The following is an 85,832-nucleotide window of genomic DNA, read 5'->3' as shown; positions in this document are numbered from 1 at the left end:
TGACAGTCCCAGTGCTTGGCAAAATAACGCTTCTTGCATTTGTGTTTCTCCTTTGGGATTGGATGTCAACACAATTTTCTAGCCCGTGGTGCGCCACCCGAAACGGAAGAGAGCCTATTTAATGGCTATTGCGCTTATGGAATAAGCGTAAGCAGCTATTAAATTGATAGTTTAGGCATGGCGGCGTACCGACAGAAGGATGCCGCCCATCGCCGCAAACAGGCCGCCGCAGATGCGGTTGATCCAGCGCACATGGGCGCTAGAGGCTAAAAACGGGGCGATGCGGGCCGTGCCCAGCGCGCACAGCGTCAGCACCGATATTTCCATCGCCGTGAAGGTGGCGGCCAAGATGCCCATCTGCGGGCCCCAGGCAGCGGCCGGGTTTAAAAACTGCGGGAAAAACGCGGCAAAGAACAGCAGTGCCTTGGGGTTGCTGGCCCCCACCATCAGCCCTTGCACGTAGCAGACGCGCAGCGAGGGCAGGGCTGCGGAGTCTGCGCTGGCCGGGTTGAATGCCAGGGCCGGGCTGCGCCAGGTCTTGATGCCCAGGTAAATCAAATACGCGGCGCCCACCAGCTTGAGCACGGTAAACGCCGTTTCCGATGCCGCCAACACCGCGCCCAGCCCCAGGGCCGACAGCAGCATGATGCCCAGCGCCGCCGTGACGCTGCCCAGGCCCGCCACAATGCCGCGCACCCAGCCGTGCTGCAAGGCCCGGGTAATACACATCAGCATGGTGGGGCCGGGCGACAGCACCAGTACAGATACAGCGGCCAGATACAGCAGGTAGGTAGAAAGTGTCATGGAGTAAGTTGGGGGTTGAACGGAGAGCACGATGGTAGACCACAGGATTTGCAAAATTTTTGCTACGGGGTTTCTAGAACCCCTAAAAACTCGTTGTAGAATACAAGACTTGTCGGGGCGTAGCGCAGCCTGGTAGCGCATCTGGTTTGGGACCAGAGGGTCGAAGGTTCGAATCCTTTCGCCCCGACCATTGAATGAACATAAGCCACCAAGAGGTTTCTCTTGGTGGCTTTTTTCATGCCCGATTGCATGCCCGGTTGAAGGATAAAAATACTATGCAATTAATAGCTACCCGCGCAGGTTCTATATGCGTTAGAGGCCTTTTTGGCTTAATTTTTTCCATGCTTCTGGCCGTGGCTGCCGTGGCTGCCGGGGCGCAAACGGTGGACCGCACGGTAGACGACGCGCTGGACCAGTTGCGTCAGCAGGTCGATGCGACGCAGAAGAATCTGGCCAACCCCGGCCCCGATGCCGACTTGCAAGCTTGGCGCAGCAATGCGTTGGCGGCGCAGGTACAGGCCCAGACGATGGTGGAAGCACTGGAGCCCCAGCGCAGCAGCGTGCAAGAGCGGCTGGCTGAGCTGGGCACGCCGCCTGCCGACAAAAAAGAAAGTCCCGACATTGCCGCCCTGCGCAGCCAGCTCGACAAAAGCCGCAACGCGCTGGATGCCCAGGTGAAGCTGGCCGGTTTGGTCGCGGTAGAGGCCGGTCAACTGGCCGACCAGATCGCGGTGCAGCGCCGCGCCGAATTCCAGACTGAGCTGGGCCGCCGTACCGCCTCCATCCTGGCCCCGGCGTTCTGGAACGAGTTGCGCGGCAGCTTTGCGGCCGATGCCGGTCGTTTGGGTGCCCTGGTGGGCGAGCTGTGGCGGGCGCTGCGCACTGCATCGGTGGGTGTGTGGCTGACTATGGCTGCGGCCTTGGCGCTGTTGATGTGGACCCACCGCCAGGCCAAAACGCTGCTGCTGCACCTGGCCACCACGCGGATTCCGCATGGCCGCCTGCGCCGCTCGCTGTTTGCCGTGGTGCGCACGTGCTTGTCGGTGCTGGTGTGGGGTCTGGGCGCGGTGATCGTGCGCAGCGGGTTGGAATGGCGGGCGGATCTGTCGGCCTTGCCGCATGCCTTGTTGTTGTACAGCCTGGGCTTGTCCTGCTTTGGCGGCTATGTGCTGGGCCTGGGCCGGGCGCTGCTGGCCGCCGACCGGCCCAGCTGGCGGCTGCTGGCCTTGCCAGACGCAGTGGCCTCCGGGCTGGGCTGGTTTCCGTTGGTGTTTGCCACCATCACCACGGCGGGTTGGCTGGTGGAGCGGCTGTACGCATTGGTCAATGCCAGCCTGGCCACCACGGTGGCCTTGAACTGCATTTTGGCGCTGGTGCTGGGCCTCAGCATGGTGGTGGCCGTGGGCCGGGGCGAGCGCCTGCGCCGCCAATTGGAAAGCGCTGACCAGAGCCCCGATGCCGACCGCGTGCCGCCGCGCCCGCTGTGGCTGAGCGTGCTGGCCGCCCTGGTGTGGCTGGTGCTGGTGGGCAGCGTGGTGGCCTTGCTGCTGGGCTATGTGGCGCTGGGCGGCTTCATGGTGCGGCAACTGGCGTGGACGGCGATGGTCACCAGCACCAGTTATTTGCTGTGCGTGCTGATCGAAGATATGTGCATGGGCTGGCTGGCCACCAACAGCCCGGATGCCATGCCCCCCGGTGCTTGGCGCATGCGCGACCAGGCGGCGGTGCTGGTCTCGGGCGTGGGCCGCGCCTTGGTGGCCCTGGTGGCCTTGACCTCGGTGCTGTCGCCGTTTGGCGATGGGCCGCCCGAGCTGCTGAACCGCGCCACCCAGTTCAGCGATGGGCTGGCGATTGGCGAGGTGCAGGTGCGGCCCACGGCGGTATTTCTGGCGCTGGCCGTGCTGGTGGTGGGTCTGTCGTGCGTGCGCCTGCTCAAGCGCTGGCTGGTCGAGCAATTGCTGCCCACCACCAATCTGGACGACGGCATGCAAATGTCCACCAGCGCGCTGTTTGGCTACGCGGGTGGGGTGCTGGTGGTGGCGCTGGCGCTGTCTGCCGTGGGCATTGGGCTGGAGCGGGTGGCCTGGGTGGCCAGCGCCTTGTCGGTGGGTATCGGCTTTGGCTTGCAGGCGGTGGTGCAAAACTTTGTGTCCGGCCTGATCTTGCTGGCCGAGCGGCCGGTGAAAGTGGGCGACTGGGTGGTGCTGGGCGGTGTGGAGGGCGATATCCGCCGCATCAACGTGCGGGCTACCGAGATCCAGATGGGCGACCGCTCCACGGTGATCGTGCCGAATTCCGAGTTCATCACCAAGACCGTGCGCAACGTGACCCACGACAGCCCGCTGGGCCTGGTGCAGATCAAGTTGCCGATGCCACTAGACACCGATGTGCAGCAGGTGTACGACCTGGTGCTGGGCGCCTTTAACGGCCATGCCCAGATGCAGGCCACGCCCGCCGCCAGCGTGGCGCTGGACGGCATCGACAACGGCAAACTGGTGTTCAACGCCACCGGCTACGTGGCCTCGCCCCGGCTGGCCTACAGCGTGCGCAGTGATGTGTTGTTCGAGGTGCTCAAGCGCCTGCGCGAAGCCAAGCTGCCGCTGGCCAACCCGGCCACGATGGTGCTGCGCGAAACACCGCCGCCGGTGGCGGCAGTGGCCCCAGATTAAGCTGCGAGTGCCTGCAATAGTTCGGTTTCGATCTCGATCTGGTTGCGGTTGTATTGCAGCTCTGGGCCCTGGATCAAAAAGCTGTCTTCTACCCGCTCGCCCAGGGTAGACACCTTGGCCAGTTGCACGCTCAGGTTGTGCTTGGCCAGCACCCGGGCCACCAGATACAGCAAACCGGCACGGTCGCTGGCCGAGATGGACAGCAGCCAGCGCTGGGCTTTGTCGTCGGGCCGCAGGTCCACGCGCGGGGCGATAGGGAAGCTTTTGACCCGGCGCGATACCCGGCCGCCCTTGCTGGGTGGGGGCAGCGGACCTTGCTGGTTCAAGGTGAGGTCCAGGTCGTTTTCGACCATGCTGGTGAGCGCGCGGTAGTGCTCGGGCAGCATGGTGGTGACCACCTGGAAGGTGTCCAGCGCATAGCCGTTGCGGGCGGTGTGTACTTTGGCATCGACGATGCTGAAGCCGGCCTGGTCAAAGAAGCCGCAAATCCGGGCAAACAGATCGGGCTGGTCGGGCGTGTAGACCATCACTTGCAGGCCTTCGCCCACCGGCGACAGGCGGGCGCGGACGATGGCTTTGTCGGCCCCATCCAGTGCCGCCGGGGTTTTGGCGATGTGGCGTGAAAGTTGGCGTGTGTGCCAGGCGATGTCGGCCGCGTCGTGGCGCATGAAGTAGCCCACGTCCAGCGTGTCCCACAGCAGCTTGTGCGACTCGAAGGGCTGGGCGTGCAGGGCCAGCAGCACCAGCGCCTCGCGCTTGCGGGCTTCGATTTCGGCATCCGGGTCGGGCGCACGACCACCCAGGGTGCGGATGGTGGTGCGAAACAGGTCCTCTAGCAGCTTGCCCTTCCAGGCGTTCCACACCTTGGGGCTGGTGCCCCGGATGTCGGCCACCGTCAGCAGGTACAGCGCGGTGAGGTTGCGCTCGTTGCCCATGCGCTTGGCGAAGGCGGCGATCACGTCGGGGTCGCTCAGGTCGGCTTTTTGCGCCACCCGGCTCATGGTCAGGTGCTCGTTGACCAAAAATTCGATCAGTTGGCTGTCTTCGGGCTGGATGCCGTGCTGTTTGCAAAAACGCCGTGCCTCAATGGCGCCCAGATCGGAATGGTCACCGCCCCGGCCTTTGGCAATGTCGTGGAACAGCGCCGCCACAAACAGAATCCAGGGCTTGTCCCAGCCCGCGCCCAGTTGCGAACAGGCCGGGTATTCATGGGCATGCTCGGCCATGAAGAAGCGGCGCACATTGCGCAGCACCATCAGGATGTGCTGGTCCACGGTGTAGACGTGGAAAAGGTCGTGCTGCATCTGCCCGACGATGCGCCGAAACACCCACAGGTAGCGCCCCAGCACAGAGGTGTCGTTCATCAGCCGCAGGGCGTGGGTAATGCCCGAGGGGGCCTGCAAAATCGCCAAGAACGTGGCCCGGTTCACCGGGTCGCTGCGGAACTTGGCGGTCATCAGGCCGCGTGCGTTGTATAGCGCACGCAGGGTGCGGGCCGACAGGCCGTGTACGCCCACGGTGGTCTGAAACAGCAAAAAGGTTTCCAGAATGGCGTGCGGCTGGCGGGTGTAGAGGTCGTCGCTGGCCACCTCGATCATCCCGGCTTTTTCGAAAAACCGGTCGTTCAGCGGGCGCAGTGTGTGGGTGGAGGGGTTGAGCCGCTCTTCGATGTTGAGCAGCATGATCTGGGTCAGCTGGCTGACGGCCTTGGCGGTCCAGTAGTAGCGGCGCATCAGTGCTTCGCTGGCCCGTACCGGCAGGCGGGTGCCGTCGTCCGATGCGGAGCTGTAGCCAAAGGATTCGGCCACCGCCGTTTGCAGATCGAACACCAGCCGGTCTTCGCGCCGCCCGGCCACCAGGTGCAGGCGCGCGCGGATCAGGCATAGCAGGGCTTCGTTGCGCTTGAGCTGCTTGGCCTCGTGCGGGGTGGCGATGCCGCTGCGCACCAGTTCGTCCCAGGTTTTGCCCAGCCGGGCGGCCTTGGCTACCCACAGAATCATTTGCAGATCGCGCAGGCCGCCGGGCGATTCCTTGCAGTTGGGTTCCAGCGAAAACGGGGTGTTTTCAAATTTGTTGTGGCGCTGGCGCATTTCCAGCGTTTTGGCGACAAAAAACGCACGCGGGTCGAGCGCATCCGACAGGCGCTGGCAGAACTGCTGGAACATCTTGGGGTCGCCAACGATCAGGCGCGACTCCAGCAGCGAGGTTTGCACCGTCACATCTTTGGCGGCTTCGCTCAGGCACTCGTCTACGCTGCGCACGCTGGAGCCGATCTCCAGTCGGGTGTCCCAGCAGCTGCCGATAAAGCTTTCAATGCGGGTTTTGAGGGCCGGGTCGGCCTCGGGCGAAATACCTTCGGGCAGCAGTATCAGCACGTCGATGTCGGAGCTGGGGAACAACTCGCCCCGGCCAAATCCGCCCACTGCCACCAGCGCACAGGGCGCGGTAAAACCGGCGATGCGCCACAGGCCGCGCAAGATACCGTCGCTGAGCTGGGACAGGTTTTGCAGCGCCGCCCGCACGCCCCGAATGCTGGCGCCGCTATCGCGCACGGCCTCCAGCAGACGGGCTTTTTCCAGCAGATAGTGGGCCCGCAGCGCGGGGATGTCGCCTATCTCAGGCATGGGGCCCGCATCGCGCTTCACGTCTGTGCCGGTACGAAGGCGGGGATTGCAGGGCTGCCAGCGGACAGGGTCAGCACCTCGTAGCCGGTCTCGGTGACCAAAATCGTGTGTTCCCACTGGGCGGAGAGCGAGTGGTCTTTGGTGACGATGGTCCAGCCGTCTTTTTCGGGGCCGTTTTTGATCTCTTTTTTGCCCGCGTTGACCATCGGTTCGATGGTGAAGGCCATGCCGGGTTTCAGCATCTCCAGCGTGCCGGGGCGGCCGTAGTGCAGCACTTGCGGCTCTTCGTGGAACACCCGGCCAATGCCGTGGCCGCAGAACTCGCGCACCACGCTAAAGCCGTTGCTCTCAGTAAAGCGCTGGATCGCATGGCCGATGTCGCCCAGATGGATGCCGGGCTTGACCATTTTGATGCCGTGCCACATGGCGTCATAGGTCAGCGCCGCCAGCCGCTTGGCAATGATGCTGCCTTCGCCGGCAATAAACATGCGGCTGGTGTCGCCGTGCCAGCCGTCTTTGATGACGGTCACGTCGATGTTGACGCTGTCGCCTTTTTTGAGCTGCTTGTCATTGGGGATGCCGTGGCAGACCTGGTGATTCACCGAGGTGCAGATCGACTTGGGGTAGGGGATGTTGCCGCCGCCGGTGTAGTTCAAAGGGGCCGGAATGCCGCCTTGCACCTGGGTGATGTAGTCATGCGCCAGTTTGTCGAGCTGGTTGGTGGTGATGCCGGGCACCACGTGGGGGGTCAGGTAGTCGAGAACTTCGGAAGCCAGGCGGCCCGCGACGCGCATCCCTGCGATGCCGTCTGCGTCTTTGTATGTGATGGTCATAGCCTTTAATTATCCTAGATGCCGCGATGGGTTGCAGCAGCCGCATTCGGAGTCCGCGCAGCCGTTAAAATTCTGCGCTCTAGGGTTTGCCCGTACCAGCAATTTGCGCGCTGGGCCACCGGGCCACCCAGCCCCCATTCTTCCCCAACCAGGCCGCCACCGTGACCTTGCATATCTCTCTGTTTGAAGGCGGCAACGCCCTTAGCGACTTCCGCGTTCAGCAAATTCTGCCCCGGCTGCAAGCCATTCACGACAAGTTCACCGGCGTGTCTGCACGTTTTGTGCACTTGGTGGCCAGCGATACACCATTGGCTACAGAAGTGCAGGATCAACTGGCGGGTTTGCTGGCCTATGGCGACCCGTATGCCGGCCCCACCGAAGGCCCGTTGTTGGTGGTCACGCCGCGTTTTGGCACGGTGTCGCCCTGGGCCTCCAAGGCCACCGACATCGCCCACAACTGCGGTCTGGCGGTGCGCCGGGTCGAGCGGTTTGTTGAATACCGCTTGACCCTGAAGCAACCGTTATTGCAGCCGCTACTGGGCAAAACAGTGTTGTCCGCCGAGCAACTGGCCCAAGTCGCCGACCTACTGCACGACCGCATGACCGAGAGCGCCATGCTGGACCGCAGCCAAGCCCAAGAGCTATTCACCGCGTTAGAGGCCGCCCCATTGGCCCAGGTGGATGTGCTGGGTGGTGGCCGCGCTGCGTTGCTTGCAGCCAACACCGAATTCGGCCTGGCCTTGGCCGAGGACGAAGTCGACTACCTGGTCAACGCCTTCACCACGCTCAAGCGCAACCCCAGCGACGTGGAACTGATGATGTTCGCCCAGGCCAACAGCGAGCACTGCCGCCACAAAATCTTCAACGCCGAATTCACCATCGACGGCGTAGCCCAGCCCAAGAGCCTGTTCGGCATGATCCGCAACACCCACCAGCTGGCACCGCAGCACAGCGTGGTGGCGTACTCGGACAACGCCTCCGTCATGGAAGGCGTGGAGATTGAGCGATTTTTAGCAAAATCAGCCTCTGGCGCATATGGAATAAGCGCAAGTAGCTATGAAAAAAGTAGCGCCCTGCACCACGTGCTGATGAAGGTGGAAACCCATAACCACCCCACCGCCATCTCGCCGTTCCCCGGCGCGTCCACCGGCGCGGGCGGCGAGATCCGCGACGAAGGCGCTACCGGCCGTGGCTCCAAGCCCAAGGCGGGCCTGACCGGCTTTACCGTCTCCAAACTCTGGCCGCAAGAGGGCGACGTGTCCATCGGCAAGCCCGAGCACATCGCAAGTCCCTTAAGCATCATGACCGAAGGCCCGCTGGGCGGCGCGGCCTTCAACAACGAATTCGGCCGGCCCAACCTGCTGGGCTACTTCCGCGAATACGAGCAAACCGTCACCTCCGACGTGGACAGCATCCGCCGTGGCTACCACAAGCCCATCATGCTGGCCGGTGGCCTGGGCACGATTGACGCTACGCAGACGCACAAGATCGAATTCCCCGCCGGTTCGCTGCTCATCCAATTGGGCGGCCCCGGCATGCGCATCGGCATGGGTGGCAGCGCGGCCAGTTCGATGGCCACGGGGGCCAACGCGGCCTCGCTGGACTTCGATTCGGTGCAGCGCGGCAACCCCGAGATCGAACGCCGGGCGCAGGAAGTCATCAACCAGTGCTGGATGCAAGGCGCTGAAAACCCCATCCTGGCCATCCACGACGTGGGCGCAGGCGGTCTGAGCAACGCCTTTCCCGAGCTGACCAACGACGCAGGCCGGGGCGCACGCTTCGACCTGCGCGCCGTGCCGCTGGAAGAGAGCGGCATGAGCCCGAAGGAAATCTGGTGCAACGAAAGCCAGGAGCGCTACGTGATGGCCATCGCGCCGGAGTCGCTGGCGGCCTTTACCGCTTTGTGCGAACGCGAGCGCTGCCCGTTCTCGGTGGTCGGTGTGGCGACCGAAGAACGCCAGCTCATCGTTGCGGACGCAGAGGCTCAGAGCCCGGTCGATATGCCCATGAACGTGCTGCTGGGCAAGCCGCCCAAGATGCACCGCGACGTGCAAACCGTTGCTCGCCAGTTTGCCCCGGTGGACCTGACCGGCGTGAGCCTGCAAAAAGCCACCATCGACGTGCTGGCCCACCCCACCGTGGCCAGCAAGCGCTTCCTGATCACCATCGGCGACCGTACCGTCGGCGGCATGAGCCACCGCGACCAGATGGTCGGCCCCTGGCAAGTGCCGGTGGCAGACTGCGCCGTGACCCTGGCCGACTACCAAGGCTTTGCGGGCGAAGCCATGGCCCTGGGCGAACGCACGCCGCTGGCCGCAGTCAACGCCCCCGCATCCGGCCGCATGGCGGTGGCCGAGGCGATTACCAACCTGCTTGCCGCACCGTTTGAGCTGCCCCGCGTGAAGCTCTCCGCCAACTGGATGGCCGCGTGTGGCGAGCCCGGCGAAGATGCCGCCCTGTATGCCACCGTGAAAGCCGTGGGCATGGAGCTGTGCCCGGCGCTGGGTATTTCCATCCCCGTGGGCAAAGACAGTCTGTCAATGCGCACGCAGTGGACAGATGCGGACGACAAGAAAAAGGTCACCTCGCCGGTGAGCCTGATCGTCACCGCCTTCGCCACCCTGGCCGATGTGCGCGGCACGCTGACCCCGCAGCTCAACGCCACCGAGAACACCACGCTGATCCTGGTCGATCTGGGCAAGGGCCAAAACCGCATGGGCGGCAGCATCCTGGCGCAAACCCTGAACCAAGTGGGCGACACCGTGCCCGATCTGGACGACCCGCAGGATTTGGTGAACCTGGTCAACGCCGTTAACGCGCTGCGCCCCACATTGCTGGCCTACCACGACCGCAGTGACGGCGGTCTGTTTGCAGCCGCCTGCGAAATGGCCTTTGCGGGCCACGTAGGCGTGGCCTTGAACGTGGACCTGCTGGTCACTGAGGGCGACGGCATCAGCGACAGCCGCATGGACGTGGGCGACAGCAAAAACTGGGCGGGCCAGGTCGGCCCGCGCCGCGAAGAGCTGACGCTCAAAGCCCTGTTCACCGAAGAACTTGGCGTGCTGCTGCAAGTGCGTACCTCTGACCGCGATGCCGCCATCCAAACCCTGCGCGCGCACGGCCTGGCCAAGCACAGCCACATCGTCGGCAAAACCCGGCCTGCCGACAGTGCTATCAAGGCGGGCGTGGGCGAAGTGCAGGTGTGGCGCGATGCCAAGGCCGTGTTCAGCGCCAAGCTGGCCGACCTGCACCAGGTGTGGGACAGCGTGAGCTGGAAGATTTGCCAGCAGCGCGACAACCCCGCTGGGGCCGATGCCGAGCACGCTGCCGCCGGTGCGCCCGCCGATCCGGGCCTGCATGTATTTATAGAGCCAAATAGTGCTCTAGCGCAGGTGGTATTTGCGCAAGCAGCTACTAAAATAGTAGCATCCCCAGCGTTGATGCTCACCCGCCCCAAGGTCGCCGTGCTGCGTGAGCAAGGCGTGAACTCGCATACCGAAATGGCCTACGCCTTTACCGAAGCCGGTTTTGATGCCTTCGACGTGCACATGACCGACCTGCAAACCGGCCGTGCCAAGCTGGCCGACTTCCAGGCTGTGGTGGCCTGCGGCGGCTTCAGCTACGGCGACACCTTGGGCGCAGGCATCGGCTGGGCGCGCAGCATCACCTTCAACCCGGTGCTGGCGGCAGAGTTCAAAGCCTTCTTCGCCCGCCAGGACACCTTGGCCCTGGGCGTATGCAACGGTTGCCAGATGTTTGCCGAGCTGGCCGACATCATCCCCGGCGCACAAGCCTGGCCGCGCTTCACCACCAACCGCAGCGAGCGCTTTGAAGCCCGGCTGTCCATGGTGGAAGTGCTGGAATCGCCCAGCGTGTTCCTGCAAGGCATGGCCGGTAGCCGCCTGCCGATTGCGGTGGCACACGGCGAGGGCTACGCCAACTTCGCCACCCGGGGCGATGCAGCCCAGGCCATCGCCGCGATGCGCTTCGTGGACAACTTCGGCGCCGCCACCGAGGCCTATCCCGCCAACCCGAACGGCAGCGCCGGTGGCTTGACCGCCGTGACCACCGCCGACGGCCGCTTCACCGCCATGATGCCCCACCCCGAGCGCGTGTTCCGTAACGTGCAGATGAGCTGGACCAGCGGCGACACCAGCGACTTCAGCCCCTGGATGCAGCTCTGGCACAACGCGCGGCGTTGGTTGGGTTAACCACCGTAAGGGGTTTTCAGGTCCATCCCTGACCCACCGGCGCTGCCTGGGTTGGGGTTTGGGCATTGCTGTAGCCCACGTACCTAGGGAATCCACTTGGCGCAGGAAACTATTTCGTACCAGCTTTTGGGGGCAGGGTATGGGTGGGATTGCTGCCGTAAATGTAAGCTCATGTATCTGAAGTCCGCACCCGCTGTAGCTGGGTGAAACCGGTTCATGCAGGCAATGCCGGGTCTATGACGCACGGCACACGGGTACATTTAAAAATGCTTTCCAAAATTCGGGTGGGTCGCCAGCTGGGCTGGGCTTTTGGGTTGGTAGTCGCCTTGGTTTTATGGCTGGCCTTGACCGCCTGGAGCCGGATTCTCGCCATCCATGGCGATTTTGAGTCGCTGGTCGATACCACGCTGCCTGCACTGACGGCGCTGGGCGATGTGAATGACAAATTGCAGGGCGTGCGTATTTCCGAGCTCCGCCATCTCTCCACTTTGAACATGCCCGCCAAAGACCGTGAGGAGCTGGTGGTGAAGGCGGCGGTGAAAGATTTTGATGCCGTTTTGGCGCATTACAACACCGTCGGTAGCGCTCTGGTAGACCCGGTGCTGCACAAAGAAATGCTCGACTCGGTTGCCAAATACCACGATCTGCGCAGCACGTTTTTCCAGATGTCCAACTCGGCTGCGGGTGCGGAAGAGGAGCGGGCCATAGAAGCCAGCGATTTCTTCAACGGCCCCAGCCAGCAAAGTTACCAAAATGCTTACCAGTCAGTGCAAAAACTCTGGCAAGGCCATTTGCTACAGGGTGAGCAGGCCAAGGCCAAAGGCCGAGAAGCGGTGGTGCAGGCCCGACTAGTGCTGGCCAGTGTGGCTTCGGCATCGGTGTTGTTGTCCATCGTGCTGGCGTGGTTTATCAGCCGCAATCTGTTGCGACAGTTGGGTGGGCAGCCGGCAGAGGTGGTGGCTCTGGCCACCTCTATCAGCCATGCGGATTTGAGCGGCGTGGTGGTATTGCGCCACGGGGATGCGCACAGTGTGGTTTCGGCCATGGCACGGATGCAGGCTTCGTTGACGCAAATCGTGCAGTCCATTCGGCAGGGGGCCGAAGGGGTGGCCACGGCCAGCTCGGAAATCGCCCAGGGCAACCACGACCTCAGCGCACGCACCGAACACCAGGCCAGCGCACTGGCGCAAACCGCCGCGTCGATGGAGGAGCTCGGCGCCACAGTGCAAGAGAACGCTGACAGCGCCCGCACTGCCAACCAGCTGGCCTTGCTGGCATCGACGGTGGCGATTCGCGGCGGCGACGAGGTGGGCCAGGTGGTTCAGACCATGCAGGGCATCAACGACTCGTCGCGCAAGATTGCGGACATCATCAGTGTGATTGACGGGATTGCCTTTCAAACCAACATCCTGGCCTTGAATGCGGCTGTTGAAGCCGCTCGCGCAGGCGAGCAAGGCCGTGGTTTTGCGGTGGTGGCCAGCGAAGTGCGGCTACTGGCCCAGCGTTCGGCAGATGCCGCCAAGGAAATTAAGTTGCTGATTTCGGCCAGCGTGCAGCGGGTGGAACAGGGTGTGGTGTTAGTGGACCAGGCCGGCAACACCATGGCCGAAGTGGTGGGCAGCATCCGCCGGGTGACTGACATCATGGGCGCCATCAGTGTGGCCAGTGCCACGCAATGCACAGGTATGTCGCAAGTGGGGCAAGCCGTGGCCCAGATGGACCTGGTCAACCAGCAAAATGCTGCGCTGGTTGAACAAATGGCGGCCGCCGCGAGTGGGCTTAAAAACCAGGCCGATGATCTGGTGCAGGTGGTGGCGGTGTTTACGCTGGAAGCCGATCAGACCACCCCCCTGCCGATGCACGGTGGCAGCGCGGTGCAGCCTCTCGCGGTTGCATACCGCTGATCTGCCTCTGGATTTAGACCTCCAGTCGGAACCGGCTCACCGCCTCGGTCAGTGCATCCGCCTGATCGCGCAGCGACTCGGATGCGGCGGCAGATTCTTCCACCAGAGCCGAGTTTTGCTGCGTCACCTGGTCCACCTGGGCCACTGACTCGCTGATTTGGGCGATGCTGCTGCTTTGGCCGCTGGCCTGGCTGGACAGGGTGCGGATGATGGTGGTGACCTGCTGCACGCTGCCCACGATGTCGTCCATAGTGGTACCTGCGCGGGCCACCAGCTTGGCGCCTTCGTCGGCCTTGGCGACCGAGCTGCCGATCAGCGCGCTGATCTCCTTGGCCGCCTGGGCCGAGCGCTGGGCCAGTAGCCGCACTTCGCTGGCCACCACCGCAAAGCCACGGCCTTGCTCACCTGCGCGGGCGGCTTCAACAGCCGCATTCAAGGCCAGGATGTTGGTTTGAAAGGCAATCCCGTCAATCACACTGATGATGTCGGCAATCTTTTTCGAGCTAGCGTTGATCTCGTGCATGGTCACCACCACCTGCGACACCACTTCGCCGCCGCGCGTGGCCACTTCGGCCGCCGACTGGGCCATCTGGTTGGCCTGGGCGGCGGCATGGGCGCTCATTTGCACATTGCCGGTGAGTTCAGCCATGGCGGCCACGGTTTCTTCCAGGTTGGCTGCGGTGTGCTCGGTGCGGTGGCTCAGGTCCTGGTTGCCTGCGGCGATTTCGGTGCTGGACGCATGGATGGTGCGGGCCGCCAGTTGCACCTGCGACACCAGTTCGCGCAAAAACACCTGCATGCGTCCCATGGCGTTGACCAGTTGGCCAATTTCGTCGTTTTGCTGCGCCTGTACCGGCACAAACAAATGGCCTTGGGCAATTTCCTCGGCGATGTTGCAGGCCTGGGCCAGCGACCGGGTCAGACTGCGCACGCTAAAAAAGGTGAGCGGTATCAACACCAGCAGGGCCAGCACCAGAATGCCCAACTGGATGCCCGACAACACCCGGGTGCGCTGGTCAATCCCGGCCTGCGCGGCCTGCATCTCTTCGCGCGAGGTGGCGACGGCCTGCTGCAGCAAGCCATCGATGGCCTCCACGTGGGTCTTTTGCCGTTCGGCATACGCCCCGCCCACCGCACCGTCGATCTGCGCCGCTTCGATCTGGGTTAACACCGGGGCTATTCCCTCGGTGTAGGCCTTGATCTCGGCCTGGGCGGTGTCCAGCATCTTCAGATAGGTGGTGTCACTGCCTTGGCTGCTGCGCAAATCGGCTACCGCTTTGCCAAAGCTTTGCAGCGATTTTTGCCAGGACTCGCGCAGCACGGCGACTTCAACCGCGTTGTTGAAGCTGATGATGATGTCTTTTTCATTGCGCCGCACCTGTGCCAGTGTGATGCGCAGCTCGTTCATATCGGTCAGGGTTTGCACCTTTTGCTCCACCAGCACCTTCACCGTACCCCGGGTGGAGTCCAGCGCCCAGTAGCCCACCAGACCAATGACAACCAACAACAGCAATGAAAAGGCTGTACTGAAGTACAAGCGAAAACGGATCGAGAAACGGTTGAGCGGGTTCATAGTGGGTCTTGGTTGTACGCGTTGTCAAAGGGAAAAGCCCCAGGTTTTTCAGCAGGTAAACGTAACAATAACTTTGCCAGTTATGCGGGGAGCTGCACATACCGATGTAAATGCCCCGCGCAAACCACCTTTCGGCAATGCCCTTGGCATTTGGCAAGCTTACCGGACGGGTTATAGCCCCCGCGCACTCGGAGAGGGGGGAGTGGTTACATTTTGATGCACTATTAGAAGAATGCGCTGGGCATCCTTGGCGCTACTAATAGGCTGGGATGCGGACTGGCCGCAGTGTGGGCGCAGCTTTACTAAAGACCAGAGTGACCACTCTTCATCCGTCGGCTGTATGTGCCCTACACAACATGGTCAAGCCAATGCTGGCACCCAGTGCTTTGGCTGGGACAGCTGTCGCGCAACGGTAATGGGAGTGATGTAGGCGTTGCTTATTGAGCAAGCAATAAACAATAAGAAATAAGGCTTTAACGTGAAGGTTGCCGTACCCCCGCAGAGGCAGGGGCAAATATGCAGCAATGCGGTTCTGCGCCCCTGCTGGGTTGGCGTTTGGCGGGGCCTACTTCTTCGTCGCCTCGTGCCCGATCACCCCGCCCACTGCCGCGCCCGCTGCGGTGCCTAAAACCCCGCCACCCAGCACGTTACCGGCCACACCGCCGATGACAGCGCCGGTAGCGGTGCCTTTTTCTTGGTGCGTCATGCCGGCGCAGCCGCCCAGGGTGGTCAATGCGAGCAGCGCGGCAGCGAAGGTGGCGCTGGTGAGGGAGGGGCGTAGGTTTTTCATGGAATGCTCCAGTGGTTGGGTTGATGCTCCAGTATGAAAACCGCAGCGCCTGCCGCCTAGCGGACGCTACCGCCATTGGCTGTAGTTGCCGTCCTACACCGGGCCCACGGTTCCCCACCGCTATGGTTTGCAACATTGGGCATGAAATCAGCCTATAGCGCTTATTTGATGGGCGTGAGGAGCTATTTAAATAATAGCGTTTTTCAGGCTTTTCGCCGCGGTGCGCCCTGTGCCTCGGGTAAACTCTGAGGCCTTCGCGCAGCCTGTGGCTGCATGCCAATCGCCCAACAGCTCCCTCCCCACATACACACCCGGTGCGCCTCCAATCCATCAAGCTAGCGGGCTTCAAGTCCTTTGCCGAACCCACCACCTTCCACCTGCCCGGGCAGCTGGTCGGCGTAGTGGGGCCCAACGGCTGCGGCAAGTCCAACATCATGGACGCGGTGCGTTGGGTGCTGGGTGAGAGCAAGGCTTCTGAGCTGCGCGGCGAATCGATGCAGGACGTGATTTTCAACGGCACCACCACCCGCAAGCCCGCCAGCCGCGCCAGCGTGGAGCTGGTGTTCGAGAACAACGACCACCGCGCGGGCGGCCAGTGGGGCCAGTTTGCCGAAATCGCCGTCAAGCGCGTGCTGACCCGCGACGGCGGCAGCAGCTACTACATCAACAACCAGGCTGTGCGCCGCCGCGACGTGCAAGACGTATTCCTCGGCACCGGCCTGGGGCCACGCGCCTACGCAATCATCGGCCAGGGCACCATCAGCCGCATCATCGAGTCGCGCCCCGAAGAGCTGCGCCTGTTTTTAGAAGAAGCCGCCGGGGTCTCCAAATACAAAGAGCGCCGCCGCGAAACCGAAAACCGCCTCAGCGACACGCGTGAAAACCTGACCCGCGTGGAAGACATCCTGCGCGAGCTCAACGCGAATCTGGAGCGTCTGGAAAAGCAGGCCGAGGTGGCGCATAAGTACAACACCTTGCACGCCAGCGCCACTTTGCGCCAACACCAGCTCTGGTTTTTGAAGAAGGTCGATAGCGAATCCGACCAAAGCAAGGTCCAAGCCGATGCCGCCCAGGCGGTGAACGACCTGGAGTCGCGCATCGCCGACCTGCGCCACGTGGAAGCCGAGCTGGAAACCATCCGCCAAGCGCATTACGACGCGGGCGATGCCGTGAACCGTGCCCAGGGCAAGCTGTACGAGGCCAGCGCCGAAGTGGGGCGGCTGGAGGGCGAAATCCGCTTCGTGGTGGAAGGCCGCCAGCGCGTAGAGCTGCGCATGGCCACCCTGAAAGAGCAAATCCAGCAATGGGCCACGCGGCAAGAAGACGCGCAGTACGAGCTAGAGAATTTAGAGGCCACCGGCATCGAGGCCGAAGAAAAAGCCGAGCTGCTGGCCGCCCAGGTGGAAGAGCAGGCCGGTCAAATCCCCGACCTGGAAGATGCCCTGCAAACCGCCAGCCGCGATGCCAACGTGCAGCGCACGGGCGTGGTGCAGGTGCAGCAGCAGATCCAGGTGCTGGCCGCCGACCAGCGCAGCATCGAAGAGCAAAGCCGCCAGTTCGACCAGCGCTTTGAGCGCCTGCTGGCCGATAAAAAGGCCCTGGCCGCCCCCGATGAAGCGCGCTTAAGCCAGCTGCAAGCCCAGTTGGACGAGGCGACCGAGGCCGCCAGCATCGCCGATGCCCGCCTGCACGACCTGCAAGAATTTTTGCCCCAACTTGACGAAGACCGCCGCACCAAACAGGCCGCCGTCAACACCGAATCTGCCCGCCAGGCCGATGTGTCAGCGCGCATGGAAGCCCTCAAAGCCTTGCAAGAAAAGGTCAAAACCGATGGCAAGCTCAAGCCCTGGCTGACCCGCCACGGCCTGGACGGCCTGCAAGGTATCTGGACCCAGCTGCACATCGAGCAGGGCTGGGAAAACGCGCTGGAAGGCGCGCTGCGCGAGCGCATGGGCGCGCTGGCCGTGTCCCGGCTGGAGATGGTGCGGGCCTTCGCCGGGCTGGATGGCCGTGACGTGCCGCCCGCCAAGCTGGCCTTTTACAGCCCGCCGCCCGCAGGCCCGTCGCAAAATTCTGCCGCCTTGCCTCGTTTGGCCGACCTGCTGCGCCTCAACGATGCCGGGCTGGCCGCCTTGCTGGGCGACTGGCTGCACGGCTGCTTCACAGCCCCCAGCTTTGAAGATGCCCTGCACCAGCGCAGCCAGTTACAAATGGGCGAGGTGATCTACGTGCAAAGCGGCCATGCCGTGGGCCTGCACAGCGTGTCGTTTTATGCGCCGGACTCCGAGCAGGCCGGGCTGCTGGCGCGGGCGCAAGAGATCGAGAATCTAGAGAAACAACTGCGCGCCCAGACCCTCATCAACGAGGAAACCCGCTACGCCCTGGTGCGGGCCGAAGCGGCTTATAACGAATCGTCGCAGCGGCTAGTCAGTGCCCGGCGCGAAGCCACCGAGGCGCAAACCCAGGCCCATGCGTTGCAGGTCGAAACCCTGCGACTGGGCCAGTTGGCAGAGCAGGCGCGGGTGCGCAGCCAGCAGTTGGAAGGCGACCTGGCCGAGGTCGAAGGGCAGCTGGACGAGCTGCAAGAGCGCCGCGTCAATGCGGAAGGCCGGTTTGAAGAACTCGACATGCAGCTCGCCGACAGCCAGGAGCGCCACGCCCAGCTCGACGAGCGCGTCATCGACGTGCAGCGCAAGCTAGCCGAATGCCGCGAGCAGCAGCGCAGCCTGGAGCGCCAAGCCCAAGAAGCCACCTTTGCCCAGCGCAGCCTGGGAGCCCGCCGCGCAGAACTGACCCGTTCGCTGGACATGGCCCAGCAGCAAACCGTGGCCCTGACCGACGAGCAGCAACGCGCCGTGGACGAGCTGGCCCGCCTGAACGACGCAGCCGCCCAGGGTGGCCTGCAAACCGCTTTGGCGCAGAAGCTGGAACGCGAGGCCGAGATGGCCGCCCAGCGCAGCCAGTACGACGATTTAACGGCCCGCCTGCGCGCCAGCGACGAAGCCCGCATGCACAACGAGCGTGCCCTGGACCCGCTGCGCCAGCGCATCACCGAATTCCAGCTGAAAGAGCAGGCGGCGCGCCTGGGCTCCGAGCAGTTCAGCCAGTTGTTGACGGAGGCCAACGCCGATCTGGAAGCCATTGCCACGTCCATCGTGCAAGGCAATGTGCGCATCCCCGGCATGCAAAGCGAAATCGACCGCCTGAACCGCGAAATCACCGCGCTGGGGGCCGTGAATCTGGCCGCGCTGGACGAGCTGACCGTGGCCGCCGAACGCAAGCAGTTTTTAGATGCCCAGACCGCCGATTTGGTCGAAGCCATGACTACGCTGGAGGACGCCATCAAGAAGATCGACGGCGAAACCCGCGAGCTGCTGTCGGGCACCTTCAACACCGTCAACGGCCACTTCGGCAAGATGTTCCCCGAGCTGTTTGGCGGCGGCAATGCGCGCCTGGTCATCACCGGGGACGAAATTCTGGACTCCGGCGTGCAGGTGATTGCCCAGCCGCCGGGCAAGAAGAACCAGACCATCCACCTGCTGTCGGGCGGCGAAAAAGCCCTGACCGCCATCGCCCTGGTGTTTGCGATATTCATGCTGAACCCGGCACCGTTTTGCCTGCTCGACGAAGTGGATGCGCCGCTGGACGACGCCAACACCGAGCGCTACGCCAAACTGGTGGCCAGCATGAGCCGCGAAACCCAGTTTCTTTTCATCAGCCACAACAAGATCGCCATGGAAATGGCCCAGCAACTGATTGGTGTGACCATGCAGGAGCAGGGCGTTTCACGCATCGTGGCAGTCGATATGGAGTCGGCTTTATCTATGGCCGAAGCAACATGACCATGACCATCACCACCTTACAACTCGGCTTGGCCGTCGGCGGCGCCGCCGTACTGGCCTCTGTCGTCGCTTTTAATGCCTGGTCGGCGCGTAAAAATGCGCCCAAGCAGCCCGACCCCGCCCCCCCCACCAGCGTGCAGGCCGACGAGGCGGGCGAACGCCGCGACCCCGCCTTCGACGGTGGCGACTTGCCCCCGCTGCCCACGCCCGAGCGCAAGCCCGGCATGGACGCGCTGATCGACGTGCTGGCCCCCATCGCACTGGAGCACCCGGTGTCTGGCGATGCCGCCCTGGCCGCCATGCCGCCCACCCGCCGCGTCGGCAGCAAACCCTTTGCCATCGAGGGCCTGAACGTGGCCAGCCAGCAGTGGGAAACCCCGCTGGCCGGACAGCGCTACAGCCACTTGCAGGCGGGGGTGCAACTGGCCAACCGCACCGGTGCGCTCAACGAGATCGAATACTCCGAATTCGTCATCAAAACCCAGGCCTACGCCGACACGGTGAGCGGCCTGCCCGAATTCCCCGAGATGCGCGAAGAAGTGGCCCGGGGCCGCGAGCTGGACCAGTTCGCCAACGACCACGATGCCCAACTCGGCTTCACCCTGCGCGCCGTGCACGCCGCCTGGAGCCCCGGCTACGTGCAGCAGCACGCCGCCCGCCTGGGCTTCGTGCCCAGCCTGGTCCCTGGCCGCATGGTGCTGCCCAGCGCCACGCCCGGCATGCCGCCTATCCTGGGGCTGGCGTTCGACGCGCAAGCCGCATTGGCCGAAGACCCCGACCAGTCCGCCCTGCGCGAAATCACCCTGAGCCTGGACGTTCCGCAGGTAGACCGCTCCGAGCAGCCCTTTGTGCGCCTGCGTGATACGGCCGCTGCCTTAGCCGACGCGATGGATGGCAGCCTGACCGACGACCGGGGCCACCCGTTACAGCGCGACGCGCTGGACGGCATCGGTGCCTCGCTGGAGCAGCTGTACGACACGCTGGACTCGCGGGAATTGGCAGCGGGCTCGGTGCTGGCACGCAGGTTGTTCAGCTGACATACAACCCTCACCCCGGCAGGGGCTAACGTATGCACACATTGCGGCTGGAGGCCCACCCCCACCCCAACCCTCCCCCGAAGGGGGAGGGGGTCATACGGGACCCCGTATCGCTCCCTCCCCTTCCGGGGGAGGGTTGGGGTGGGGGTGGTACAGCCGTGCAAGCAAGCCAAATTTACCATGCAAAATTCAGACCTTTTTAGCACTCCAGCGCATATAGAAACTGCACCAGCAGCTACAGAAATAGAAGCACTTCGCGCCCAGCTCAACGCCTGGGGCCACAGCTACTACGTGCTGGACGCACCCACGGTGCCGGATGCCGAATACGACCGCGTGTTCCGCGCCTTGCGGGCTCTGGAAGCCGCGCACCCCGAACTGTTGACGGCCGATTCGCCCACCCAGCGCGTGGGCGGCAAGCCGCTGCCCGAATTCACCTCGGTGCGCCACGCCGTGCCCATGCTCAGCATCCGCACCGAGACCGACACCGAGCCCAGCGGCGCGCAAAACTTCGACATCCGTATCCGCAAGGAGCTGGCGCTGACCGAGGCGGACCCGCCGGTCGAATACGTGGCTGAGCCCAAGTTCGACGGCCTGGCCATGAGCCTGCGCTACGTGGATGGCGTGCTGGTGCAGGCCGCCACCCGGGGCGACGGCGAATACGGCGAAGACGTCACGCAAAACATCCGCACCATGCGGCAGATTCCGCTGCGCCTGATCGGTGTGCCCCCCCCCGTGCTGGAAGTGCGCGGTGAGGTCTACATGCGTTTGGCCGACTTCGATGCGCTGAACGAGCGCCAGCGCGAGAAGGGCGACAAAACCTTCGTCAACCCGCGCAACGCCGCCGCCGGTGCCGTGCGCCAGCTCGACCCGGGCATTGCGGCCCAGCGGCCCTTGAGCTTCTTCGCCTACGGCCTGGGCGAGGTGACTGCGCCCGAGCAGGGCGGCCCAGTGTTCGACACGCACTATGCGATGCTGCAAACCCTCAAAAAATGGGGTTTTCCGGTCGCGGCGCAGGTAGCTATTGCGCATGGTGCTACGGAATTGGTAGCGTACCACCAGCACATCGGCGCGGCCCGCGATAGCCTGCCGTATGACATCGACGGCGTGGTCTACAAGCTCAACGACCTGGCCCTGCAACGCCAGCTCGGCTTTGTGTCGCGCGAGCCGCGCTGGGCCGTGGCGCACAAATACCCGGCGCAAGAGCAGCTCACCACCATCACTGCCATCGACGTGCAGGTGGGCCGTACCGGCAAGCTCACGCCCGTGGCGCGGCTGGCCCCCATCTTTGTGGGCGGTGTCACCGTGACTAACGCCACCTTGCACAACCTGTTCGAGCTGCGCCGCAAGCGCGTGCGCGTGGGCGACACCGCCATCGTGCGGCGGGCTGGCGATGTGATTCCCGAGGTGGTGGGCATCATCGACAAGCCGCGTGCCCAGTACGTCCCCAACTTCCGCATGCCCCGTGCCTGCCCCATTTGCGGCAGCAAGGTCGTGCGCGAAAAAACCGAGATGAACCACCGTTGCAGCGGCGGCCTGTTTTGTCCGGCGCAGCGCAAAGAGGCGATCCTGCACTTCGCCCACCGCCGCGCGGTGGAGGTGGAAGGCCTGGGCGACAAGCTGGTGGAGCAACTGGTGGACACCGGCGTGATCCGCACCTTGCCCGACCTGTACAAGCTGGGCTTTACCGCCTTGTCCGCCCTGGACCGCATGGCCGACAAGTCGGCGCAAAACATTCTGGACGCGCTGGAGAAATCCAAAAATACCAGCTTGCCGCGCTTCCTGTTTGGCTTAGGGATTCGCCACGTGGGCGAGGCCACGGCCAAGGCGCTGGCCCGGCATTTCGGCAAGCTCGATGCCGTGATGGATGCCACGTCTGAGCAACTGCTGGAGGTGGCCGATGTCGGCCCCATCGTTGCCCTGGCCATCCGCACCTTCTTCGACCAACCGCACAACCGCGAAGTGGTCGAGCAACTCCGCGCCTGCGGCATCCGCTGGGAAGAGGGCGAACCCGCCCAACAAGCTCCCAAGCCATTGGCGGGCCAGACCTTCGTACTGACCGGCACTTTCCCCACCCTGGGCCGCGACGAAGCCAAAGACCTGCTCGAAGCCGCAGGTGCCAAGGTGGCCGGTTCTGTGAGCAAGAAGACCAGTTATGTCGTCGCTGGAGTCGAGGCGGGCAGCAAGCTGGACAAGGCGCTGGCGCTGGGCATCACCGTGCTGGACGAGGCGGGGATGTTGGCGTTGTTGCAGCCGGTGGATACGGCAACGGACTAAACTGCCGCCATGGACCGCCAAACCACTCTTGGGCTTTTGACCCAGCACAAAGCCACTCTAGCCCACAAATTCGGCGTGGTTCAACTGGCCTTGTTTGGCTCCATGGCCCGCGATACCGCCACGGCCCGTAGTGACGTGGACGTTCTTGTCGCCTTCGACGGCCCGGCCACCTCGGCCCGCTATTTCGGGGTGCAGTTTTATCTGGAAGACCTGTTGGGCTGCTCCGTGGATCTGGTAACCGACAAAGCCTTGCGCCCTGAGCTGCGGCCTTTTGTAGAACGCGATGCCGTGCATGTCTGACAGGGCTCTTCAACAGTATTTATGACCTTCCACACCATCCTCAAAATGGGCGACCCGCGCCTGCTGCGCACGGCCCAGCCGGTGACTGCATTCGACACCGATGAACTCCACCTGCTCATCTCCGACATGCTGGACACCATGCGTTCGGTCAACGGCGCGGGGCTGGCGGCGCCGCAGATTGGGGTGGATTTGCAACTGGTGGTGTTTGGCACGGCGGATACGAATCCGCGCTACCCGGACCGGCCCACCGTGCCGCCCACGGTGCTGCTCAACCCGACCATCACGCCTATCGGTGATGCGGAAGAAAGCGATTGGGAGGGCTGCTTGTCCGTGCCCGGCCTGCGTGGGCTGGTGCCGCGCTGGGCGAAGATCCGCTACACCGGCTTTGACCAGTATGGCGACGCGATCGACCGCACGGTAGACGGCTTCCATGCCCGCGTGGTGCAGCACGAGTGCGACCACCTGATCGGCAGGCTGTACCCCACGCGGATGCGGGATTTGACGCAGCTGGGCTACACCGAGGTGCTGTTTCCCGGGATAGACCCGTCAGACGACGATTAAAAGCGGGTTTTTCGGGCTTTAACGGTCCGATTCCTCCCAAGCTGCCGCACTAAGATTCGGCCATGAAAGCACTTTTATCCGCCAGCTTGCTGGCCTTGACCCTGGTGGGCTGCGCCCAGATCGATGGAAAAGCCCGTGGCTGGATGGCCAGCAAGGTGGATGCCTATGCGGTGGTAGATGGTGAGCGGCTGGAGGGCACGGCCACGCTGTTTACCGACCGCACCGGCACGCTGCAACTCCGTGCCACCAAAGACTCTGAGAGGGTGTGCGTGGGCGACCTGCGGTATCTGGCGACCGCTGCCGGGGTGCTGGTGCTGCGCTGCCCAGGCGGCCCCGATGTGGCGCTGAACTTCAGCGTGCGCAATGGCACCAGTGGCTTTGGCTATGGCCATACCGCCCAAGGCCGGGCTGCGGTGGCCTGGGGGATGGAGGTTCGCAATGCGGACGCCTATCTGTCAATGCCCATGCCGCCTTCCCCGCTATCCCCGGTCAACCCGGTGCCCGCCACGGCCACTAATCCGTAGCGATGGACCGCACGGTGGCTGCCGAAACCGGGGGTTAATAATTTATAAAAAAACAGCCTTTAGCGCATATTCCACATGCGCTTACAGCTGCTATTTAAATAGCAATTACCGCACTAGCAGGGCGTTCACGGCCTGCAAGTCTTCGGGCTTCAAACTGCCGCTGGCTTGGCGCAGTTTCAGGCCGCCCAGCAGCACGTTGTAGCGGGCCTGGGCCAGGTCGCGCTTGGTTTGGAAGAGCTGGCTTTGTGAGTTCAGTACGTCGATGTTGATGCGTACACCGACCTGGTAGCCGAGCTTGTTGGCATCCAGCGCGATCTGGCTGGAGGTTTCGGCGGCTTCCAGGGCGCTGACCTGGCCAATGCCCGACAGCACGCCGTAGAACGCGGCGCGGGTGGCCTGTACGACGGCGCGGCGGATGGCATCCAGGTCGGCCTGGGCCTTGTCTTCCAGCGACAGGGTTTCGCGGACGCGGTTCTGGATGGCGAAGCCCGCAAACAGCGGGATGTTGAGGCTCAGGCCGATCTGCGTGGTGTTGTTGCGCGCGCCGGGCAGGCTGCCGCTGCTGCTGGTGCCGTTGGGGTAGCGGTTGACGTTGTAGCCCGCCGTCAGGTCTAGCGTGGGCAGGTGGGCGGCTTTGGCTTTTTGGGTTTCGAGCCGGGCAATGTCGAGAGCCACCACGGCTTGCAGCACGTTGGGTTGCAGGCTTTCGGCTTGCTGTACCCAGGTGCTGATCTCGGCGGCTTGCAGCGCGGGCAAGACCACCGGCTGCGCCAAGGGGGTGGGTTGGGCGTTGACCTTGCTGGCCAGGGTGTCCAGTGCCAGGCGTTTGACCACCACGTCGTTGTCGGCGGCGATTTCTTGCGCGCGCACCAGGTCGAACAGGGCCTGGGCTTCGCGGGTGTCGGTGATGGTGGCGGTGCCGACCTCGAAGTTGCGCTTGGCCGAGGCCAGTTGCTCGCCCACGGCGGTTTTTTGGGCCCGCACAAAGGCCAGGGTGTCTTGGGCCGCCAGCACGTCAAAGTAGGCCTGGGCGACGCGCACCACCAGGTCTTGTTCGGCCACCTGGAGCTGGGCCTGGGCCACATCCACCAGTTTCATGCCCTGTGTGTAGGCGATGCGGTTGGCCGGGCGGTACAGGGGCTGCGAGCCGCTGAGGGTGGCGGTTTGGGTGGTGTAGTCTTTTTCGGAACTCGGGTTGCGGGCTTCGAGCAGGCTGCGGTTCAGCCCGGCGGACAGGCCCACGGTGGGCAAGATGCCGGCTTTGGCCTGGTCGGCCTTGGCCAGATTCGCGTCATACAGCGCCTTGGCCGACTGGTAGGTGGAGTCGGTGGCGCGGGCTGCGTCATACAGTTCGACCAAGCTTTGCGCTTGCGCAGCGCCAGTGAAAGCGGCCAAAGCGGCCGTAATGGCAAGTACCACGGCGGGGGCGGCGAGCGGGAAGCGGTGCATGGTCATCCTTACATTTCCAATTTCAAGACATCAATTAGGACTTACGCAGCGCCCCCTGTGTCGCCCTCTGGGCGCACAGGGGGGCTTGCGTAAGTCCTGTCAATAGCGGGGCACGTTGGCATCGCGTTGCAGCGACCATGCGTCGATGCCACCGGCGATGTTGACCACGTTGTCAAAACCGTTTTGCAGCAAAAACTGGGCAACCCGTTGGCTGCGCGCGCCGTGGTGGCACAGGCAGGCTATTGCGCGGTGGGGGTCCAGCTCGGCCAGGCGGGCCGGGATGTCGCCCATCGACAGTTGCACCAAGGTGAAGCCATCGGCCTGCACGCTGGCGGCCTGCCATTCACCGGGTTCGCGCACATCCAGTACCAGGGGGGTGGTTTGGCTTTGCAGCCACTGGGGCAGGTCGGCGGGGGAGATTTGGGCAATCATGGATCAGATAACGGTTAGAACGAGAATTTGGAGGGTTCGGCAAAGTGCACCAGACGCGGGGCCACCGTGTCCCAGGGGTTGGTGGTGGCAAATGCCGTGTCGCTGGTGCGGGTGATGAAGTTGGCGCACATCATGGGCTCTTGGCCTACCACGGCAAACAGGCGGCCGCCGACCTTGAGCTGGGCCAGGATGTCCTCGGGCACAGCAGCCACCGAGCCGCTGAGCACGATCACGTCAAACGGGCCGTCGGCCGCTGCGCCGTGGGCTCCGTCGGCCTGGCGGACTTCGGCGTTGCGCACGCCCGCATTGCGCAGGTTGTTGCGTGCCAGGGTGGCGAGTTCGGGCAGGATTTCCAGCGACAGCACGCTGTGGGCGCTGGCGGCCAGCAGGGCGGCCATGTAGCCCGAGCCGGTGCCAATTTCCAGTACTTTCTCGTGCTTCTGGACCTTCAGGTCATGCAGGGCACGGGCTTCTACCTTGGGGGCCAACATGCACTGGCCACCGGGCAGCGGGACTTCCATGTCCACAAAGGCAAAAGCCTGTTGCGCGGCAGGCAAAAAATTCTCGCGCTTGACGGTGTGCAGCAGCGCCAGCACGGTGGGCTCCAGCACATCCCAGGGGCGGATTTGCTGCTCAATCATGTTGAAGCGGAACTGTTCAAGCTGGGCGGTGGTGGTCATGGTGGTTCTTTGGGTCTAGATGCAAGGATAGCTTTGGATTTTAGGGGGGGAACGTGGCGTGTCTTGGCGGTTTGCCCGCCATTTACGTTGGCCGCATGCACAGCCCGTGCAGCAAGGTGTGGAGCTGGGCGGCGATGTACTGTTGCGGGTCTAGCGTGGCGGGGGCACAGGGCAGGCCGATGGCGTGCTTCCACAGGGCCAGAAACACCAGCGGGCCGGTCACGCCGTAGGTGGCCATGTCGATCGCGGTGGCGTCCAGGGGGGCAAATTCACCGCTGTCTACCCCGCGCTGCAAGATGCGCCGCACCAGGCTGTGGTAGGGCTGCACCACCTCGGTTTGGTAGAAGGCGGCCATTTCGGGGAAGTGGTGGGCTTCGGTCAGCATCAGCTTGGTGATGCCTGCTGCCGGGGTGTTGCCCACCCGCTCCCACCAGCTCTGCATGCCGTGGCGCAACAGGTCGGCGCTGCTGCCGGTGAAGCCCTCGATCTCGGCATCCCACTCGGTGAAGCGGCCCGACAGGCTGTGCCGCACCACGGCCTTGAACAGCGCGTCCTTGCTGGGGAAATACAAAAACAGCGTGCCCTTGGAGACCCCGGCGCGCTGGGCCACTTCTTCTACCCGGGTGGCGGCAAAACCTTTTTCCACAAACAGGTCCAGCGCCGCTGCCAGCAGCTCGCCGGGCCGCTCTTCCTTGCGGCGCGCGCGCTTGGGCGAGGGGTCTGCGGAGGGCGGGGTAGGCGGTGTGGGCATGGGGTTACTGACTAACGGGTTATTAATATAGCCCGTGCGTGGGGCGCACGTCAATGTGTGGCATTACCGCGCCATTACCGCGCCACCAACAGCCCTAACCATTCTCGAATGACTTCGCGGGAGGCTTGCAGGCCCTGGGGGGTTGGCAGCCATTCCAGCAGGCTGCGCTGCTGGGGCAAGGTAAAGCCGGTGGGCGCGGGCAGCACGGTAAAGCCGGCCCGTTCAAACGCCTGCTGCGCACGCGGCATATGCCAGGCGTGGGTCACCAGGGCAATGCGCTGGATGCCGTCACGGGCCAGCAGGGCGTGCAGGTAAGTAGCGTTCTCGGCGGTGTCGCGCGATTGGTCTTCGACCCAGCGCAGCGTGGCACCAAAATCTTGCAGCGCGGCCGCACGGGCTACGGTGCCTTCAGACGGGGCATTGGTGTGGCTGTTGGCCCAACCTACGCCGCCGGTAAATGCCAGCGGCAGCTGCGACTGCCGGGCCAGCCACACGCCGTAGCGCAGGCGGGTGGCGGTATCCACGCTGGGCTGGGCGGTGGCGTATTCGGGTGCGAATGGTTTGATGCCGCCGCCCAGCACCACAATCGCCTGCACCTGTTGCTCCTGCAACACCGCTGCTGCGCGGGCCGGAGGCAGGGCGGGTACTTGCGGCAGGATGGTCTGCGCCAACCCTACCGCCACCGCGTTGCAGCCCAGCAGCCACAGCCCGGCCAAGGCCAGCAGGCACAACCCGCCCCCCAGCCGTTGGCGGCGCCTGCGCAGCAGCAATCCGCCGAACGCCAGCAACAGTGGAGCTACCGGGGGCAGGGCCAGGGCGGTCAGCAGGGGTTTGAATTCACCTAAAGTCATTTGCTCACTTATTTATAGCTGCACGCGCAATGTGAATATGCGCCAGAGGCACTTTTTGCTTGTAGTAAATACTTGCCCACAGTGCAAGTAAATTTACTATCAAACCGAGTGTACAAGTCCAGGCTGTGTAAATAAGAGTACAAAGCAGCCTATGCAAAAAACGTCTTCTCTTACACCTTCTGCTTCCACTCCACGTCAAGTAATTACCCTAGGAGGCGGTTGTTTTTGGTGTACCGAGGCCGTTTTTGTGCAGGTGCAGGGCATTACCGATGTGGAAAGCGGCTATTGCAACGGCACGCTCCAGAACCCCAGTTACGAGCAGGTGTGCAGCGGCACGACCGGCCACAACGAGGTGGTGCGGCTGGAGTTTGACCCGGCGGCCATCAGCCTGCGCGAGATTCTGGAAATCTTCTTTGTCATCCACGACCCGACCACGCTGAACCAGCAGGGCCACGATGTGGGCACCCAGTACCGCAGTGGTATCTACACCAGCGAACCCGGGCAGTTACCGGTGGTGGAGACTGTGCTGGCCGAGCTAGCCGCCAGCGGCACCTACCGCAAGCCGGTGGTCACCGAGGTGCGGCCCCTGGCCAACTACTGGCCCGCCGAGGCCTACCACCAAGACTACTTTGCCAACCACCCCACCCAAGGCTACTGCCTGATGGTGGCCGCGCCCAAGGTAGAGAAGTTTCGCAAGACGTTTGCGAATTTGGTCAAACATTCGTAGACCGGCTCACTCCCGCTGTGGACGCAGCGGCAACCACAGCGCAAAGCAGGTTCCTGCGTGGCCGGATGTCCAGTGAACGCTGCCCGCCATCGCCTGCGCCCGGCGTTGCTGGTGGTTGAGCCCCCGCCCCGTCGGCTGGAGCAGCGTGCTGTCAAGGTCGAATCCTTGGCCGTTGTCTTCAATGGTGACCTCAACACCATCGCCTTGCACGGCGGTGCGCACGCGGATCTCGGTGGCCTGGGTGTGCTTCAGGATGTTGGCAAAGGCTTCTTGAAAGATCCGCAAAATATGCAGCGCGTTGCGGGGATTCAGCCATTCCAGCTTGGGTAAATCCTGCACTTCCCAGTGCAGGCGCACACCCGCCGCCTTGAGCCGTGGCCCGAGCCGAAAGCGCAGCGTGGCCAGCAGCAACAGCAAGTCGGCTTCTATCGGCTCCATCGAGTCAATCGTCAGCTTCAGGTCGTCGATGCAGCCCTTCAAGATTTCGCCCAGCGCGCCATCCGTCATGCGCCCACTCTCCACCACCCGCAGCGCCGTTACCAGCGACGAACCCAGCCCATCGTGCATGTCTTGCGTCAGGCGCAGGCGCTCGTCGGACAGCGTTTGGCGGTGCTCTACTTCGCGCAAACGGGCGTAGCTGCTGGCCAGTTCAGATTCGCGGATGTGCAGGCGCTGCGCCAGGTGGATATTGGCCTGTTCAACCTCGGCCACGGCCCCCACATAGCGGCGAAACATGATGTACACAAACATCACGAACAGCCCAATGATGGCGTAGGGGTTGGTGTAGATGCCCTCGGGGCTGACCCGGTTGTTTTGCAATGCCAGGTCGTACACACAGCACAGCGTGGTGGCAAACAGCCAGCCCGCCATCCACCACACCTCCCGCGACCGGGTGCGAAACCCGTTGCGCAAGGCATCGAAAAAAATCAACACGGCCAGCGGCAACAACAGCATGTACAGCATGGGTGTCCACAGCGTCAGGCTGGGCAAAAGGGCTACGGCCCCGGGCAGGGTGACCAGATTGCACAGCACGGTAATGCCGATCAGCGACGGGGTCAGCCCCCGCATCGGGTGCGCGTGCAGGCGCTCCAAAAAGCAGTGGCACAGCGCCAAAATCCACATCAGCGATGCCACGGTCATCCACTCAAACCACTGGTCGTTCATGGGCAGGTAGCTGCCGCCCACGTGGTAATGCAGCATGCGCACAAACGACATGGCAGAGGCTGCAAAAAACAGCAAATACAGCGAATCGCGCCGCAACCGTATCCACACCGCCAGCGAAAAAATCCCCACCGATAAGAAGGCCGCCCCGCCAATAAAAGGCAGCTGCGTCTGCAACAGCTGGCGCACCTGGTAACGCCACACTAGCGGCGGAGCGCCCCCCACCCATAGCGTGGACAGCGCACTGCCGCTGCTTTGCAAGCGGTCGATGCGCAGCAGCACCGTGGCGGGCGACAGCGTGCCCGCCCCCGGATTGAGCCGCAGCAGCAGCGGGTGGTTGTAGCCGTTGTGCGTCTTGCTGCCTTCGGAGGCATACAGCAACTGCCCATCCGCATACACCGCGATCTGGCCGATGGTTTTCCAGCGCGGGATGTACAGGTAGCGGGGTGCGGGCGAGCGGGGCAAGCCATGCAGGTCTAGCCGATACCAGTCGGTGACGGTGCGCGTCTCCCCCTGCGTATGGGGTACTAATTCGCGCTCTGCAATATGGGGCAGGGTGGCGGCCTGCCAGCCACTGCGCGGCAGCGATGCGGCATCCGCATGGCCCGGTGGCGGCGTATAGCCCGTGCCCACCACCGACAGCAGCTGCGCGTCTTGCAAATGCACCGCCACATCGCCGTCAGGCACCTGTGCGCAGCCCGCAAGGAGCAGCAGCCAAAGCCCCAGAAAAATCTGCCAGCAGCGGTGCCAGCAACGGTGCCAGCCATTGCGCCGCGTCACAGCAAACCCTGGTTTCTGGCCTCAAATATCGCTTCGGCCTTGGAGTTCACTTTGAGCTTGCTGTAAATGCGGCGCACATAGGTTTGCACCGTGTGCTGCGACACCTGCATCAATTTGGCAATTTCATCCGCCGTGAAGCCCTTGGTAATCAGCTCCAACACCTCTTTTTCGCGCACCGACAAGGCCGCTGCGGCGTTGTCTTGGCGCGCGGCTACCGCGTCGGGGGCCGCCGTGGGGCTGGCCCGAAAGCGGGTCAAAATTTGCCGGGCAATCAGGGGGCTGATGGGGCTGCCGCCGCCGTGCAGGCTGCGGATTTCATGCAGCATGTCGCCCGCTGCGCCGTCTTTGAGCAAGTAGCCCGACGCACCCGCCTCAATCGACTGCAACACATGCGCCTCATCTGCAAACGTGGTGCACACCATCACCGCGCAGCTGGGCCACAAGGCGCTGGCCGCCCGAATCACATCAATCCCCGAACCATCGGGCAGCCCCAGGTCCACCAGCAGCACATCGGCGGGCGGCTGTTGCAGCGCCAGCAACCCCGCCGCACGGGTGCTGGCAACGCAGGCGATGTGCATATCGGGTGACGCCTGCACGGCGGCCAGGATGGCGGTTTGCACTTCCACGTCGTCCTCGACAAGCGCCACTTGGATCATGGCTGGGTGGGCTTTTTCGGGCATGGCATGCGGTGGTGGTGTGGGGAAGGGCTGCGGGGACGCCACCGCCAGCTCACAGCGGCCGGGAGGATGAGTTGTAACAAAAAGCTGAATTATGTGTCCTGTCCGTGGCGGTGCTTGTCCCCAAAACTGGGGACAGACACATACGGTATGTATCTTTATGCTCTTCCCGTATCAATCCGTATCACGTGTCTATGCGGGTAACCCTAAGCATTGAAAGACCTTTTGCCATGTCCCCATCCACCTCTTTGCCCGTGCCGTATCCATCGTGGCGGCCCCGCTTCACCCTCTGCGCCCTGGCCCTCACGCTGGCCCTCACGGCCTGCGGTGGTGGCTCTGATACGGCTGCCACTACCGCCGGAACCGACACCACCACCGCCAAGGCCGCCACCTTGGTGCTGGCTGGTGCAGAAGCCGTGGGCCTGCACTGCGCCAGCGGCGGTGCTTACATCAACGCCGGGCTGGACAACAACGCCAACGGCGTGCTCGACGCGGCTGAAATCACCAGCACCCAGTACGTCTGCAACGGCAGCCTGGGCGCTACGGGCACGACCGGAGCCACCGGCAGCAGCGGCCTCACCAGCCTGGTGCGCACCGGCGCCGAAGCTGCTGGCAGCCACTGCACTTACGGCGGCTCGCAGATCAGCGTGGGGCTGGACAGCAACAGCAATGGCGTGCTCGACAGCAGCGAAATCACTTCTACTGACTACGTCTGCCAAGGTTCTGCGGGCGCGACGGGCGCGACGGGGGCGACCGGAGCCACAGGCACTACAGGCAGCACCGGCCTCTCTAGCCTGATCGCCGTGGCCAGCGAGGCTGCGGGTGCGCACTGCACCTACGGCGGTCAAAAGATCACCACCGGGCTGGACAGCAACAGCAGCGGCGTGCTCGATGCCAGCGAAATCACCAGCACCACCTACACCTGCGACGGCGCACCCGGCCCCGGTGTGACCTGGGTGCAGGTGACCAGCACCAGCCAGCAGGCCCTGCCCAACACCGGCTACATCGCCAACAACGCGGCGCAGGTGGCGATCACGCTGCCCACGGCCCCGGCAGTGGGGGATTTGGTGGAGGTCAGCGGAGCCGGAGCGGGCGGATGGCTTCTGGCGCAAAACGCCGGGCAAACGGTGGTGACCAAGGCGCTGCCAAGCAGCTATACCAATGCGTATGCCAACTGGACGGCGCGGGCGACCAGAAGCAACTGGCGCTCAGTGGCCTCATCGGCTGACGGCCGCAAATTGGTGGCGTTGCTATACGGTGGTCAGATCTACACCTCGACCGACTCAGGGGTTAGCTGGACGGCGCGGGCGAACAATCAAAACTGGCAATCTGTGGCCTCGTCGACCGACGGCAGCAAGCTAGTGGCGGTGTTGTACGGCGGTCATATCTACACCTCGACCGACTCTGGGGTGAACTGGACGCTACAGGGTGGCAGCCTCAGCCTCAACTGGTTTTCGGTCGCCTCGTCGTCCGATGGCAGCAAGCTGGTGGCAGTGGTGAACGGCGGTCATATCTACACCTCGACGGACTCTGGGGTGAGCTGGACACCAAAGGGCAGCAACTTTAACTGGGTCTCGGTGGCCTCGTCGTCCGATGGCAGTAAGCTGGTGGCGGTGGAGAACGTCGGTTATATCTACACCTCGACGGACTCTGGGGTGAGCTGGACGGCGCGGGAGAGCTTCCGCAGCTGGCAATCGGTCGCCTTATCGTCCGATGGCAGCAAGCTGGTGGCGGTGGAGAACGGCGGCCAGATCTACACCACTATCGATGCTGGGGTGAACTGGGTGGCGCGGGAGAGCAGCCGCAGCTGGCAATCGGTGGCCTCGTCGGCCGACGGCAGCAAGCTGGTGGCGGTGGTGGACGGCGGCCTGATCTACACCTCGACCGACTCTGGGGTGAACTGGACGGCGCGCGAGAACAGCCGCCAATGGCAATCGGTGGCCGCATCCGCCGACGGCAGCAAGCTGGTGGCGGTAGCGGACGGCAGCCAGATCTACACCACATTCACCAACAGCACCACCCTCGGCGTCACCGGCTCCCTCAGCGGCTCGCAATACGACACCCTGAAGCTGCAATACCTGGGCAGCGGGGTGTTCATACCGCTGGACTACACCAGCTATGCGGGCAGTTTTGTGGTGCAGTAAACGCCCAATCCGTAGCGCAGAGTCGAGGATGTTTTAGCCCTCTAGCGCACATCCTTCCTGCGTACGTAGCTATTAAAAAAGATTTATTGCCATGCCCCTATCCTTGTCCGTTCATCGTCCATCGCTGCGGCCCAGCTTCACCCTGTGCGCCCTGGCCCTCACGTTGGCCCTGACTGCCTGCGGTGGTGGCTCTGACACGGCGGCCACTACCTCCGTGACCGACACCACCACCGCCAAGGCCGCCACCTTGGTGCTGGCCGGTACAGAAGCCGTGGGCCTGCATTGCGCCAGCGGCGGCGCTTACATCAACGCCGGGCTGGACAACAACGCCAACGGCGTGCTCGACACGGCAGAGATCACCAGTACCCAGTACGTCTGCAACGGCAGCCTGGGTGCTGCGGGTGCAACCGGGTCTACGGGTAGCAGCGGCCTCACCAGTCTGGTGCGCACCAGCACTGAGGCTGCTGGCAGCCACTGCACCTACGGCGGTTCGCAGATCAGCGTGGGGCTGGACAGCAACAGCAATGGCGTGCTCGACACCAGCGAAATCACCTCTACCGACTACGTCTGCCAAGGCGCTGCGGGCGCGAACGGAGCCACAGGGGCAACCGGGACAACCGGGGCGACAGGCAGCACCGGCCTCTCCAGCCTGATCGCCGTGGCCAGCGAGGCTGCTGGGGCTAACTGCACCTACGGTGGCCACAAGGTCACCGCCGGGCTGGACAGCAACAGCAGCGGCGTGCTCGATGCGGCAGAAATCACCAGCACCACCTACACCTGCGACGGCGCGCCTGGCCCCGGTGTGACCTGGGTCAATGTGACGGGCACCAGCCAGCAGGCGCTGCCCAACACCGGCTACATCGCCAACAACGCGGCGCAGGTAGCGATCACGCTGCCCACGGGTCCGGCGGTGGGTGATCTGGTGGAGGTCAGCGGTGCGGGTGCGGGCGGTTGGAGCTTGCTGCAAAACGCTGGGCAAACGGTGGTGACCAAGGCGTTGCCGAACAGCTACATCAATGCGTATGCCAACTGGACGGCGCGGGAGAGCGTCCGCAGCTGGCGCTCAGTGGCCTCGTCGGCCGACGGCAGTAAGTTGGTGGCGGTGGTGCGGAATGGCCGGATCTACACCTCAACCGACTCTGGGGTGAGTTGGACGGCGCGCGAGAACAGCCGTACCTGGTACTCGGTGGCCTCGTCGACTGATGGCAGTAAGTTGGTGGCGGTCACGCAAAATGACCAGATATACACCTCAACCGATGCAGGGGTGACCTGGGTAGTGCGCGCGAGCAGCCGGAATTGGATCTCAGTGGCCTCATCCGCAGATGGCAGCAAGCTGGTGGCGGTGGAATATGGTGGTCAGATCCACACCTCGACCGATTCTGGGGTGAACTGGACGGTGCGCGACGACAACCGCTTCTGGTTTTCGGTGGCCTCGTCGGCCGACGGCAGCAAGTTGGTGGCGGGGGTGGAGGGAGGCCTGATCTACACCTCAACCGATACTGGTGTGACTTGGACGGGGCGTGAGAGCAGCCGGGATTGGGCCTCAGTCGCCTCATCGGCCGACGGCAACAATCTGGTTGCGGGGGCATTTGGCGGTCAGATTTTTACCTCGGCCGATGCTGGGGTGAGCTGGACGCCACGCGATGGCAACCGCCAATGGTGGTCAGTGGCCTCGTCGTCTGACGGCATCAAACTCGTGGCGGTTGTAATTCAAGGTCAGATCTTCACCTCGACCGATTCGGGGGTGAGCTGGACGCCACGCGATAGCCGCCGCTACTGGTGGTCAGTGGCCTCGTCGTCTGACGGCAACCAACTGGTGGCGGCGGCGACCGCCGACCAGATCTACACCACATCCACCAACGGCACCACTCCCGGCACCACCGGCTCCCTCAGCGGCTCGCAATACGACTCCATGAAGCTGCAATACCTGGGCAGTGGAGTGTTCATGCCGCTGGACTACACCAGCTATTCGGGCAGTTTTGTGGTGCAGTAAACGCCCAGCCCGTAGCGCAGAGTTGAGGGTGTTTTAGCCCTCTAGCGCACGTCCTTACTGCGTATGTAGCTATTAAAAAGAGATTTCCATGACCCTATCCCTCTCATCGCCCGTGCCATGCCCAGCACGGCGACCCAGCTTCACCCTGTGCGCCCTGGCCCTCGCGTTGGCCCTTTCTGCCTGCGGTGGTGGCTCTGACACGGCAGCGGCTGTAACGGATACCACCAGCACCAAGGCCGCCACCTTGGTGCTGGCGGGTACAGAAGCCGTGGGCTTGCACTGTGCCAGCGGCGGTGCTTACATCAACGCGGGGCTGGATAACAACGCCAACGGCGTGCTCGATACGAGCGAGATCACCAGCACCCAATACGTCTGCAACGGCAGCCTGGGCGCTACGGGCGCGACTGGGTCTACGGGTAGCAGCGGCCTCAAGGGGGGAGACGTTTAGATTGATCCACCCGAATGCAGGTCGGAATTCCAAAAAATCCCAATGGAATCAAAAGGTTGGGCTAAATCGGGCGATGGGGTAGGAAACGTTTATTTTGATCCAGTGGGTGACCAAAATTGGGCGCGAAGTGTGGGTTTAATGCCCAGAAAATGCCCGTTAGGTGTTTGAAGTTTGCGGGTTTAATGCCCAAAGACTAAAATTTGATCAGGTCAGTGGACTGGAAATGCACCAGCCCCAGCCCGCCCACCAGCGGTTTGATTATGGAACGTAGCGAACTCCCTGGCCCCCTTCTTCACAGCTTGCCTACCAACAGTTTGTAGGCCTTGCTATCGCCCAGGTCGGTGATCCGGCCACTCCCCAACGACACCACCGACACCGCTTTACCCGCCTTGGTCTTTTGATTGAGGCGGACGGTGATCTTGGGCACGGTGCTGTTGAAGCTGCCTTGCGGCACAACCACCATGCTTTCGGCCTTGATGTCCCACAGCACCGCCCGGTAATTGCGAAAGTGCTCAGGCAGTGCGTCGATCCAGTCCTCGGGCCATTGCTGTGCCGATGCGGCTTTGTGGTTACCTTCCAGGTGGGCGGTTTTGTTATCCATCACCACCACGGCGGTGGACTCCAGCGTAACGGCAGGCAGTTCCTGCGCCAGCGCATCCAGGGCGGCACTGTCCAGGAATCCCACGATCTGCGCTTCACCGCTAGGATGGCCTACCGCTTTAAGGGTCGCTCGAAAGGCTTTAAAACGGTCATTCAACACCGTTTGAAATGCGGGTGAAATGGCTTTATCGACCATGGCACCGCGCAATTCGAGTGGCAGGCGGGCCAGCTTTTCGCCCAGGGCCAGCTCTGGCGTGATCCAGCTCTTGCCCACGTTGTGGTCCCAGCCGGGGTCGATGCCCAGGGGCACGCGGTCTTTCCATTCGCCGTCCAGGGTCACTACGTCGCGGGTTTTCATCTTGGCGGGGTCAAATGGGGGCTGCACTTGCAGGTTCTTTGCCGTGATGTCGCGCTGCGCGTAGGCGCGCACGGTGCAGCGGCAGCCCCAGCCATTCGGTGGGTAGTGGGTGTCCCAGAAAGGCGAATTCACCGGGTAGATCAAGCCAGACCACAGGCGGTGCTGGGGGCGCACATGGGAGTCGCCCGCCGTGCGGTACTGTAAATAGGGGTAGCGGTCTTTGTTGGCCTGGATTTGTTGCCAGCGCCCGGCCATGTGGGCCGTGCGCATGTTGGTGTCGAAAATGACACGGGTGCGCCAGCCGCGTTTGCCTTTGTAGGTCCAGCCATGCTGCTGCACGGTCTTGTCGAAGTCTTTGCGAAACTGGGTGATGGTGGTGCCGTTTTCCAGGCCACGCGCCAGCGCGCCGTGGATGTCGCCCAGCACGTCGGCCTGGGTGGCCCCGGCCACGGCGAAGATGGGGCCATGCACTGGCCCGGCCAGGTCGTCCCACTTCAGGGTGGTCTCGGGCAGCTTGGCCTTCAGGTAGTCGATGGCTTCGCTGAACTTCACGCCAAAGGGTTTGACTTCATTCGCCATAGCCCACGCCCTCCAGCAAAGCCGCCACGGTGATGACCTTCAGGAACAGATCGTGTGCCAGGCGGTGCTCTACGCGTGCACCTCTGGACGCTGCCCAGCCAGGCAGAAAAGCCACGCACTCACAGGTCACCAACTGATTGATAGCCATGGCCATATAGCCTTCCCATGACTTACAGGGCGGCTCTGGGTTGTCCGCCGGGTTTTCAACGTGGTAACCCAGTGCCCGCAGGCTGGCGGCTGCGGCATGGAATGCGGGGTAGTTGAACTCAGGCAGCCCCGACATCGGCCCGGCAATGTAGACGCGCATCATGCGGCGTTGGTGGCAGCGCCACGCAGGATGGAATACGTCAGCGACCGGTCCAGCACTTCGCGCAGGGCATCGTCGTCCATCGGCCCCACCAGGTCGGCCAGCGCGTCTTTGAACTCAGCCAGCGTTTTTCCGTCCTTTTCAAACTGCACCAGCATGGCGTAGACCGGGGCAATCATGTAGTCTTCAATGGCCTGGTCGGCGGCCTCGCTGGCCAGGGCCATGGCTTCATCTTCCGTCATGCCCGCGGCACGGGCGAAGGTGAAGCCTTGCAGTGCGGCAAAGTCGGCTTTGATGGGCGGTGGCTTGACGCTGGGGACGACTGCGGTGACGGGCAGCAGCGCGTCGGCATCGTCTTCCGCTGCGGGCATGTCCAACTCCTCCAGCATGGCTTTGCGCGATGGACGGGCACCCATATCGGCTGCAATCTTGAAGGTTTCGGCCCGAGTTTTGCCAGCGGTTTCGCGCTTGTAGAACTCCAGGGTAGGCGGGGCCACGCCATCGCCAAAGTTGAACTTGGTGATCCAGGCAAAAATCTGGTTCATGCCGCTGGCGGCAATGTCGCGGTCTGAATCGTGGACTTCATCCTGGCGTGCTTTGGCGGTGTCGCTGGCGGCCCGTGCGCCCACGTCCAGCTGCTCGCCCACCATGGCCTGGCTGGTGAGGGCCTTGGACATTTCTTTGTTGCACAGGTCGATCAGGCTTTGCTGGGGCAGCTTGCCGCCGCTGCTGTTGGGCACCAGCAACTCAATGCCCGTGCCTTCTTGTGTGACCAGGTAGCCGGACTCGACCATGCTGGCCAGCGCATCGGCCAGCTCGAGCTGCTCCTTTTCTGGCGTACCTTGCGGGTAGCGCCCCACGGGCCAGGGCAGGCCGTGGCGCTCGCAGTATTTGACGAAATAGCGCCAGCCACCAGTTTTGAAGGTCCAAGGCCAAAAGCAACTCGACAGCAAAGCGACCCCATAAGGGTTGTCGGTGGTGGGCATATTGCGGCTGACCACAAACTGGTACGGCTCTACGGGCGTGCCCTGGAAGTTGCCCCGGCTCACCAGCAACACCTTGCCTTCCACGTCGAACTTGAAGCGGCGGTTTGGGCGGTCCAGCACCTGGGTCGGCAGGTAGTAGCCATTCACCAAGTCCCACACCAACTCATGCACCTTGTAGCCGCTGAAGATGGCGCTGGTCATTTGCCACATCACCTCCAGCCAGTCGGCAACGGCATTGGGCTGCTGCTGGGCCAGCCACTGCTGGCACAGGTCCAGCGCGGCGGCGGATGCGGTGTTGTTGGCATCGCCCGCCGTGAGCCGGAATTCTTGGGACCGGAAGGAACCGCGCACGCTGCGCAGCTCGCCCATCACATGCGCATCGGCCATGATGGATTGGTACACCTTGTCCGCCTCGCCCATTTGGCGCAGGATGGGGTCCGGGTTGGGCAGCGCGTACAGCGTGCCAAAGAAACGCTGGGGGTCGCTATCAGCCGTGGCAATCGGCTTATTGAGCCAGCCGCCAAGGGTTTTGAGTAAGCCGCGTGCTGGAGTCATTTTCTGGGTCCGGTGATGATTTTGGGGATACCGCCCGCCCGGCTGGTGCACAGCATCCACAGCATGTGCAGCGCGTCGGGGCCGTCGTCGTGGTCGGCCTCGGGCCAGTGGCGAAGTTGCTCATTCAGTACGGTGTGCGCCTGGCTAAACAGGATCAGGCCGTTGCCAACGTGCGGGCTCAGCGACTCAATGCGCAGGGCCTTGTCGGTATTGGGCGTGAGGGCCACGGCAGGCACGGGCACACCTTGCTGGGCGGATCGTTTCACCAGTTCCTGCCGAAAAAACTCCTGGAACTGGATGGATTCCACGCCCCACACCAGGCAGCGGTACGCGCGCTGGAATTCGATGATCTTGCTGATTTGGCGGTCCGGCACCATGCGGGCCACAGCCGCCTCTACCACGCTGAGCTTGCCGCTCAAGCGGTCAAAGCCGCCCACCAGGCAGGCGCAGGGGTCGCGGCTCTTGTTGTTCTTGCCCAGGCTGGGATCGTGTGCGCCGTAGAACACCCAGTCGCGTTGCGGTTGCACCCAATATTGCATTTGGGTGAAGAACGCCGCATCGTCGTTGCTGGGGTCGTTCTGGTACTCGCAGTCAAAGGCGTGGTGGTCCCCAGCGCGCAGCTTCATCAGCTTGACCACAGGGCGCATGGTGGGCCAGCTGGCAATGGCCCCGGCATCCATCGTGGTGCGGTGCTGCGCATAGAAGGCATCGGCGGCTTCTTCGCCGTCGTTGATAAACAGCTCCTCCCACGTTTGCCACAGGTCCATACGGTCTGGCCAGCGGGTGATAGCGCGAAATTTGATGCGCTTCCACAGCGGGTTTTTGTGGAAACGGTTCGCCACCGAGTCGTAATGCAGGATGGTGTTGAGATAGACGATGTCCATCGTGCCCTCGGGCGGCCCCAGCGGAATCACGGTCTTTTTGACCCAGGCTTCTACCTTGTCGCGCTGGTCTTTGCTTTGGACGTTTTGGTCATTTTCAATATCGTCCAGCAGCACCAAGTCGGGCCGGTGCGGGCCATGGCGCAGGCCGCGCATTTTTTTGCCAGAGCCAAAGGCTTGCAACTTGGCCCCGTTGGCAGTGAGGATCACGCCTGCATTCCACACGCGGCCTGCGCCGCAAGCGTCGGGGAAGTCCATGGCCAGGCGCGGATTGCTTTCCAGCTCCACTTTGACGGCCTCCAGCATGGTGGCGGCCTGGTCAAAGCTATCCATCACGATGGGCACAAAGTGCTTGCGGCCCGTGACCACGCACCACAGCGTTAGCAGCTGGGTGCCCAGGGTGGATTTGGCTTCGCCCCGGGGTGCCGAGATATTGACCCAGTTGCCGCGGGGTTCGTCGATCAGCTTGGGCACATTGTCAAAAAACCAGCGGTGGAACAGGCTGGGCTCACTTTTGACGTAGTGGGGGAAATAGGTGCGGCAGAAGAATTCGTAATCACCATGCGCACGGGTGCGGCGGGCATCGCGTGCGCTGAAGTCCGTGGCGAAGCCATCGCATTCGGCCTCCAACAGATTGCGCTGGGCATCGGCAAAGCCACGCAGTTCTTCCAGGAACTGCTTTTCCTTTAACTGGCGCTGCTTTGCCATCAGGTGCTAGCCCACTTGCGGAATGGGTTGAAGTGGGTAGCCAGCATCACTTTGGGCTCTTCGCGCTGTAGCTTCCAGCCAAACTGGATGCGCACATAGCGGGTGCGGGTGTAGTAGAGCTGGGCGCGCAGCAGGAAGGCCCCGCGCAGCCATAGAGGGTTGTCGTAGCACATGCACACCACCAGCTCTGCGTTCGTACTGGCGGTATCCCACTCGCCCCGTTTCGTCAACACGGCTTGCGTATACCGTTTTGTCTTGGGGTAGCCCAGCGCATAGGTGGCCAGCCCATAGGCCGGGTTGCGCTGCAACCAGCACATGCGCGCCACGTAGCGCAGCCAGGCGGACTGTGCAAAGTCGGCATCGGTCAGCTTGGCGCTCCAGGCGAAGGCCGTTTTGTAATAGCCGCCGCGCCACCATTCGTCCAGTGGTGCATCGTGGGTTTGCAGCCAGCGGCACCAGCGGGGCAACCACTGGCGTTGCACGTCCTCCCAAGCCTCCCGCACTACCAGTAGGGCCAGCACGGGCGACAGCACCCACACCAACAGGTTTGCCAAGATGGATACGACCGCAAACACGGCATAACGCAATGGCATCAAGGCCAAAGCAAACAGGTTTTTAAGCATTCGATTGCCCTCCAAATTCACGTACAAAGTCGTTGCCCGCTGCCTCGGTTACCGCAATGAAAGTCTCGCGAAACTTGGGGTAGTGCTGGGTGATGAACAGGCTGAGAAACTTCACCACGTCCATCGCGGTGGCCAAGCGGTTCGCGTTGGGCATGGCCTTGCTGGCGGCGTTGATGGATTTTCCGTAGCCGTCCATCAGCTGCACCAAGATTTGCGCCCGCGTGGCGGCGGACATGCCAGGGTCTTTCTTGACCGCATCCAGCGTGACCAGGAACTGGTCGGCCAGTTCGCCCAGCACCTCGTTGGCCATTTCTTCCACGCCGCTTTTGGTCATGCGGCGGGCGGTGCGGCCCATGTCCCAGTCGTTACCGGCCTCTGCGTCTTCACGCTTCCAGTTGCGCACGGTGTTGTAGGGCACCTTGCAGGCTTCTGCCGCCGTTTTGAGGGGTGCGCCCTGCACGTACTTGGCACGTACCTTGGCGCGCGTTTGCGGGGAATAGGCCATGGGTTTTAGTGGCCCAGGCCCTTGATCATGGCCACACCTGCGGCCACGATGGCTCCAGCCAACGCACCGGTACCGGCGGCCCGGATGGCTGTGCCGCGCTCGTTTTCTTCCAACGTGCCCAAGCGCTTCTCGATGCCGTCAAACCGCACGCCAACTGACTTTGAAAAGTCTTCAATCCGGGTTTGCGTAGCCATATGGTTCTGGCGCAGCAGGTCGGTCATGGCCAGCAATTGGCCTTTGACTTGGCCCAGCTCAACAAGCACAGCGGTAGAGGTATCAGACATGTTTTTTTACTTTCAATTTTTCAAAAATGGATTGGCAGGCGATGCAACGAACTGCACCAGGTAGAACTGCGCGGCGAGCCTGTGGAATGGGTTGGCCGCAGCCTTCGCAATCGCTTTGGCCGGGGCCGTCCAGTTGGGCCTGTGCATTGCGCAAGGCGTTGTCGCGCAGCACCTGCTCTAGGGCACTGGCTTGTTCAAAAAACTTTTCGTCCACGGGGCGCAGCCTTGCGTGTCAAGTTGCAGGAAGGCCAGCAACCCACACATCTGGCTGGCTAGCTGGTGGTAGGCCAGGGCTACCGCCCGGTGGTTGGCTTCCAGCGCCTGCATCTGGCCCGACTGGGGTGGCGCCAGGGGTGGCGGTGGAGCCGTCAAGTTCGCCGGTGGCGGCACTGTTATCGGCTGCACCAGTGTTGGCTCCAACGTTCGCAGCCCTCCAGAGGCGCAGGCGGCTAGCAGGCAGCACGCAGCTATCGACAGGATCAGGTTTTTCATGGGCGGCCTCTTGGCTGAGTTGGGTAAAAACGGTGTCTAGGGCGCGGCGCTCTTGCTCACGCTGGCGGCCTGTGGTGTGGGCGCGGGTGATATCGGTTTTGGCCTGGGCATGGACAACCAGCTCAGCTTTCTCTACGGCCCTGCCGTGGGCGGCTTCACACGCAGCCGTGCCAGACTCGTGGCCGGTGCTGTAGATGGCGTGCAGCAGGCCAGCCAAAATCAGGGCGGTGAACACTGCCGCTGCCCACTTCACGGCGGCGCTCACAGCACTGCCCCTGTGCAAGAACCAGCACCCCACCCGGAGTAGAGCGGCTCAAAGGTCAGCAGGATGACGGCGGGGTAGTGGACGTTCTCGCGCTGGCTGGCGGGTGTCACCCCGGGATTGATGGCACAGGTGTGCCCCATGCACAGCCCCGGCTGCGGGCTCAGCTTCTGGCGCTTGTAGACCCAGCCCAGGCCGCCGTTGTAGGCGCTGAGTGCGAAGGCCATGCGCTCGCAGTCGTTGTCTGCGCGGATGCGCTGGAATAGCCACTGGTCGTACACCACCAGGGCGCGCAATGCCCAAGTGGGGTTCAGCGGTGCGCGCTCGGCCAGGTCGGGCGACATGCCGCCGATCCACTGCGCCGTAGCGGGCATGAACTGGGTCAGGCCAATGGCCCCCACGGGACTGCGGGCGGATGCATTCCAGCGGCTCTCCTGGTGGACCTGTGCCGCGAAGCTGGCCACCGGGGCTTGCAGGCCCCACACGCGCTGGGCTTCGCGCTTCAGGGTCAGCTTGTGGTGCTGCGCCTGGGCGGGAATGCTGGCGCTGTGGGCTGGGGGCGTGGAGATTCCCGCGCTATGGGCGGGAATGGGCGCGGTGCAACTGGCGGCCAGCAGCACCGTGACCAGGTAGGTGCTGAGGATGGCGATGGTGCGCCGCCAGAAGCTGGCTCGCTCCAAGCGCAGCACATCAAGGGCATGCAGTGCGTGCATTTACGCCCCCAAACCCACGCAGATCAAGCAGGCCGCCACGATGATGGCGCGGCGCAGCATGGAGTCGCTGAAGTCCGGGCCGTATCCGCAGGCTTGCCGGGTTTGTGCATCCGATAAATCGAGTTTCTTCCCCGGCGGGAGTTCAGGTAAGTCCAGGTATTGGTGCGGGCGATCATACGGGAACAGCGCCCGGTCCAGCCAGTAGCCACCCCAGCCGCCCAGGGCCATCAGGTGGGCCTTGTACAGCGTGACGGTGAGCACGCTGCCAGGGGCGCGGGATTGGACCCATAGCGACACGGCCATGAGCGCAATCGTCAGCACACACCACAAGAGCATGCGCGGGGCATTTTTAAACATATTCCACTCCTTTGAGACACAAGAAAAAAGGGCACCGGTTAGGGTGCCCTGAGTGTCGGGAGTGGGGGTGTTTTTGGCCTGGTGAACTAGTTCACCAGCGGGCGGCGCTAGGCCAAAAAGTCGGCCAGCACGCGCTTATGCCAGGGCGGCAAAGGCACATGGGCGGGATGGTTGGCTGCGGTGGCTGCATCGCGCTCGCATATAACCACCAGCGTTTTCAGCGTGGGCGGTTCTTTGGCATTGAGGCGAGACAGATCCGCCTCCCATTGCCCAGCCAGCGTATCGGTGAGTTGTGCAAGTGGGGCCTCTTCGACTTTGGCGACCAACTGCATGGCCGATTCGGCCAGCTCTTTGTGGATTTGCTTGCGGTCGCCATAGCCAAACACCAAAGCCAGCAAGCCTAGACCAGAGATAGCAGCAGCCACCAGTGGCAAATGTTGTTTGAGTGACTCGCCCAAGAGCGAGGCCCCCAGTAGCACCGTGGCAGCTTTGGTGCCTTTGTCCAGCAGGTCAAAGAAGCGCTGCCGTTTGCGGTGGTACAGGTGGGTTACCAGCAGCTTGTGCAATACGCCTGCGCGGCGATCCCACAACAGCGTCCAAGCTTGGTCTTTGTCTGTGTCAGTCATAGCCGGATTGTGGCCGATAGGCCGCAGTGCTGCAACGCTACTTGCCAGGCCGGGGCGGCGCAGGCGGGGATGGCGGCGCGGGATGGAAGGTCGTCACATCATTGCCAGACTTTCGCCCACCATAGTCATGGCGAGTGGGGGGTGGTGGCCGAGGTGCTGGTGGAGGTGGAGGTGGCTTGGGCGTACTCATTTTGAGAAGTCTTTCTTGGTCAAAAATACGGAGAATCGTGTGCTGCAACGCCTCATTCATTACGCCCGGCACATTTGCCATTGGCTTTGCGATACCTGGCCCCGCCACGGCTTCCGCAGCCGCCGGAGTTACCCCCACCGCTATAGCCACCGCCGCCGCCACCAAAGCCTCTGCGGCTAAACGAGTGACCGCCGCTGCGCCTGCTGCCACGGGCTTCCGCTTCAACCGATACGGCGGCAAGGACGGTGGCGAAAAGGGTGGCGAAAAGTGTTCTGCGGTTCATTGTTTTGTCTCAGCGAAAATATTTCAACTCATCGGATTTGAGTCCTTTAAGCATCTCTAGGTGTTGGTAAGCCCGCTTCATGCAAAGCTCGTGCATGGTCATATTTTGGGTTAGCTTAATTCCCTCATCTGCCAGTGCGCCAGCATGGATGATGGTCATATCAACAGAGTACAACGGCGGCTGCTTGTTGTACCCGCCTTCGCAGCGCACACCGACATTCCAGGTCGGCTCAAGCGTTCCGATCTCGTCAAGTACAGTCCCAAAAGTGAAACTTTCTGCACGAAATTTGCGCACCAATGAGCCGGGAAATACAGGCCGTTGTATCAGTACGGTAATTTCTCTTTTTTCGACGGGTGGTTCATCAATTTTGTAGCGCTCGCCGCAGGCTGACAGTGATATCGCACCAGCTAATAGCACGATTGATATCGACGGTTTTCTCATCATTTTTTCACAGGCGTATTCAACGCCTCTACCTCGTCATAGCACCCACCACGGTGATTGCCAAATCGTTCAGCAGCACTCAGTGCCCCCAACAATCCAAACGCATCCAAGCTTCCCGCACCTTCTCCAGCAGAGACCAGTTTATTCAGGTCACTGACAAAATTTACATGCAGATTGGCAGCGTTGGCACATTGCGAAAAATCACCAAATAGCTTGCTGATGCGGGCCTGATGGGCCGTGGCTTGCTTCAGGCTTGCGGCCCGTTCTTGGGGCGTTTTCTTTTGCCACAGCATGACCCTGCCAAGGGTTTTACCAAACTCGTCATAGAGCATGCGAGCCTCTTCATAGTTGGCATGGGAGAGCTTGTTCTGTGCCTGCGCCATGGGTGCGCACACCAGCAAAGCCAAGGCCGCCATGGCCGCCACCGCCTTCATGCGCGCCTCTCAAAAATCGCACCCACATACGCATTCACCCGCTTCAACGTCGCTCCATCCACCTCGGCCAGCGGCAGGTCGCCCAGCACGGTGTGCAGAAACTTCAAAAACGATTTGTGCTCTGCGGGCTTCAGGTCGCCAATCAGGCCCAGCAGCCCGCCCACAGTGGTGGGCTGCTCACGCTTGGCCTCAGCAGGCTGGCCGTGGTGGATATTGATCGTGATGTTGCCGATGCTGATGGAGTCGCCGCCATTAACGTCGCGCCCCACTTGTACGTGTTGCCCGCTTCCGCCCTGCCGCTGCACTGTCGCCATCCATCTCTCCGTTAAATACTGTTGAACCTGAAATTGAACCGCCCACCTGGATGCTGGAGCCGGGGCCGCTGGCTTTCTGTTTGACCTTCACCGGAGCCGGGGCTGGGCTTGCGTCGATGGGCTTGCCGGTCACGAAGTCGATGCCTAGTGCCTCATTGCGGATGGCGTTGGCAATGTAGAGGCCATCCTGCGCCACATCGCCTTTCATCAGGCCGCATAGGCGTATGCGGGTGAACTCACGGAGCGGCATGGCATTGACCAGCTCGACCATGCGGCTGATTCGCTGACGACGGGCCACGAATTCGTCTTCGGTTTCATCGTCACTCTGAAACATAGGGCCTTCCCCAGATATTAGCCAACTGGCCCTGATCTTCAGTACATCAATCAGCACTTCACTTTCCTCACGCGTGAGGTTCTTTACGCGGCTCGAAGTCAACGCTTTCACGCGGTCCAAAGGTACGCCCAGCACTTCAGCTAGGTCTGCCTGCTTGAGCTTGCACTCAGCCATTACTTTTTTCACAAGTGTAGAAATCACAGAAAAATCCTTGTTAGGTGTAAAAATTACACCTACAATACGTCATCAACAACTTTTTAACAACGCAATTAAGGAGCGGCAAATGCCCCTAACACCCGACCAAGTTAAGACCCAGTTTAAGCGAGAAGGCCGCACTTTTAAGGCATTTGCGGAGAGCAATGGCTATCCGTATTGCGAAGTGGTGCGCGTCGTCAATGGCATCAACAAGGCCCGCCGTGGCCGTGGTCATGAAATCGCTGTGAAGCTAGGTTTGAAGGAAGCGGCATGAATACCGCCATTGGACGTTCCAAGAAAGCCCTCGACCTTGTTGGGGATGCGCTCCTGTCCAGGGGATTAAGCGCCGATCAGCTCGAACACATCGAACACGGATTGATGTGGGCCATCAAGTACGGCGAGGTGACCCGCTTACTCGACGGGAGGGCCGAGGGTCGGCAAGCCAGCGCATTGCTGAAAGCATGGCAAGTGAAGTGCCGCAAAGAAAAAATCCAACAACTACGTGAAGAAGGAGCCGGGAAATGAAGAAACAAGATACAGCATTGAAGGTGTTGGACCAATCGGACGGCGCTGCCGACTTAAGTACGACTGAGAAAAGCGACGGCGTGTCGCTTTTGGGTGCGGCGGCCTATGCGCGGAAGATAAGCATCGACCTAGCGGCGCCTGTGGACACGCTTTGGCAGCAGGTAATACAGCAAGAAGAGGCCAGCAAGCGGCACTTTGCGGCGCATGGCTTGCTGCTGTTGACCATTAAAAACACCCTTGCACACGGCCAGTTTCTGCCGGAACTTGAACGGCGTGGCATTGAAGTGCGACAGGCCCAGCGGGCGATGGCCTACGCACAGTTTGTGTTCTCGCGTTCAGGCAAGGAGCAGGACCTGCTGTTGGATATGCCCCGCACGAAGGTATGTTCACTGGCTTACGCCGACCCCGAAGTGCTGGAGGCGGTCATGGCGGACGGACTGCACAAGGTCGTCGAACTTAGCTCCCGTGAGCTGGAGCGTGCGCTTGCTGATGCAAGAACACAGCGGGATACGGCTATTGCGCAACGCGATGGGCTGGCAAAGCAACTCAAGCGCCGTAGCCAAAGCGAAGAGGATTCCGGCGTGCCCCCCATGGTGCTGGACATCCGCGCCGAAGCAGCAGCCCTGGTGAAGAAAGTCGAACTGGCGCTCACCAGCATCTACCCCCTGGGCGTGGAGCTGGCAGGCCTTCGTGGCCACGACCTGGCAGGCCCGTGGGTAGAACCCAGCACCCGGCTGGTGTTGGCCGGGCTGGTGGCGCTGCGGTTGCAACTGGATGGGCTGATTGGCAGCTATGCGGATGCCATTGGCACGGCGATTAACCCGGACAAGCCCGAGGGCTTGTCGTTCCTCACGCCGGAAGAAATCCAGTCGGTTGCCAAGGAATGGGCCGAGCTGACCGCCCTGCACAACCACGAAGCCGCACTGCGCCAGCATGACCGTGATGCGGCCCGCCCGCGTGGCAAGGGCCGCCCAGCCAACGCGCCCCAGCTCAAGGCTTAAAGCCCGGACCCCACCATGCGCGCACTCAAGCTCGTTCAACACATAGACAACATGGCCGACCTACCCGCCGTGCTGACGGCGGACCCGTGGGCCAGCGCCAGCGAAGACCAACGCCGCATAGCCGGTTTCCGCGAGGGCCTGCTGGCACCGCTGGCAGCACTGGTGGGCCAGGGGGCCAGCATCAACCGGGCGGCGGGCTTGCTGGCAGCGCAGCTGCATGGGGGAGTGGCCGATACCCGCACACGCCACCTGGCAGCCTGCCTGCACAACGATGCCACCCTGAGCGAGCCCACCATCAAGCGCTGGCTGCGCGACTACCTCAAAGGTGGCAAAAACGCCTTGCTGCCCGCCCACACAGGCCGGGTGCGCAAGGGCTACAGCTGGGATGCCCGCGCCATAGAGCTGTACAACATACCCGGCAAGCCCGGCTTTGCCGATGTGTCTTCAAAGCTGATTCAAGAAGGGTTTGAAGACGCTACCCCCAGCCGGGTGAAGCGCTACCTAAAGGCCTTGCCCGCCACCCTGGGGGCCAACAGCCCGGCCCGTATTGGCAAGCACCTGCACCAGCTCACGCGGCAAAAGTACCAGCGCCGCCACCTGGACGAAGTGCTGGTGGGCGAGATTTACGCGGGCGACGGCCACACCGCCGATTGCTACGTGGGCCACCCCAACACCGGCAAGCCCTACCGCCCCGAGCTGACGGCGTTCATTTGCGTCAAAAGCGGCTATCTGGCGGGCTGGTACATGACGGAATCGGAAAGCACCGTGTCCACCATGTTCGCCCTGAGCCACGCCATGGCCAAGTTTGACCATGTGCCCGCCTGGGTCTACGTTGACAGAGGGCCTGGCTACCGTGCCAAGCTGCTGAGCGATGAAACCACCGGTTTCTACGCCCGGTTTGACATCGGCGTGATTGGTGCGCTGCCGGGCAACCCACACGGCAAGGGCTGGATTGAACGCTTCTTTCGCACCGTACGCGACAAACACGACAAGTTCTTTGTCGGTGGCACGGTGTACTGCGGCGACGACATGGCCCCGGAAACCAACCGCCGCCTGAGCGCCGAGCTGGTGCAGGGCAAGCGCACGCTGCCCAGCCTGCAGGCCTATGTGCAGAGCTTTACCGACTGGCTGAAGCACTACCACAACCAGCCCCAGCCCAAGCTGCACGGCCGCACGCCTGCCCAGATGTGGGCCGAGCTGGTGCCGGTGGCGGTGGGCATGGAAGCGCAGGCCATGGTGCGGCCCCGCGAAGAACGCACGGTGCTGCGCCAGGTGGTCACGTTGCATGGCCGCACCTATTTTGCGGAGGCCCTGGCCTTGTACGACGCGCAGCGCGTGCATGTGGAGTACGACCTGCACGACGACCGCACGGTATGGGTCTACGACCTGAAGGGCCGCCTGGTCACCGAGGCCAAGCTGACCAAGACCATCAGCGTGCTGCCCACCAGCCGCCTGGAAGAAGGCCGCAACCGCCGCCTGCTGGGGCAAGAAAAGCGACTGGAACGCAAGGTGAGCGAGGCCCGCGCCCGCCGCAGCGATGCGGTCACCGCAGACGACCAGGTCAAAGCACTGCAAGACCTGGCACCGGTAGCGCATCTGCCCCTGCCACCCACAGAGCCCGACATCGACATTGACCTTTTGAGCTGGAGCGATAAGACATGAGCGACACCCCTACCAACGCCACCAACGGCACCACCAACGGGCCGGGCACCGTGTACACGGCGCAAGACCTGGAGCGCGTGGCCACCGTTAAAAAGTGGCTCACGGCGCACGACAAAAGCCGCGCTTGGCTGAGCAAAAAGGCCAGCATACCCAGCGGCACGCTGAGCCAGATTCTGTCGCTCAAGTACGTGAGCAGCCCAACCAAGCAGCTCAACCAGTGCATCAGCGTGCTGGACGTGGAGGGTGAGCGGCTGAAGGATGGCACACCCGGCTACGTGATGGGCAGCGTGCACGAGCTGATGGCAGTGGTGTTTGGCCGCACCCGCAAGCACCAGAAAATTGGTGTGGTGACGGGCTATGTGGGCGTGGGCAAAACCCGCTTTTGCAAAGAATATTGCGCTGCCAACCCCATGTCGCTGCTGGTGGAAAGCAGCCCCAACATGACCCCCGGCGTGCTGCTGACCCGGCTGCTGGAAAAGCTGCACAACGCTGTGCCGCGTGGGCTGGACAACAAGTTCAGCGAGCTGGTGCAGGTGCTCAGCGGCACCAACTACCTGCTGATCGTGGACGAAGCCGAGCGCCTGAGCCCCAGCGCCATGGAGTACCTGCGCCGCATCCACGACATTGCCCAGGTAGGTGTGGTGCTGTGCGGTACCGAAAAGCTGACCGCGCTGATCAAGCCCCAGCACGGCCAGTTTGACCAGGTGCGCAGCCGGGTGGGCATGTGGCCCAAGACCATAGAGCGCATCACCCGCGACGATGCCGACGACATGGCCCGCGCTGCGCTTGCGGCGGATGTGGGGGGGCTGAGCGACGCTGTGCTGGATGCCTTGTGGGCCTACGGCAACGGAAGCGCCCGGGTGCTGACCGAGAACCTGGTGGCGGCCATCAAAGACTACGGCGTGAAGCAACTGCCCCTGACGGCCCCCATGGTGGAGACGATCGCCGCCAAGGTGCTCTACATGGACAAGCCCATCAAAAAGGGAGAACGCGCATGAAAACCTACCTGGTCACCATCACCATGGAAGACGGCTCTGTCGGAGAGCACCGGGGTGCATACCCCGATGCCTTTGCGGCCACGTTGCTGGCCATGGCGCGCTTCCCCGGCTATGCCGGCATCCATGTGCGGAGTGTGGCATGAAGGCGGCGCTGGCGGAGGTGGCGCTGTGGCTGGCCTGCATGGCCTTTGCCATCGCCATGGGTGCGATTGCCGCGCTGGAGGCCCCGCTGTGAATACCGCCCCTGCCGCCGACCGCATTACCCACGGCACCAGCGATGTACGGGCGGCTTGTGCCATTCGTGAGATGGGCAAAGCCACGACGGTGCAGGCGCTGGCGGCTATCAAAGACGCGGCCAAAGGCAGGCTGCTGGAGCGTGACCTGCCCCGACTGAAAGCCGCTTTTGAGACACGCCAGAAGTACCTGCGCGGCATCCCGCCCGATACCTATTTACCAACCAACGGAGAGAGCAAATGAACACCGAAAACGATATTCCACGCGGTTACTGGAAGGATGCCAAGGGCAGTCTTGTGCCTGTGGCAAAAATACAAGAGATCGACAAGGACCGCAGCCGCACGGTAGAAGAGCTGTGCAATGCGGCCAAAGAGCACCGGGCCAGCATGGCGGCTTTTAAGACCAATGCCATGCAGGCCGTGGCGGACTTTGTGGCGCGCAGCCTGGAGGAATATGGGGTTAAGCGCAGCGCGGGTAAGGGAAAGGGCAACATCACGCTGGTGAGCTTTGATGGGCGCTACAAGATCATCCGCGCCACACAAGAAAGCATTGTGTTTGATGAGCGTTTGCAAGCTGCCAAAGCGCTGATCGACGGCTGCATCCAGGTCTGGAGCAAGGGCAGCAACGGCAATATCAAAGTGCTGGTGAACGACGCGTTCCAGGTGGACAGCGCGGGCAAGATCAGTACCAGCCGGGTGCTGGGCCTGCGCCGCTTGCACATTGAAGATGATGACTGGCAGCGGGCGATGAAGGCCATCGACGACAGCATGCAAGTAGCCAGCAGCAAGCAATACATCCGCTTCTACGAGCGCAATGAAGCAAGCGGCGAATACATGCCTATCAACCTTGATTTGGCGGTGGTATGAAACGCACCGTACGGGTAATCATTACAAAAGAGATTGAGATCGAACTCTCTCCCACCTTTTTTGGATCAAAGACCGAAGCCGAATATCTGGCCTTATTCAGCAAAGAACTTTTCCAAGTCAACGACATGAATGATGTTTTTCAGTACGCCGCCCGCATGGCTGCTTACTACGGTGGTGGCCTTCACCATGATGGGCTGGGCCTGCTGGATCAACATTTTTCAACGTATCCCCGTGTTCCCGATGTGAAATTCAAAGAGCTTTACGACGAGAGCGAAGAGGAAATTTTGAAACCTAGTGATGGGGGTGCCGAATGAGCACCCACGACATCCTGGTGCGGTGCACTCGCTGCCGCAACCAACACATGGAATCGGAGCGGGTCAGCATGCCGCGCAAAGACTATTACATCGTGTCAGAACTTTGCTGCCCTCGTTGCGGTGGTCGCAGCTTCTATGACCTGCGCCCGCAAATAGCTTGGTGCTGGGCCACCGGCTTAATCGAAGTGGGTGATGCCATGCCGATCCAGGCCACTGATGGTAGTGGTGCGATCCAGATTGCGAAGGGGCCAAAAGCGTTTCTGGTCGGAGAAATCAAGGTACGGGCCAGACGCGGAGTAGGCAACAGCGCAGGCAAATTGCTGGTGCCTGGTGTGCCAGAAGCCGATACCCAGCGTGCCAAAGGCGACGCGCTGGCCGGATGGCTAAGGTGGTGCAACAGCCGCAATCTTTGCCGTCGTGACGGTGTGGAATTTTCTAAAGAGGAGTCGGTATGAACACCACTTTTGAAGACCTGGGCCGCACGGCCTACGAAGCCTATGCCAAGGCACAGGCCAAGCGCGTGGGCCGTGGCGAAGCCATCCACCCCTGGGAAGGGCTGAAGCCTGCCGACCAGAAGTGCTGGGAAGCCGCCGCTTTTGCCACCGTGGCCGTGCTGGCAACGAAAGGCTGATATGGGCACCGACAACCGCAAGCGCGCGCTGGGGCTGATCCACATGGCGAAGGCCCACCTGGGTCTGAGCACTGAGGATTACCAGCATGTGCTGCTGACCGTGACGGGCAAGGCCAGTGCCGCCGATCTGGATGCGGCAGGCCGCGACAAGCTGCTGGCGCACTTCAAGGCCAAGGGCTTTGCCGTGAAGCCCGTGGCTGCAGGCGCACAGCCGTTGCACGGCCTGCAACACCGCAAGCTGCGCGCCATGTGGTACGACCTGGCGGAGCGTGGCGGGGTCACCCGCCCGGCCAGTGCCCAGGCCTGTGACAAGGCGGTGGAAGTGTGGGCCAAGCGGCAACTGAACGGCACAGCGCTGGGGCCGATGGATGCCCTGCGCTTTGCCACCAGCGAGCAGCTGTGCAAACTGATTGAAGAGCTGAAGCAGTGGTTGCGGCGGGTGGGGCCTGCCGCCCTGCCGCCTTTGAAAAAGCCCGTGAAGACGCTATGACGGACACCAGCACGCACATCAATACTGCCCTGCTGCCGCCCGCGCTGCGTGAGCTGGTGCGCGTGCTGGGTGAGGCCGATGCACTGCGCCTGGTGGGCCGCACGGGTGGCGGGCGCATCACCATCCCGAAGCGCAACCGTGTCACGGCAATGCATCCGCTGGCGGTGCTGCTGGGCGAAGTGGGCTTTGGCAAACTGGTGGCGGAGTACGAAGGCGAAACGCTGGAGCTGCCCAATGCCGATGCCTACCTGCGCGAGTTGCGCCACGAGCAGGTGCGCCAGCTACGCACGCAAGGCCTGTCCATGGATGACATTGCCCGCGAAACTGGCTACAGCCGCCGCCATGTGATCAACATCTTGCACGGAGACGGCGAAGCGGATGTTTACACGATGGATTTGTTTGAAGAAGCGCCTAGGCCGCAGAGCTATGCGGGCAAAGCGAATAATCCGTTTGGACTTTGAAAGGGATGGTAATGAATGTGGTGGATGTGGTGGGTAAGATCAAGCAGCTGCAAGCCGAGGTGGCCGAGCGGCAGCAGATGATTGCGGTTCTGAACCAAAGCCTGCAAAGCGTTGAAAAGCCAAGCGGCGTAAAAATCAGCGCGGGTATGGTGGCATCGGTCAAAGATTTTTTAGCACGGGGCTACTCTTACAGTGAGATTGTCCCTGTGTTGAAGATCAGCAAAACCACCATATCGCTGATTGCCAACAACAAGTACCAGACCAAGACGCTGGCACGGGCCTACTAAGGCCGTTTACGGTAGTTTGAAAGCTGTTTAAAGTCTCTATTGGTACATCGGCTTACCCGATGCATCCAAACGCCCCACAGGCCCCGCATTCCGGGGCCTGTTTTCGTTGGGGTGGGTGAAACGGTTCACCAAGAATAAAACGCCCTGCATCGGCACAGTGCAGGGCATGCAAACACAGCACCCCAATACCCCCCCGGCTTCCCAGCTGCACCAGTTCAAAGGCCTGAACGACTGGATCGAAGTCTTCAAGGCAGGCGCGCACACCGACAGCAAGGGCCGGGCTTGCCGCTTCGCGGAGTCTGACCTGGACCAGATGGTAAGCAACCTTGCGCTGGGCGCAGTGCCTGCCGTGTTGGGCCACCCCAAGCACAACGACCCGGCCTATGGCTGGGTGCAAGCGGCAGATGCCAAGCGCGAGGGAGGTTCGCTGTATGTCAAATTTTCGGACATCAACCCCGACTTTGAAGCGGGTGTGGCCAGCGGCGCTTACCGCAACCGTTCTGTGTCTGTCTACAACGACAAGGACGCTGGCTGGCGCTTGCAGCACGTGGGCTGGCTGGGCGCTGCGCCGCCTGCCATCAGCGGGCTGGCCCCACTGGACTACAGCGCGCAGGTGGATGCATTTGAATTTGGCTCTGCCGACTGGGACATGGGCGCGGCACTGGACGATGTAGCCGAGCTGCTGCGTCGCCAGCGCGACCAACTGATTGCCGACAAGGGCCTGGAAGTGGCCGACACGACTTTGCCCAACTGGCGTATCCAGTCCATTGCCGATACCGCCCAGCGCGTCAAGGCCGCTGCATTGGCAGAGCCGGGCGATGACCCCACCACCACTTTGAACCCCAACCCCTTTACCCAACACAACCCAGGAGCCGTAATGACTTTTACCCAAGCGCAGCTAGACGAAGCTGCAGATAGGGCCGCCAAAGATGCGCAGGCCGCCGCCCAAGCCCAGTTTGCGGCACAGGCGCAGGAACTGGCGACCTTGCAGGCCAGCGTGCAGGCCACCCGCATTGGTGCCGAGATTGCCGCCGCCACGGCTGCGGGCAAGCTGCCCCCGGCCTTGGTGCCCGGCCTGGCCGAGTTCATGGTGTCGCTGGATGCCGCCCCGGCTGCGTTCAGCTTCAGCAAAAACACGGGCGGCGAGGTGAAGAAGACCCCCGCGCAGTTCTTTGCCGACTTTATGGCCGCGCTGCCTGTGCAGGTGCAGCTGGGTAAGCGGACCACCCCAGACGACGGCGGCACGGTGGACGCAACTGACCCCAACCAACTGGCAGAAGCCACCCGCAGCTACATGAAGGAACAAGCCGACAAGGGCTTGGCCGTGAGCTTGCCGCAGGCCGTAGCCCACGTATCGGCGCAGCACCGCGCCTGACCCACCTGCAACCCACCCCCTCAACTTTCGAAAGCATCCCATGGCAAACCCACTGCTTGCAGTCAATTACACGGCCGAACTGGCTATCCCTATCAACCGCATCGTGAAGTACGGCGCTGCCGACCGCACCGTGACGCTGGCCACCGCCGCCGCCGACTTTGCGATGGGCGTGGTGAATGAAGTGCCGATTGCACTGGGCGAACGCTGCGACGTGGTGCGCATGGGCATTGGCTGGGTGGAGTGCGGCGCGGCCGTGCCACGCGGCTCACCGGTAACCGCCGATGCGGTAGGCCGCGCCGTGGTGGCGGCACCCGCAGCGGGTGTGAACAACCGCATTCTGGGCTTTGCCGATGAAAGCGGGACTGCGGCGGGCGATGTGATCCGAATCATGATTGAGCCGGGTTCTATCCAGGGCTAATCGGCAGTACCCCAACCTCTTATCTAACTACCTGGACAGAACATGGCAACGACCTCTTACCCCGTTAACCCCGCCCTGACCGCCATTGCGATGGTGTACAGCAACCCGGCGGTCACGCTGATTGCGGATGAAGTGATGCCCCGCGTGCCCACGGCTAAAAAGTTCGTGTGGTCGAACTACGACGTAGCCCAGGGCTACACCGTGCCGCAGACCCTGGTGGGCCGCAAAAGCGTACCGACCGAGGTGGACTTCACCGGCACCCTGGTGAACGACGAAGTGAAAGACTACGGCCTGGACGATGTGGTGCCAAACGATGAAGTGCAGGCCTGGGCCGATAGCCCCAAGCCCGAGCGCGGTGGCCCACCCAACCCGCTGGACATTAGCACCATGCTGCTGGCCAAGCTGGTGGGGCTGGACCGCGAGGTGCGCGTGGCAGGCCAGGTGTTCAACACCGCCAACTATGCGGCTGCCAACTTTGCAACGCTGAGCGGCACCGGCCAGTGGAGCGACTTTGCCAACAGCAACCCGCTGGACGCACTGCTGGCGGCACTCGACATTCCGGTGTTCCGCCCGAACATCGCGGTGTTTGGCCAGGCGACGTTTACCAAGCTGCGCCAGCACCCACGCATCGTGCAAGCGGTCTTTGGTACGGCGCAAACCGGCGGCGTGGTGACGCGCGACCAGCTGGCCCAGGTGCTGGAAATCAAGCAAGTGGTGGTAGGCGCGGGCTTTGTGAATACGGCCCGCAAGGGCCAGGCGGTGAACAACCAGCGGGTATGGGGCAAGCATGCGGCCCTGCTGTACATCGACCCCGAGGCGGCAATGGCGCAACAACCTTGCTGGGGCTTTACGGCGCAGTGGGGCGACAAGGTGGCGGGCGATATGCCCGAGCCCAAGATGGGCATCCGTGGCTCACAGCGGGTGCGCGTAGCGGAGTCGGTAAAGGAAGTGTTCAGCAGCCCGGCTCTGGGCTACTTCTTCCAAAACGCGATTGCATAGATTGGCACACCCCTAGGCAGCAGTGCTGCGCATCTTTCGCCAACCCTCCCTTGAAGGGGGCAACACCAGCAGCCTGGCAAAGCCAGTTCTGCGGTGTTTCTGGTGGGTGTGCGTTCTGCCTGCACTTGTAATTTGGTTAGTTATTTTTGGAGAAACCTATGGCGAAAGCAATTGTGATGGTGGCCCTGCTGGCCTTGTCGCGCATTGAACACGATGGCGAGACGTATGAGGCCGGTGAACCGCTGGAAGTACCCGACACGCAGGCCGATGCCTTGGTAGAGGTGGGTGCCGCCACGTTGGCAGTGGCTGCGACGGAAGAAACCGCAGCGCCTGCCGCTAAAGCGAAGAAGTAGGCCGCCATGCCCTACGCCACCCCCGCCCTGTTCGTTCAGCGCTTTGGCCTGACCGAGACGGCCCAGCTACTGGCCGATGAGCAGCAATTGCTGACCACGGAGCTGCTGCAAAGCGCGATCAACGTGGCGGGCGGTGGCGCGTGGACGGGCACCCCCAGTGCCGATGAAATGGCGGCCGCCAATGCGGCGCTGGCACGGATGCTGCGGGTGCTGGCCACCACCAGCAACTTTATGGATGGCTACTTGCGCAGTGCGGTGACGCTGCCACTGGCTGCCGGGGATGCGAATGCGGGCGTGCTGGAAGAGTGCTGCCTGGCGCTGGTGCGCTTTGCCGTGGCAGACGATAGCGACAACGCTACCGAGCGCATGGACAAAGCTGCCGAGACCCAGCGCGCCTGGTTGAAGGATGTGGCCGCTGGCCGCACCCAGCTGGTAAGCCCGGCGGGGGTAGACGCCGCCAGCAGCGTGAGCGGCAAGACGCACACCGGCCAGGCTGCGAGTGGGTTTTGCTGGGGTAATTTTGGGGGTCTGCGGTGAGTGACATAAGTCTGACGATCAAGTTCCCTGATACAGGCGCGTTGGAACATTATTTGGCGCAGCTTGTGGCGGAAGATGCGCGGGGATTTATAGGCGTGCGCATGGAGATTGGTGACTACCTGCTGGGTGAGATTCAAGACTGCCTGGATGGGCAGAAGTTGTTTGATGGCACTGCGATGCCGCAGAGTGCTGCGGCGATTGCGCGGGCAGGCAAGACGCTAATTAAGAACCGCAACAGCGGTCTTTATGGCAGCTACACCCGCCAGCTCACGGGCAGCGGGGTGGAAGTGGGTTCTGCGCTGGAGTACGCCGCCATCCACCACTTTGGCGGCCAGACGGGTAGCAAGAAGGGGCGCTTCCAGATGCCTGCGCGGCCCGTGATGGGTATGACCCCTGCGCATGAAGCCCGTATCGGTGACTTTTTTATCGACCAGATTCGGCGGCTGCAATGAGCACGGCACTGCTTGACCAGGCCGTAGCCTACATCCGCACCCAATTCACCAAGGCCGAGGTGGTGGCGGTGCAACCCTATGGCGGTGAGTTCAGCAGCGCAGAGGTGGGGCAGATCAGCTACACCTGCCCAGCCATTTTTGTGACCGTGCTGGGTTGGGGCGCTGAAGACCACGGCACGCGGTTTACCGGCAAGTACGCCCGCAAGGTGCGCATGGCGGCGTTTGTGGCCACCAAGCATGCCAACCGCGAACAGCGGCTGCGCGGGGCCATGGTGCTGGCCGACAAGCTGGCGCTGGTGCTGCGCCAGTGGATGCCCGCTGTGGACAACGCGCTGCCGATGCAGGTGGCCCCGCTGGAAGAAGACGCTACGGCCGAGAACCTGTATGGCCGGGCCATGGACGACAAAGGCCAGGCGCTGTGGATGCTGCGCTGGGAGCAAACCGTGCGCCCCAATCTGAGCGCACCGGCCCTGGTGGACTGGTTGACCCTGCAAATTGAAGACACGGCGCGTGCCACGCTGGCTGCCACCACGGTTGCCAGCAGCACGCTGGTGGTGACGGAAAAAATAACCCTGATTGCAAACCCTTGATAGGAATTTCAAATGGCTAAAAACACTGCCGATACCTCTGCCGCCCTTGAGGCCCGCCCTGCGCCTGTGGTAGTCCCGCAAGACCCGCCCCGCCTGCATGCGCTGATAACGGTGCAGGTGGCAGAAGGCTTGAGCCTGACCAATAACGAGACCGGGCAGGACTTTGCGCCCGGAGTACCGACCCTGCAAACCGTGACGGTGACCACCCTGCGCCGCTTAGCTGACGGTGACCTGGTGCGGGTGAATACGGTTTAAACGACCTTCCACGGCGGTTTAACAGCAATTTAACGGAGTAAAAAATGGCAATTGCAAATTTGATGAGTCTGAATTTTCTGGTGCCCTATGTGGCGGCCAAGATCGACTTTAGCCGGGCTATTCGCGGCCAGCGGGGCATGCCCCGGCGCTTGCTGCTGGTGGGCCACAAGCTGGCGGCGGGCAGCCTGGCGGTGAACACGCTGGCGACGATCAGCACCGAAGCCGATGCGATTGCCAAGCTGGGCGAAGCCAGCATGTTGGTGGCCATGTGGCGCGCGGCCAAGGCCAATGCAGATTTAGGCCTGCCGATTGACGTGATTGCGATTGCACCGGGCAATACGCCCGTGGCGGCCACCTGTGCGATTGTGGTGGCAGGTGCCCCCAGCGCCGCCGGTGAAGTGATGCTCTACATCGCTGGGCAGAGGGTCAGCACGGGCGTGACCATTAGCGACACCAGCGCCACCATTGCGACCAAGCTGGCGAATGCGGTGAACGCCCTGACCCGACTGCCCGTGACGGCGGTGGCAGTGGCGAGCACGGTGACGCTGACGGCGGACTGGGGCGGCACTACGGGCAACGATATCAATGTGCGCAGCGTGTACTACCCCAGCGATGCCCTGGCCACGGGGGTGACGCTTGCCATCCCCGGCATGGCGGGCGGTGCGGTGACCCCCGATGTGACCCCGGTGATCGTGGCCATGAACCTGTACCGGGCCACCGAGATCGTGTGCCCGTTTACCGACAGTACCAACATGGCTCTGTTGGAGACGGAGCTGGCCACCCGCTGGCTGCAAAACAATATGCAGGATGGCATGGTGGTGAACTGCGTGCGTGGCACCGAGGCGGCAGTGACCACCTGGCTAAACACCCGCAACAGCCCGCATGTGCACACCATTGCCGTGACCAACGACTGCACCTGCCCCTGGGAGACGGCGGCCATGGCGGGCGCGGCCATTGAAAGCAGTGCTGCCATTGACCCAGCGGTAGGCCCCACGGCCAAGCTGCTGGGCTATGCCGGGCCGGTGCAGGGCGCGGGCTTTGTGACGGACAGCATGAACAACCTGCTGGCAAAAGGTGGTTCGCCGCTGAACAACGCTGCCGACTACACCGCCAGCCTGCTGCGCATGGTGACCAACTACAAGACCAGCGCGGGCGGCGCACCTGACCGCAGCATGGCTGAAATGTGCTGGTTGAAGACCATGGGCTACTACCGCTGGTACCGGGTGACCGAGTTCCAGAACAAATACAACAACATGGGCTACAAGCTGGGCCAGTACGTGACCCAGCCCATCCCTGGCCAGAAGATCATGACGGTGGACCTGGCCAAGGAGATCATGATTGGCTTGTACAAAATATTCATTGACGCCGGGCTGTGCCAGAACATGGACTACTACATCTCGAACCTGAATGCCGAGATTGATGCGCCCAACGGCAAGCTGAAGATTACCGATGAGCCGGTGATCTTGACCCAGCACTACCAGACCGAAGTGACCAGCAACGTGGTTGCAGGCCAGGTCTAGAGCCTGAGACTTTGCGGGACAGACCTTTAGCTCTGTCCTCAACTGATTTAAATAGGAGCAGAACATGGCAGGCGAGAACCAACTTTTTCACATCGACACCATCATTGCCGATGGCCAGGTGCTGGCGTTTGAAGACAGCAGCGGCTCTATTGAGGGCGCGACTGGCTTTGAGAACGATGCCAAGCTAAGCGCTAGCGGCGACGACTTTGTGCTGCGCAAGCGCGTGCAGCGCGTGCTGAAGGCCAAGTTGCAATGGGGGCCAACGGCTACGCCCAAGAACTTTGCGGCGATGAGCAATATCCAGGTTGCGATGCGCGACACGTTCACCGGGCGTAAATGCCTGGCACCGAAGGCGACGTTCCAATCTTTGGGGGCGATTGGTGGCGGCACGGTAGACATTGCGTTCATCTTGAATGCGGAGCTGCAATGGCTGTAGGCTGAGCACACTTTGACGACAAAAAAGGCCGGGCACTCCCCGGCAGTTATTGAGAAGGCCGGGTAACCCCCGGCCTTTTGCTTTGGTGAAGTAGTTCACCAGGCCCCAACAGCCCCACCCCTGCATAGTGCAGGGCATGGACACACAAACACCCCTCGACTCAATCACCCGGTCGATTGATGACCTCTATACGCTGATCCTGGTGGATGGCTTACCCGTTGAAAGTGCGGGCAAAACACTGCGTTACCGCACAGTGGGACTGCGTGAAACCACCGTGGCCGATGAGCGTGCGGCCCAGCGCATGGCCGAGCGGGTGGTAACGGTGGGCGGTGCCCCCAAGCTGTTGCAGAGCGAGGCGGACTTTCGGTATGCCCTGACGCTGCGGCATATCGAGTATCTGGCGTGCGACGGCACCAAGATTCCCCAGGCCGTGCTGGACCTGGACATGCTGGGCAAGCTGAGCACCCACGATTTTGGGCTGATTGAGCAACGGGTGTTCCTGATCACTCTGGCGGCGGAGCTGCGCTACGGCAATATCACCCAGGCGGCGTTTGACAACCTGGTGGCGGGCAAAGCGCCCGAGGGTGTGCCCCCGGCATCCCCACAGCCCAGCGGCCAGGTTGCAGGGCTGGGACAAGCTGCTGCTGCACCTGGCCCAGGCCCTGCATTGCTCGCCGATTACCTTGGAGACGCTGCCGCTGGCTCGCCTGAAGGCGCTGGCGGCTGGGCTGGGTAAAAAGGGCTGACGCGCTATGGCATCCAACATGAAGCTGAAGTTCATCATTGAAGTGGTGAGCAATATGGCGGCGCGCATCGGTGCGGATGCACAGCTGATGCAAAAGGCGCAAGACCAGATGGCCAAGGCCGTTGGCGGGACTTCGGGCAAGCTAGACGAATTGGGCAACAAGACCGCTGCGGGCGGTGCGAAGCTGGACCGCTTGCAGACGGCGGTGGCCGGAGCTAGTGCGCAGCTTGGCGGACTGGACCGGGCGATTCAAAAGGCGGGGACGAATACCAGCACGGAGCGGCAGATTGGCTATATGCAGCGGCTGGCCAGTGCCTCGGATGCGGCGCAGAACAAGGTGCGCAGCCTGGGTAAGGCGTTGGCCGAAAACGCGGGTAAGTTTCCGGACGTGGCCGCCACTGGGCTGGCTACGTATATAGGCGCTAAAACGGTGGTCGCACCTGTGATGAAGGCGTTTTCCACCCTAGAGGCGGCGGAGATTAGCCTGAAGTCGGCCTTGATGACCAAGGGCGGAAAAGTGTCTACCGACTACGACGCGATCCGCAAGATTGCGGTAGACCAGGGGAATAGGTTACCGGGAACTACTAAGGATATGGTGGGCGCGGCATCCGAGCTGATATCGCTGGGCATTACCCCACAAGCTGTTAAGAATGGCGGGCTGGTGGCCTCGACCAACTTAGGCGTGGTGATGGGTATGCCGCAAACCGAAGCCGCAATGACTACCGCCAAGATGCGCGAGGCCTACAACCTGAAAGATGACGAGCTGCCCAAGATGGCCGATGTGATCCAGCGCAACCGATTTTCTGGCGGGATGAAACCCAGTGATTTATTAGCCGGTGCGCAGTATGGAGCCCCGGTTATTAATGCGCTGGGAATGGGGGGACTCTCTAGCATGAATGATGTGCTAACAACGCAGGGCATGCTGAACAAACGGGGCATGCACGGCGACCAGTTTGGTACTAATTTCTCTGAAATGTTACAGCGGCTGGCTAGTGGCCCTTTGATGCTTGCCGAGGCAAAAAAGGGACTGAAAGCCGATGCCCGTGAGCGCCTAGAAAAGCTGGATATCAAATTCGACTTCTTTGACGATAACGGGCAGCTTAAAAAGACAGATGGCAGCGCCGTAAAGGCTATTTTCAAAGAGCTAGAGAAGTTCAATCAGATCAAAAATAAGGACGGAACATCTGATGATTTGACCAAGCTGGAGGTGGCGAAAGCTATTTTTGGCAGCGAAGGCGGGCGGCCTGCTTTGTTGATGGCGCAGGCAGGCGTTGCTGGTTTTGAGGATGCCAAGGCCCAGGTGGATAACCAAGCGTCGCTAGACGAGCGGATTGACCTCGTTATGACGGGTTTTGGTGTGAAGTTGGAGTCTTTGGGCGGCACGATTGAGAACGTGCAGGCGCAGATTGGCAAGCAAACCGGGAATGCGCTGAAACCATCCATCGACTCGACCAACAATGTGCTGGGCGGCCCTGTCGGGGACTTTTTAGACAAGAACCCCGGCGTTGGCACGGCAGGTTTTGCAGGGAGTGCTGCCGTGGCCGTTATGTTGGCCCTCAAGGCAAAGAATATGGCTGGGTCTTGGGTGCGGTCGATTCTTGCGCCCGCCGCAAAGGAAGCGGTGAAGTTGGCACCGGTTGCCGGAGAGAGTGCCGAAGCAGCGGCGCTAGCCGCCAGCCAAAGGGCTCTGATGGTGGGTAGCGGACCGACTGGGGCGGCCAGCAAGGTGGTGGCCGCCGGAGCCGAAGCGCTGGCTCCTGCTGTGGGTGTGGGTAGCAAGGTAGCAGGCGGCGCTATGACGTTGGGCATGCTGGGCCAGCTGGCGGGGGCGATGAACCCACTATGGCTGATTGAGGCACTTACCGGCCCCAGCGAGGAGGATATTGCCCGCCTGCGGGTAATGGACCAACTCAAGGCGGGCTACCGGGGTAAGGGTTTTGACGACCCGCGCCGCCTGGACCGCCCGAACCCGGTAAATCCGGCAGATTTTTTGACAATTTCGGCCCCAGGGGCAGTGGAGCAAAAGTTGGCCCCAGGCCAATCCACCAAGGTGGAGCTGGGCCAGGGTGAGCTGCGCATCGTGGTGCAGGCGTTGCCGGGCGCTACGGCCACCACCACGGTGGCCCAACAAATGCCAACCATCCGGCTGAACCCAGGCAATACCAACCCTGGAGGCAACCGCTGATGGCGGACCTGTGGCTAGACCAACTGCGGCCCGCGAAGTTTCGCAACGTGGCCTTTCAGGTAGACACGATTGAGCACTCTGCGGGCTACCACACGGTGCTGCGCGAATACCCGTTTCAAGACCTGCCCACGGTATTCCGCATGGGCCAGGCGGCGGAAGAAATCAAGTTCAGCGCCTATGTGATCGGCGGCGCATACACGGCAGACCGCGACGCGCTGCGCGCCGCGCTGGATGCCGAGGGTGTGGGTGAACTGGTGCACCCCACGGCGGGCACGATCAAGGTGTTTGTGCTGGGCAAGTACAGCATCAAGGAAGCGCCCACCACCGAGGGTGGCATGGCCCGGTTTGAGTTGACCTTTGTGCGGGCCGAGACGCGGCGCTACCCGGCGGGCGTGCCCGATACGCCGCAGCAGGCGTTTCGCAAGGCTGAGCTGGCAAAGCAGGCCAGCGCGGATGCGTTTGTGTCGGCGTTTGACGTGGCGGATGCGCCTGGCTGGGCCGCAGACCAGGCGGTGGGCCGGGTGCAGGATTCGTTATCAAGCGCGTGGGATGCGATCAAGGGCGTAACGGCGGACCTGGGCGAGTTCACCAACACGATTATTGGCAACTACCAGGCGGTGCGGGACGGGATCAACAACCTGGTGCGCACGCCGCGCCTGCTGGCGAATGCGTTGGTGACGCTGTTCACCCTGCCACACGACCTGACCACGGCGATGGCGCGGGACTTTGCAGCGGCTTTTGCCAGCATTTTTGACGTGACTAAAACGGTCACCAAAAAGGACTTTGAAGTGTCCATCATGCCCGCCGTGGGTGCTGGCCTGGTGATGTACGGCACGGGGCACGCGGACGTGCTGGGCCTGGCTACGCCTGCGCGGGCCAAGGTGGCGGCGCTGGCCACGGCCAGTGACCAGTTGTTTGAATCCCTGGCCGTGGCGGCCTGGGTGCAGGCCGTAGCGGTGGCGGACATGACCAGCTATGTGGATGCGCTGGCCCTGCGGTCTGCTGTGAATGACCAGTGCACCCGGCTGCTGCTGCGGGCATCTACCCAGGCGGCCAGCGCTACCTTGCCCACTACGGTGGTGAGCAGCACGGTGGGCGGCACGGCTACCACCGGCAGCACGCTGAATGGGGATGCCGTGCCGCCGTGGCATGACGCGATGCTGGGGCTGCTGGTGGCATCCTTGGCCGACATCCAGGGCCGCAGCCGCGACCTGGCCCGGCTGACGACCTACACGCCCAGCAGCTGGATGCCAGTGTGGCTGGTGAGCTACCAGCTGTATGGCACCGCCAGCTATGCCGATGAGATTTTGGCGCTGAACCCCAGCATTACGCACCCATTGCTGTTGCAGCCTGGCGTGGCTTTGCGGGTACCGCTGCATGGCTAGCACCACACAGGCAGGAGAAGACCGCTACACCCGTGACCAGGCGCAGATCGAGGTGGTGGTGAACGGCCTGGCCTACGCGGGCTGGCTGCAAAGCGAGGTGGACCGCAGCCTGGAGAATATCTCGGGCACGTTCAGCATTCCGGTGGCTTTGGTGCCGGGGGATGTGCCCAAGATCAAGCGCCAGGATGAAGTGCAGGTGCGCATTGGCACCGAGGTGGTGATTACCGGGTATGTACTGTCTGCCGAACCGTTTTACCGCCGGGGTGACTGCGGCATGCAGATCGTGGGCCGCGACCGCACGGGCGACCTGGTGCGCTGCTCTGCCATCTACAAGGGCGGCCAGTGGCGCGGCGCGAAGATCGACCGGATCATCAAGGACATTGCCAGCCCCTTTGGCCTGCAGGTCCAGACCGATACCGATATGGGCGGCCCGGTGCAAGACTTCAAGCTGTGGCACGGCGAGACGGCGCTGGATGCCATAGCCCGTGCGGCGCGGCTGCGTGGGGTACTGGTGACGCGGGACAACGCCGGGCGGCTGCTGCTGACCAAGGCGGGCAAGCTGCGCTTCAAAGGGGCCATTGTGCGCGGGCAGAACGTGATCAGCATGCAGGGCATGGGCTCTGATGAGAACCGGCACAGCCACTACTTTGCCTATGGCCAGTGCAACACGGTGGCCGACTTTGAGATGGCGCGCAGCCTGAAGGCGGTGGCCAGGGACGATGAAATGCAGCGCTATCTGCCGCTGATCATCAACGCCGATGGCAATACCACCCAGGCAGAGCTGCAAACCCTGGTGGCGCACACCATGCGGGTGCGCCGTGGCCATGCCATGGGCCTGCGCTACGTGGTGGAAGGCTGGACCTTTGAGGGCGCGCCCTGGCCGCTGAACCAGCGTGTACCCATCTATGACGATGTGGCGGGCATCAGCGGCCAGGAATGGCTGATTTGCGCCGTGAAGCAAACGTGCAGCCTACAGGACGGCGACGTGACCGAGTTGACGGTGCGCCCTATCGAAGCCTACGACACGGCCCCCCTCAAAACCAATGTGAAGCACCGCAACTGGGGCAACAAAGGCAACACCAGCGACCACCCGCGCGGCCCATCGGACAAGGCGAACTGACATGATGATGGCTAACTTTTTACGCCGGGCGCGCATCCGGGGCCTGAAAGAAGGCAAGGTACAGACCGGGCGGGTGGAGATGCTGGAGTTTGATGCCAAAGACGCGGCAGAGCGCTGGCAGGATTACGGCTTTAGCGCGCAGCCCATCGACGGGCAGGGACTGGTGATCAATGCCGGTGGCCACACCATCATTTTGCGCATGGACCGCCTTGCCGAACGGCCCACGCTGGCGGCCTATGAAGTGAGCGTGTGGCACAAGGAAGGCCACAGCGTGACGCTGAAGGCCGGGCGGGTGGTGCAGGTGGACTGCGAAGCCTACGTGGTCAACACCAAAACCTACCAGGTGAACGCCAGCGCCAGCGCCAGCCTGACCAGCCCGGTGACCAATGTGTCGGCCGCGCTGAATGTGTCGGGCGCGGCGGCGTTTACCGGCCCCAGCATCACGCACGCGGGCAAAAATATCGGCGGCGGGCACTCGCACAGCCTGGTGCAGAAGGGCACGGACACCTCGGGCGGACCCACTTAGAGGCTTCGGGTGAAGTGTTTCACCAAGCCTGAACCGGGCTAAAAAAAGACACTGGCTGCATGTTTGATGTAGCCACCCGCCCCCAACCTAACACCTTTGACGCGGCCAGCGTGTTTGGCGTGCCGTTTGACTGGCGACTGGTAACGCCCAGTCCAGCCAGCAACTACCCTTGGAAAGACTTTGTGCAGCCCAGTGGCATGCCACTGGTGTATGCCGATGTGCTGGCCACCTATGCGCTGGCGCTGGAGGACTCGCTGCAGACGGCCATTATCTTGTCGCTGTTTACCGACCGCCGGGCTACTGTGGATGACAAGCTGCCTCTGCATGACACCGACCGGCGCGGCTGGGTGGGCGATGAGTTTATGGCCACCGACTTTGACACGCGGCCCGACCCCTGGGGTTCGCGCCTATGGCTGTGCTATTGGGGGAAGGCCAGTGGCGATGTGCTCGAGGCAGCACGCTTTGCGGCGGCTGAGTCGCTGGATTGGATGCTGCGGGCGGGAATTGCTAGCAAGGTGGATGTGACGGCCCAGTGGGTAGGTGAACGCATGGACCGCCTGGCTGTGCGCCCCACGATTTACCAGCCGCGCCAGACCCGCCCGGTGTATGACGTGCTGTGGGGCACTAGCGTGCAGAGGGCGATGCAATGAGCTCCACACCACTGGGCACGGCAATTCCGTCAATTGCCGACCTACAGCAGAACGTGGCCCGGCTGCTACAGCAGTCGCTGGCCAGCGCACAGCAATCGGCCAGCCCTACGTCGGTTGCCAGCGTGGCCGACCTGGACCTGGCGCGCAGCAACGTGGCGGCCCTGGCGTTTGTAGAGGCGATGGGCCTGCATGGGGCCTATCGCTACTTGCGCGACTTTATTGCCCGCCAGGCCATCCCTATCAAGTCAGCCGGTGAATTTCTGGATGGCTGGCTGGCCACCTACGGCATGCAGCGCAAGGAAGCCGCAGCGGCCATGGGCACGGTGAGCGGTACCGGGGTGGTGGCCACGCTGCTGACTACCGGCACGCTGCTGCAAACGACCGATGGGCGGCAATACAAGGTGAGTGCCGATGTGGCGGTGGCGGCAGGTGGAGCGGTGACGGCCAGCGTGATGGCCTTGGTGGCCGGGGCCGCCAGCAACCTGAACCCGGCCACGGCTTTGACCCTGGTATCCGCCGTGAATGGCATTGACGCGGCATTCACCACGGCTGCCGGTATCAGCGCCGGGGCCGATTTGGAGACGGATGCCCAGGCCATCTACCGGCTACAACAGCGCCTGAGCAATGAGCCTATGGGCGGCTGCCCGGCGGACTATGCGCGCTGGGCGTTGAACGTGGCGGGCATTACCCGCGCCTGGGGCCTGCGCAGCCCAGCCGGGGCGACCACGGCCGGGGTGATCATCATGGCCGATGGCAATGCATCGCCCGGCCTGCCCACCACGGTGCAGCAAGGCCTGGTGCGCGACTACATCCGCGACCCCAAGCGTGGTCCACCCGATGAATTGTTTGTGATCATCCCCACGGCGGTGACTATCAATGTGACCCTGAACGTGTCGCCCGACACGGCGGCGATCCGGGCCGGGGTGGTGACGGCGCTGCAAGACCTGTTTTTTCGCGAAGCGGTGCCGGGCGGCTCTATTCCGCACTCGCACCTCAAAGAGGTGGTCAGCGGCGTGACGGGTGAGGTCAACCACACAATCAGCGCCCCGGCTTTGACCGAGGGCGGGCTGTTCACGGTGAGCACCTACGACAAACTGCTGGTGCTGGGCACGGTGGGCTTCGTCTGATGGACAAGTTCTGGCAAGCACTCGCGGCACTGCTGCCCACCGGCTTTGCGTGGCCGCGCGATCCCAATTCGACGCTGATGCGGGTTATTCGGTCGCTGGCGTTCAGCTTCAACGAGCTGCACGAGTTCACCAAGCTGACGGCCAACCAGTGGCAACCGCACCAAACCGTGACGCGCCTGGCCGAGTGGGAAGAAGCCACGGGCCTGCCCGATGCCTGCTTTGGCACCAGCCAGAGCGATGACCTGCGCCGCAAGCTGCTGCTATCGCGCCTGCGCGGCCCGGTGCTGACCTATACCGATTCCAGCCCGGCCAGCACGGGCGCGCTGGTGGCCATTTGCGCCTGGCTGGGCTACCAAGCCACCGTGGCCTACAACACGCCGTTCCGCTGCGGCGTGAACCGCGTGGGTGACCGACTGGGGGCGCTGGACGGCCAGCTGTACGTGACGGTGACGCTGCAATCCACGTATTTCCGCGTCGGTGTTGCGCGGGTGGGTGACCGGCTGCTGCAAGGCCAGCTGAATGGCGGGGAGCTGATGTGCTACCTGAAACGGGTAGTGCCTGCGCGCTATGCCCTCAATGTGATTTTTGTTTGATTGGGATGAACGATGGACTTCACGCTAAGTAATAGTTATGCCACCGATGCGGGCACGGGGTTTCGCAAGCACTTGCAGGCGCAGGCTGTGCCTACGGCGGTATCTGACCTAGATATGAACCAGCTTATCTGGGAGCTGATGGCGGTTGTGACGGCTGGTGGGCAGGTGGGGGCGCAGTTTGATCCGGCTGCGCCAGCAACTTACACCAAGGTTTTGGCTGCACTGCGCAGCGCGGGGGTATTTTCGACTGCGGGGCAGTTTGACAGCACCACCAAGGCTGCAACCACGGCCTTTGTGCAGCGCGCCCTTGGAAATCGTAGCGGGTATGTGATTTTTAACGCCAATCAAATCCTTGGAAATGTGGCATTTGGCGGGGTTTACGAATCTAGCGGCTCTGCATCGCTTACGTGCCAATTGCCGTCTGCTGCTGCTTATCCCGGCGGGACAGTTTCACTCTGCAACAACCAATCGTCCGGCACCCTAACCGCCTCTAGCGCAGCGGGTATTTTTTATGGGCCGGGTTACCCAGGTGGCGTATCAACGGTGGTATTGCCATCGCGAGTTTCTGCAGATTTGGTATCTGACGGGACGAACTGGAAAGTCTTCCTGGGAGCCGGGATTACATCATCGAGTCTGGGGGGCGGCGGTTGGAAAAAGTACCCAGATCTGAATAGTCCAACGGGCGGCACGATTGAGCAGTGGGGCACTTTGGCAGATGCGGCTTGGACTGCAAATACCGAGCGCCTTCTTACATTTCCAATCACGTTCCCCTACGCAGCTGTAACCGTAATTTGTTCCGGCAGTAATAGCAATTACGCAACAGCTGCAAACGCCCGCGTCGTGTCTGCATCTCAAATCGCAGTTTGTATGGCGGCAGGCGGCGCACAGACCGTTAACTGGCGGGCTTATGGATATTAATCAGGAGATTTAAGTATGCGATTTTCACTCTCAACTTGCGGTTTTTACCCAGAATCCGAGAACTATCCAAAGCTGCCCGCTGATGTAATTGACATCACAGATGCCGAATATGTGCAAGCCATGCACCTACAGGCTGGCGAGACTCTGGATGTAATCAACGGCGCACTTGTCATCGTGCCTGCCCCAGCGCCCAGCGCTGCCGAAATGATGGCCGCTACGGCCTCGGCCATGACTTCGGCGGTGCAGGCCCACATGGACACGCAGGCGCGCACACGCGGCTACGACAACCTGCTGTCGGCCATCAGCTACGCAGACGAACCTGCTGTGCCCAAATACCAGGCCGATGGCAAAGCCTTCCGCGCTTGGCGATCCAGCGTGTGGGCCAAGTGCCATGAGCTGCTGGATTTGGTGCAGGCAGGTGCGATACCGGTGCCCACCGAGACTGAGCTGCTGGCCATGCTGCCACCAGCCCCGGCTATCGCGCCCCAAAGCGCGGTTTGAAGCGACTTTGAAAGCTGTTTAAACCATGCGTCCCATCGCGATCACACGCCAAAGCTCCATCCTGTTCTTTGGCCGCGAAGGCACCATGAACCCGGTTTCCAGCGTGCAGGTGGCCATGGTGGGGGAATGCGCGTTCCTATACAGCCTGATGGGGCCTGGCTTCTATGAACACCTGGCAGAGCATGGCCTGGCGGAGTTTGAAAAGCTGGGGCTGCATTACATGTATGCAGCCGTGTCCGATGCCCACCTGCGGTTGATGCGCCGCAAGCTGAAGCTGGCGCAGGTGACGTACCTATTCAAGAACCGGACTGCCGGGCACTTGCTCAACTGGGTGCTGATCACGACCAAAGCACCTGAATCTGAAAACCCGCGCCGCCCGGAAGGCGGCACTTTACGAAAGCAAGATATGTCCGCCTCAGACACCGCCATTGAAGCCGAAATCCAAGCCAAGGGCTTGACAGCACCTCGTGTGACGCTTGCCGATATAAAGGCCAACATCTCGGAAACCGAGTTCGTCAAGTTCGTCTCCAAAGGCGGACAGGTGCTGCGTTGGGCGGTACTGACCACCAGTAGCGGTTATGCCGTCGTGGGCCGCCCGTCCGTAAGTGTCTCGCCAGAGAACGACAACGAGGACATTGGCGAGAAGATAGCCAAGGAAAACGCGGTCAACGAACTGTGGCCGCTCATGGGGTATGCGTTGAAGTGCCAGTTAGCCGTCTGACTGGCCCACGTTCTGGGTGACTAATTCCCATCTTCTGCCGATTTCCAGAAAGAACCACATGAGCAAACAAGTGATGATCTGCGGCGTTGATTGCCGCCCAGGCGACGCAAACTGTAACGGCTACTGCAACGGCAAGACCGATTCGCCACCGAATGCCACGGAAGCCCAGAAGATCGACGCTGCGCGCAAGGCCGCACAAGGGGCGGCGGATGCTGCGGAGAAGGCGTGGTACGAGTTTGCCGGGCTCCTGGACGTGGGTACGGACCGTACCCACGCGTTCCAGGTCTACGAGAACCTGCGCTACGCCCGCAGGCTGTAATCGGCTAAACCCCACCTTCTGATGTCTGGGGCTTTAACTTTGGGAAAATGGGCGATATGGTTGAAGTCGAAAAACTGATTGAGGCGCTGAACGGGTATCGAACCCAGCTCATGCAACGTGGCCAGCCCCTCAAAGCCGCAGCGGTAAGCCACTGCATCAAGTTGGTCCGCCGCCTGGCCGCATCGTGAAGTCTTGGCTGACGCGCAAATTGACCGTTAAATGCTGGATCAATTCAAACGTTCGACTGGATCAAATTAAACGGCGCGCTACTCCTCACCAGCTTGGTGCGCACCAGCGCCGAAGCTGCTGGTAGTCACTGCACCTACGGCGGTTCGCAGATCAGCGTGGGGCTGGACAGCAACAGCAATGGCGTGCTCGACACCAGCGAAATCACCTCTACCGACTACGTCTGCCAAGGCGCTGCGGGCGCGACCGGGGCAACCGGGACAACGGGGACAACGGGGGCCACCGGCAGCACCGGCCTCTCCAGCCTGATCGCCGTGGCCAGCGAAACTGCGGGTGCCAACTGCACCTACGGCGGCCACAAGGTCACCACCGGGCTGGACAGCAACAGCAGCGGCGTGCTCGATGCGGCAGAAATCACCAGTACCACCTACACCTGCAACGGCGCGCCCGGCCCCGGCGTGACCTGGGTGCAGGTGACCGGCACCAGCCAGCAGGCCCTGCCCAACATCGGCTACATCGCCAACAACGCGGCGCAGGTGGCGATTACGCTGCCCACGGCCCCGGCGGTGGGTGATCTGGTGGAAGTCAGCGGGGCGGGGACGGGCGGTTGGCTTCTGGCGCAAAACGCTGGGCAAACGGTGGTGACCAAGGCGCTGCCGAGCAGCTACCCTAATGCGTATACCAACTGGACGGCGCGGGAGAGGAGTCGCAACTGGCAATCGGTGGCCTCGTCGGCCGATGGCAGCAAGCTGGTGGCGGTGGTGAACGGCGGTCAGATCTACACCTCGACCGATGCAGGCTTGGGCTGGACGGCGCGCGAAAACAGCCGTACCTGGGTTTCTGTGGCCTCGTCGGCTGACGGCAGCAAGTTGGTGGCGGTGGAGTATGGCGGTCATATCTACACCTCGGCTGATTCCGGCATGACTTGGACGGCTCGTGATAGCAGCCGGCATTGGCGCTCAGTGGCCTCGTCGTCCGATGGCAACAAGCTGATGGCGGGGGTGTACGGCGGTCTGATCTACACCTCGACCGACTCTGGGCTGAATTGGACGGCACGCGAAAACAGCCGTACCTGGGTTTCTGTGGCCTCGTCGGCTGACGGCAGCAAGTTGGTGGCGGTGGAGTATGGCGGTCAGATCTACACCTCGACCGATTTCGGAGTGACATGGACAGCACGCGAGAGCAACGGCGACTGGTTCTCAGTGGCCTCGTCGTCCGACGGCAGCAAGCTGGTGGCGGGTGTGTCCGACGGTCAGATCTATACCTCGACCGACTCTGGGGTGAGCTGGACGGCACGTGAGAACAACCGCAACTGGTTTTCGGTGGCCTCGTCGGCCGACGGCAGCAAGCTGGTGGCGGCGGTGAACGACGGCCAGATCTACACCTCGACCGACTCCGGGGTGAGTTGGGCGGCGCGCGAGAGCAGACGCTACTGGTACTCAGTGGCCACATCGTCCGATGGCGGCCAACTGGTTGCGGTAGATGGCGGCGGCAAGATCTACACCACATCCACCAACAGCACCACCTCCGGCACTACCGGCGCCCTCAGCGGTTCGCAATACGACTCCCTCAAGCTGCAATACTTGGGCAGCGGGGTGTTCATGCCGCTGGACTACACCAGCTATTCGGGCAGTTTTGTGGTGCAGTAAACGCCCAATCTCGCAGCGCATGGTTGAGGGAGTTTTAGCCCTCTAGCGCACATCCTTCCTGCGCAAGCAGCTATCAAAAAAGATCCATTGCCATGCCCCTATCCTTGTCCGCACCATGCCCAGCACGGCGGCCCAGCTTCACCCTCTGCGCCCTGGTCCTCACGCTGGCCCTCACAGCCTGCGGTGGTGGCTCTGACACGGTCGCCGCTGTAACCGACACCACCACCGCCAAGGCCGCCACCCTGGTGCTGGCCGGTACAGAAGCCGTGGGCCTGCACTGCGCCAGCGGCGGCGCTTACATCAACGCCGGGCTGGACAACAACGCCAACGGCGTGCTCGACACGGCCGAGATCACCAGCACCCAGTACGTCTGCAACGGCAGCCTGGGTGCTACGGGCACGACCGGGGCCACGGGTAGCAGCGGCCTCACCAGCCTGGTGCGCACCAGTGCTGAAGCTGCTGGCAGCCACTGCACCTACGGCGGCTCGCAGATCAGCGTGGGGCTGGACAGTAACGCCAACGGCGTGCTCGATACCAGCGAAATCACCTCTACCGACTACGTCTGCAAAGGCGCTGCGGGTGCTACTGGAACCTCTGGCGCGACAGGTACTACGGGTGCAACCGGGGCCACCGGCCTCTCCAGCCTGATCGCCGTGGCCAGCGAGGCTGCGGGTGCCAACTGCACCTACGGCGGCCATAAGGTCACCACCGGGCTGGACAGCAACAGCAGCGGCGTGCTCGATGCGGCAGAAATCACCAGCACCACCTACACCTGCGACGGCGCGCCTGGCCCCGGCGTGACCTGGGTCAATGTGACCGCTACCAGCCAGCAAGCCCTGCCCAACACTGGCTACATCGCCAACAACGCGGCGCAGGTAGCGATCACCTTGCCCACGGCCCCGGCGGTAGGGGATCTGGTGCAGGTCAGCGGTGCAGGGGCGGGCGGCTGGAGCCTGCTGCAAAACGCCGGGCAAACGGTGGTGACCAAGGCGCTGCCGAGCAGCTACCCCAATGCGTATGTCAACTGGACGGCGCGGGAGAGCAATCGCAATTGGGAGTCGGTGGCCTCGTCTGCCGACGGCAGTAAGCTGGTAGCGGTGGAATTTGGCGGTTTGATCTACACCTCGACCGATGCTGGGGTGAACTGGACGGCGCGGGAGAACGTCCGTGACTGGCAATCGGTGGCCTCGTCGGCCGACGGCAGCAAGCTAGTGGCGGTGGTGTACGGTGGCAATATCTACACCTCGACCGATTCTGGGGTGAGCTGGACAGCACGGACCAGCATTAACCTCAACTGGATTTCGGTGGCCTCATCGGCCGACGGCAGCAAACTGGCGGCGGGGGTGTTCGGCCGCCAGATCTACACCTCGACCGACTTTGGCGTGAACTGGACGGCACGGACCGGCAGCATCTTCAACTGGATTTCGGTGGCCTCGTCGGCCGACGGTAGCAAGCTGGTGGCGGCGACGAATTTCGGTCGGATCTACACCTCGACCGACTCTGGGGTGACCTGGGCGGTGCGTGAGTTCAATCGGTCTTGGCAGTCGGTGGCCTCGTCGGCCGATGGCAGTAAGCTGGTGGCGAGTGTGTCCGGTGGTCAGATCTACACCTCGACCGACTCGGGGGGGACATGGACGGCGCGGGATAGCAGCCGCACGTGGGGCACGGTGGCCTCGTCTGCCGACGGCAGCAAGCTGGTGGCAGTGGTGTACGGAGGTCAGATCTACACCTCGATCGACTCGGGTGTGAACTGGACGGCGCGGGATAGCAACCGCGGGTGGTACTCGGTGGCTTCGTCGGCCGATGGCAGTCAGCTGGCGGCGGTAGATGGTGTCGGCCATATCTACACCACATCCAACCGCACCACCGGCACCCTCAGCGGCTCGCAATACGACTCCCTGAAGCTGCAATACCTGGGCAGCGGGGTGTTCATGCCGCTGGACTACACCAGCTATTCGGGCAGTTTTGTGGTGCAGTAAACGCCAGCCCGCAATACAGAGTTGAGGGTGTTTTAAGCTTCTGGCGCATATTCCATGTGCGCTTGCAGCTATCAAAAAGAGAGTGCAGAAGGGGCTGATGCGGGTATCCTCGCAACCCCGCCCCACTTTGAAAAGACCGCTCCGTGCACACCCACCACAGCCCCGCCTCCGAGCGCAACCTGCCGCCCATCCTTACCGTCTTGCAGCGCGTGCTGGCTTTGCATGGCCGGGCGCTGGAAATCGCCAGCGGCACGGGCCAGCATGTAGCGGGTTTTGCCCAGGCGCTGCCGGGCTGGACCTGGCAGCCCAGCGACGCGCAGGACGCTGCCTTTGGCTCCATCGCCACCTGGTGCGCGCAGGCCGGGGTGGCCAACGTGTTGCCGCCGCTGCGCCTGGACGTGCTGGCCCCGTGGCCGCTGGCGGATACGTTCGATGCCATCTACTGCGCCAACATGCTGCACATCGCGCCCTGGGCCACCTGCGCGGCGTTGATGCACGGTGCGGCCCTGCATCTGGCCGCCGATGGCGTGCTGATCACCTACGGCCCGTACCTGGAGCGCGGCGTGCCCACCGCGCCGGGCAACCTGGGTTTTGATGCCGACCTGCGCCAGCGCAATGCCGCCTGGGGCATCCGGCAGCTAGACGACGTGGTGCAGCAGGCGGCGCGGGTCGGCTTGGCGCTGCGAGACCGGGTGGTCATGCCTGCCAACAACCTTTTGCTGGTCTTTGGCCGGTTGCCCGGTTAGCCAAAAACCACGTCGGTCTGGCGGTGCGCGGCCTTGGCTGCCATCTCGGCATCGTGCGTGACCAGCAGCAGGGCCCACTGGTGGGCGGCGGTGTGGGCACACAGCAGCTCCAGGGTGCGCTGCTGGGTGATGGGGTCCAGCCGGGAGGTGGGCTCATCCGCAAAGATGAAGTCGGGTTTCAGCAGCAGCACCCGCAGCAGGGCAAAGCGCTGCAGCTCGCCGCCCGAGACCCCGCTGGGCAGGCGCGCCAGCAGCGTTTTGTCCAGCTTCAGCTCGGCCATCAAGCCCTGCGCATCGGCGCTGCTGAGGCGGTGCAGTTGGACCAGATCGGCCAGGCTGTCGCCCACGCGGCGCAGCGGGGCAAAGGCGGCGGGCGGGTCTTGGTAGAGCTTTTGGAAGGCGTGCGGGCGGTTTTTGGCGCGGCGCACTGTGCCCTGGTCGGGCGGCACCACGCCCAGCAGCATGTGGCCCAGAGTGGTTTTGCCGCAGCCGCTGGGGGCGGTGATGGCGACGATCTCGCCCTCGGCCAGCGCCAGATCGACCCCGGCAAACAGGCGTTGCGTGCCAAAGTTTTTGCCCAAACCCTGGCCCTGCACCACCATGTTGGCATCGGCCCGCAGCGGCTGCGCCAGGTGGGGCCAGTGCGCGGGTTCGGCCTGCACCAGGGCCTGGGTGTAGGCGTGGCGGGGCTGGCGCAGCACCTGGTCGGCAGGGCCTTGTTCGATGATTTCGCCGTTCAGCATCACCGCCACCGTGCCGCCCAGCAGGCGGGCCAGGGCCACGTCGTGGGTGATGGTGAGCAGGGCCTGACTTTGCTGTGAAAGCCCTGGTTGCAACTGGCCCAGTAATAGCTGGCCGATTTGGTCGCGCAGGGCGGCATCCAGGCCCTTGGTGGGCTCGTCGGCAATCAGCAACCGGGCCCCGGCGGCGCGGGTGGCGGCAAAGGCCAGCCGCTGGCCCATACCACCCGAAATTTGGTGCGGGTATTTGTGCCGGGCTGGGCCTAAATCGACCTGCTCCAGCGCTTGGTCGGCGTGTAAGCGGGCCGCTGGCCAGGGCTGGCCGCGCACGCAGTGCCGCACCTCGGCCACCTGGGCGTGCAGGTGCATGCTGGGGTTGAGCGACAGCCAGGGTTCTTGCGGCAGCATGGCGACCTCGCGGCCCCAGTCACGTGGTGCGCTGGGCAGCAGGCGGCGGCCCCACAGGGCGATGTCGCCGCTGGCGGCCAAGCCTGCGGGCAGCGTGCCCATCACCGCCTGCGCCATGAGGGATTTGCCCGAACCGGATTCGCCCAGCACGGTGAGCGCCTGGCCCGCGTGCAGTTGCAGGTGGATGCCGCGCACCACCGGGTCGGCCCCGGCGGTGATAGTCAAACCGTTGATTTCAAGTGCCAGTGGCATGGTCGTCCTTTTTTTCGCTCAGGGTTTGCAGCGCCAGCACGGTGGCCAGCAGCAGAATGACCGGCGCGGCCAGCATCCACGGTGCGTCGGCGTAGTAGGGCATGGCTTCGGTCATCAGCAGGCCGAGTTCGGCCTGCGGCGGGCGCAGGCCAATGCCCACAAAGCCCAGTGCCGAGACGGCCAGCACGGCGTTGCACACGGCCAGCGCGGTCAGGGCCAGCAGCGTGCCGCGCAGCGCGGGCCAGACATGCTGGCGCACGATGTAGAGGCGGCCAAAGCCCAGCAAACGGCTGGACTGCACCTGCGGCCCGCCCAGCAGGGCGGCAGCCGATACGCGGGTGGTGCGGAAGAATTCCACCCAGGCGGTGAGCACCAGCCCCAGGTACAGCGGCCAGGTGTGGCCCGGCGCCAGGGCCGACAGCAGCAGCACCCACAGCAGGCCGGGCAGGGCCACCACGGCATCGGCCAGGGCCAGCAGCAGGCGTTCCACTCCGCCCCGGCACCAGGCCGCCAGCAGGCCCAGGCCCGCACCCACGCTGGCGGCCAGCAGGGCGGAAACCAGCGCCAGCGACAGCGAGATGCGCAGCGCCTGCGCCAGCCGCGCGGCCACTTCGCGGCCTAAGGCATCCGTGCCCAGCCAGTGCTGGGTGCTGGGCGGCAGCAGGCTGGCCGACAGGTCTTGCGCGGCCGGGTCGGGCAGGGGGACCAGCCAGGCCCAGGCGGCAATCAGGGCTAACAGCAGGCAGCAAATGCGGCGGGCGGTCATCGTGCGCTCCTTGGGTCTAGCCAGGTACACAGCGCGTCTACCCCGGCGTTTAGCAGCACAAACAGCAGGCCCATGCACAGGGCTGTGCCCTGCACCATAGGCACATCGCGGGCCAGGATGGCGTGGACCAGCGCGTGGCCGATGCCGGGCCAGGCAAAAAAGGTTTCCACCACCACCATGCCCTCCACCAGCAACACCAGTTGGGTGGCGGCAAAGGCGGTAATGGGCACTGCCGCATTGCGCAGCACGTGGCGCAGCACCACCCAGCGGGCGGGCAGGCCCTTGGTGCGGGCAAATTGCACATAGGCGCTGGCCAGCACCTGGGCCACGCTGTGCCGCGTGACTTGCGCCAAACCGGGGGCCAGGGCCAAGGCCAGCGTCAAGGCGGGCAGCACGTAATGGCTGGCATCGCCGTGCCCGGCCACCGGCAGCCAGCCCCAGTGCTCGGCCAGCAGGGTGGCCAGCAGCAGGGCCAGCACAAACGCCGGAATCGCCCGCAGGGTGACGGCCAGGCGGCCCACCAGCCTGTCTAGCCAGGGCCGTTGCAGCAAGGCGGTGGCAATGCCCAGCCCTACGCCCAGCAGCAGCGCCAGTCCCCAGGCCAGCAGCGACAGCGCCACCGTGTGGCCCCACTGGTGCGACAGCTCGGCCAGCACCGGCTCGCCGGATACCAGCGACACGCCCAAGTTGCCCTGCGCCACGTCGCCCAGCCAGGCCAGCATTTGTTGCCACAGCGGGCGGTCCAGCCCCAGCTCGTGGCGCACGGCCTCGGCTGCTGCCGTGTTGACCATGTCATAGCCGTAGCGGCTGGAGGCAATGCGGTAGGCCGCGTCGCCGGGTAGCGATTGCAGCAGGGCAAACGACAGCAGGCCCACGCCGAGGGCCACGCCCAGGATGCGGATCAATACAGCCCTCATGCCTTCAATACCATTTGCGCGATGCGGTAGCTGCGCTCTAGTGGGTCAATCACCACCTGCCCCAGCCGCTTGCTGCTGGTGGCGGTGTGCTGGTACCAGGCCACCGGGATCACCGGCAGCTCGGCTTGCAGCACGGTGGCAATGGCTCCGCGCTGGGCAGACTGGCGCTTGGCATCGGTGCTGCTGCTCAGTGTTTGCAGCGACTCGCGCACCAGGGCGCTGCTCCAGCCCATCGCGCCCCAGTCGCCGCCCTGGGGGCCAAAGTCTTGCAACAGCGTGCCCATCGGGTCGGGCACCAGGCCGTAGTTGCGCGCCAGCAGGGCCAGCTCCAGCGTACCGTCTTGGTGGCCCGCCGGAATTTCGCTTGAATTGCCCACCGACACCACCATGGCGATGCCGATGGCCTTGAACTGCGCCTGCAAGGCCGTGGCTACCACCGGCAGCTCGGGCCGGTCGGAAAACGTGCGCAGGGTGATCTGGAAGGGTTTGCCGTTGCGTTGCAGCATGCCGTCCGCCCCCGGTGCCCAGCCTGCCGATTGCAGCAGGCTGCGGGCCTGGGCCTGGTCTTGCACCAGCGGCTGTAGCCCCTGCACATGCCATTCGCCCATCACGGGTGGAAACAGCTGGGTAGCTGCCGCCTGCGGGGCGCGCAGCACGGTGGCGGCAATACCTGCGCGGTCGATCGCCAGGCTCAACGCCCGGCGCACCGCCACGTCCTTCAAGTACGGGTGGCCCGCGTTCACCTTGATGTAGAGCACGCGCGGAATCGGCAGGCTGTGGAATTGCAGGGTTTTGTTGGCTTGCAAACGGGCGAAGTTGGCCGGGTCGTGGGTGAACACCAGGTCGGCCTGGCCGCTGCTGGCCAACAGCTGGCGGGTCTCGGCGCGGCTGACGGCCAGATAGTTGACCTTGGCAATGGCCGGGTGTGGGCCTTGCCAGCCGCCAAACCGCTCCAGGCTGATTTTTTGCGGCGCGTCGATGCGGCTGATTTTGTAGGGGCCGGAGCCGATGACGGCCACCACCGCGCCGTCTGCGCCATAGGCCGCAGGGGCGAGGATTTGCGTACTGGTGTGGGCAAAAAAAGCGGTCAGGGCACTGAACGGGCGGGCCAGATCAAACACCACGCTGTCGCCGTCTGCGCTGATTTTTTGGATCGGCGTGTTGCCCAGCACGCCGGGAGCCTTGTGCGCCCGCTCCAGCATCTGCGCCACGTGGGCCGCCGTGACCGGGCTGCCGTCGTGGAAGCGCGCACCCCGGCGCAGGCTAAAGCGCCACATTTTCTGGTTGCTAGATACCTGCCAGCCCGTGGCCAGGCCGGGCACCAGCGCACCGCTGGGGTCCACATCGACCAGGGTTTCGGTGATTTGCAAGCGGCTGAACACATAGCCGGTGCGTGACGGCTCCAGGCTGCTGATCTCCCAGGGGGAGACGATGTTCAAAGTGTCTTTGTCGGCGGCCCAGGCGGGCAGCAGCGGGGTGGACACGGCAAAGGCCAGGGTTTGGCGGCGGGTGATGGGCATGGGTACGTAATTTTTTAAGGGTAAAAAATGCCGCTAGTGCTTATGTAATAAGCGCGAGTAGCTACGAAATTGATAGTTCAGTGGCTGGGGCTGCGTAACACCAGTACGACCACAAACACCGCGCCCACGGCGGCGGTGACGATGCCGATGGGCAGCTCTTGCGGTGCCAGCAACGTGCGGCAGACCATGTCGCTGGCCAGCAGCAGGGCCGCGCCCAGCACGGCCGACAGGCCCAGCAAGCGGCCATGCAAGGCCCCGCTCAGGGCGCGGGCCAGGTGCGGAACCATGAGCCCGACGAAACCGATCACCCCGGTCAGCGCCACAAAGCAGGCGGTGGCCAGGGCCGACACGGTGAAGATTTCGGCCCGCAGCCGGGTGGGCGACAGGCCCAGGCTGGCGGCGGTTTCGTCGCCCGCCAGCAGGCCATCGAGCGCGTGGCGGCGTGTCAGCGCAAAAGCCGCCAGCAGACCGAAGCCCAGGATGGCCAAGCCCAGGTTGTCCCAGCGCGCCAGACCTAAGCCGCCCAGCGTCCAAAAAAGCACCGAGTGGGCCGCCCGTTGGTCGCCCGCAAACACCAGGTAATGGGTGAGCGCGCCAAACAGAAACGAGGCCGCCAGCCCCGCCAGCACCAGCTTTTCAGGCCCGCTGCCTTGGCTTTTGTGCACCAGCGCCAACACCACGCCTGCCGCCAGCAAGCCCCCGGCCAGGGCGGCCAGCGGCAGAGTCCAGATGCCCAGGATGTCGCCGGTGGTGGTGATGACCGCTACCGCCCCGGCACTGGCCCCCGACGACAGGCCGAACAAAAATGGGTCGGCCAGGTCGTTGCGGGTGGCGGTTTGCAGCATGCCGCCCACCATCGCCAGGCCCGCGCCCACCAGCATTGCCAGCAGCACGCGCGGCAGTCGCAAATCCACCACGATGCGCCGTAGCGTGGGCTCCACGGCGGGCAGATCCAGTGCCGGGGCCAGCGGCCCGGCTACGGCCGACAGCACACTGGCCCATGGCAAGGGCGTACTGCCCTTGGCTACCGACAGCATGGCCAGCACCAGAATCAGCAGCAGGCCACCCAGCAGCACAGCGTAAAAAGACCGTTGCGACATCACTTGGGTGGGGCGCGCAACGCGGCGGCGATTTTTTCAATCGCTTCGATGTTCGCCGGGCCGGGTGTCAGCTCGGCATAGCGCAGGGCCACAAAGCGGCCTTGTTTGACGGCATCGGTTTCTTTCATCGCTGGGTGGGCTTGCAGAAAGCGCATCAGCTTGGCTGTGCCGTTGCCGTCCTGGTAGTCCAGCAGAATCAAAAACTGCGGGTTGCGCGCGGCTACGGTTTCCCAGTCGGTGGTGGCCCAGCTGGTTTCCATGTCGGCCATGATGTTGCGGGCTCCGGCAGCAGCGATCATGGCCGTGGGGATGGCATATTTACCTGCGGTAAAGGGTTTGTCTTCCCCCGAGTCGTACAGGAACACCCGGGTGTCTTTGGGGGCGGCGGTACCCAGCTTGGCTAGCCGGGCTTTCCACTGCACCACCAGCGCCTGCGCCTCTGCGGCCTTGCCGAAGATGCTGCCCAGCTTGGTGAAGTCGCCGTACAGCAGGTCCATCGACGCGGCGGGGCGCGGCTTATGCAGGTGGATGCAGCTCTCGGACAGCACCAGGGTCTTGATCTTGTGCTGTGCCAGTGTGGTGGGGGTCACCTCACCGCCCGGCTTCATGCCGTAGTACCAACCCGCAAAAAAGAAGTCGGGGTTGGTGGCCAGCAGGTTCTCCAGTGTGGGGTATTTGGGGGCCAGCTCGGGGATGCGACCCAGCGCGGTTTTGAATTCTGGTCCGGTTTTGTACCAGCCGGTGATGCCGGTGACGCCCACCATGCTGTCTTGCAGATGCAGGGCCAAGGCCATTTCGGTCATGTTCAGGTCATGGATGACGGCGCGCTTTGGCGGTGCGGCAAAGGTCAGGGCTTCGCCGCAGCTGTCAACGGTGACCGGAAAGTTTTGTGCTGCGCATGCTGCGCCGAGCAAGGACAGGGTTAGGGCGGTGAGTAGGTTCTTCATGCGGAAACGGTTTCGTAAGTCGTAAAAAAGCTTTTGCGTCCCGCCGTCTTTGGCGGCGCAGGCGGGCAGGTGTCCATCACCAGCATCGGCGCGGCGGTTGTGGGGTGGGGGAGGTAGAAGGCATGCATGGCAAACACCTGGTGCACGGTGCGTGGGGTCAGCGCCTGGGCCGGTGTGCCGTAGGCCACGAGGGCCCCGCTTTGCAGCACGGCTACGCGGTGCGCCCACTGCGGCACCAGGGCCAGGTCGTGCAGCACCGCCACCACGGTGATGCCCAGGCTGGCAATGCCTTGCAGCAGATCCAGCGTGGCACGCGGGTCCAGGTGGTTGGTCGGCTCGTCCAGCAACAGCAGGCGTGGCTGTTGGGCCAAAGCGCGGGCCAGGTGGGCGCGCTGGCGTTCCCCACCCGACAGGCTGCCCAGGCTGCGGCCACGCAAGGTTTGCAGGTTGCAGCGCTCCAGCGACTCGGCCACCACGGCCTCTAACTGCGCGGGCCGGGCCAGGCTGCGGTGCGGCAGGCAGCCCAGGCGCACGTAGTCCAGCACCCGTAGCCGCGCATCGGCCTGGTCCGACTGCCCAAGCAAGGCTACATGCCGGGCCCGCTCCAGCGCAGTCCACTGCGCCAGCGGAACGCCGTCGTAGTGGATCTGCCCGCAGCTCGGCGGCAAGATGCCCGCCAGCATGCGCAGCAGGGTCGATTTGCCCGCACCGTTGGGGCCCACGATGGCGAGGTGCTGGCCAGCATCCACGGCGAGACTGACCGGGTGCAGCAGCGTGCGGCCCTGGGCGGTGCGGTAGCCCACCGCATCCAGTTGGAGTTGCATGGCCGGGTGCATTCAGTTCTTCTGCAAACCCGCCACCAGTGCCGCCACGTTGTGCCGGGCCATCTTCAGATACGTGCCACCGGGCTGGTCCGGGGCAGACAGCGCATCGGCGTACAGCGTGGCACCGGGTGTGACACCGGCTTCTTTGGAAAGCTGGGCCAGCAGCTTGGGATTCGCCATGTTCTCGATGAACACCGCCTTGATTTTTTCGCGCTGGATCTGGCGGATCAGGCTGGCTACGCCCTTGGCGCTGGCCTCGCCCTCGGTGGACATGCCTTGTGGAGCCAAAAATTGCAGCTGGTAGCGGGCGGCAAAGTAGCCAAACGCGTCGTGCGAGGTGATCACCTTGCGGCTGGCCGCCGGGATGGCCCCGATCTGGCTCTGCGACCAGGCATCCAGCGTTTGCAGCTCGGCCACATAGGCGGAGGTGTTGGCCGCAAAGAGGCTGGCCCCGGCGGGGTCTAGCGCCTCCAGCGCCTTGCGGATGTTGCTCACATAAAAAATCACGTTGACCGGGTTCTGCCAGGCATGCGGGTCGGTGATGGTGTGGCCCTCGTCTTGCATCTTGCGCGCCTGCACGCCGGTGGAGGCGATGACGCTGGCGCCCTTGTACCCGGCGGATTTCACCAGTTTGCCCATCCACGGCTCAAAGCCCAGGCCGTTGGTCACCACTAGTTTGGCTTGCAGGATGGCCTTGGCGTCCGCCGGTTTGGGCTCGAACACATGGGCATCCTCATTCGGCCCGACCAGCGCGGTCACCACCACCCGGTTGCCGCCCACCACCTGCACCAGATCGGCCAGGATGCTGAAGCTGGTGACGACGGGAACCTGGGCGGCAGCCCCGAAGGATGCGGCCACGGTGAAAACGGCCAAAACACGTTTGAAAAACATAAAAACTCCTAGGTAAAAATCAGTGTTGGCGCAGCCAGCCGCGTGGGGCCAGCAGCACCGACAAGGCGTAGAGCACACCGGCGCAAACGATCACGGTGGGGCCGCTGGCGGTGTCATGGTGGTAAGAAATCAGCAGGCCGCAGTAGCTGGCCAGTCCGGCCTGCGCCACGGCGTTGAGCATCTGCGCGGGCAGGGTGTCGTGCCACAGGCGGGCCGACACGGCGGGCAGCATCATCACGCCCACCGCCATCAGCGTGCCCAGGGTTTGAAAGCCCGCCACCAGGTTCAAAACAACGAGCAGCAAGAAGCCCTGCTGCACCATGCCTGCCTTGCGACCGCTGGCGCTTTGCAGGTAGGCGGGGTCAAAGCTTTCCAGCAAAAACGCCCGGTAAAACAGCGCCAACGCGCCCACGGTGAGCGTGGCCACCCCGGCCACCAGCGCCAGCCCGCTGGCATCCACGCCCAGGGCGCTGCCAAACAAAATGTGTAGCACATCCAGCTGCGTGCCCCGGCGCGACACCAGCATTACCCCCAGCGCCAGCGACACCAGGTACAGCGCGGCCAGGCTTGCGTCCTCGCGCAGTACCGTGGCGCGGCTGACCAGCCCGGCAGTGGCCGCCACCAGCATGCCCGCCAGCAGCCCGCCC

General features: G+C 63.0%; 90 protein-coding genes and 1 tRNA gene (1 of these 91 only partly in view). 54 read left to right on the top strand and 37 right to left on the bottom strand.

The features are described from left to right. Window positions 1-171: 171 nt before the first annotated feature. On the bottom strand, window positions 172-804 hold the full coding sequence (locus tag AC0969_RS07930; protein WP_479623604.1) for a LysE family translocator: 633 nt from the start codon (window positions 802-804) through the stop codon (window positions 172-174). A 113-nt stretch (window positions 805-917) separates the two neighbouring features. Here AC0969_RS07930 and AC0969_RS07925 point away from each other — a divergent pair. Together AC0969_RS07925 and AC0969_RS07920 are read left to right on the top strand one after the other, a co-directional pair. Further along, window positions 918-994: transfer RNA gene (locus tag AC0969_RS07925), tRNA-Pro, on the top strand. A 151-nt stretch (window positions 995-1,145) separates the two neighbouring features. Further along, on the top strand, window positions 1,146-3,473 hold the full coding sequence (locus AC0969_RS07920) for a DUF3772 domain-containing protein (RefSeq protein WP_479623603.1): 2,328 nt from the start codon (window positions 1,146-1,148) through the stop codon (window positions 3,471-3,473). Here the strand turns inward: AC0969_RS07920 and AC0969_RS07915 are convergent. Together AC0969_RS07915 and map are read right to left on the bottom strand one after the other, a co-directional pair. Then, a complete protein-coding gene (locus tag AC0969_RS07915) occupies window positions 3,470-6,097 on the bottom strand; it encodes a [protein-PII] uridylyltransferase (protein WP_479623602.1) in 2,628 nt (875 codons plus the stop codon). The genes AC0969_RS07920 and AC0969_RS07915 overlap by 4 nt on opposite strands. Before the next feature lie 17 nt (window positions 6,098-6,114). Further along, window positions 6,115-6,930: a type I methionyl aminopeptidase gene (map, locus tag AC0969_RS07910; protein WP_479623601.1), complete on the bottom strand. Its 816-nt coding sequence runs from the start codon at window positions 6,928-6,930 to the stop codon at window positions 6,115-6,117. A gap of 161 nt (window positions 6,931-7,091) precedes the next feature. On the opposite strand from map, the gene purL reads away from it, so the two are divergent. Both purL and AC0969_RS07900 read left to right on the top strand, forming a co-directional pair. Then, a complete protein-coding gene (purL, locus tag AC0969_RS07905) occupies window positions 7,092-11,141 on the top strand; it encodes a phosphoribosylformylglycinamidine synthase (protein WP_479623611.1) in 4,050 nt (1,349 codons plus the stop codon). A 266-nt stretch (window positions 11,142-11,407) separates the two neighbouring features. Then, window positions 11,408-13,045, top strand: coding sequence for a methyl-accepting chemotaxis protein (locus AC0969_RS07900; RefSeq protein WP_479623600.1), 1,638 nt, complete (start codon window positions 11,408-11,410; stop codon window positions 13,043-13,045). 13 nt (window positions 13,046-13,058) lie between these two features. Here the strand turns inward: AC0969_RS07900 and AC0969_RS07895 are convergent, their stop codons facing one another. Next, the gene (locus AC0969_RS07895; RefSeq protein WP_479623599.1) at window positions 13,059-14,618 is read right to left on the bottom strand and encodes a methyl-accepting chemotaxis protein; all 1,560 of its coding nucleotides are present in this window, start codon (window positions 14,616-14,618) and stop codon (window positions 13,059-13,061) included. A gap of 565 nt (window positions 14,619-15,183) precedes the next feature. After that, window positions 15,184-15,408: a glycine zipper 2TM domain-containing protein gene (locus tag AC0969_RS07890; RefSeq protein WP_479623598.1), complete on the bottom strand. Its 225-nt coding sequence runs from the start codon at window positions 15,406-15,408 to the stop codon at window positions 15,184-15,186. A 314-nt stretch (window positions 15,409-15,722) separates the two neighbouring features. Between AC0969_RS07890 and smc the strand changes: the two genes are divergently transcribed. The 6 genes from smc to AC0969_RS07860 all read left to right on the top strand — a co-directional run bounded on the left by smc (window position 15,723) and on the right by AC0969_RS07860 (window position 23,946). Next, window positions 15,723-19,250, top strand: coding sequence for a chromosome segregation protein SMC (smc, locus tag AC0969_RS07885; RefSeq protein WP_479623597.1), 3,528 nt, complete (start codon window positions 15,723-15,725; stop codon window positions 19,248-19,250). An 8-nt stretch (window positions 19,251-19,258) separates the two neighbouring features. Continuing rightward, window positions 19,259-20,287, top strand: coding sequence for a cell division protein ZipA C-terminal FtsZ-binding domain-containing protein (locus AC0969_RS07880; RefSeq protein ID WP_479623610.1), 1,029 nt, complete (start codon window positions 19,259-19,261; stop codon window positions 20,285-20,287). A gap of 180 nt (window positions 20,288-20,467) precedes the next feature. Then, on the top strand, window positions 20,468-22,561 hold the full coding sequence (gene ligA, locus AC0969_RS07875) for an NAD-dependent DNA ligase LigA (RefSeq protein WP_479623596.1): 2,094 nt from the start codon (window positions 20,468-20,470) through the stop codon (window positions 22,559-22,561). A 9-nt stretch (window positions 22,562-22,570) separates the two neighbouring features. Beyond that, window positions 22,571-22,861 (top strand): nucleotidyltransferase family protein, encoded by a 291-nt coding sequence (locus tag AC0969_RS07870; RefSeq protein WP_479623595.1) that lies wholly within the window; start codon window positions 22,571-22,573, stop codon window positions 22,859-22,861. 21 nt (window positions 22,862-22,882) lie between these two features. After that, window positions 22,883-23,422 (top strand): peptide deformylase, encoded by a 540-nt coding sequence (def, locus tag AC0969_RS07865; RefSeq protein WP_479623594.1) that lies wholly within the window; start codon window positions 22,883-22,885, stop codon window positions 23,420-23,422. Window positions 23,423-23,484: 62 nt separating this feature from the next. Continuing rightward, entirely contained in the window at window positions 23,485-23,946 is a 462-nt protein-coding gene (locus AC0969_RS07860; RefSeq protein WP_479623593.1) for a hypothetical protein, read from the top strand. Window positions 23,947-24,051: 105 nt separating this feature from the next. Here AC0969_RS07860 and AC0969_RS07855 read toward each other — a convergent pair whose 3' ends face one another. The 5 genes from AC0969_RS07855 to AC0969_RS07835 all read right to left on the bottom strand — a co-directional run bounded on the left by AC0969_RS07855 (window position 24,052) and on the right by AC0969_RS07835 (window position 28,109). After that, a complete protein-coding gene (locus AC0969_RS07855) occupies window positions 24,052-25,401 on the bottom strand; it encodes a TolC family outer membrane protein (protein ID WP_479623592.1) in 1,350 nt (449 codons plus the stop codon). Between the two features lie 93 nt (window positions 25,402-25,494). Next, window positions 25,495-25,827, bottom strand: coding sequence for a rhodanese-like domain-containing protein (locus AC0969_RS07850; RefSeq protein WP_479623591.1), 333 nt, complete (start codon window positions 25,825-25,827; stop codon window positions 25,495-25,497). A 14-nt stretch (window positions 25,828-25,841) separates the two neighbouring features. Next, on the bottom strand, window positions 25,842-26,507 hold the full coding sequence (locus AC0969_RS07845; RefSeq protein WP_479623590.1) for a protein-L-isoaspartate O-methyltransferase family protein: 666 nt from the start codon (window positions 26,505-26,507) through the stop codon (window positions 25,842-25,844). Between the two features lie 82 nt (window positions 26,508-26,589). Beyond that, on the bottom strand, window positions 26,590-27,258 hold the full coding sequence (locus AC0969_RS07840) for a TetR/AcrR family transcriptional regulator (RefSeq protein WP_479623589.1): 669 nt from the start codon (window positions 27,256-27,258) through the stop codon (window positions 26,590-26,592). A gap of 74 nt (window positions 27,259-27,332) precedes the next feature. Further along, window positions 27,333-28,109 (bottom strand): YdcF family protein, encoded by a 777-nt coding sequence (locus AC0969_RS07835; protein WP_479623588.1) that lies wholly within the window; start codon window positions 28,107-28,109, stop codon window positions 27,333-27,335. A gap of 151 nt (window positions 28,110-28,260) precedes the next feature. Between AC0969_RS07835 and msrA the strand changes: the two genes are divergently transcribed. Then, a complete protein-coding gene (gene msrA, locus AC0969_RS07830) occupies window positions 28,261-28,836 on the top strand; it encodes a peptide-methionine (S)-S-oxide reductase MsrA (RefSeq protein WP_479623587.1) in 576 nt (191 codons plus the stop codon). Between the two features lie 6 nt (window positions 28,837-28,842). Here the strand turns inward: msrA and AC0969_RS07825 are convergent, their stop codons facing one another. Together AC0969_RS07825 and AC0969_RS07820 are read right to left on the bottom strand one after the other, a co-directional pair. Next, a complete protein-coding gene (locus AC0969_RS07825) occupies window positions 28,843-30,777 on the bottom strand; it encodes a sensor histidine kinase (RefSeq protein ID WP_479623586.1) in 1,935 nt (644 codons plus the stop codon). Then, complete coding sequence (locus AC0969_RS07820; protein WP_479623585.1) at window positions 30,774-31,457, bottom strand: response regulator transcription factor; 684 nt, start codon at window positions 31,455-31,457, stop codon at window positions 30,774-30,776. The genes AC0969_RS07825 and AC0969_RS07820 overlap by 4 nt, the downstream gene beginning before the upstream one ends. A gap of 227 nt (window positions 31,458-31,684) precedes the next feature. Between AC0969_RS07820 and AC0969_RS07815 the strand changes: the two genes are divergently transcribed. The 3 genes from AC0969_RS07815 to AC0969_RS07805 all read left to right on the top strand — a co-directional run bounded on the left by AC0969_RS07815 (window position 31,685) and on the right by AC0969_RS07805 (window position 36,039). Beyond that, window positions 31,685-33,598, top strand: coding sequence for a WD40/YVTN/BNR-like repeat-containing protein (locus AC0969_RS07815; RefSeq protein ID WP_479623584.1), 1,914 nt, complete (start codon window positions 31,685-31,687; stop codon window positions 33,596-33,598). Window positions 33,599-33,701: 103 nt separating this feature from the next. After that, window positions 33,702-35,591, top strand: a complete 1,890-nt coding sequence (locus tag AC0969_RS07810) for a WD40/YVTN/BNR-like repeat-containing protein (RefSeq protein ID WP_479623583.1) — start codon at window positions 33,702-33,704, stop codon at window positions 35,589-35,591. Between the two features lie 88 nt (window positions 35,592-35,679). Beyond that, window positions 35,680-36,039 (top strand): DUF7151 family protein, encoded by a 360-nt coding sequence (locus tag AC0969_RS07805; RefSeq protein ID WP_479623582.1) that lies wholly within the window; start codon window positions 35,680-35,682, stop codon window positions 36,037-36,039. A 292-nt stretch (window positions 36,040-36,331) separates the two neighbouring features. On the opposite strand, the gene AC0969_RS07800 is transcribed toward AC0969_RS07805, so the two are convergent. The 16 genes from AC0969_RS07800 to AC0969_RS07725 all read right to left on the bottom strand — a co-directional run bounded on the left by AC0969_RS07800 (window position 36,332) and on the right by AC0969_RS07725 (window position 47,072). Then, window positions 36,332-37,576 (bottom strand): phage head morphogenesis protein, encoded by a 1,245-nt coding sequence (locus tag AC0969_RS07800; RefSeq protein ID WP_479623581.1) that lies wholly within the window; start codon window positions 37,574-37,576, stop codon window positions 36,332-36,334. Beyond that, window positions 37,566-37,886, bottom strand: a complete 321-nt coding sequence (locus tag AC0969_RS07795) for a DUF4406 domain-containing protein (RefSeq protein ID WP_479623580.1) — start codon at window positions 37,884-37,886, stop codon at window positions 37,566-37,568. The genes AC0969_RS07800 and AC0969_RS07795 overlap by 11 nt, the downstream gene beginning before the upstream one ends. Beyond that, the gene (locus tag AC0969_RS07790) at window positions 37,883-39,424 is read right to left on the bottom strand and encodes a DUF935 domain-containing protein (protein WP_479623579.1); all 1,542 of its coding nucleotides are present in this window, start codon (window positions 39,422-39,424) and stop codon (window positions 37,883-37,885) included. Before AC0969_RS07790 ends, AC0969_RS07795 begins: the two co-directional genes overlap by 4 nt. Next, window positions 39,421-41,013 (bottom strand): phage terminase large subunit, encoded by a 1,593-nt coding sequence (gene terL / locus AC0969_RS07785; RefSeq protein ID WP_479623578.1) that lies wholly within the window; start codon window positions 41,011-41,013, stop codon window positions 39,421-39,423. Before terL ends, AC0969_RS07790 begins: the two co-directional genes overlap by 4 nt. After that, window positions 41,013-41,636 carry a DUF7338 family protein gene (locus AC0969_RS07780; RefSeq protein ID WP_479623577.1) on the bottom strand — a complete coding sequence of 208 codons (624 nt, stop codon included), beginning with the start codon at window positions 41,634-41,636 and terminating at the stop codon, window positions 41,013-41,015. Before AC0969_RS07780 ends, terL begins: the two co-directional genes overlap by 1 nt. After that, the gene (locus AC0969_RS07775) at window positions 41,629-42,141 is read right to left on the bottom strand and encodes a DUF1804 family protein (RefSeq protein ID WP_479623576.1); all 513 of its coding nucleotides are present in this window, start codon (window positions 42,139-42,141) and stop codon (window positions 41,629-41,631) included. The genes AC0969_RS07780 and AC0969_RS07775 overlap by 8 nt, the downstream gene beginning before the upstream one ends. A 5-nt stretch (window positions 42,142-42,146) precedes the next feature. Then, window positions 42,147-42,425 (bottom strand): hypothetical protein, encoded by a 279-nt coding sequence (locus AC0969_RS07770; protein ID WP_479623575.1) that lies wholly within the window; start codon window positions 42,423-42,425, stop codon window positions 42,147-42,149. Then, complete coding sequence (locus AC0969_RS07765; RefSeq protein WP_479623574.1) at window positions 42,418-42,639, bottom strand: TraR/DksA family transcriptional regulator; 222 nt, start codon at window positions 42,637-42,639, stop codon at window positions 42,418-42,420. Before AC0969_RS07765 ends, AC0969_RS07770 begins: the two co-directional genes overlap by 8 nt. Window positions 42,640-42,657: 18 nt before the next feature. Beyond that, window positions 42,658-43,182 carry a hypothetical protein gene (locus AC0969_RS07760; RefSeq protein WP_479623573.1) on the bottom strand — a complete coding sequence of 175 codons (525 nt, stop codon included), beginning with the start codon at window positions 43,180-43,182 and terminating at the stop codon, window positions 42,658-42,660. Beyond that, complete coding sequence (locus AC0969_RS07755; protein ID WP_479623572.1) at window positions 43,179-43,892, bottom strand: transglycosylase SLT domain-containing protein; 714 nt, start codon at window positions 43,890-43,892, stop codon at window positions 43,179-43,181. Before AC0969_RS07755 ends, AC0969_RS07760 begins: the two co-directional genes overlap by 4 nt. Further along, window positions 43,893-44,249 carry a putative holin gene (locus AC0969_RS07750; protein WP_479623571.1) on the bottom strand — a complete coding sequence of 119 codons (357 nt, stop codon included), beginning with the start codon at window positions 44,247-44,249 and terminating at the stop codon, window positions 43,893-43,895. A 107-nt stretch (window positions 44,250-44,356) separates the two neighbouring features. Next, window positions 44,357-44,875 carry a hypothetical protein gene (locus AC0969_RS07745; protein WP_479623570.1) on the bottom strand — a complete coding sequence of 173 codons (519 nt, stop codon included), beginning with the start codon at window positions 44,873-44,875 and terminating at the stop codon, window positions 44,357-44,359. Between the two features lie 482 nt (window positions 44,876-45,357). Beyond that, on the bottom strand, window positions 45,358-45,789 hold the full coding sequence (locus AC0969_RS07740) for a hypothetical protein (protein ID WP_479623569.1): 432 nt from the start codon (window positions 45,787-45,789) through the stop codon (window positions 45,358-45,360). Next, window positions 45,789-46,223 (bottom strand): hypothetical protein, encoded by a 435-nt coding sequence (locus tag AC0969_RS07735; RefSeq protein WP_479623568.1) that lies wholly within the window; start codon window positions 46,221-46,223, stop codon window positions 45,789-45,791. The genes AC0969_RS07740 and AC0969_RS07735 overlap by 1 nt, the downstream gene beginning before the upstream one ends. Next, window positions 46,220-46,492, bottom strand: a complete 273-nt coding sequence (locus tag AC0969_RS07730) for a hypothetical protein (RefSeq protein WP_479623567.1) — start codon at window positions 46,490-46,492, stop codon at window positions 46,220-46,222. Before AC0969_RS07730 ends, AC0969_RS07735 begins: the two co-directional genes overlap by 4 nt. Beyond that, window positions 46,476-47,072, bottom strand: a complete 597-nt coding sequence (locus AC0969_RS07725; RefSeq protein ID WP_479623566.1) for a hypothetical protein — start codon at window positions 47,070-47,072, stop codon at window positions 46,476-46,478. The genes AC0969_RS07730 and AC0969_RS07725 overlap by 17 nt, the downstream gene beginning before the upstream one ends. A gap of 82 nt (window positions 47,073-47,154) precedes the next feature. Here AC0969_RS07725 and AC0969_RS07720 point away from each other — a divergent pair, with 82 nt between their 5' ends. The 40 genes from AC0969_RS07720 (at window position 47,155) to AC0969_RS07525 (ending at window position 76,820) form a co-directional block, all read left to right on the top strand. After that, on the top strand, window positions 47,155-47,340 hold the full coding sequence (locus tag AC0969_RS07720; RefSeq protein ID WP_479623565.1) for a DNA-binding protein: 186 nt from the start codon (window positions 47,155-47,157) through the stop codon (window positions 47,338-47,340). Next, window positions 47,337-47,591 (top strand): hypothetical protein, encoded by a 255-nt coding sequence (locus tag AC0969_RS07715; protein ID WP_479623564.1) that lies wholly within the window; start codon window positions 47,337-47,339, stop codon window positions 47,589-47,591. The genes AC0969_RS07720 and AC0969_RS07715 overlap by 4 nt, the downstream gene beginning before the upstream one ends. Next, window positions 47,588-48,592 carry a hypothetical protein gene (locus tag AC0969_RS07710; RefSeq protein ID WP_479623563.1) on the top strand — a complete coding sequence of 335 codons (1,005 nt, stop codon included), beginning with the start codon at window positions 47,588-47,590 and terminating at the stop codon, window positions 48,590-48,592. Before AC0969_RS07715 ends, AC0969_RS07710 begins: the two co-directional genes overlap by 4 nt. Window positions 48,593-48,607: 15 nt before the next feature. Next, window positions 48,608-50,254 carry a transposase gene (locus AC0969_RS07705; protein ID WP_479623562.1) on the top strand — a complete coding sequence of 549 codons (1,647 nt, stop codon included), beginning with the start codon at window positions 48,608-48,610 and terminating at the stop codon, window positions 50,252-50,254. After that, complete coding sequence (locus AC0969_RS07700; RefSeq protein ID WP_479623561.1) at window positions 50,251-51,252, top strand: AAA family ATPase; 1,002 nt, start codon at window positions 50,251-50,253, stop codon at window positions 51,250-51,252. The genes AC0969_RS07705 and AC0969_RS07700 overlap by 4 nt, the downstream gene beginning before the upstream one ends. Continuing rightward, window positions 51,249-51,395: a hypothetical protein gene (locus tag AC0969_RS07695; protein WP_479623560.1), complete on the top strand. Its 147-nt coding sequence runs from the start codon at window positions 51,249-51,251 to the stop codon at window positions 51,393-51,395. Before AC0969_RS07700 ends, AC0969_RS07695 begins: the two co-directional genes overlap by 4 nt. Before the next feature lie 88 nt (window positions 51,396-51,483). Continuing rightward, entirely contained in the window at window positions 51,484-51,729 is a 246-nt protein-coding gene (locus AC0969_RS07690; protein WP_479623559.1) for a hypothetical protein, read from the top strand. After that, window positions 51,726-52,352: a DUF3164 family protein gene (locus tag AC0969_RS07685; protein ID WP_479623558.1), complete on the top strand. Its 627-nt coding sequence runs from the start codon at window positions 51,726-51,728 to the stop codon at window positions 52,350-52,352. The genes AC0969_RS07690 and AC0969_RS07685 overlap by 4 nt, the downstream gene beginning before the upstream one ends. Further along, on the top strand, window positions 52,349-52,666 hold the full coding sequence (locus AC0969_RS07680) for a hypothetical protein (protein ID WP_479623557.1): 318 nt from the start codon (window positions 52,349-52,351) through the stop codon (window positions 52,664-52,666). Before AC0969_RS07685 ends, AC0969_RS07680 begins: the two co-directional genes overlap by 4 nt. Continuing rightward, complete coding sequence (locus tag AC0969_RS07675; RefSeq protein ID WP_479623556.1) at window positions 52,663-53,121, top strand: hypothetical protein; 459 nt, start codon at window positions 52,663-52,665, stop codon at window positions 53,119-53,121. The genes AC0969_RS07680 and AC0969_RS07675 overlap by 4 nt, the downstream gene beginning before the upstream one ends. Beyond that, the gene (locus tag AC0969_RS07670) at window positions 53,118-53,297 is read left to right on the top strand and encodes a hypothetical protein (protein ID WP_479623555.1); all 180 of its coding nucleotides are present in this window, start codon (window positions 53,118-53,120) and stop codon (window positions 53,295-53,297) included. The genes AC0969_RS07675 and AC0969_RS07670 overlap by 4 nt, the downstream gene beginning before the upstream one ends. 1 nt (window position 53,298) lies before the next feature. After that, a complete protein-coding gene (locus tag AC0969_RS07665; protein WP_479623554.1) occupies window positions 53,299-53,787 on the top strand; it encodes a phage protein GemA/Gp16 family protein in 489 nt (162 codons plus the stop codon). After that, complete coding sequence (locus tag AC0969_RS07660) at window positions 53,784-54,248, top strand: helix-turn-helix domain-containing protein (RefSeq protein WP_479623553.1); 465 nt, start codon at window positions 53,784-53,786, stop codon at window positions 54,246-54,248. The genes AC0969_RS07665 and AC0969_RS07660 overlap by 4 nt, the downstream gene beginning before the upstream one ends. Before the next feature lie 11 nt (window positions 54,249-54,259). Beyond that, window positions 54,260-54,535 (top strand): hypothetical protein, encoded by a 276-nt coding sequence (locus AC0969_RS07655; RefSeq protein ID WP_479623552.1) that lies wholly within the window; start codon window positions 54,260-54,262, stop codon window positions 54,533-54,535. Between the two features lie 166 nt (window positions 54,536-54,701). Then, a complete protein-coding gene (locus AC0969_RS07650) occupies window positions 54,702-55,910 on the top strand; it encodes a hypothetical protein (protein ID WP_479623551.1) in 1,209 nt (402 codons plus the stop codon). Between the two features lie 40 nt (window positions 55,911-55,950). Beyond that, on the top strand, window positions 55,951-56,328 hold the full coding sequence (locus AC0969_RS07645; protein ID WP_479623550.1) for a structural cement protein Gp24: 378 nt from the start codon (window positions 55,951-55,953) through the stop codon (window positions 56,326-56,328). 42 nt (window positions 56,329-56,370) lie between these two features. Continuing rightward, window positions 56,371-57,327, top strand: coding sequence for a phage capsid protein (locus tag AC0969_RS07640; RefSeq protein WP_479623549.1), 957 nt, complete (start codon window positions 56,371-56,373; stop codon window positions 57,325-57,327). 158 nt (window positions 57,328-57,485) lie between these two features. After that, window positions 57,486-57,680: a DUF7210 family protein gene (locus tag AC0969_RS07635; protein ID WP_479623548.1), complete on the top strand. Its 195-nt coding sequence runs from the start codon at window positions 57,486-57,488 to the stop codon at window positions 57,678-57,680. Between the two features lie 6 nt (window positions 57,681-57,686). Further along, a complete protein-coding gene (locus AC0969_RS07630; protein ID WP_479623547.1) occupies window positions 57,687-58,217 on the top strand; it encodes a phage protein Gp36 family protein in 531 nt (176 codons plus the stop codon). After that, window positions 58,214-58,669, top strand: coding sequence for a phage virion morphogenesis protein (locus tag AC0969_RS07625; RefSeq protein WP_479623546.1), 456 nt, complete (start codon window positions 58,214-58,216; stop codon window positions 58,667-58,669). The genes AC0969_RS07630 and AC0969_RS07625 overlap by 4 nt, the downstream gene beginning before the upstream one ends. After that, entirely contained in the window at window positions 58,666-59,259 is a 594-nt protein-coding gene (locus AC0969_RS07620) for a phage protein Gp37 (RefSeq protein WP_479623545.1), read from the top strand. The genes AC0969_RS07625 and AC0969_RS07620 overlap by 4 nt, the downstream gene beginning before the upstream one ends. Before the next feature lie 12 nt (window positions 59,260-59,271). Then, window positions 59,272-59,514 (top strand): hypothetical protein, encoded by a 243-nt coding sequence (locus tag AC0969_RS07615; protein WP_479623544.1) that lies wholly within the window; start codon window positions 59,272-59,274, stop codon window positions 59,512-59,514. A 62-nt stretch (window positions 59,515-59,576) separates the two neighbouring features. Then, window positions 59,577-61,034, top strand: coding sequence for a phage tail protein (locus AC0969_RS07610; RefSeq protein ID WP_479623543.1), 1,458 nt, complete (start codon window positions 59,577-59,579; stop codon window positions 61,032-61,034). A 64-nt stretch (window positions 61,035-61,098) separates the two neighbouring features. Continuing rightward, window positions 61,099-61,470, top strand: coding sequence for a hypothetical protein (locus tag AC0969_RS07605; RefSeq protein WP_479623542.1), 372 nt, complete (start codon window positions 61,099-61,101; stop codon window positions 61,468-61,470). Window positions 61,471-61,606: 136 nt separating this feature from the next. Continuing rightward, window positions 61,607-62,206: a phage tail assembly protein gene (locus tag AC0969_RS07600; protein WP_479623541.1), complete on the top strand. Its 600-nt coding sequence runs from the start codon at window positions 61,607-61,609 to the stop codon at window positions 62,204-62,206. 16 nt (window positions 62,207-62,222) lie between these two features. Further along, window positions 62,223-64,400: a phage tail tape measure protein gene (locus tag AC0969_RS07595; protein ID WP_479623540.1), complete on the top strand. Its 2,178-nt coding sequence runs from the start codon at window positions 62,223-62,225 to the stop codon at window positions 64,398-64,400. Next, window positions 64,400-65,785 carry a DNA circularization protein gene (locus AC0969_RS07590; RefSeq protein WP_479623539.1) on the top strand — a complete coding sequence of 462 codons (1,386 nt, stop codon included), beginning with the start codon at window positions 64,400-64,402 and terminating at the stop codon, window positions 65,783-65,785. Before AC0969_RS07595 ends, AC0969_RS07590 begins: the two co-directional genes overlap by 1 nt. Continuing rightward, window positions 65,778-66,905 (top strand): phage baseplate assembly protein, encoded by a 1,128-nt coding sequence (locus AC0969_RS07585; protein ID WP_479623538.1) that lies wholly within the window; start codon window positions 65,778-65,780, stop codon window positions 66,903-66,905. Before AC0969_RS07590 ends, AC0969_RS07585 begins: the two co-directional genes overlap by 8 nt. Before the next feature lies 1 nt (window position 66,906). Then, window positions 66,907-67,431, top strand: coding sequence for a phage baseplate assembly protein domain-containing protein (locus AC0969_RS07580; RefSeq protein ID WP_479623537.1), 525 nt, complete (start codon window positions 66,907-66,909; stop codon window positions 67,429-67,431). Window positions 67,432-67,490: 59 nt separating this feature from the next. After that, window positions 67,491-68,081 carry a phage GP46 family protein gene (locus AC0969_RS07575; RefSeq protein ID WP_479623536.1) on the top strand — a complete coding sequence of 197 codons (591 nt, stop codon included), beginning with the start codon at window positions 67,491-67,493 and terminating at the stop codon, window positions 68,079-68,081. Beyond that, the gene (locus AC0969_RS07570) at window positions 68,078-69,208 is read left to right on the top strand and encodes a baseplate J/gp47 family protein (RefSeq protein WP_479623535.1); all 1,131 of its coding nucleotides are present in this window, start codon (window positions 68,078-68,080) and stop codon (window positions 69,206-69,208) included. Before AC0969_RS07575 ends, AC0969_RS07570 begins: the two co-directional genes overlap by 4 nt. Continuing rightward, a complete protein-coding gene (locus AC0969_RS07565; RefSeq protein WP_479623534.1) occupies window positions 69,208-69,801 on the top strand; it encodes a putative phage tail protein in 594 nt (197 codons plus the stop codon). Before AC0969_RS07570 ends, AC0969_RS07565 begins: the two co-directional genes overlap by 1 nt. A gap of 12 nt (window positions 69,802-69,813) precedes the next feature. Further along, window positions 69,814-70,719: a gp53-like domain-containing protein gene (locus AC0969_RS07560; RefSeq protein WP_479623533.1), complete on the top strand. Its 906-nt coding sequence runs from the start codon at window positions 69,814-69,816 to the stop codon at window positions 70,717-70,719. A 15-nt stretch (window positions 70,720-70,734) separates the two neighbouring features. Further along, window positions 70,735-71,220, top strand: a complete 486-nt coding sequence (locus AC0969_RS07555; protein WP_479623532.1) for a hypothetical protein — start codon at window positions 70,735-70,737, stop codon at window positions 71,218-71,220. 25 nt (window positions 71,221-71,245) lie between these two features. Beyond that, entirely contained in the window at window positions 71,246-71,941 is a 696-nt protein-coding gene (locus AC0969_RS07550) for a Gp49 family protein (RefSeq protein ID WP_479623531.1), read from the top strand. Window positions 71,942-71,999: 58 nt separating this feature from the next. Continuing rightward, the gene (locus tag AC0969_RS07545) at window positions 72,000-72,260 is read left to right on the top strand and encodes a hypothetical protein (RefSeq protein WP_479623530.1); all 261 of its coding nucleotides are present in this window, start codon (window positions 72,000-72,002) and stop codon (window positions 72,258-72,260) included. Between the two features lie 56 nt (window positions 72,261-72,316). Next, the gene (locus tag AC0969_RS07540; protein WP_479623529.1) at window positions 72,317-72,448 is read left to right on the top strand and encodes a hypothetical protein; all 132 of its coding nucleotides are present in this window, start codon (window positions 72,317-72,319) and stop codon (window positions 72,446-72,448) included. Between the two features lie 96 nt (window positions 72,449-72,544). Next, a complete protein-coding gene (locus AC0969_RS07535) occupies window positions 72,545-74,095 on the top strand; it encodes a WD40/YVTN/BNR-like repeat-containing protein (RefSeq protein WP_479623528.1) in 1,551 nt (516 codons plus the stop codon). A gap of 92 nt (window positions 74,096-74,187) precedes the next feature. Beyond that, window positions 74,188-76,074 carry a WD40/YVTN/BNR-like repeat-containing protein gene (locus AC0969_RS07530; protein ID WP_479623527.1) on the top strand — a complete coding sequence of 629 codons (1,887 nt, stop codon included), beginning with the start codon at window positions 74,188-74,190 and terminating at the stop codon, window positions 76,072-76,074. A 143-nt stretch (window positions 76,075-76,217) separates the two neighbouring features. Then, window positions 76,218-76,820, top strand: coding sequence for a DUF938 domain-containing protein (locus AC0969_RS07525; RefSeq protein WP_479623526.1), 603 nt, complete (start codon window positions 76,218-76,220; stop codon window positions 76,818-76,820). Here AC0969_RS07525 and AC0969_RS07520 read toward each other — a convergent pair. The 9 genes from AC0969_RS07520 to AC0969_RS07480 form a co-directional block, all read right to left on the bottom strand. Then, the gene (locus AC0969_RS07520; protein WP_479623525.1) at window positions 76,817-78,220 is read right to left on the bottom strand and encodes an ABC transporter ATP-binding protein; all 1,404 of its coding nucleotides are present in this window, start codon (window positions 78,218-78,220) and stop codon (window positions 76,817-76,819) included. The two genes, AC0969_RS07525 and AC0969_RS07520, sit on opposite strands and share 4 nt — an antisense overlap. Then, window positions 78,204-78,986 carry an ABC transporter permease gene (locus tag AC0969_RS07515; RefSeq protein WP_479623524.1) on the bottom strand — a complete coding sequence of 261 codons (783 nt, stop codon included), beginning with the start codon at window positions 78,984-78,986 and terminating at the stop codon, window positions 78,204-78,206. Before AC0969_RS07515 ends, AC0969_RS07520 begins: the two co-directional genes overlap by 17 nt. Continuing rightward, window positions 78,983-79,903 (bottom strand): ABC transporter permease, encoded by a 921-nt coding sequence (locus tag AC0969_RS07510; RefSeq protein ID WP_479623523.1) that lies wholly within the window; start codon window positions 79,901-79,903, stop codon window positions 78,983-78,985. Before AC0969_RS07510 ends, AC0969_RS07515 begins: the two co-directional genes overlap by 4 nt. Continuing rightward, window positions 79,900-81,423, bottom strand: coding sequence for an ABC transporter substrate-binding protein (locus tag AC0969_RS07505; RefSeq protein WP_479623522.1), 1,524 nt, complete (start codon window positions 81,421-81,423; stop codon window positions 79,900-79,902). The genes AC0969_RS07510 and AC0969_RS07505 overlap by 4 nt, the downstream gene beginning before the upstream one ends. Window positions 81,424-81,500: 77 nt before the next feature. Then, entirely contained in the window at window positions 81,501-82,523 is a 1,023-nt protein-coding gene (locus tag AC0969_RS07500; protein WP_479623521.1) for a FecCD family ABC transporter permease, read from the bottom strand. Continuing rightward, entirely contained in the window at window positions 82,523-83,470 is a 948-nt protein-coding gene (locus tag AC0969_RS07495) for an ABC transporter substrate-binding protein (RefSeq protein ID WP_479623520.1), read from the bottom strand. The genes AC0969_RS07500 and AC0969_RS07495 overlap by 1 nt, the downstream gene beginning before the upstream one ends. Continuing rightward, window positions 83,467-84,294: an ABC transporter ATP-binding protein gene (locus AC0969_RS07490; protein ID WP_479623519.1), complete on the bottom strand. Its 828-nt coding sequence runs from the start codon at window positions 84,292-84,294 to the stop codon at window positions 83,467-83,469. Before AC0969_RS07490 ends, AC0969_RS07495 begins: the two co-directional genes overlap by 4 nt. Before the next feature lie 12 nt (window positions 84,295-84,306). Next, window positions 84,307-85,185 (bottom strand): metal ABC transporter substrate-binding protein, encoded by an 879-nt coding sequence (locus AC0969_RS07485; protein ID WP_479623518.1) that lies wholly within the window; start codon window positions 85,183-85,185, stop codon window positions 84,307-84,309. 19 nt (window positions 85,186-85,204) lie between these two features. Beyond that, window positions 85,205-85,832, bottom strand: the 3' portion of a protein-coding gene (locus tag AC0969_RS07480; RefSeq protein WP_479623517.1) for a metal ABC transporter permease. The gene runs 224 nt beyond the window's last position; only the last 628 of its 852 coding nucleotides appear in the window; its start codon lies off the right edge, out of view; it ends in the stop codon at window positions 85,205-85,207.

It is taken from the genome of Rhodoferax sp. LB1P47, from assembly GCF_056521445.1.
This window is presented reverse-complemented; position numbering and strand designations above follow the sequence as displayed.

Excerpts from the sequence above, each read along its gene's own strand:
- AC0969_RS07930 (WP_479623604.1), bottom strand. The coding sequence starts at position 804 with ATGACACTTTCTACCTACCTGCTGTATCTGGCCGCTGTATCTGTACTG.
- AC0969_RS07920 (WP_479623603.1), top strand. The coding sequence starts at position 1,146 with ATGCTTCTGGCCGTGGCTGCCGTGGCTGCCGGGGCGCAAACGGTGGAC.
- AC0969_RS07915 (WP_479623602.1), bottom strand. The coding sequence starts at position 6,097 with ATGCCTGAGATAGGCGACATCCCCGCGCTGCGGGCCCACTATCTGCTG.
- map (WP_479623601.1), bottom strand. The coding sequence starts at position 6,930 with ATGACCATCACATACAAAGACGCAGACGGCATCGCAGGGATGCGCGTC.
- AC0969_RS07900 (WP_479623600.1), top strand. The coding sequence starts at position 11,408 with ATGCTTTCCAAAATTCGGGTGGGTCGCCAGCTGGGCTGGGCTTTTGGG.
- AC0969_RS07895 (WP_479623599.1), bottom strand. The coding sequence starts at position 14,618 with ATGAACCCGCTCAACCGTTTCTCGATCCGTTTTCGCTTGTACTTCAGT.
- AC0969_RS07890 (WP_479623598.1), bottom strand. The coding sequence starts at position 15,408 with ATGAAAAACCTACGCCCCTCCCTCACCAGCGCCACCTTCGCTGCCGCG.
- ligA (WP_479623596.1), top strand. The coding sequence starts at position 20,468 with ATGCAAAATTCAGACCTTTTTAGCACTCCAGCGCATATAGAAACTGCA.
- AC0969_RS07870 (WP_479623595.1), top strand. The coding sequence starts at position 22,571 with ATGGACCGCCAAACCACTCTTGGGCTTTTGACCCAGCACAAAGCCACT.
- def (WP_479623594.1), top strand. The coding sequence starts at position 22,883 with ATGACCTTCCACACCATCCTCAAAATGGGCGACCCGCGCCTGCTGCGC.
- AC0969_RS07860 (WP_479623593.1), top strand. The coding sequence starts at position 23,485 with ATGAAAGCACTTTTATCCGCCAGCTTGCTGGCCTTGACCCTGGTGGGC.
- AC0969_RS07855 (WP_479623592.1), bottom strand. The coding sequence starts at position 25,401 with ATGACCATGCACCGCTTCCCGCTCGCCGCCCCCGCCGTGGTACTTGCC.
- AC0969_RS07850 (WP_479623591.1), bottom strand. The coding sequence starts at position 25,827 with ATGATTGCCCAAATCTCCCCCGCCGACCTGCCCCAGTGGCTGCAAAGC.
- AC0969_RS07845 (WP_479623590.1), bottom strand. The coding sequence starts at position 26,507 with ATGACCACCACCGCCCAGCTTGAACAGTTCCGCTTCAACATGATTGAG.
- AC0969_RS07840 (WP_479623589.1), bottom strand. The coding sequence starts at position 27,258 with ATGCCCACACCGCCTACCCCGCCCTCCGCAGACCCCTCGCCCAAGCGC.
- AC0969_RS07835 (WP_479623588.1), bottom strand. The coding sequence starts at position 28,109 with ATGACTTTAGGTGAATTCAAACCCCTGCTGACCGCCCTGGCCCTGCCC.
- msrA (WP_479623587.1), top strand. The coding sequence starts at position 28,261 with ATGCAAAAAACGTCTTCTCTTACACCTTCTGCTTCCACTCCACGTCAA.
- AC0969_RS07820 (WP_479623585.1), bottom strand. The coding sequence starts at position 31,457 with ATGCCCGAAAAAGCCCACCCAGCCATGATCCAAGTGGCGCTTGTCGAG.
- AC0969_RS07815 (WP_479623584.1), top strand. The coding sequence starts at position 31,685 with ATGTCCCCATCCACCTCTTTGCCCGTGCCGTATCCATCGTGGCGGCCC.
- AC0969_RS07805 (WP_479623582.1), top strand. The coding sequence starts at position 35,680 with ATGACCCTATCCCTCTCATCGCCCGTGCCATGCCCAGCACGGCGACCC.
- AC0969_RS07800 (WP_479623581.1), bottom strand. The coding sequence starts at position 37,576 with ATGGCGAATGAAGTCAAACCCTTTGGCGTGAAGTTCAGCGAAGCCATC.
- AC0969_RS07795 (WP_479623580.1), bottom strand. The coding sequence starts at position 37,886 with ATGATGCGCGTCTACATTGCCGGGCCGATGTCGGGGCTGCCTGAGTTC.
- AC0969_RS07790 (WP_479623579.1), bottom strand. The coding sequence starts at position 39,424 with ATGACTCCAGCACGCGGCTTACTCAAAACCCTTGGCGGCTGGCTCAAT.
- terL (WP_479623578.1), bottom strand. The coding sequence starts at position 41,013 with ATGGCAAAGCAGCGCCAGTTAAAGGAAAAGCAGTTCCTGGAAGAACTG.
- AC0969_RS07780 (WP_479623577.1), bottom strand. The coding sequence starts at position 41,636 with ATGCTTAAAAACCTGTTTGCTTTGGCCTTGATGCCATTGCGTTATGCC.
- AC0969_RS07775 (WP_479623576.1), bottom strand. The coding sequence starts at position 42,141 with ATGGCCTATTCCCCGCAAACGCGCGCCAAGGTACGTGCCAAGTACGTG.
- AC0969_RS07770 (WP_479623575.1), bottom strand. The coding sequence starts at position 42,425 with ATGTCTGATACCTCTACCGCTGTGCTTGTTGAGCTGGGCCAAGTCAAA.
- AC0969_RS07755 (WP_479623572.1), bottom strand. The coding sequence starts at position 43,892 with ATGCACGCACTGCATGCCCTTGATGTGCTGCGCTTGGAGCGAGCCAGC.
- AC0969_RS07750 (WP_479623571.1), bottom strand. The coding sequence starts at position 44,249 with ATGTTTAAAAATGCCCCGCGCATGCTCTTGTGGTGTGTGCTGACGATT.
- AC0969_RS07745 (WP_479623570.1), bottom strand. The coding sequence starts at position 44,875 with ATGACTGACACAGACAAAGACCAAGCTTGGACGCTGTTGTGGGATCGC.
- AC0969_RS07740 (WP_479623569.1), bottom strand. The coding sequence starts at position 45,789 with ATGAGAAAACCGTCGATATCAATCGTGCTATTAGCTGGTGCGATATCA.
- AC0969_RS07735 (WP_479623568.1), bottom strand. The coding sequence starts at position 46,223 with ATGAAGGCGGTGGCGGCCATGGCGGCCTTGGCTTTGCTGGTGTGCGCA.
- AC0969_RS07720 (WP_479623565.1), top strand. The coding sequence starts at position 47,155 with ATGCCCCTAACACCCGACCAAGTTAAGACCCAGTTTAAGCGAGAAGGC.
- AC0969_RS07715 (WP_479623564.1), top strand. The coding sequence starts at position 47,337 with ATGAATACCGCCATTGGACGTTCCAAGAAAGCCCTCGACCTTGTTGGG.
- AC0969_RS07710 (WP_479623563.1), top strand. The coding sequence starts at position 47,588 with ATGAAGAAACAAGATACAGCATTGAAGGTGTTGGACCAATCGGACGGC.
- AC0969_RS07705 (WP_479623562.1), top strand. The coding sequence starts at position 48,608 with ATGCGCGCACTCAAGCTCGTTCAACACATAGACAACATGGCCGACCTA.
- AC0969_RS07700 (WP_479623561.1), top strand. The coding sequence starts at position 50,251 with ATGAGCGACACCCCTACCAACGCCACCAACGGCACCACCAACGGGCCG.
- AC0969_RS07695 (WP_479623560.1), top strand. The coding sequence starts at position 51,249 with ATGAAAACCTACCTGGTCACCATCACCATGGAAGACGGCTCTGTCGGA.
- AC0969_RS07685 (WP_479623558.1), top strand. The coding sequence starts at position 51,726 with ATGAACACCGAAAACGATATTCCACGCGGTTACTGGAAGGATGCCAAG.
- AC0969_RS07680 (WP_479623557.1), top strand. The coding sequence starts at position 52,349 with ATGAAACGCACCGTACGGGTAATCATTACAAAAGAGATTGAGATCGAA.
- AC0969_RS07675 (WP_479623556.1), top strand. The coding sequence starts at position 52,663 with ATGAGCACCCACGACATCCTGGTGCGGTGCACTCGCTGCCGCAACCAA.
- AC0969_RS07670 (WP_479623555.1), top strand. The coding sequence starts at position 53,118 with ATGAACACCACTTTTGAAGACCTGGGCCGCACGGCCTACGAAGCCTAT.
- AC0969_RS07665 (WP_479623554.1), top strand. The coding sequence starts at position 53,299 with ATGGGCACCGACAACCGCAAGCGCGCGCTGGGGCTGATCCACATGGCG.
- AC0969_RS07660 (WP_479623553.1), top strand. The coding sequence starts at position 53,784 with ATGACGGACACCAGCACGCACATCAATACTGCCCTGCTGCCGCCCGCG.
- AC0969_RS07655 (WP_479623552.1), top strand. The coding sequence starts at position 54,260 with ATGAATGTGGTGGATGTGGTGGGTAAGATCAAGCAGCTGCAAGCCGAG.
- AC0969_RS07650 (WP_479623551.1), top strand. The coding sequence starts at position 54,702 with ATGCAAACACAGCACCCCAATACCCCCCCGGCTTCCCAGCTGCACCAG.
- AC0969_RS07645 (WP_479623550.1), top strand. The coding sequence starts at position 55,951 with ATGGCAAACCCACTGCTTGCAGTCAATTACACGGCCGAACTGGCTATC.
- AC0969_RS07640 (WP_479623549.1), top strand. The coding sequence starts at position 56,371 with ATGGCAACGACCTCTTACCCCGTTAACCCCGCCCTGACCGCCATTGCG.
- AC0969_RS07635 (WP_479623548.1), top strand. The coding sequence starts at position 57,486 with ATGGCGAAAGCAATTGTGATGGTGGCCCTGCTGGCCTTGTCGCGCATT.
- AC0969_RS07630 (WP_479623547.1), top strand. The coding sequence starts at position 57,687 with ATGCCCTACGCCACCCCCGCCCTGTTCGTTCAGCGCTTTGGCCTGACC.
- AC0969_RS07620 (WP_479623545.1), top strand. The coding sequence starts at position 58,666 with ATGAGCACGGCACTGCTTGACCAGGCCGTAGCCTACATCCGCACCCAA.
- AC0969_RS07615 (WP_479623544.1), top strand. The coding sequence starts at position 59,272 with ATGGCTAAAAACACTGCCGATACCTCTGCCGCCCTTGAGGCCCGCCCT.
- AC0969_RS07610 (WP_479623543.1), top strand. The coding sequence starts at position 59,577 with ATGAGTCTGAATTTTCTGGTGCCCTATGTGGCGGCCAAGATCGACTTT.
- AC0969_RS07605 (WP_479623542.1), top strand. The coding sequence starts at position 61,099 with ATGGCAGGCGAGAACCAACTTTTTCACATCGACACCATCATTGCCGAT.
- AC0969_RS07600 (WP_479623541.1), top strand. The coding sequence starts at position 61,607 with ATGGACACACAAACACCCCTCGACTCAATCACCCGGTCGATTGATGAC.
- AC0969_RS07595 (WP_479623540.1), top strand. The coding sequence starts at position 62,223 with ATGGCATCCAACATGAAGCTGAAGTTCATCATTGAAGTGGTGAGCAAT.
- AC0969_RS07590 (WP_479623539.1), top strand. The coding sequence starts at position 64,400 with ATGGCGGACCTGTGGCTAGACCAACTGCGGCCCGCGAAGTTTCGCAAC.
- AC0969_RS07585 (WP_479623538.1), top strand. The coding sequence starts at position 65,778 with ATGGCTAGCACCACACAGGCAGGAGAAGACCGCTACACCCGTGACCAG.
- AC0969_RS07580 (WP_479623537.1), top strand. The coding sequence starts at position 66,907 with ATGATGATGGCTAACTTTTTACGCCGGGCGCGCATCCGGGGCCTGAAA.
- AC0969_RS07575 (WP_479623536.1), top strand. The coding sequence starts at position 67,491 with ATGTTTGATGTAGCCACCCGCCCCCAACCTAACACCTTTGACGCGGCC.
- AC0969_RS07570 (WP_479623535.1), top strand. The coding sequence starts at position 68,078 with ATGAGCTCCACACCACTGGGCACGGCAATTCCGTCAATTGCCGACCTA.
- AC0969_RS07565 (WP_479623534.1), top strand. The coding sequence starts at position 69,208 with ATGGACAAGTTCTGGCAAGCACTCGCGGCACTGCTGCCCACCGGCTTT.
- AC0969_RS07560 (WP_479623533.1), top strand. The coding sequence starts at position 69,814 with ATGGACTTCACGCTAAGTAATAGTTATGCCACCGATGCGGGCACGGGG.
- AC0969_RS07555 (WP_479623532.1), top strand. The coding sequence starts at position 70,735 with ATGCGATTTTCACTCTCAACTTGCGGTTTTTACCCAGAATCCGAGAAC.
- AC0969_RS07550 (WP_479623531.1), top strand. The coding sequence starts at position 71,246 with ATGCGTCCCATCGCGATCACACGCCAAAGCTCCATCCTGTTCTTTGGC.
- AC0969_RS07545 (WP_479623530.1), top strand. The coding sequence starts at position 72,000 with ATGAGCAAACAAGTGATGATCTGCGGCGTTGATTGCCGCCCAGGCGAC.
- AC0969_RS07540 (WP_479623529.1), top strand. The coding sequence starts at position 72,317 with ATGGTTGAAGTCGAAAAACTGATTGAGGCGCTGAACGGGTATCGAACC.
- AC0969_RS07530 (WP_479623527.1), top strand. The coding sequence starts at position 74,188 with ATGCCCCTATCCTTGTCCGCACCATGCCCAGCACGGCGGCCCAGCTTC.
- AC0969_RS07520 (WP_479623525.1), bottom strand. The coding sequence starts at position 78,220 with ATGCCACTGGCACTTGAAATCAACGGTTTGACTATCACCGCCGGGGCC.
- AC0969_RS07515 (WP_479623524.1), bottom strand. The coding sequence starts at position 78,986 with ATGACCGCCCGCCGCATTTGCTGCCTGCTGTTAGCCCTGATTGCCGCC.
- AC0969_RS07510 (WP_479623523.1), bottom strand. The coding sequence starts at position 79,903 with ATGAGGGCTGTATTGATCCGCATCCTGGGCGTGGCCCTCGGCGTGGGC.
- AC0969_RS07505 (WP_479623522.1), bottom strand. The coding sequence starts at position 81,423 with ATGCCCATCACCCGCCGCCAAACCCTGGCCTTTGCCGTGTCCACCCCG.
- AC0969_RS07500 (WP_479623521.1), bottom strand. The coding sequence starts at position 82,523 with ATGTCGCAACGGTCTTTTTACGCTGTGCTGCTGGGTGGCCTGCTGCTG.
- AC0969_RS07495 (WP_479623520.1), bottom strand. The coding sequence starts at position 83,470 with ATGAAGAACCTACTCACCGCCCTAACCCTGTCCTTGCTCGGCGCAGCA.
- AC0969_RS07490 (WP_479623519.1), bottom strand. The coding sequence starts at position 84,294 with ATGCAACTCCAACTGGATGCGGTGGGCTACCGCACCGCCCAGGGCCGC.
- AC0969_RS07485 (WP_479623518.1), bottom strand. The coding sequence starts at position 85,185 with ATGTTTTTCAAACGTGTTTTGGCCGTTTTCACCGTGGCCGCATCCTTC.